This is a genomic window from Synechococcus sp. 'PEA 65AY6A-5F PE A' (assembly GCF_047462575.1).
GTDB lineage: Bacteria > Cyanobacteriota > Cyanobacteriia > Thermostichales > Thermostichaceae > Thermostichus.
This window is the reverse complement of record NZ_JAOALE010000003.1, coordinates 56,894-152,754: the sequence shown is the minus strand read 5'-3', so window position 1 is coordinate 152,754 and position 95,861 is coordinate 56,894. Positions and strand designations below refer to the sequence as shown.

Genomic DNA, 95,861 nt, shown 5'->3' with positions numbered 1-95,861 from the left:
AGTTGGTTTGCTAAGTGCTGCTATTGTACCCCTTGAGCCCTTAACAGGCTGTACCACCCATCAACCTTGCGGGTAACGGTAGCAGTCTTGATCGTAAAACCGTCGGGCAAAGGACGGTGCTGGATCAGCTTAACCGGCCCAATTTTGGGCAGATGGATAAACTTCCCTCGAATGCAGTCCTGCTTCATTTGGGGGAAGGTAAAGGAGCGGTACCGCCCAACACCCTTAAATCTCGGCCTTCCTGCCCGCTTGCCGTTGGAGTCACCTTTGATCCATCTATCAAAGGCCCTTTGTACCCGCCGTATGCAGTCTTGGAGCACCTAGGAATAAATCTCTCGGTATTCAGGAAACAAAGCCTTGGTATTGGGCAAGTCCCGCTGCTGCGAGTACAAGTCGGGCTGCTCCTTCAACTCAGGCAGATGACAGACCGTTAAGGAGCAAGCATGGATACCGCAGCGATTTTGCTCCCACCAGCGGAAGCGCTCCGCCAAGCGATAGTTGTACTGTTTACGCAACAACTCCAGCCACTCACCCATTAGGGCGACTTGGCTAGAAGTAGGGCGCAAGCGGTACTGGTAGGCAATTCGCACATGAGATTACGATATCTGTTCATGAGTGTCTTCGCCATTCATCCCGACTCTGACCGGCCCCCCAGTCCCCCCGTGTACGGGGGGATATAGGGGGGTACAGGGCAGGCCTTCCTGGCGAATTAGGTAAACCTTGAACGCTATGACCTCCGCTTCTGCCCCGCCAGACCTGAAAGCCCACGGCCTTTCCCCAGAGGAATACCGCCAGATCCAGCAGCAACTGGGCCGGGATCCCAACCCCACCGAGCTGGCCATGTTTGGGGTGATGTGGTCGGAGCACTGCTGCTACAAGAACTCCCGCCCTCTGCTAAAGCACTTTCCCACCACGGGCGAGCGGGTGGTGGTGGGGCCGGGGGAAAATGCCGGCGTGGTGGATCTGGGGGATGGGGACTGGCTGGCCTTTAAGATCGAGTCCCACAACCATCCTTCCGCCGTGGAACCCTTCCAGGGGGCGGCCACCGGGGTGGGGGGCATCCTGCGGGATATCTTTACCCTGGGCGCCCGCCCCATTGCGCTGTTGAACTCTTTGCGCTTTGGGCCGCTCACGGATCCCCGCAACCGCCGCCTCATGGCCAGGGTGGTGGAGGGGATCGCCCACTACGGCAACTGCGTGGGGGTGCCCACGGTGGGGGGGGAAGTGGCGGTGGATCCCTGCTACAGCGGCAACCCCCTGGTCAACGTCATGGCCCTGGGCCTGCTGGAGACGCCGGCGGTGGTGAAGTCGGCAGCGCGGGGAGTGGGCAACCCGATCTTGTACGTCGGCGCCACCACCGGCCGGGACGGGATCCGCGGGGCCAGCTTTGCCAGCGCCGAGCTCAAGGAGGACGCGCAGCAGGATCGGCCGGCGGTGCAGGTGGGGGATCCCTTTCTGGGCAAATGTCTCATCGAGGCCTGCCTGGAGGCCTTTGCCACGGGAGCGGTGGTGGCGGCCCAGGACATGGGGGCAGCCGGGATCACCTGCTCCACCGCAGAGATGGCCGCCAAAGGAGGGGTGGGGATCCGCTTTGACCTCGACCGCGTGCCGGCGCGGGAAAGCGGCATGGCGGCTTGGGAATACTTGCTCTCGGAGTCCCAGGAGCGGATGCTGCTGGTGGTGCAAAAAGGCCGCGAGGCGGAGGTAATGGAGATCTTCCATCGCTGGGGCCTGCAGGCCAGCGTGGCCGGAGAAGTCATTGCCGAGCCGCTGGTGGAGATCTGGCACCAGGGATCCTGCGTGGTGAGGGTGCCGGCGCGGGCCTTGGCGGAGGATACTCCTGTTTACGTCCGCCCCCTGTTGCCAGAGCCGCCGGAGTATGTGCAAGCGGCATGGCAATGGGATCCCGCCACTCTACCCCCCTGCGATCGCGAAGGGATTCACCTAGGTCAGGCAACGCTGGCCTGGCAAGAGGTGCTGCTGCAGCTTTTGGCCCGCCCCACCCTGGCCAGCAAAGCCTGGATCTACCGCCAGTATGACCACCAGGTGCAAAACAACACCGTCCTTTGGCCGGGACAGGGAGATGCGGCGGTTATCCGCATCCGCTCCCAAAAATTTGGCGTGGGCGAGGTGCCCCCTCTGCAGGCTGCCCGCAAAGCCATTGCCGCCACCCTAGATGGCAATGGCCGCTGGGTGTATTTGGATCCCTACGAGGGGGCCAAGGCCGCCGTGGCCGAAGCCGCCCGCAACCTCTCCTGCGTGGGGGCGGATCCCCTAGCCATAACCGACAACCTCAACTTCGGCAGCCCGGAAAACCCAGTGGTGTACTGGCAGTTGGCCCTGGCCTGTCGGGGGATTGCCGAGGCCTGCCGCGCCCTGGGCACGCCGGTTACGGGGGGGAACGTCTCCCTCTACAACGAGAAGGGATCCCAGGCCATCTACCCCACCCCCGTCATCGGCATGGTGGGCCTCATTCCGGACTTGAAATTCATCTGTGGCCAGGGGTGGCAGCAAGAAGGGGATCTCGTCTACCTCTTGGGATCCCAGGCCGTCACCAGCCTGGGCGGCAGCGAGTATTTGGCGGCAATCTACAACAAGGTCACGGGTCGTCCTGCCCCCGTGGATCTGGAGCTGGAAAAGCGCGTGCAAGGGGCCTGCCGCCACGGCATCCGCCAGGGGTGGGTGCGCTCCGCCCACGACTGCAGCGAGGGAGGGCTGGCGGTGGCCTTGGCAGAAGCCTGCCTGAGTGGGGGCCGCGGCGCCAGCGTCTCCCTAGCTCCTGGATCCCTGCGCTGGGATCAGGCCCTCTTTGGCGAGGGATCCAGCCGCATCCTCGTTTCTGTGGACCCGGCCCAGCACTCTCCTTGGGAAGCCTACTTAGAGTCGCAGCTCCCCGGCCAGTGGCAGCTTCTAGGACAGGTGGGCGGGCCTGCGGATCCGTTGGTGTTGACAACGGCAGAAGGGGATCCCCTGTTGTCAGTCTCTTTGGCCGCCCTGCAGGGTGCCTACTACAGCGCCTTTGCCGACTAGCCGCCTAGCTCCCCTCTCCCTCAGGGAGAGGGGCTGGGAGAGGGGCCGGGGGTGAGGGGGACTACCTCAAGCTGATTTTGCCTCAGACAAATTGGCCTGGATCACCTCCCGGTAGTGGGACTTGGGCTTGACACCCACCACCTGAGCCACCAGCTCCTTGTTTTTGAAAAACTGCACCGTCGGCGTGCAGGTGACCCCCCCTGCCTCGGCGATCTCCGGGTCTTTCTCGATGTCGATCTCCACCACATGCAGCTTGTCGGCAAACTCTTCGATGACCTTGTTCAAGATCAGCTTGAGGGCATGACAAGGGGCACAGGTGGGGGCGGTGTACTTGACCATCAGCAGGCGATCGCTTTCGTGGTAGAGCCGCCGCAGGGCATAGCTCCCCTCGTGGCAGGTCTGGCTGAAGTCGAGGTCATCTTGCACCTCCTGCTCAAAACTGGCCTCCTCAACAGCCGAGTCTCCCCCCGGCTCTACCTCGACAGCAGAGGCAGAAGCGGGCTCAAGATGGCTTTGAGGGACGACGTGATACTCCTGTGCCAGGCCGTGTTCGGAGAGCCAGCGCTCCGCCAGCATGGCCGCCATACAGCCGGTGCCGGCAGCGGTGATGGCCTGGCGAAACTCGTGATCCTGCACATCCCCGGCGGCAAACACGCCCTCTACACTGGTGGCTACAGATCCTGGGCGGGTGACAATGTAGCCCACTTCATCCAGTTCCAGTTGCCCTTTGAACAAGTCGGTGTTGGGCTTGTGGCCGATGGCGTAGAACAGGCCGCCCACTGCCATCTCCCGGATCTCGCCCGTCTGGTTGTTGCGCACCTTCACCCCCGTCAGGCGCAGGCCGTCGCCCAGAACCTCCACCGCCTCCGTGTGCCAGTGGACGGTAATCTTGGGGTGGTTGAGCACCCGGTCTTGCATGGCCTTGCTGGCCCGCATCTTGCCACTGCGCACCAGCATGTGGATATGGGATCCAAACTTGGTCAGGTAGGTGGCCTCCTCACAGGCGGTATCGCCGCCGCCAATGACCACCAGCTCCACCCCCCTAAACATGGGCATGGCCCCATCGCAGACGGCGCAGGCCGACATGCCCCGGTTCCAGTAGATCTCCTCTCCGGGCAAGTGCAGGCGCTTGGCCGTGGCCCCGGTGGCAATAATCAGGCTGTGGGTGCGCACTTCCCGTTCGTCAGAGCGAACCACAAAAGGCCGCTGGCTCAGATCCACAAAGGTGACGTCCTCGGGGTAAAGCTCTGCCCCCCACCGCTGCGCCTGGGCACGCATGTTTTTCATCAGTTGGGGGCCACTGATGCCCTCGGGAAAACCCGGAAAGTTCTCCACCTCGGTGGTGGTCATCAACTGCCCGCCCGGGATCCCGCCCACCTGAAACCCCTCAAACACAACCGGCTTCAGGTTGGCACGCCCGGCATAAATGGCCGCCGTAAACCCAGCAGGGCCAGAACCAATAATCACCACGTTCTCAACCCGACTTTGCTCTGTCATCCGATGTCGCTCCTTGCTGTTGCTGAAAACTAAACCAAACTCATAACGACTACGTTTTAGCCTAACACGAGCTGGTACCCTCGGCGAGGCTGGAGCTTGTTAGTCCCATTTTCGCTTTCCTCTAGCTAGGGGGACAGGGTTTTGTCTCTGTCTGGAGGACAACAGGGCAGAAACGCCTGGCTGAGAGGCGCGATGGCCAACCTCTGGAGCAGAAGGCCAAAGCCAGGGCAATTTCGTATCAGAAACTACAAAATGCTGAGATCGGCCTTTCTAGGATGGGTGAGCGCTTTTGGCCCATTCAAGTCGAAGCGTGGGGATCCCGTCTAGCTTTGATTACCCCAGTCTCAACCGCAACCCAATTAGGAGAGAGTAATGGCATCCACGCCCCAAGAAGTGCTTCAGATGATCCAGGACAACGATGTCCAGATGGTGGATCTCAAGTTTGTGGACATCTTCGGCACCTGGCAGCATGTCTCCTTCCACTCTTCAATGCTGACAGAGCAAGTTTTTAGCGAAGGGCTGCCCTTTGATGGCTCCAGCATCCGGGGCTGGAAATCCATCAACGAGTCGGACATGTACATGGTGCCAGACCCCAAAACGGCCTGGATCGACCCCTTTTTCCAAGTGCCCACCCTCAGCCTCATCTGCAACATCATCGAGCCGCGCACTGGCCAGCCCTACAGCCGTTGTCCTCGGAGCCTGGCCATGCGGGCGGTTGCCTATCTGCAGTCTACCGGCATTGCCGACACGGCTTACTTTGGCCCAGAGGCAGAGTTTTTCATTTTTGAAGATGTGCGGTTTGACCAAACCCAAAATGCCGGCTACTACTTCGTAGATTCGATTGAGGGCCGCTGGAACTCAGGCCGGGAGGAAAAAGGCGGCAACCTCGGTTACAAGCCGCGCTACAAAGAAGGCTATTTCCCCGTCCCGCCTACCGATGCTCATCAAGACCTCCGCACCGAGATGCTGCTGACGATGGCCAAGTTGGGGGTGCCTATCGAGAAGCACCACCACGAGGTGGCTACCGGCGGGCAAGGGGAGCTGGGCTACCGCTTTGCCGATCTGATCACGGCTGCCGACTACATGATGATTTACAAGTACGTGATCCGGAACGTGGCCCGCAAGCACGGCAAGACAGTGACGTTCATGCCCAAGCCCCTCTTCAATGACAACGGCAGCGGCATGCACACGCACCAGTCCCTCTGGAAAGACGGTCAGCCCCTGTTCTACCAAGAGGGCAACTATGCCGATCTCAGCGAAACGGCTCTCTACTACATCGGCGGCCTGCTCAAGCACGCCCCGGCCATCCTGGCCTTCACCAATCCCACCACCAACTCCTACAAGCGCTTGGTGCCCGGGTTTGAGGCGCCGGTAAACCTGGCCTACTCGCAGGGCAACCGCTCGGCTTCCATTCGCATTCCGGTCACGGGCAAAAATCCCAAGGCCAAGCGGCTGGAGTTTCGCTGCCCCGATGCCACCTGCAACCCCTACATCGCCTTCTCGGCCATGTTGATGGCCGGCTTGGACGGGATCAAGAACAAGATCCACCCCGGCGAGCCCCTGGACAAAGACATCTACGATCTAGAGCCAGACGAGCTGGCCAAGATCCCCTCCACGCCCGGATCCCTGCTGGATGCTTTGGAAAGCCTGCAGAAGGATCACGCTTTCTTGTTGGAGGGAGGCGTCTTTACTGAGGATCTCATCGAGGCCTATATTGAGTACAAGATCGACAACGAGATCAACCCCATTAATCTGCGGCCTCACCCCTACGAGTTTGCCCTCTATTTCGACGCCTAATCGAGGTTTTCATCTAAAGCATTAGTTCTCGACCAAGGCTTTTGAACGGGATCCCTTCTTGCTGGAGGGATCCCTTTTTTGTGCCTGCTATGGTACTCTGGGTGGGGGTGCTGAGTTTACAAACTCAGGGGGGGGTTTGGATGGGATGGCTTATAGCTCTTATTATTTGGGTCCTTATTCTCTTAGGCCTTCTGGCGCTTGTTGTCTATCTAGAGAAGCTAGCTGACTATCTAGAGAAGAAGCGTCGGGAAGCTTTGGAGCAGGTGGCCAGGAGCCTGGGCATGTCGTTTTCAGCAGAGCTACCCGAAGGGATCCGCTCCCGCTTGCTTCAGGCAGGCTTTAAACTATTTGAACAAGGCTACGATCGACGTTTCTACAACTCAATGTCCAAGCGGCTAATCGATGGAACTGAGATCGGTGCCTTTGACTATCAGTATGGGTACCCCAGCGGCAGGGGCAAGAGGCGGGCCAGGGCAGGAGCGCCCACACCCGACGATCATAGGTACCCCAGCGGCAGGGGCAAGAGTCGCAGGATTGTCTGGGGCAAGAGTCGCGGCACTCATTGCCAGTCTGTTTTCTGGGCCTATTGCGAAGACCTACGGCTACCTCATTTTCGGCTGCACCCAGAAGTTCCCTTGTTCCACGACGTTGCTAAAGCTTTTGGCATGCAGGATATCAATTTCGAGAACCATCCCGACTTTTCTCGCCGCTACCTTTTGCGCGGAGAAGATGAGGCTAAGATTCGCCTGCGCTTCCACCCCAGTTTCCTCAACTTCTTGGAGCAGCATCCTCCTTGTTGCGCTGAGGGATCCGGGCCGCAGCTTATTGTTTGGCGGGACGACCAACAGGTGAGTCCAGAAAAAATGGCAGACTGGCTGCGCTTCGGGGAAGAATGGGTGCAACGACTGCGGCTGCGTCGCGTTTAACTCTCTGGATCGTCCCTCAAGGCCACTCCCTGGGTATGATGAGAGGAAGAGTTTAAAAAACGTAACGTGTCTTCCTCATTGTCCCAGGCGGTTGTTCTCATTACAGGGGCCACAGGGGGCATTGGCAGCGCCCTTGTGCCTCTCCTGGCCCAGGCCGGAGCCCATCTAGTGCTGGCGGCGCGGCGAGAAGGGCCCCTAGCCACCTTGGCCGAGAAAGCAGTAGCCCTCGGGGCTGCTTCTGGAGTAGGGATCCCCACAGATGTAACAGACTACGCCCAGGTCGAGGCGCTGGTGACCCAAACGCTGCAGAGGCACGGGCGGATCGATGTGCTAATCAACCTCGCCGGCGCCGGCATCCTCAAACCTGCCCCGCAAATTACCCCTGTTGAGCTGGAGCGGATGCTGGCGGTCAACCTCAAGGGCAGCTTCTACACCAGCCAACTGGCGGCCAACGCCATGCGGGAGCAAAAATCCGGCCACATCCTCAACTTCCCCGGCATTCTGGGCCGCCACCCCATGGCCATGGCCTCTGCCTACTGTGCTGCCAAGTTTGGCGTGGTCGGTTTTACCAAGTGCATGGCTGACGAGCTGAAGCGCTTTGGGGTACGCTTTACTCTGTTTTACTTTGGCGGCATCGACTCCCCCTTCTGGGATCCCATCAGCCTCAAGGTGCAGCGGGACAAAATGCTCAGCCCTGCCACGGCTGCCGAGGCGATTCGCTTTGTCCTGACGATGCCTGCCAATGCCGTGCCCAACGAGGTGGTGTTGCAGCCGGAAAGCCACCAGTTTCTCTAAGGCTTGCCGAGTTCTGGAAGAAATCCCTGCTGCAGGATCCAGAGCTGGCACAAGTCGGTATTGCCAGCGGGAACTTCCCCAGGCAAGAGAGGGTGGGTTGGGGCTGGCCAGATCTCCTTGCGGCCCTTTGGGCAGATTGCCTCCATAATCAGGAAGACGTCCAGCCGGGGGCCTAGCCGATGGAGGCCATACGCTCACTTGTGCAAGAGGAGCCCATCCTCTCCTTTGCTCTGTTGCTGGGGGTGATCCTGGTGGTGCCGCCGCTATTTGAGCGGCTGCGCCTGCCGGGGTTGGTGGGCCTTTTGGTGGCGGGGATCGCCCTGGGTCCTCAGGGACTGAACCTGTTGACTTCAGAGCTGCCGACGGTGCAGTTGCTCTCGGAGATCGGCGTGGTCTATTTGCTGTTTGTGGCCGGGCTGGAGATCGACCTGGAGCAATTTCGGCAGACCCGCAACCGCTCTGCCACCTTTGGCTTGTTGACCTTTGCCATTCCCCTAACCGTGGGCACCGCCATTGGGCGGCTGTTTGGCTTTGGCTGGAACGCGGCCATCCTGCTGGGATCCCTGTTTGCCTCCCACACCCCCCTGGGCTACCCCATCGTCAGCCGCTACGGTCTGGTGAAAAACGAGGCGGTGCTGGTCACCATCGGCGGCACCATCTTCACCGACATTGCCGCGCTGCTGGTCTTGGCGGTCTGTGTCGGCATCCACGGCGGCGAGTTTTCCCTCTGGAGCTTGGTGCGGCTGCTGGGATCCCTGCTGCTGTATGCGGCTGCTGTGCTGTTTGGGGTGGACTGGCTGGGGCAGCGGTTTTTTCGGGTCACCGGCAGCGAAGAGGGCAACCAATTTTTGTTTGTGCTGCTGGCTCTGTTTGTGGCGGCTCTGGGGGCGCAGTGGATTGGGGTAGAGAAGATCATCGGCGCCTTTCTGGCGGGGCTGGCCGTGAACGATGTGCTGCGGGAGGGCTCTGTCAAAGAAAAGATCGTCTTTGTCGGCAGCATCTTGTTCATCCCCGTCTTCTTTGTGGATATAGGGCTGTTGCTTGATCTACGCGCTTTTTTGCAGACCCTTAGCTCCCTTTGGCTGCTGTTGAGTATCCTGCTGGGGCTGGGCCTCAGCAAGTACGCTGCTGCCCAACTCTGTCAGTGGCTCTACCGCTACACCCCGACCCAAAAGCTGATGATGTGGTCGCTCTCCTTGCCCCAGGTGGCGGCTACCTTGGCGGCAACCCTGGTGGGGTACCGCGTGGGGTTGCTCAATGCAGACGTGCTCAACAGCGTGGTGGTGTTGATGTTGGTAACGGCCACCCTGGGCCCAATTTTGACCAGTCGGGCGGCCACGCAAATGGCTATGGAGGAGGAACAGAGTCGGTTCCCATCTCCACCAGGAGTCGCTCCCGCCTCCGCAGCGCCGCCTCCCCAGCCCTACGTGGTCGTGGTGCCGCTGGCCAATCCCGAAACCGAGGAAAACCTGCTGGAGATGGCCTGCCTCCTGGCCAAGCAGGAGGGCGGGCGGGTGGTTCCCCTCTCGGTGGCGACCGGCCACCTGCACATGGACTCTCCCTTGCTGCAAACTTCCCTGGAGCACGGAGACCACCTCCTCAAGCGGGCGACGGAGTTTTGTCGGCCCTTTGGGGTGGAGGTCACCCCTCTCTGCCGCATCGACAGCCACGTGGCCCAGGGGATCAGCCACGCCAGCCGTGAGCAGAACGCCAGCCTCATCGTCATGGGCTGGAGCGATCCCACCCGCTTACAGGCCCGCCTCTTTGGCAGCGTCATCAACAGCGTCCTCTGGGCTGCCCATTGCCCAGTTGCCGTAGCACGCCTGCTCCATCCCCCCCACAAGCTGCGGCGGATCCTGGTGGTGCTGGAAAACTTTCGCTCGCAGACGGCTCGGGCGGTGCGCCTAGCCCAGATCTTGGCCGCCGCCAGCCAGGGAGAAGTTACCTTGCTTCACATCTGCTTCGCCAGCACCCCCGAAAGCGATCGCCAGTGGCTGGAGGCGCAGCTTTTATCCCTAGCCCAACAGCCAGACTTGGGCTACCCCGTCCAGGTCAAGGTCTTGGCCAGTGACGAGGTCGTCAAAACCCTCTTGCAGGAGGCCCAAGGATTTGACCTGGTGGTGCTGCCCTCTTTTCGTCGGCGCAACCCCAGCGGGAGCCTATCCTTCAGCGACACGACCACTCGCCTCCTAGAACGCCTCACCTGCTCTCTGATCATGCTCGGAGAGCCACTGTAAACTGCTCTTCCAAGGGTAGGCCCTGAGGTGGGACTCGATGTATTTGCCTAGTTTCGGCAACAGGGATGTGGTAGCGATAGCTGCTAGCGGGCTTAGAAATGCTGATGGGTGTGGGGGTGCTGCTTGATGTTGTCGGCATCCCTCACTTCCATTGCCGCATTGAGAATCCGCCGCGGCTCAGCGCTGAAATGGAGCTTGAACACCCCCCTCTCTGGCGTGCAGACCTGGTGCAGAGGGATGTGACGAAATTGGGGCTTGCTGCGGTACGTACGGGCCGCCGCTTGTAGCCGCTCCACAAAATCTTCTCCCAGCACCACCCCTGGCGGGAAAACATCGGCGGGCAAAGTCGGGATCCCGTTGTCGACAACTTCTGCGTAAGTAGTGGCGTAGAGAAGGCAGTAGGAAGTGCTGCGGCGCTCTTGGGCCAGGCAATCCAGGGCGGCGGCGGGAACCGGCTCGGCCACCAACACCTCCCTGAGGCGACCGTCCTCATCCCGTTGGAAGCAAGAGGCCACTCCCAGAACTACATAGTCCAGCCCCTGGACGGTGCCTGAGCTGAGGTGAGTTTGTGCCGTATCCGCCATCGCTGCCCTCTCCGCGTTGCTGGTTGAACTTTCTTGACCTCAGGTAAGTGCCGGGATCCCATGACAAGACCCGTGGTCCTCACCTTAGCAACAACTTCAGGGTTGGACACCTTGCTCTGGGCAAGCCCAGCCCGCAGTTACCTGGGCCTAAAACTCCTGCCGCGCTTCTAGGGCACGGGCCAGGGTAACCTCGTCGGCATACTCCAACTCGGATCCCATGGGCAGGCCAAAGGCCAGACGGGTCATGCGCAGGCCGGGGGCAACCGGCTTCAGGTAATCTTTAACCACGTGCATAGTGACCTCCCCCTCCACGCTAGGGCTGAGGGCGAAGATCAGCTCTTGGGGCTTCTCCCGCGCCACCCGGGCCACCAGCTCGCGGATGCGCAACTGCTCGGCCCCGATCCCGTTCATGGGCGAGATCAGACCCCCCAAAACGTGGTAAAGGCCCTTGAACTCGCGGGTGCGCTCCATGGCGATGAGATCCTTGACATCGGCCACTACGCACCAGGTCGACGGATCCCTCTGCGGCGAGCGACAGATCTCGCAGGGATCCTCCGCCGACCAGTTAAAACAGATGGAGCAATGCTTAACGGTTTGCTTAGCCTCCAGCAGGGCTTTGGCCAGGGCCTCGACCTCGCCAGCAGGCCGGTTGAGCAAGTGCAAGGCCAGGCGCTGAGCTGTTTTGGAGCCAATGCCGGGCAGGCGCTGCAGCTCCTCGATCAGGCGAGCCAAAGGGCGAGTGTACATAGGAAGCCAGGCTGGCCGGGATCAGCCCAACCCCAACCCCGGCAGGCTGATGTTTCCGGTCAGCTCCTCCATGCGCTTGCGCATCGTCTCGGCGGACTGAGTGTAGGCGTTCACCATCGCCGTCAGGAGCAAGTCCTCCACCACATCCACCGGCTCCTGGAGCACTTGGGGATCCAGAGAGACCTTGAGGGGCTCCTGGTTGCCGTTCACTGTCACCTTCACTAGCCCATTGCCGGCCTCGCCGACGATCTCCATTTCTTCTAGCTCTTTTTGCAGCCTTTGAGCGCCGTCGCGCACCTCTTGGGCCTTCTTGAGGGCTTCTTGGATTTTGCCGAAGGGACCAAAGCCTCGGGTCATGGGATCCTCTTCTAGACACTGCTGTTCTACTCTACCCCTTTCCTCTTGTCGGTAAAAGTACCCGCCAAGCTGGAAACCCAGGTCAGATCGGCCTTTTTAGCCTGGGGTTAACCCTGACGAATTATCCTCAACAGAGAGGGCAAAAGCGTCCCCTGCCTGGAGGTGTCATGGCTCAACTGTTGCAGGATCCGCAGTCGCTAGCCGCCCAGCCCAGCCCCGTGCGCCAAAAGGCTTCTCCCTTGTCCTGGCGGCGCTGGATCCCGGAGCGCTGGTATGTTCACCTAGGCCTGTGGCTGGCCTGTTTGGCGCTGGGGTTTCCGGTGCTGTATGCGCTGATCGTGAGCACCCAAAACAATGCCGAGGTATTTCGCTATCAATTGACCTTTGGCTCCTCGTTGGCCTTTAACTGGCAGCAGGTGATGGTGGCGCGTCACCTAGGCCATTACATGGTCAACAGCGCCATCGTGGCCACGGCCATCACGGTGGGCAAAACGGTTTTGTCACTATTGGCGGGGCTGGCCTTTGTCTACTTTCGCTTTCCGGGCAAGGGGCTGGCCTTCGGCTTTGTGCTCATTACCCTGATGATGCCCACAGAAATTCTGATCATCGCTCTGCTGCGGCTGGTCACCAACCTGGGCTGGGGATCCACCTACTACGCCCTGATCGTGCCCTTTCTGGCCAGCGCCACCTCGACGTTTTTGTTTCGCCAACATTTTTCCAACATCCCCCGCGAGCTGGCGGAGGCGGCTCAACTGGACGGGGCCAACCCGCTGCAGTTTCTCACCCAGGTGCTGATCCCCCTGAGCTGGAACGCCATCGGAGCCCAGGCGGTGATTCACTTCGTCTACGCTTGGAATATGTACCTGTGGCCCCGCTTGATCGTGCAAGGCCGGGAGCGGCAGGTGGTGCAGGTGGGGCTGCAATCCCTGCTCAACCTGGATAGTTCCGCCTCCTATGGCCCCATGATGCTGGGGGCGATCATCGCCAGTATTCCGCCGCTGGTGGTGTTCATTGCCCTGCAAAAGCCTTTCATGAGCGGCCTGGCCCTCAGCCGCGACAAGTAAGTTAGCGAGATCCTCATCCCCGCGAGTGCTCCCTTCATGCCCAGAGATCTGCGCCGTTTCATCGCCCTGCTGGAGTCCCGTGGCCAGCTTCGCCGCATTTCAGCAGAAGTAGATCCCGACCTGGAAATTGCCGAGATCGCCGATCGCCTCTTGGCCTGCGGGGGGCCGGCGCTGCTGTTTGAGCGGGTGAAGGGATCCTCGATGCCCCTGCTGATCAACGTTTTGGGCACGGTGGAGCGCATCTGCTGGGCGCTGGGGATGGAGCAGCCGCGGGAGCTGGAGGAGCTGGGGAAAAAACTGGCCTTGCTCTACCAGCCGCGCCCGCCCAAAAATTTTGCCCAGGCCCTGGAGCTGGGGCAGGCGCTGTTCCGAGTCTTCCAAGCTCGACCCAGCCGGGATCTCTTCCCCCCCTGTCAGCAGGTGGTGCTGCTGGGTGAGGCGGTGGATCTCACCCAACTGCCCCTGCTGCGGGTCTATCCCGGCGATGCCGGGCGGGTGCTGACCTTGGGGCTGATGGTTACCAAAGACCCGGAAAATGGCATTCCCAATGTGGGGGTGTACCGCCTGCAGCTCCAGAGCCGCAACACGATGACGGTGCAGTGGCTGTCGGTGCGGGGGGCCACCCGGCATTTGCGCAAGGCGGCGGCCCTGGGCCGGAAGCTGGAAGTGGCAGTGGCCATCGGGGTGGATCCCGCCGTGATCCTGGCGGCGGCTACGCCCCTGCCGGTGGATCTGTCGGAGTGGCTGTTTGCCGGCCTCTACGCCGGCGAAGGGTTACACCTGGCCCGCTGCAAGACGGTGGATCTGGAGGTGCCGGCCCACGCCGAGATTGTTCTGGAGGGCACCATCACGCCAGGGGAGGTGGCCCCCGACGGCCCTGCCGGGGATCACATCGGCTACTACGGCCCTCGCAACGAGCAAGCTCCGCTCATCCGCTTCCACTGCCTCACCCACCGCCGCGATCCCATCTACCTCACCACCTTCAGCGGCAAGCCTCCCAAAGAAAACGACATGATGGCGCTGGCCCTGAACCGCATTTACACCCCCATTCTGCGGCAGCAGGTGCCGGAGATCGTGGATTTCTTTTTGCCCATGGAGGGCTTGGGCTACAAGGTGGCGATTCTGTCCATCGACAAGGCCTATCCCGGCCAGGCGCGGCGGGCGGCCCTGGCTTTTTGGAGCGCCTTGCCCCAGTTTAGCTACACCAAGTTCGTCATCGTGGTGGACAAGGACATCAATGTGCGGGATCCGCGGCAGGTGCTCTGGTGCCTGTGTTCGCGGGTGGATCCGCAGCGGGATGTGTTTATTCTGCCGGACAACCCCTTTGACGCCCTGGACTTTGCCACCGAAAAACGGGGTCTGGGGGGCAAGATGGGGATCGATGCCACCACCAAGATCCCCCCGGAAACCGACACCCCCTGGCGGCAACCGCTTGCCCCGGATCCGCAAGTGGCCCGTCTGGTGGATCGCCGCTGGGCGGAATACGGCCTGGCGGATCTGGACTTGCAGCCGGCGGATCCGCGCCTATTTGGCTACGAGTTCTAGGGGTGGCTAAGAGGCTGGCAGGTGCAACAAGCGCTGTCTTGGCTGGTGCTGCTCCTGAGCTATGTCGGGCTCGGGCTGGGATCCCTGCCCAGGCTGCGCATGAACCGGGCCACGATTGCCCTGGCGGGATCCGCTTTGCTGATTGCCCTAGGAACAGTGGCGCTGCTGGAGGCTTGGGCAGCCATCGACGCGACCACGATTGTCTTTCTCCTCAGCATGATGGTGGTGAACGCCAGCTTGTCCCAGGGCGGCGCCTTCCAGCTAGCTTTGCTGGGCCTGATTCGGGTTAGCCGCAGTCCCTTTGGCCTTTTGCTCATGCTGGTGTTCGGCAGCGGGCTGCTCTCGGCCTTTCTCCTCAACGATACCCTGGCACTGGTGTTTACCCCCCTCACGTTGCAGGTGACAGCCGTGCTGGGGCTGAACCCTATTCCTTACCTCTTGGGCTTGGCGGCGGCCACCAACCTAGGGTCTGTAGCCACCCTGAGCGGCAACCCGCAGAACATCCTCATCGGCTCCTTCTCCGGGATCGGCTACCTGGAGTTTGCCGCCCAGATGACCCCGATTGCCGTGGTGGGGCTGCTGTTGGAGGTGGGGCTGCTGTGGCTCTACTACCCCGAGGTGCGCTCGCTGCAGCCCTTCGCCCAGGTGCCTTGGACGCCGCTGCGCCTCTATCCCCCCCTGTTGCGCAAGAGCGTGGCCATTACAGCGGGCCTGTTTGGGGCCTTTGTGGCCGGCCTGCCCCTAGCGGAGTCGGCCCTGGTGGCGGCGGCCTTGCTGCTGATTACCCGCCGGCTGAAGCCGGAGCGGTTTTTGGGGCAGGTGGACTGGAACTTGCTGGTGATGTTCTCCGGGCTGTTTATCCTGACACGGGCAACCCGAGAGCTGCTGGCCGGCTGGGGAACGAGTCTGGGGCCCTGGGCGGAGCAGGTGGCGGGATCCCCGTTGGCGCTGCTGGCCGCTGTCGCCCTCTTGTCCAACCTCATCTCCAACGTGCCGGCGGTGCTGCTGCTGCAGTCGCTGCTCCCGCTGCAGGGAAAGACGGCCTGGCTGTTGCTGTCTGCCGGCTCTACGCTGGCCGGTAACTTGACTCTGTTTGGGGCAGTGGCCAATTTAATTACCGTCGAAGCGGCAGCTAGAAAGGGGTATGTGTTAACGTTCGGGGAACATCTCCGCTTTGGCCTGCCCCTGACGCTGCTTACCCTTGGGTTTAGCGGTCTGTGGCTGGGTCAGCCCTGAGCCTTGCCGGGAGCCCTCACTGGGCACTAAGGGCGGCCAAAAGCTCATCTGCCAACAACACTGCCGTGTAGACCAAAGCCTGTCGCTGCTCAGGCGAGAGATTGCCAATGGCAGTTTGGGGATTGCTGAGCATGCCCTGCAACACCCTGCTGGCCACGTATTCCCGTTTGGAAACGCCGGGGCTAGAGATGGTGGGGTTATCCAGGGAAAACTTCTGGTGGTGCTCGAAGGGAAAGGCATATTCAGAAGCTACCGGCATGGCTCCACTCCAAACCTGGACTCTACGCTGCGCTTGGCCTATTTTCGCATTGTCCCTTGCGGGGAAGCTCCAAAAACAGATGCGCCGTACGCGTATTTGCTTCACCTGAACCGCGTGCGGCATCCCGGCTCCAAAGAGCTTGCCCGTCGCCTGGAGCAGGCGGCCAGGGAGCCCTCCAGTTGTTACCCTGGGGCTCCGGCAGGGGCAGCAGCGTTAGCGACAGGATTGGGCATTCCCAAAAAGATGCAGGAAAATCAGGAGAAGTTGAGCCGGGATCCCAGACCCACCGGCTCTCCATCTCGTTTGCTGAGGAAACCCGATGCACGACCTGGACAGTTTGCCAGAACCGGTAGCCGATGCCCTAATCAAAAGCCTGCTTACAGATGTGGAGCGGCTGATCAACCAGCACGGTTTGTCGGAGGTTTTGGTGGGGTTGGCCATGTATTGCAATGTGCAGTTCAAGGCCAAGTTCAATAAACCCAACCGCACCGAAAAGGATGAGGAGCTGGGATTTTACTTCCGCGACGCCGCCAAAGCTCTGGAGGTAGCGGCCAGCCTCACCTATCGCACCATCGATCGCTCTCGGCCCACCTCGCCTGGCACCTAGACTTTAGGGATCCCTTTTCAACCCTCACCCCCGGCCCCTCTCCCAGCCCTCACCCCCGACCCCTCTCCCAAAGGGAGAGGGGAGTTGGCGAGCGCTCCGGGGTGGCAAGGGATCCCCCTGAGTTTTTATGCTGGTGGGCGAAAGTTGCAGTGAGGCCGCGCGTGAGAGTTGTCTGGGAACGCAGCATTTACGGGGGCAATGGCCGGGTGCCCTGCATCGTCTGCGGTGGATGGGCCGCCCCTATCCCAAAAAAGGGGCAGCAGGTGTTGCTGGCGGTGGTCTATAACGACCGCGGCCAAATCTACGGCGAGATCTGCCGCAGTTGCCTCAGCCTGGGGCCCAAGGGCATCAAAGAGTATCTACGAGAGCGGATTGCCCGCCTGCGCAGGCAACTGCAAGACCTAGAGGAGCTGGAACGAGGAGAGGTGCAGTTGCCCACCCTGGAGCAGGAGCTGAGCGCCTACTTGGATTAACCGCTATACCTTCTCCTCGACCGAAACCTGCAGCCAGCAGCCCAGCTCGGCGGCCAGCCATTGCAACTCCGGATCGTGCAAGTTCTTCAGCTCGTACTTGCAAACGCCCGCCCAGATGTTCAACTGTGGGCCCACCTCTACCCGATCCCCATCGCAATCGCGTCGGGTATGGCGCGGCATCAGCTCCAGCCGGTGAGGAGATCCCGCGCCAGGCGGGTGGGTCTGCCGCTGCACCTGCTCAGCCGCCGCTCCGGTCGATGCCGCTGCTGCCAGGGTGGGCGCTCTGAGACCATATCCCCTCGCTTCTGGGGCTTCTAAACAGGGATCCCTTGAGAAAGTTGTTCTGGATCCCAGAATCATCCCTGGAAAGCCTGTCCGCAAGCCCCCACGCATGGGCCAGCAGCTTTCCCGAAACGGGGAGGATATGCTGGGCGACAGAGAGGGATCCCCACTTGCCGAGGCGATGGTTTTCTAGCTGAGTCTTCCATGTCTACTCCGTCTGTTTTCCCCACCTACTACCAACAGTTGGGGCTTTCTCCCCAAGCCAGCCTGGAGGAGATCAAAGCCGTCTACCGCCGGCGGGTGCGCGAGATTCATCCGGATCGTCTGCCTGCCGATCTCCCCGAGGGGTTGCGGCAATTGGCCCAGCGAGAGTTTCTTCAGCTCCAACAGGCCTACCGCGTCCTCAGCGACAGCCGGCAGCGCCGGGCCTACGATCTCAGCCTCCAGCCTTCTCCTTTGCCGGTGCCGCAGCCGACCGTGGCCCCTGCCGGTTGGCTGGCCCTCTTGAGCGCTGTCTTGAGCGGAGCTGCTCTCTGTTTGGCAAGCTTGGCCCTTTGGAATGCTCGCATCCCGGCCCAAGGTTTGGATGTGGCCGGCAAAACGGCTGTTGTTGGCGCCCCTCAGTTGTCCGGCAACGCGGATCCCTCCCTGGCCACCGTCCCCCAGACATCCGAGACGGGCAACGCCTCGGAAAGGAGGATCTCGGCCCCAGCCGCCCCTTCTGAAGACTTCTTGAAGCCTTCCCCAGAGCAGGTCGACCGCTTCGCCCGCGCTCTGCTGGCGGTGCAGCCCCTTCTGGCGGCCACCCAAACTCGCCTGCAGCAGGCCAAGGGCAGCGAGGAACGTCGGCAAATTGAACAACAGTTTGAAACCGCAGCCGCCAAGATCATCGCCGCCCATCAACTGACCCCAGAGGACTATCACCGCATCTCTGCCAGCGCCCAGTCGGATCCGGGTGTGGCAGCCGCAGTCACCGCAGCCGTGCGCCGCTGGATGTCGCCCTAGCCCGACAAGACCCTGGCCTGTAGGCGGGAAGAAAAAACTTCGTAAATAACAGTCAAAGGCTGGCCTCGGTGCAGCAAAAGATAATGCCTAGCCCAAAAAGGGCCGCGACAGTTGAGCAGCCGGGCAACTGGCTCGGCTTCGCCATAGTAGAGGCGACGCACTTCGCGAAAGGTCTCCAGTTTTTCTTGGATCAGATTTTGGCCAATGGGCAAATCGGGATGGGGCAAGTATTGGGCCAGATGGTCGGAGTTCCACCAAGAGGTGGCATAGAGCAAGGGCTGCTGAGAGGTTGCTCCACACAGCCAAACCCGCCGCCGCAGCAAGGGGGATCCCAGCCGCGCCAGATCCTTGGTCAGCCGTTGCATGGACTGGGGGGCGGCGCTCTGCTCTGCCAGCAGCTCGACCCGGCCCGTGTCGAGCAGATGGGCCTGAATCGGCTCTTGGGTCAAGGCAGCCAGAGTGCGGGTGGTCAAGCCATCCCCCAAAAGCAGCAAGCGCAACACAGGATCCACCTGCACCAACTCAGGCTGTAGCGGATCTGCCTCCCCCTGCCAATACAGTTGCAGGGGCCACCAATCGCCTTGGCCAGAGGAGACGTTAGAACAGAGGGCAGCGCTCCAAGGGGATCCCGCAGCGTCGCCATGGGAGGTGAGTGAAGAAGGGAAAAGTTCCAAGGCGGAGGTTGAGTTGTTAAGTTCTGTATCGCTCCTTAGTCTAGCCCACCCCATGTCTCTGCTCTAGGGATGTTCCTAGCTGGTGCCCGGCTGGATCAGCAGCCGTACCAGCCAGGGGACGACCACGATGACGCTGATCAGGCGGGCCAGGTGCATGACCACCACCGTGCTGGCTTGCGCCCCCATGTCCAGGGCTATCAGGCTCATGTCCGAAATGCCTCCCGGAGCGGTGCCCAAGATGGCGGTCAGGCGCTCGATCCCCAGCCAACGGGAGATCAAGTACCCCGACAAAACTCCCGTGCCCACCGCAATCACCGTACAGAGCAGGGCCGGTCGCCACAGATCTTTCAAGGCCAACAGCGTATCGGCGGTGAGCTTGCTGCCCAAAAGAATGCCCAGCACCACCTGCATGACAAAGCGGATCCCGGCTGGGGGAGTGGGGATCGGGATCGCTCCCCAAACATTGACCAAACCCACTGCTACCATCGAACCCACCAAAGCTCCTGCCGGCAGCCTCAGCTTGACTGCAATCAGGGCGCCCGCCAATCCGATTAACAGCGTCCAGAGATAGTTCATCATTGCGGTTTGGCCTCAAGGCAAGAGGATCGCTGTGAGCCAGGGTTGGAGCTGCTCTCCCCACGGCATTCGGCGCAGATGCCGTAGAAGTCAAGCACATGGTACTCGATGACAAATTGGTAGCGGCTGGCAAGCTGCTCCTCCAGGTCTCCCACTGGGCAATCCGGCAGAGGCACCACCCGCCGACATTCGGTGCAAATGAGGTGATGGCGGTTGTGGCCGTTGCTGGGCAAAACCTGATAGTAGGTCTGCTGATCTCCCAAGTTGACCGCTTGCAGCTTGCCCTCGTTGCGCAGAGCCTCCAAAGCCCGGTAGACCGTGGCCAAGCCAACGCTATGGTTGGCATTGCGCAACTCCAGGAAGATCTCTTGGGCCGAGAGGGGCCGCAAGCTCTGCTTCAAGACTTCCAGGATCAGTTTTTGGCTGCGGGTCTGGCGGGAGGAGGACATGATCCCTTTTCGTTCTGAGGGGTCACCAGCAAGGTTAGCGCTCGGCGTCGGCCTCGGCTTTCATGCGCTCTAGGGTTTGGTGCATTTGGTCGAACATTTGGCTGAGGGTGAGCCCAAACCCCCCAAGCTGGGTTTGCAGTTGTTTGATGGTCATCTGAGCCATAAAGTCGTCGGAGAGCTCCAGCCGCTTCATGAAAATGCGCTGCCGCTCCAGCAATTCTTCCATTCGCTCGATGAAGATTTTTTTGCCTTCCCGGTCGAATTGGCCGTAGCGCTCGCCAAGTCGCATCAGGTTTTGGAAGTCCTGAAACAGCTGCTTGGCTTCTTCTTGAACGATCTCCGAGTCGAAGAAGCTCATGGCCTTTCGTCTGCCCTAAATAAACTGCATTGGGTATACCCATCCTATCCGATCGGGTTGGGGGGTCGCAGTCCCTGCCGTTTTCCGGCCAGTACGGGATCCCGTCCTTCGCTTGGGTGGAGAATGGAGTTTTGACCTGTCTGCCCCGCTTATGTTCCCCTTTCCTGGTGTGAAGGCTTATACGCAGCCGTCTTTGGCCCAGCAGTGGTGCCAACGGGTGCAGGGATCCCGACCGCTGTTTTTGGCCTGCCTGGGGTTTACGGAAACGGCCCTTATTCCCGGCATCTCGGCTGCCGGCGCCACGCCCTCCTTGCGGCGCTACACGGCCCTTGCCGATGGAGAGGTGTTGCTGGGGGACTATTCTCACCGCCTGCCCACCTCTCCCGATGGCTATCCTTCACCGGTGGTGATCAGCCGCGCCGTCCTGAGGGAGTTGGGGATCCCCTGTCGCGTGTTCGACTGTGGTTTGCCGGAGCCTCTGCCGGGGGCAGAAACGGTCAGCGCCAGGGGAATAGCCCGCTGCTTGAGCACAGGGCAGGCTCTGTCTTTGGAGCAGGTGGGATCCCTGTGGCAGAAGGGGTATGAGCGGGGATCCCGGCTGGAGTCGAGCTACTGCGTCATCGGAGAATGTGTGGCGGGAGGCACCACCACGGCGCTGGCAGTGTTGTTGGGGCTGGGCTGGCAAGCAGAGGGCATGGTCAACAGCAGCCACCCGGTCTGTAACCACGCCCAAAAGCTGGCCTTGGCCCGGCAGGGATTGGCCAGACTTCCCGCCAGGGCTACCGCCCCAGAGGTGGTGGCCGCTGTGGGGGATCCGATGCAGCCTTTTGTAGCCGGGCTGGCGATGGCGGCAGCCCAGCGGGGGCCGGTGCTGCTGGCGGGCGGCACCCAAATGCTGGCGGTGCTGGCCCTGATGCGGCGCTGGGGGGAAGAGCAAGGGATCCCCTGGCCCCCGGAGAATGTAGCCATAGGTACCACCCGCTGGGTGGCCGAGGATCCCTCGGGCAATACGGTGGGTTTGGCGGAGCTGCTGGGCGAGGTTCCCCTTTTGGCCACCCAACTCAGCTTTGCCCAAAGCCGCTATGCCCCCCTCCGGGCCTACGAGCGGGGCTATGTCAAGGAAGGGGTGGGGGCGGGTGGGCTGGCCATTGTCAGCAGCCTCTATGCCGGCTGGGGCCAGGCAGAGCTACTGGCCGCCGTTGAGCGCAGCTACGAGCAGCTCGTGCTTCAGGCCGGCTCCAGGGGGGCCATCGTCAGGCCCTCCCGCAGCAACTGTTGATGGTAGAGCTCTGCTTGCTCTTGCGGGCCGACCCAAACCACCGCCTGCCCTTCGGCATCCACCTGCACGGTCAGTTGCCGTGCCAGGGGCAGGGTCATGCCGGGGATGTACTTGAGCAAGCATTCGGTAACATGCTGAAAGGTGTTGAAATCGTCATCCAAGACGATCACCTTGAAGTGGGGGTAGGGCTGGCGAACCCGGGTTCTCGACGGAGACGACTGCTGAGCAGGTCGAGTGGGAGCTTCCGTGGTCATAGCAGCAGAACTCAGGACAACATCTGGATACCTAGGTCACATTCAACTTTCTCAACAGCCAAAAATCGGTCGCTGTTGATTCTGAGTCCATTCTAGTTCCTAGTCTCCAGTGGACGCATGGGGTCTGCCGGCAGCCCGTATTTGCCTTTGGATCCCTTGCCGGTGCAAGAGATGGGAAAGAGGTGCGGATCCCCGATCCGCTCTCACAACATCAGCTCTTGCCGCAGGGAGCGACGGGGCTTTTTGCCACCGAAGTGGCGCTCAAAATAGAGGGCGGTGGCTTGCGACAGGATCCCGGCTTCGACAAGCGCCTGGCAGAGGGATCCCCCAGGGGGTAGGTGCTCTTGGATCTGCTGGATTTGCGCGGCGCTGACCAGCCCCGAAGCCTTAAGGTAGTCGGCCACGTGCCGTCCGCCTGCCAGGTAGACAGAGTAGCCGTCTTCGCTGAAAAACTTGACTGTCTCCGGCTTGAGGCCGCTGTGGTGGGTCAGCACGTCTGTGAAAGTGCCGCCCTCTGTTTCCCAGGCGTGGAGGACGGTTTCGATGCCGGCGTTGTCGAGGAGACCGGCTGCGCGCAACTGGGTCAAGATCCGCCGCACCCAAGGGTTGGCCCGCTGCAGCGCTTCCAGATCTTCTTCTCCCAAATACTCCTGAGGCGGCAGCTCGGCATCTGCGGTCGATTCGGCCACGCTCGCAGTTTGGGTAGCCGGGGCAGGCGACGGCGTCCGGTTGGCCTGCACTTGGGCCTGGAGCTGGCGCACCTGCTCTCGGGCCTGTTGGAGCTGGGCTTCGGTGGACTGCAGATGGCTTTGGGTGGCTTGCAGTTGGGCTTGGACTTCCTGCAGGCGTTCTTGAGTTACCTGGAGTTGGGTCTGGGCTTCCTGAAGTTCCCCCCGCAGCCGGTGGATGGTCTGGCTGGCTTCTTGGCGGGCGTGGGCCAGGTCGGCAATGAGGCGGGCCTTCGTCGATTGGGCCACTTGAAGCTGGTGCTGCTGCTCCTGCAGCGATTGGCTGAGAGCGGCCAATTCGGCTTCCTTGTGCTCAAGAGCCTGGCGCAGTTGAGCCTCAGCTTGCTGATGCTGCTGCAGCCGGGATCCCAACTCTTGCAGCTTGAGCTTGGCCTGAGATTGCCATTCCGTCAGCTCGTGGCAGTGGCGCCGCAGGGTCTCCAGCTCGGCCTGGGCAGCTTGCAACTGCTCGGCCAGTGCCTGGACTTGCGCGGATCCCCGATCTTGCTGCGCTCGGAGCTGCTCCTCCAACTCCTGAATGCGCTGCTGGGCAGCCCTGTGTTGCTCGGATCCCTGCTGGATTTGAGCCGCCAGTTGGGCTTCCAACTCGGCAATGCGCTGTTGCTGCTGCTGCTGGCGGGATTGAGACTCAACGAGCTGCTGTCGCTCCCGCTCCAGTTGCGCTTCTAGGGCGGCAACCTGCTCTTGGTAGCGCTCCAGTTGGGCTTGGTATTGCGCGGTAGCTTTGTGAACTTGCTGCGCCACCTGCAGCGGCGAAGCGTAGAGGGGGGGCTGATCCGGAATGGTGGACCACTGCTCCAGCATCACTTCCCAACTGTTGGCAGCTCCTCGCCGTCGCCGGAGCTGCTGCTGCTTGTCGAGGGCCCACTCCAACCAGTGGGGCTGCACCCAGCCCTGCTGCACCAGGATCTGCCCCAACTTGCGCTCGGGGTGGTGCTTTTGCTGAAGCAAAGCTTGATACACGTGCTCCAGTTCCAGATACCCATGCAGCACCAGGATCTCGCCGATGCGCACCAACTCGACCGGGATAAAGGGATAGAGATCTTGCGGGGCAACCCAGCCGTGCTGCATGCACAGCTCCCCCAACATCAAGGGGTTATCCGCCTTTTCCCACATGGCCTGAGCCAACTGGGCGGGGGTGAGCAACCCCGCTTTGTTGAGGGCTTCCCCCAAACGGATCTCAAACTTTTCCTGGTCGGCTGCAGCTAGGGGAGGGTTCATCGGGCTCCTTCGCTGTGACTAGTAAATCTAGTACATCCCTCGTAGCAGAAAACCCTTGAGGAAGGGAGATTTAAACCTACAAGTTAGCTCGATAAACCGCGGATCCACGGATTTTATTGCAGCGCCCGCTTTGGTTAATTCCTGCTCAGGAGGGCTGTTGTTCTTGGCGTCGGGCAAACTGTTGCAACTGCCTCAGGAGCAGCAACTGCCCCAGTCCAAGGGGCAGGAGGGAGACGGCCTCAACCCGGAGCTGTACCCAGCCGTTGCCCCACATCCAGTCGCAGTAGCCATCGGCTCCGCCCCACATTAGTAGGCGTAGCCGTTTCGGCAGCAGGGTTTCCACCTGGTGCGTGATCGAGACGGGGCCCCACTGGACGGCAAAGGTGCTGCCCAGCTCCAGCCTAGCGGGCAGGGATCCCTGCAACTGCTGCGGCCAGAGCCACTGCTGCAACAGCCCCACCTCGGTCAAGCAGCGCTGCAAGGTCGAGGAACTGGCCTCGACCTCGATGCGGATGGTGGAAGATTGGAATGTCCCGAGCATACTTATCCGGCTGAGGCGACCCCAGAACCGAAGCGGCAGCCGGGGCGACAACTTCTAACTCCATTCTGGCCAATTGTTCGAGAGTTGCCTTTGAAAACAGCTCGTCCTCACGTGGTTGCCATCCTGGCCCAGAGTCTGGACGGCAGGATCGCCACCCACCGCGGGCAAAGGCCCCACTTCGCCAGCGCCGAAGACCACCAGCACCTGGAAACCCAAGCTGCCCGGCAACAGGCTTTGATCATGGGGGCGGCCACGCTGCGGGCCTACGGCACCAGCCTGCGCATCCGGGATCCCGAGCTCATCCAACGCCGACTCCAGCAGGGCCTCTCCCCTCAGCCCCTGACGATCATCTGCTCCGGCAGCGGGGAGATTCCTGAGGATTTGCCGTTTTTTCGCCAGCCCCTCACCCGCTGGCTGTGGACAACTCCCCAGGGATCCCGGCTTTGGCAGAACCGAACCGGCTTTGAAGAGATCTGGGTGGCTGCCGATTGGGATCTGCCGGCACGGCTGGCGCGCCTGCGCAGTTTGGGCATCGAACGGGTGGGGTTGCTGGGCGGGGGCCGGCTTTTGGGGGCGTTTTTGCAGGCAGGGGCCTTGGATGAGCTGTGGGTGACCCTGGCGCCGGTGCTGCTGAGTGGGTATGCCGATGCGCCCGCCAGCATCGAGGGCTGGCAGCTGCAGGGATCCCCGCCCCAACTGGAGCTGCTGGAGTGCCACCGTGGCTCTAAGGAGCTGTTTTTGCGCTACCGGGTCGAGTGGCCCTGAGGGGGCTCGCGAGAAAAATTTTTGGACAAATTTAGATTTCTCAGAAATCCACAGGTTTTCCCCAGACTTTCCACAGAGAGGAGGCCTGTTTTCCACAGGCCTGTGACCTCAGGAAACGGCAGCGAGGGTTTTTGTGGAAAAGTCCAAACTGGAAAGTTCAGACGGATACACCTTGAGAAACGCAACGGGATCGCGCCGTTTTTGCCGATGGCATCAAAGCCGGCGGCGGGCTTGAACAAACTTGGAGCCGCTGCCCAGGATTGACACCCCCCATGGGGCAGAGGGCAGAATAGCCGCACCTGAGGTGAGGGGGAGATTTTCCTGGCAGCTCTCCTCAGAGGCAAAGAACCCTTTGCCCAAAAACTCTATCCCTTCTCCTGCCTGAGACAAGGCCAAGGGGCAGTTTGGTATCCTCTGGCCGCTGCCGGACGGGCTAGGGGCAAACTTCTACACACTGTCTTGCTTTTGGCGGGGCCGATGCGGCCCCCGGCGTACCCAAGTTAGAGAGCTGGGTTGGCTTGTTTTTTCCCTTCTGGGCAGGCCCGGTTTTGGCCGGCTCCTTAGGTTTTCTTGGTTTCCCTGTTAACCCCGAGTAGGTGGTTGGGCTATGGATTCTCCCACCGTCAGCATTTTGAGCGAAATTCCCGAGGAGCTACACGACACCCTCAAAAACTACCTCTCTCGTCACCCCGATTGGGATCAAGATCGGGTCGTAACGGCAGCGCTCTCGTTATTCCTGCTCCAGAGCGGAGACACGGATCGGCGCGCTGCCCGTATTTACTTAGACAGCCTGTTTCGCCGCAACTGAGCCCTCGCAAGGCAAGCGCCGAGGATGGCCCGATTCAGGAGCGGGGGGGTAGGAACGCTCTGTCAAGAACGTCCTATTCACCTGAACTGTTAACCTGAGTAGGGAGATGTCCCGCTGTTGCTGAATACCGGCGGGAAGGGCAAAAAAGGGATCCACCAAGGGAAAAACCGTGCCACAGGGCTTTGGGCGAGGAAAGGGCGACCGGCAGACGGCTGGGCCAAAAGGCCTAGGAAGAGGCTCCGGTCTATCCCCCTTCCCTTCCCCAGAGGCGACCCTGGCGCTGGCCGAGCGCCACCGACAAGCAGGGGATCTGGAGACAGCACTGCACCTCTGCCGGCAGCTTACCCGGGCCCATCCCCACCTGTTCGCCGCCCAGGCGTTGCTGGGATCCCTCTATCTGCAGATGGGGGATCCCCGCCAAGCTTTGACCCCTTTGCAACTGGCGCTGCACCTACGGAGAGATTGGGTGCCGGCCTGGCAGGAGCTGGGCGATGCCTGGATGCTGCTGGGCAACCCGGAGGAGGCGGCGCGCGCCTACAAGCAGGGGCTGGCCTTTGCCCCTAACGACGGGCAACTGCTCTTCCGGTTGGGCAGTTGTTGGCTGGCTTTGGGGAAACGGGAGCAGGCGATTGCAGTGCTGCGACAGGCGGCAGCGGCCCAACCTCCTCAGGCTTATGCGCTGGCAGCTCTGGGCAATGCCCTCCTATTCGACAACCAGCTTGCAGAAGCCGAAGCCTGGTTTCGCCGCGCTCTTGTCCTGGCGCCGCAGGAGGGGCGGATCCTCGTCAACCTCGGCCACTGCCTACACCTGCAAGATCGCCTGGAGGAGGCCGCCGACTGTCTGCTACGGGCCATCCCGCTGCTGCCAGGGGAGGCGCAGCCCCACAACAACCTGGGCACCGTCCTGCAAGAGCAAAACCGACTCGAGGCCGCTATCGAGGCCTATCGGCGCGGCCTGCAGTTGGCCCCCGACTGGCCGGAGATCCACTACAACCTGGGCACGGCCCTGCTCACCCTGGGCCGCTACGAGGAGGGGTGGCAGGAGTACGAGTGGCGGCTGCAGCGCCAGGGAGCGGCCTACCCCTGCTTCCCTTTGCCCCTGTGGACGGGATCCCCCTTGGGCCGGCAGACGCTGCTTGTCTACGCCGAACAAGGGCTGGGAGACACAATTCAGTTCGCGCGCTACCTGCCCCTTTTGGCCGCCGCCCATCCGCAGGCCTCCCTCTATTTCCGCTGCCCTCACTCCCTAGTCGAGTTGCTGCGAGCCTCCTTTCCTCAAGTCCAGGTCATTTCCGATACGGATCCCCTGCCCCCCTTCGACTGGCACCTGCCCTTGCTTAGCCTGCCCCATCGCCTGGGCACCACGCTGGAGACAATTCCCGACCGCATCCCCTATCTGGTTTGTCCCGATGGGAGCTCCGCCTGGCCGGAAGATTGGCCAGAGCTTCCCCAGAGGGGGATAAAGGTGGGGCTGGTGTGGGCCAGTGGCCGCCGCGACGACCTCGCCCTCAGCCGGGTGCAGAGGTTAAAAAGCTGTTCTCTTAACCTCTTCCTCGAGTACCTGAATCTGCCCCAGGTGCAGTGGGTTAGCCTGCAGGTGGGTGAAGATCTAAGCCAGGTAGAACCCCTTCTCAAGCAGCACCAGGTGGTGGAGCTGGGATCCCGTTTCCGGAATTTTGTTGATACTGCTAGGGCAGTTGCCCAGTTGGATCTGGTAATTAGCGTCGATACTGCCGTTGCCCACCTGGCTGGGGCGCTGGGCAAGCCGGTGTGGGTGCTGCTGCCCTTTGCCGCTGATTGGCGCTGGCTACTGCAGCGGCAAGACAGCCCCTGGTACCCCAGGGTGATGCGCCTATTCCGCCAAGAAGCCCGCGGCAACTGGGTTGGTGTGCTGCAACAGGTGCGGGCAGCCCTGGAAGAGCTACTAAGGGGGATCCCGTCCTACTCCTCGCCTTTTGGAACGATGCGCTGAAACAGATAGCCGGTACCGCGGGCTGTCAGGATAAGCTCAGGGTTGCTCGGGTCATCCTCCAACTTGGCCCGCAGCCGCGAGATGTGGACATCCACCACCCGCGTATCCACGTGGCGCTCCGGCGTGTAGCCCCACACCTCTTGCAAAATCTCGGCGCGGGAAAACGGCTCCCCCGACCGGCTGACCAGCAGCTCCAGCAAACTAAACTCCATCCCCGTCAGGCGGATGCGCTCGTCCCGCTTGTAAACCTGCCGCTTGTTGGTATCGATGCGAAGATCCCCCACCTGAATTACCCCTGAGCTGGGGATCCCTTCATGGGACGACCGCGCCACCCGCCTCAGCACCGAACGAATGCGGGCCTCCAGTTCTTTGGGCGAAAACGGCTTAACCACGTAGTCGTCTGCCCCCAGTTCCAAGCCAGTAATGCGGTCGGCCACGTCCCCCAACGCCGTGAGCATGATGATCGGGATGTCGGATTCTTTGCGCAACTCCTGGCAGACCCCGTAGCCATCCAGCTTCGGCATCATCACATCCAGCACCACCAGGTCAGGATCCTGCTTGCGAAAAACCTCCAGCGCCTCCTCTCCGTCGGCAGCAGTAACCACGTCGTACCCGATCATCGAGAGGCGGGTCTCCAAAATGCGGCGGATGCTGGCCTCATCATCGACCACGAGAATCCGTTCTTTGCGCTGGGCTTCCACGGTGCTGCAACTCCTAAACTTGTAAATGAAAAGGATTGGAAAAAATTGAGGTGAGCGCGAACTCGAGGTGGTCAGATGCAGCCTCCTCAGGGGCTCCTCCTGGAGGGGTGGACTCACCCCGGGAGCTGCAACGCTGCCAAACCCTTGTTTGTCGGCAACGGAAACCGCAACCCAAGGATGGAGCTTCAGAAAACAAACACCGAAGGCTCGCCCGGCAGTCGATTCAATCTTGTTAAAAGCGCCAACTTCAACTTCACTTGCTCCTGCTCGGTAGCACAGGTGTGGCACTCCTCCCCAAACGCTACCCCGGTCGACCGCCGCCAAACCTGAGAGGCCTTCGTAAGAAGTTACTAAGAGGTTACTTTCTACCACCCAATTTATCATCCAGAAGCGGCTGCTAACCCGCCTTAACCCTTTATTGTGCAGCTATTTTGCTCGACTTGATACATACCTTCACAACTTCTTCAGGTTGCTGCCAAGCGTTTCGGAATCCTCCTCAGAAAAAGCTGCTGCCGCCACTGGGGATCCCTGGCCACTGGGGGTAGGAGGGAGGGTTTCGGCAACAGGGACAGAGTAGCAACTGGCCAGCAGGCCAGCGGAACGGATTGCGCGGTCGGCATGCAGCTCCAAAACCCGCCGCAACAGACGTTCTGCCGCCAGCCAACTCGCCAGAGGCAGCGCACGCTCGGCCAGCGAGGGCAAGGTCGGGTTGGGCAGGGATCCTAAGGCCTGCAGGACAGAACTGGAGACCCAGGCAACTGGGCTGAGCCGCTGCGCCAGCCGACAAGGATCGCAGACCAGGCCACCCGCGTGGGGAGAGAAGAAAGCCTCACCTGCTAACTCCTCCCCACAGGAGTAGCAGGCTTGTACTGAGGGGGCAACCCCCCCCACCACTAAAAGGTGGTAGAGCCCATGGACAAGGAGCGGCAAAACGGCCTCTGTCGCAGGGGCCTGCTCGATGCGCTCCAGATGCTCCACCAGCAGCACAAACAGCTCTTCCTGGGGCTGGTTGGGCAGGGCCAAAAGCAGGGCCACCTCTGCCAAGTACTGCGCCGCCGTCAGATGGGCCAGGCTGCGGCCAAGACGGGGAAAACTCTGCAGGGTTTCTGCCTGGGCGATGCGCTGGAGACACTGCGAGGGATCCGTTTGGGCCGACCAACGCCCCCGCGCCACCAGCAGATCGTTGACAACAAAGGGCTCCATCCGCCCTCCCCACTTGGAAAGCTGCTTACGGGATCCCTTGGCCACCGCCCGAATCAAGCCCTGCTCGCGGGTCAAAATAGTAATGATCCGATCCGCCTCCCCCAGCGGCATCGCTTTGAGGTTAATACCCGTCACCCGGTAGGTGACCCCGCTCATGGGCCGCCGGCTCCTCTAGCCTCCAGCTCTCGCATCAGCTCCAGCCCCCAGGAGGTGCCGATGCGGCTCGCCCCCGCGGCGATCATCGCCTCCGCCTGCGCCACGGTGCGGATGCCGCCGGAAGCTTTGACTCCCACCCTGCCGCGGCTAAGCTGCCACAGCAGTTGCACATCGGCCGGTGTCGCCCCTCCCATCCAGCCGGTGGAGGTCATCAAGAAGGCAACTCCCGCGTCCATGCAGATCTCGGCGGCCAGCTTTTTTTCCTCGTCAGTGAGCTGGGCAGTTTCCAAAATGGCCTTGACGCAAACCCCCGTTTCTTCCACCAGTTGGGCAATCTCGGCATGGAGGCGATCCAGCTCCCCCGCCTTGAGCCAGGCCAAGTTGATGCGGACATCCAGCTCCCGGCACCCCTGCTCCACCGCCAGTTGAGCTTCGTAGAGCTTGACCTCCGCCGTGTTGGTGCCCAGGGGAAACCCCACCACTGTGCTCACCCGTACTGGCGACCCGTGCAGCCGCTCAACCACCCGCGGCACGTAGCAGGGAGGCACACAAAAGGTGGGGAAGCCATAGCGCAGAGCAATTTCACACCCCTGGTCGATCTCCTCTGGGGTCACCATCGGCAGCAGCAGGGTATGGTCGATGTACTCCGCCAAGTTGATCGGGCCGTCTGCCAGGCCCTTGGGCTCCAGAGAGAGCATCAGTTGCCAGATCCCACAGCACTACCTCTACTTTAGCCCCAAGGATCCCGGAGAGCAGCCGCAGCAGCCAATCCCCCCTACCCCTGAGATTTCAGCCAATTCGACGCCTCCACGGCAAAGCACAGCATCATTTGATAGTCTGGTTTGGGGGCCACCTGTATCCCCCCTCAACCCTGGCAAGGCATGGCGGAAAACCGGACTGGCGCGTTTGTCGGCGGGCTGCTGTTGGGAACGGCGGTGGGCACGGTCATCGGTCTGCTTTTGGCTCCCCGCAGCGGACGGGAGACGCGGCGACTGCTGAAAAAATCGGCAGAGGCCCTGCCGGAAGTGGCAGAAGACGTGACCACCAGCCTGCAATACCAATCGGAAAAGCTGCTCGACTCCGCCCAAAAAAGTCTGGATGAGGCCCTGCTGCGGCTGCAGCAGGCAGTGGCGGTGGGCAGGGAAGCCATGTTGCAGAAACGGCAAGAGCTGATGCAAGCCCAAAACCTGCGTCCCCTCGCCCGGGAGGAAGCCGACTCAGAAGCCCAAGGTCGGGAGGAGGCGGCGCGATGACCGAGCCGGTATTTTGGTTGGGCCTCTCGGTAGGTCTGGTGGCAGTGGCCATTTTGGCGGTGATCCTGACCCTGTTGCCCGCCGTCATTCAATTGGGTCGAGCCGCCCAGAGCGTGGAACGCTTTTTCGACACGCTGCTGCGGGAGTTACCGCCCACGCTGGAGGCTCTGCGTCTGACCAGCTTGGAAGTGAGCGAGATCGCCGACAGCCTCGACGAAGGGGTCAAGGGGGCCGGACAGGTGGTGAAGCAGGTGAACCGCTCCCTGGAAGGGGCCCGCAAGCAAGCCCGCGGCGCTCAGGTCAATGTCCGCAGCTTTTGGGCAGGGGTACGGGCGGCCTGGCAGGCGCTGTCCAGCGAGACTCCCCCCACCGCCATGGGTAACTCTCAGCTGCGCTCGGGCCAGGCTGGCCGTTCTTTCTCTGCTGCTGTGCCAAGCATTTCCTTGGGAGATATGGGTCTTTCCGCCGGCAAGGCAACACCAGAGGGATCCCAGCCTTCCCAACCCGATGCCGCCAATTCTTAGGAGCTACTTGAGTATTCTCTGGAAGACGGGCACAGGAGGTTGGGGCTCTTGCCCAGGCGGAAGCCGGCCCCAACGGGCATCGGGATCCCAGCGCAGTTGTGCGACATCCTGCAAAGGAAACCCCATCTGCTGCAGGATCTTGAAGCTGAGGTTGGGAATGATGGGCGAAAGGGCCACGGCCACCCAGCGCACGCTTTCCAAAACGGCGTAGAGGATCTGGGCCACCTGCTCGCTTTGCCCTTGTTTGTGCAACGTCCAGGGGGCCTGCTCGTCGAGGTATTTGTTGCTGGCCTGGGCCAAGCTGAGAGCTTTGCGGGCGGCAGAGCTGGGATCCAGCCGCTCGTAGGCGTCGGCCACTGTCGGGGCCAGGCGCTCGGCCAGGGTTTTGAGGGGGTGATCCGCAGGGATCTCGACGGCGGGGATGCGGTAGTCGGGCTGGTATTTTTTGAGCATATTGAGGGTGCGGTTGAGCAGGTTCCCCAGGTCGTTGGCTAGGTCAGCGTTGAGAACCTCGATGAAGCGGCCCTCACTAAAGTCTCCATCCTTGCCCAGCTCAATTTCAGTCAAGAAATAGTAGCGCACGGCATCGGCACCGTAGCGCTGCACCAGCTCAAAGGGATCCAGCGTGTTGCCCAGGCTTTTGCCCATCTTGAGGCCATCTTTGGTGAGAAAGCCGTGGCCAAAGATCTGTCTGGGCAGCGGCAGCCCTGCCGACATGAGCATGGCCGGCCAGTAGATGGCGTGGAAGCGGACAATGTCTTTGCCCACTAGGTGCACATCGGCGGGCCAGTAGCGGCGCAAGGCGTTTTCCAGCGTCGGCTCGTCCTCGGGATCCACGGCGGCGCTGAGGTAGTTGATGAGGGCATCAAACCAGACGTAAAGGGTTTGGCTGGGATCCGCCGGGAAGGGGATCCCCCAGGAGACGCTGGGGCGAGAGATGGAGAAGTCCCGCAGGCCCTGCTTGACAAAGTTGATCACCTCATTGCGGCGGCTTTCTGGTTGAATGAACTCCGGGTGCTCCGCATAGAGGGCTTCCAGTTTTTCCTGGTAGCGAGAGAGGCGAAAAAAGTAGTTTTCTTCGTCTTTCCACTCCACTTTTTTGTTGGGGTGAAGCGGGCAAAATCCGCCTTCTAAGAGCTCTGACTCGTCCTTGAACTCCTCGCAGGCAACACAGTACCAGCCCTGCTGCCGGCCAACGAAAATATCCCCCCGATCCCACACTCGCTGGAAAAACTCCCGCACAATGGCTTTGTGGCGAGGGTCGGTGGTGCGGATAAAGCGGTCGTAGCGGATGTCCAGCAACTGCCAAAGCTGGGCAAACTGGGCCGCGATCTCGTCGCAGTGCTGCTGCGGGGGAAGGCCGCGCTCTTCGGCGGTGCGCTGGATCTTCTGGCCGTGCTCGTCGGTTCCCGTTACCATCAGCACATCCTTGCCCCGCAGGCGATGGTAACGGGCGATGGCATCCGCCGCCAGGGTGGTGTAGGCGCTGCCGATGTGGGGGGCAGCGTTGACGTAGTAGATCGGCGTGGTGATGACGAAGGTGGAATTCGGCATGAGCACTCGCAGCGCTTTCCCCCATGATAAAAGTTGCCGGAAAGTCCGACAGGCCCAGTTACGGGGCGGAGGTGGGATGAAACTTCTGTTCAACCTCAAGGGATGGGGCGGCGGCCTTGTGGGGGCCGGGATCCTGGGCGCCGGGGCGGCTCTGGCCCAGCCCTTGTCGGAAACCCGCATCCCCTGTGAGATCTTCATCGCCGGGGGCGGGCTGGGGGGGGTGGCAGCGGCCTACGAGGCTCTGCAACTGGGCCGACAGGTGTGCATGACCGAGATCACCGACTGGATTGGCGGCCAGGTGAGCGCCCAGGGGGTCTCGGCTTTGGATGAGCGGCCCTTGCAGCGGGAAAACGAGATCTTTCCCCAGGGCTATAGAGAGTTTCGCCGCCGGGTGCGGGAAAAGTACGGCGGTGATCCCAATCCCGGCAAGTGCTGGGTGAGTGTGCTCTGCTTCTCGCCCCAGGTGGGCCACCAGGTCCTGCGGGAGATGGTGGATCCCTATCTGCAGTCGAGGCAGTTGCGGCTGTTTACCGAGACGGTGGTCAAGGACTTGCAGATCGAGGATTACCAAATCCGCAGCGTGCAGGCCATCCGCAACATCCCCAAACACGCCGGCGTCCAGCCGGAGAATCGGGGGGATCTCTCCAGCTACTTTCTGGATTTTTACCGCCTAGAGCCCACCGAGGATTGGGACAAAGAGATCCTGCGCTTTGAGCCGCCGCCAGAACGCCAAGGCAAAACCCTGCCCTGGGTGGTTATCGATGCTACCGAAACCGGCGAGCTGCTGCCGCTGGCGCGGGTGCCCTACCGCCTCGGCACGGATGGGGAAAGCCGCTGGGAGCCCAGCTCCAAGCCCTACAGGGATCCCTACTGCACCCAGGGGTTTACCTACACCTTTGTTATGGAGCGCTCTGCTGTGCCGCAGGTGCCCATCAAGCCCAAGTTCTACAACGACCCGCTGCACGGCCCCTACTACAGCTTTGAACATCCACGCTTTAACTTTGGGATGGTCTTTACCTACCGCCGCATCCGCGGCCAGGTGTTTGGCTTTGGGGAAGAGGCCATCCGGGTGGGGGATCAATCCATGCAAAACTGGACCTGGGGCAACGACTGGCGCATCACCGGGCCGGAGATGAACCTGATTCTCACCCACGAGCAACTGCAAGCCTCAGGCCAACTGGATCCCGGCGGCTGGATGGGGGGCTTGCGGGTGGAGGCGCTGCGGCGGGCCGAGCAGCATGCCAAGGGCTTTTTCTACTGGCTGGTGGCGGGGCGGACGGATTTTCTGTTGCAGCAGGCGGATCCCGACTTTCAAAAAGACTTTTACCTGCGCTATGCCTACCTGCGGGGGCCCGATAGCCCCATGGGAACTGCCAGCGGCCTTTCCAAGTACCCCTACATTCGCGAGTCGCGGCGCATCATCGGTCGGCCCAGCCCTGCCTACCCGCAGGGATTTACCATCTACGAGTCGGATATCACCACGCGAGAATCGGAGCTCAATCGCGGGCGGCCCTTTATTTTCTACGACTCGGTGGGGGTGGGCCAGTACCCCATCGACTTTCACGATTGTCTATTGCCGGATTTTTCCCTGCCCCCCAGCCACAACCAGGATGCCCAGGCCCCCAGCTACCCCTACCAGATCCCACTGCGGGCTTTGATCCCCCAGCGCATCGACAACCTCTTGGCCGGCAACAAGAACATTGCCACCAGCCGCATTGCCAGCGCCTCCTATCGGGTGCACCCGGTGGAATGGGCCATCGGCACAGCCGCCGGCCACACGGCCCACTTTGCCCTGGAGCGGGATCTGATCCCGGCGGAGATCCTGCGCGAGCCGCTGCTGGACTTGCGGCTGTTGCCGGCTCTCCAGGCCCAGATCCAGAGCCTGGGCAATCCCATCCAATTTCCCGGCACCACCATCACCGCCACTGAGTGGGCCCAATCTCGCTAGCCTAGAAAGGCAAGGTTGGGAGCTGGCCGATGGATGCTATGGGGGTTGAACTGGGGGGACTGGAGGCGATCCGCCCTTCGTTGTGGGCGGCCACAGCCCTGTGGAGTCTGGGGCTGATGTGGGGCTTGTCGCCGCTGCACCGCCGCCTGCAGGAGGGTTGGGAAAAACAGTTGGCCTGGGATCCCAGCGGAGCTCTGGCCTCTTTGCTCAGCGTCCTTCCTTTCTTGCTGGCAGCAGCGGTGGTGGTGGCCCTCACCGAACTCTCTTTGGGCAACAGCTGGGCCGTCTCCTGGGGTCTGATTGCCTGCGTTGGCGGAGGCCTCTATGAACTGGGCCGGCGGGACAATGCCCGCTAAGCGCTCTGGGCCGGCCCTCACCCCCAGCCCCTTTGACAACGCCAAGTTAGAGCGACTTGAAGCGATGACCCCCCTCGAAGAAGCGGCGGAAGCGGCGGCCAAGCTGCTGGTATTCCGGGACATCTGCACCCACCCCTTGGCCCTGACCTGGCAGGAGCTCACCCAGGAGTTGATGAGCGGGGATCCCTTGCCCTGCTGGAGAGCCTACGGACGCTGGTTTGAGCTTTTGGCCCAGGAGGGCTTGAGCTGGCGGGAGTGGCTAATCCGAGAGATCCGCTGGGCCGATAACCCTTTCTCGCGGGCGGCGCTTCGACCCCAAGGGATCCCAGCCCCCCTTGTGCAAGCGGCCCGCCACGATCTCCGCTGCCTGCAGATCCTGGCCGATAGCCAGGAGACCATTGCCGAGCAGATGCGGGCGCTGGGCCTGGGGATCCCTTGGCCGGATGGGGAAGGGGAGAGCCCTGGCTGGGATCCGCGCTCTTTTGCCGACTGGGGCCTGAGCCTGGAGGCGCTGATCGCCCACTACCGCCGAGCGGGGGTGGGGCTCTGTGGCCGCTATTGGGCCTTTCGCTGGGGGCCGGCAGGGCTAGAGGGGATCCCCACTCCCGACTTGCCCGACTGGGAAGAGATCTACGGCTATGAACGGCAGAAACGGCAGTTGGCTGCCAACACCGAAGCCCTGCTGCGGGGGGATCCGGCGTTGCATGTGCTGCTCTATGGGGCGCGGGGCACCGGCAAGTCTTCGCTGGTGAAGGCGTTGCTGCGCCGCTACGGTTCCCAGGGGCTGCGCCTTTTGGAGCTGAGACGGGGAGATTTGGGTCAATTGCCTCAGATCTTGGCAGATCTGGGAGGGTGGGGGCTGCCCTTTGTCCTGTTTGTGGACGATCTCTCCTTTGAGGCCGACGAAACTGAGTTTAAGCAGCTCAAGGTGCTCCTGGAAGGAGATCTTGTTCCACCACCGCCCAACGTCCGTCTCTACGCCACCAGCAACCGCCGCCACCTTATCCGCGAGTTTTTTGGCGATCGTCCCAGTCCCCAAGATCAAGAGGTCCACGCCTGGGATACGGTGCAGGAAAAGCTGTCGCTGCGGGATCGCTTCGGCCTTACCCTTACCTTCACCCCTTTTAGCCAAGCTGACTACCTGGCCACGGTAGAACACCTGGCGCAACGGCTGGGCCTCCCGCACCCTTTAGATACCTTGCGCCGCCAAGCCCTCCTCTGGGCGCAACAGCAGAACGGCTTTTCCGGTCGCACCGCCCGCCAGTTCCTGCATGCCTTGCAGGCCGGCCTGGTGGAAGTTGGATAGCCGCAGGCCGGCTGAGGTCTGGAGTTTTCGTCATAGGGACGAACCTGTCGGTTGCTGCAATTGCAAACTCCCCTTCAGGGAAGAGCCGGGGGCGAGGAAGACTACAGCAGCCACTCGGAGGCGCGCTCTCCCACCCCTTGCAAATTCAAAGGAATGGCCACCGCCTTGCCTATGCGGGGTTTCTGACGGGTAGCCTCAATTTCTCGCTGCACCGCTTCCCACACGCCCCACGCCTGCAAATGGGCCATGACAGACTCCAGGCGAGCCAGATACTCGGCCTCGCTCAAGGGGAAAGAGGGCTGCTCCAGGTAGCGCCACATCACCAACAGAACCACCCTGCCCCCCATGCGGCGCAGTTGCACGTCGTAGGAATAGCCCCACTTCTCCCGCAGCAAAGCTTGAAAGTCGGATCCCGTCATGGTCTGGCTCGGATTGGGTTGGGACTGAGCTGGGCCGCAGCAGAAAAACCGCCGCCTCTTCCCTTGCACTTCCTTTAGCTTTGCATTTCTTAATGATATTAGCCAAGGAGCTCGGTTAGGATGATGTCGTTTGTCAACGAACATTAAAACTTCTCAGGTTTGTACTGGCCATTATGACGGAAGCGGTTAGCAACTTCGAGGCACCCCCCATGAGCCGGCGGGTTTTTCTGAATGCCCTCCTCAGCAGCTCGGTGGGGGTGGTGGTGGTGGGCACCCTCTACCCGGTGGTGAAGTATTTTATTCCGCCCTCTTCCGGTGGGGCAGGAGAAGGTGTGATAGCTCAAGATGCTCTCGGCAAGCCCATCAGCGTCAGTGAGCTGTTGGCCACTCACGCCGCCACGGATCGCGTGCTGGCCCAAGGCTTGAAGGGGGATCCCACCTACATTGTGATCGACAACGGGGCGGTGGCCAACTACGGCCTCAACGCGGTTTGCACCCACCTCGGCTGTGTGGTGCCCTGGAACGCGGGGGAAAACCTGTTCAAGTGCCCCTGCCACGGATCCCAGTACGCGGCCAACGGCAAGGTCATCCGGGGGCCGGCTCCCCGCTCCCTGGAGCTGGTGAGCGCCACGGTGGACGGCGACAACGTTCGCTTCAGCCCCTGGCAAGGCCCCGATTTCCGCGAGGCCTGAGGCGTTACGATAGGCTCCAGAGAGACCCCTGTAAGGGGCCACAGCCGGGTCAGAAGTGGGGGAAAAGGCCAGAGAGGTTGCTGCGCTAGTCCTGGCTAGAGCATGAGTTGTGAGCTTTGAGGAGATTGCCCCAAAGGGCTTGCGAGAATTTTGATTGAGATTCTGAGCTAACTTATGAAGCGAATTTACTTGGCCTTGTGTGCGCTGCTGCTGTTGCTGGGGACGGGATCCCGTCCGGCAGCAGCCTATCCGTACTACGCCCAGATGGCCTACGACAACCCGCGCGAGGCCACCGGGAAAATCGTCTGTGCCAACTGCCACCTGAACGCCATGCCTGCCCGTGCCGAAGTGCCGCAGGCAGTTACCCCGGGCCAGGTGTTCACCATCAAGGTCGGGATCCCCTATGACTTGAGCAAGCAACAGGTGTTGGCGGATGGCAGCAAGGGCGGCTTGAACGTTGGCGCTGTGGTGGTGTTGCCAGAAGGCTTCCGCCTGGCCACCGAGGAGGAGATGACGGAGGAGCAGCGCCAGGAAACCGCTGAGACCTACATCACTCCCTACAGCGACGAGAAGCCCAACATTCTCCTGGTGGGTCCCCTGCCCGGCGAGCAGCACCAGGAAATCGTCTTCCCGGTGGTCGCCCCTGACCCGAAGGAGGATCCCTCCGTGGCCTTCATGAAATATCGGGTTTACATTGGCGCCAACCGCGGTCGTGGCCAGATCAACCCCGATGGCAGCCTCAGCAACAACAACGTCTTCCGCGCTCCTGCCACGGGTCGTCTGACAAGCATCGCCACCATCGAATCTGACCTCAGCGATCTGCCGCCTGAGCTGGCCGCCCTGGTGCCGCCCGAATACGAGTTGCCGGGCACGCGGGTGCTCAGCTTCGAGACTGAAGGCGGACTGAAGCACTTGGTGGTGCCGCCGGGGCCGGAGTTGGTGGTTAACATTGGCGACAGCGTCCAAGAAGGGGATCCGGTTACCAACAACCCCAACGTGGGCGGCTTTGGCCAAGTGGAGCGGGATCTGGTGCTGCAGAACCCGGAACGGGTGAAGTGGTTGGTGGCCTTCCTGGCAGCGGTGGCCATCACCCAGCTTCTGCTAGTGCTCAAGAAAAAGCAAGTGGAGCTCATCCAGGCGGCAGAACTTTTGGGCTAGCTTGCGCACTTATTCTTCGCGAGAGTCTTCCCAGCACCTCGGAGCCAGCCGGGGTGTTTTTTTAGGGAATCCTCAGCTCTCCCGCTATCACCAGCACCGCCTGCCCGGCAATCTCCACCCGAGTGCCGAGATCGCGACACCACAGCTCGCCTCCCCGCGCCGAGAGCTGGCGGGCTTTGAGCTCAGTCCGGCCCAGGCGCTGCGACCAATAGGGTGTCAACAGGCACTGGGCAGACCCGGTCACCGGATCCTCCGGGATCCCCAACTGGGGGGCAAAAACACGACAGACAAAATCTGGCTGGTCTTCTAGATCCCCTCCCGAGGCAGTGACGATCAACCCAGAAACAGGCAGTGCCTGAACCCGCTCCCAATCCGGCTGCAGCTGCTGCACCTGCTGGGCCGAAGTCAGCACCGCTACCCCCATGCTGCCGCGGTACAACTCCAGAGGAGGGATCCCCAATGCCGCAGCCACCTGCTCTTGGCCTTCCGGCCAGGGTTGCGGGAACTGGGCGGGAAAATCCATCGCCAGCCGCTCCCCCTGCCGCCGCACCTGCAGCCGGCCACTGCGGGTGGAAAAGGCCACCCCCTGAGCTTCCGGGTGAATCTCGGTCAAGAGCACATAGGCGCTGCCCAACGTGGCATGGCCACAGAGTTCTACCTCCGTGGTGGGAGTAAACCAGCGCAGCCCATAGTGGGGAACCTCGCCTTCGGATCCCTGGGGCAGCAAAAAAGCCGTTTCCGACAGATTGTTCTCCGCCGCAATTGCTCGCATCAAAGCTGCCGGCAGCTCCTGAGGCAGCAAACACACCGCTGCCGGATTGCCCTTAAAAGGCACTGCCGTAAACGCATCCACTTGAAACAACGGGATCCGCACCTGCTTGCCCAACCTACCTCAGGCCATGATCCCACAACAGGCCCAGAAGTAGGGGGATCCGCACCCAACCGTACCCGACAAAAAGGGAGATCCCGCCAAAAGGGGCTATTGTCAGGCTGGAAAGCCGGCTGATAGACTAGCACTCGTAAGCTGAGAGTGCTAAAACCTCGACTACGCAAGCTTAGGTTTGCGCTCGATACAACCCTTCAGCCTCGCGTTTTAGGCATCACGGAGGATATTTGTCATGGCTGCAGTAACTCTCAACGTCTCTACGCTGAAGCCGCTAGGCGACCGCGTGCTGGTCAAGATTGCCCAGCAGGACGAGAAGACGGCGGGTGGCATCTTTTTGCCCGATACCGCCAAAGAAAAACCCCAAGTGGGGGAGGTGGTCGCAGTTGGGCCTGGCAAGCGCAATGACGAGGGCAAGCTGATCCCGATGGAACTGAAAGCCGGCGACAGAGTGCTCTACTCCAAGTACGCCGGCACGGAAGTGAAGCTGGGCAGCGATGAGTACGTGCTGCTGGCCGAGCGGGATATTCTCGCTATCGTTCAGTAATTTTCAGTCCTTCAGCGATCGATCCTCTACATCGCCCTTAGTTCATTCACGTCTGAGAGGTTGAGTATGGCCAAGTCGATCATTTTTAGCGAAGAAGCCCGTCGCGCCCTTGAACACGGCATGGACATTTTGGCGGAAGCTGTAGCCGTTACTCTCGGACCCAAAGGGCGCAACGTCGTCCTGGAGAAGAAGTTTGGCGCACCCCAAATTGTTAACGATGGGGTAACCATCGCCAAAGAGATCGAGCTGGAAGACCACATTGAAAACACTGGCGTCTCCTTGATCCGTCAGGCGGCTTCCAAGACCAATGACACGGCTGGGGACGGCACCACCACCGCCACCGTCCTGGCCCACGCCATGGTTAAAGAAGGGCTGAAAAACGTGGCCGCCGGCGCCAACCCGATTGCCCTCAAGCGCGGCATCGACAAAGCCGTGAAGTTCCTGGTGGACAAGATCGCCGAACATGCCCGCCCGGTGGAAGACTCCAAAGCGATTGCCCAGGTGGCGGCCATTTCCGCCGGCAACGATGAGGAAGTGGGCCGCATGATCGCCGAGGCCATGGACAAAGTGGGCCGCGAAGGGGTGATCTCCCTGGAAGAAGGCAAGTCCATGACCACTGAGCTGGAAGTGACGGAGGGGATGCGCTTTGACAAAGGCTACATCTCCCCCTACTTCGTCACCGACACGGAGCGGATGGAGGCGGTTCTGGAAAACCCCTACATCCTGATTACCGATAAGAAAATCACCCTGGTACAAGACCTGGTGCCGGTGCTGGAGCAAGTGGCCCGCGCCGGTCGTCCGCTGCTGATCATCGCCGAAGACATCGAGAAAGAAGCCCTGGCCACTCTGGTGGTGAACAAGCTGCGGGGCGTGCTGAGCGTGGTGGCGGTAAAAGCCCCTGGCTTTGGGGATCGCCGTAAGGCCATGCTGGAAGACATCGCCATCCTCACTGGCGGTGAGGTCATCAGCGAAGAGCGCGGCCTGAAGCTGGAGAACGCCCGTCTCGACTCCTTCGGCTCGGCCCGTCGCGTCACGGTAACCAAAGACCACACCACCATCGTGGCGGAAGGCAACGAAGCGGCTGTCAAAGCCCGCTGTGAGCAAATCCGTCGCCAAATTGAAGAAACCGACTCCACCTACGACAAAGAAAAACTGCAAGAGCGCCTGGCCAAGCTCTCCGGCGGTGTGGCGGTGATCAAAGTGGGCGCGGCCACCGAAACTGAGATGAAGGATCGCAAGCTGCGCCTGGAGGACGCCATCAACGCCACCAAGGCGGCGGTGGAAGAGGGGATCGTCCCCGGCGGCGGCACTACCCTGGCGCACCTGATGCCGGCGGTAACGGAGTGGGCGCAGGCCAACTTGTCCGGCGATGAGCTGGTAGGGGCCATGCTGGTTGCCCGCGCGCTGGGCGCTCCGCTGCGCCGCATTGCCGAGAATGCCGGCCAGAACGGCTCGATCGTGCTGGAGCGGGTGAAAGAGAAACCCTTCACGGTGGGTTACGACGCCCAGAACGACGCCTATGTGGATATGTTTGAGGCGGGCATCGTTGACCCGGCCAAAGTCACCCGCTCTGCCCTGCAAAACGCTGCCTCGATTGCCGGCATGGTGCTCACCACCGAGGCCATCGTGGTAGACAAGCCGGAGCCCAAGAGCAACAAGCCCGCTGGCGGTGGCGGCGGCGTGGATGACTACGACTACTAATCTTCGGGCAGGAAGAGGCAGAGGCTTCGCCAGCTAGCGGAAAGTCTGCTGCCTTGTCAGAGCAACCATCTTCCGGGATCCCGGCTGGGATCCCTTTATTCTTGGGCATTTCCCTCTCCCAGGCGTCCGGGGGGTGAGGGCGAGCCATCCTACTAACGGAAGGAGAAGGCGGCGTGGCACGGTTAATCTGCATTGGCCTAGACCTGGCCTGGTCGGCCCGCAACCCCTCTGGCGTGGCAACGCTGGAGGTTGAGAGCGGGGATCCCCAAGCCCCGAACCTGACGGGCCACCTGCGGGACAACCGCCTCTTGCAAACCGACCAGGAGATTGTGGACTACATCCAAGCCCAAGCGGGAGGGGATCCCTGCCTGGTGGCGGTGGATGCCCCCCTGCGCGTCCCCAACCCCAGCGGCCAGCGGCGGGCGGAAGCCGAGCTGAACCGGGTGTTTCGCGCCTATGCCGCTGGCGCCCACCCGGCCAACCGCCGCCTCTTGGCCAAAAACGGCCAGGTGCGAGGGGAGGCCCTGGTGCAAGCTCTCTCCCGTTATGGCTTTCGCGAGCAGGCCAGCATCGAGCAGGGATCCCTGGCCCGGCAGATCACCGAAGTCTTCCCCCACAGCGCCATGGTGAGCTTGTTTGGCCTCAGCCGCAGCCTCCCCTACAAAGCGCGTCCCCGCCGCACCTGGCTGCAACGAGAACAGGCGTGGCGGCTGTACCAGCAACATCTGCGCGCCTTGGCCAGCGCCGATCCGTCTCTGCAAGGCCACGAGCCCCTGCTCCAAGTGGAGGTGGGATCCCTTAGGGGCCGCCAACTCAAAAACTACGAAGACCAAGTCGATGCCTTAATGTGCGCCTACATCGCCCTCTACGGCTTCCGCTGGGGATCCGAGCGCTGCCACAGCTTCGGCAACCTGCAAGAAGGCCACATTTTCACTCCCCTGCCCCCCTCATTGCAAGGGAAGAGCCCTGTTTCCTCGCCGGAAACTCCACAAGGGCTTTAACTCGGGCGAGGGTATGGCTTCTGCCAGACCGGCCAGACTTCCGTTGAGGCAGAGACAAGCGAAGCTAAACCGGAGGGAAAACCCGGCTCTTGCTAGTCTCAAATCACACGTTGGCGGCATGATAGGAAGAAGGGATCCTGTCAGAGGGGAGGGAAATGAACGCACAACTGGGGCGCAATCGGCAGGCAAGACGCGCTTACGGGCTGGATGAGATTGCGCTGGTGCCGGGCAGGCGAACCCTGGATCCCAGCTTGGTGGACACCCACTTCACCCTGGGAGGGATCCAACGGCCCATCCCCATCATCGCCAGCGCCATGGACGGCGTGGTGGACGTCAAGATGGCCATCTTGCTCTCCAAGCTGGGGGCAATGGGCGTGCTCAACCTGGACGGGATCCAAACCCGCTACGCCGATCCCGACGAGGTGCTGGATCAGATTGCCGCGGTCGGCAAAGACGAGTTCGTTCCCCTGATGCAGCGCCTCTACAGCGAGCCGGTCAAGCCGGAGCTGATCCAAGAGCGCATCCGCCAAATCAAAGCGGCCGGCGCCATCGCGGCCGCTAGCTGTGTGCCCGCCCACGCAGCTGAATATGGCCCCCTGGTGGCGGAAGCAGGCGGGGATCTGTTCTTCGTTCAGGCCACGGTAGTTTCCGTCCACCACAAGGTTCCCGAAGGCATGGAACTGCTGGATCTGGCCCAATTTTGCCGGTCGATGCCCATTCCTGTTGTGGTGGGCAACTGCGTTACCTACGATGTTGCCTTGGAGCTGATGCAGGCCGGAGCTGCCGGCGTCTTGGTGGGGATCGGCCCTGGCGCTGCCTGTACCTCCCGCGGCGTGTTGGGGGTGGGAGTGCCGCAGGCTACGGCCATCGCCGACTGTGCCGCTGCACGGGAGCAGTTTTTGGCGGAAACCGGCGCCTACGTTCCCATCATTGCCGATGGGGGATTGGTGACCGGTGGCGACATTTGCAAGGCCATCGCCTGTGGAGCGGACGCAGTGATGATCGGATCCCCCTTGGCCCGCGCCTATGAGGCCCCCGGTCGCGGCTTTCATTGGGGCATGGCTACCCCCAGCCCCATCTTGCCCCGCGGCACCCGCATCCGCGTGGGATCCACCGGCACCCTGGAAGAGATCTTGTGCGGCCCCGCCCGCCTGGACGACGGTACCCACAACCTCTGGGGTGCTCTGCGCACTAGCATGGCCACCTTGGGGGCTGCCAATCTCCGAGAAATGCAGCAGGTGGAGATCTGCATCGCCCCCTCCCTCCTGACCGAGGGCAAGGTGTACCAGAAGGCGCAGAGCTTAGGTATGGGGAAATAGTCCCTTGGGAATGCTAAACTCGGTGGACTGGGATCCCCCAGGGCGGTTAGCTCAGCGGTAGAGCGCCTGCCTTACAAGCAGGATGTCACTGGTTCGAGTCCGGTACCGCCCATCCCCGCCTCAGCCCGCGACTTAGGAGCTCTGTCTCGGCTTTGGCGTGCACCCGCTAGCCAGGGTCGGATCCCTGAGGTAAAGTAATGGGTATGGGGCCTGGAGCGTCTGCCGCCGTTGAGCCTCACGTTGAGTCTCATTCAAAAAGTGTGTAAAGTGGTAGACGATGTGAAACAGGGCTGTACCATGTTCTTCGAGGGTCCGCAGTTGTCAGACTCGTGCTTGAGTTAGACAGTTGACTACCTCTAGAAGACATCGCCACAGCCGAGACAGGTGTGAGGACACAGAACAAGGAGAGAAACATGCCCGCGAAACACGCGAACTACTGGAAAACGTTGCTGGCCGGCACCCTGGGTGCAGCAGCAGTCTTGACCCCTGGAGTGGCCTATGCCCAAGCTACTGGGCCCGTCACCTCCATCTCTGAACTTTCTGATGTGCAGCCTACTGACTGGGCTTTCCAAGCACTGCAATCTCTGGTCGAGCGTTACGGCTGTATTGCCGGCTACCCCGACCGCACCTTCCGCGGCAACCGGGCCATGACCCGCTATGAGTTTGCCGCCGGTATGAACGCCTGCTTGGATCGCATCAATGAGTTGATTGCAGCCGGTTTGGCCGACAAAGTCTCCAAGGAAGACTTGGCCACTCTGCAGCGCTTGCAAGAGGAATTTGCTGCTGAGCTGGCAGCCCTGCGCGGGCGGGTGGATGCCCTGGAAGCCGATGTTACTGATTTGAAAGGGAAGGTCTTCAACCCGGTTACCAAGTTGAATGCCCAAGTCATCGCCGCTGTTGTAGGCAGCGCTCTCACGGAAGACAGAGTTGTTGATGGGAAGGTAGTAGCAGAGCAAAACCAAGCCAACATGACTCTTCCCTATCGGGTACGCTTGAACTTCGATGCTTCTTTTGTGGGTCGCGATCGCCTGCGCATTCGTCTCCAAGCTCGCGATGCTGTGACTGAGTTCTTTGATGGGGATCCCGGCCTTGAGTTTGGCGGCCGTGGCGGCGGCACTTTCACCCTGGCCAAGCTGATCTACCAATTCCCAGCTTTCAACCGAGCAGCTACCATCTACACGGGTATCGTTGGCTCAGGTGTGTTCGATGTATTCAACTACAGCACACCCTTCGAAGCTCTCTCCGACTTTGCTGATGCTCCCAACTCCACGGCGGACGTGCCAGGTGGAGCTCTGTTTGGCTTCCGCTACCGACTCTCGGATCAACTACGCTTGGCCTACAGCTACAGCACCAGGAACGCTCAAGCCTTGGGCAAGGGCTTCGGCGACAGCGGTATAACCGGTAGCGACAGTGCCCACGCGGTGGAGCTGGGCTTCCTGCCGAATGAAAATCTAGAGATTTACCTGCAGTTTGCCAGTACCTATCTGCAGACGGCAAACGATGGCCCTGAGTTCTTGGCCAACGGTACAGCTCTTTTCCGTGGCCCTCTGAGAGTAACCAATGTGTCCACCTCTGCACGGGTGAACGCCTTTTCTGTGGCTGCCAACTGGGAGATTACCCCCCGCGTCATCGTATCTGGCTGGTTTACTGCTGGCAATGTGGATTACAACTTGCCCAACGTGGTACCGGCGGGCACCATCGATCCGGGCGACGAAGACTTCAACGGCTGGCTGTTTGGCTTCGCCTTCCCAGATCTGTTCATTGAGGGTGCTCAAGGGGGTGTGGTTTTTGGCCAGCCAATTGTGACCACCAAAAATGAAGGAGTTTGGGATACCCGCCCGTTCATTGTGGATGTTTACTACAGCTTCCCGGTGAACGAGTACCTCACCCTTACCCCGGCGGCCTACTTTGTGAGCAACCCCAATGGTGCTCTACCTGGGGACAACGACCCAACCATTGGTGTAGGTGCTCTGCGGGCTGTGTTCAACTTCTGATGAGTTGACCTCTTTTGCAGGTTCATAGCTGGTTAGGGGATCCACTGCAGTGGATCCCTTTTTTGGTTCAAACCTTCCTTTATGGTCATTTCGATTCAGACTAGGACACTGCACCCACGTCTGAAACGTTGAGTGCATACAGCGAAGGGCTTTTTCTCTATAGCCCAGGTGTCTCACCCTAACCTGAAACGACTACAACTCCTCTGCGGGGATGACAATGCCGGCTCTGGAGAGCCTGAGGTCGGGCTCAAGACAAGGCTAGGGATTACAGAAAGCACACTGAGCGGGATCCGCCCAAGGCTCTGCCACAGGCTCGGTGTGGGTGTGGGAACAGCGATCACAGCCATATACCCAAGCCTTGGCCACGGGGGTGGGGGCGCCACATTGGCCGCAGGGCAGTCCAGAGACCGAGCGGATCCGCCAGTAGCCGGGAGTGCCGCAGGCCGGGCACAGGCTTTGGGCTTTGGCGATTAGGTTTTGGGTGGCGGCTGCAATGACTTGGAGCCGGGTTGGGTTGTACAGGGCCCGCATGTCGGTTTCCAGATGAAGGCCCCCTTGCCGAGCCAGCAGCTCCCCCACCACCTGCTTCAGGGTTGCTTCGTCTTGGATCCCTTTGTGGATAACCTGGGGCTTTTCTGGCTGGTCGAGGGCGATCAGGGCGTGCTGGGGAAAACCCGCCCTTTGGGCAAAGTCCAGCGCTTCTGCCCAGCTCTGCACCCAGCGATGGCTGAAGTTGGTTTGGGTGCTTTCTGCGTAGCCCACCAGCTCCAAGGGATCCGCGCCGGGTTCAAAAACCCTGAGCATGACCCATTCCTGGTTCAAAGGAATCCAAGGGATCTGAGGGTGGGGGCCAAAGGATCCCTCGCTGGCCAAAACCAAAGAGGCGGGATGAGCTTGGCGGGCTCTCTCAATTTTCAGGCGTAGGGTGTGGATGGGATCCCCTGGCCGAGGCCGCTCCCGCGAGAAGGTGCCCAGTTGGTCGGTGTCCAGAGGTATCACTTGCACCTGGATCCCCAGGTGGTGGGCCAAGAGAGGGCCGATCACCTGCTCTTTGCGATGCAGGGTTGCCAAGTAGGCAACCCGACCTTTCCAGTGCATAGATCCAGAACTGACCCCGATCCGGCAAACGAAGTCTGCAGCTTTCTTGTTGGGCTCATCGGAGGGCTCAAACCAGGGGGCTGGGTTCTAGCGGCAAGCCCAACTGGGCAACAGCCTCGGCCAAGGCCACCTCACGGCTGTCCACAAACCGCTCTGGGGACAGTGGCAGATGCAGGCTTTCTAGGCGCTGCCGGATCCGACCCTTGGCCCCAACAATCCACACCTGTTTGCCCCGATCCAGAGCCTCGCGAATGGCATTTTCCAGGGATAGCGTTGCGGAAACGCCCAGCATCGGCACATCTGATAGATCCACCACCAGCGCTTGGCAGGAGGCCACCGCCTGATGTTGGCGGGAAATGGCTTGGGAAACCCCGAAGATCATCGGCCCGCTCAAGTAAAACAGCAACACCTGCCCGCATCCCTGGCGCAGCAATTCCCTCTCACGGGGAGTGAGATCCACCGCATCATCGGCATCGGTAATGGCTTTCACCTCTTCGGAGTGGATCTCGCTGAGGCGTTGGATAGTGAGCAAGTTGGCCACAAACACCCCCACCCCCACGGCAGCGATGAGATCCACAAACACCGTCATGAACATCACCCCGTACATGATGGCTGCCCCTTTGAGGGAAAGGCGGTGGGCCCGCTTGAGGAAGCTCCAGTCGAGGATATCCACCCCCACCTTAAAGGCGATCCCTGCCAGCACCGCCATTGGGATCCCTTGCGTGAGGGGAGCGGCAAACAGCACCACCATCAGCAGGATTAACGCTCGGGTAATGCCGGCTAGAGGGGTACGTCCGCCCGACTGGATGTTCACCACTGTGCCCATGGTGGCGCCGGCTCCCGGCAGCCCTCCCATGAAGCCGGACACCAAGTTAGCGATCCCCTGCCCGATCAGCTCTTGGTCGGAGTCGTGGCGGGTGCGGGTGAGGTTGTCGGCAATCACCGCCGTCAAGAGGGTGTCGATACAGCCCAGCATGCCCAGCACCACCCCGTCCAACACCAAGCTGGCCAGGGAAGCAAAGGGCAACTGCGGCCATTGCACCTGGGGCAAGCCGGTGGGGATGGGCCCGATGCGCCGCAAATCCCAGTCAGCCATGAACAAGTTGGCCACCAGCGTTCCCAGCACCAGGGCCACCAACTGGGGCGGCACCACTCTTCGCCAAGGCTTGGGATAGCCAAAGAGGATCGCAAGGGTCAGCAGCCCCAACCCCAGTTCCGGGAACTTGAGATTGAGCAGGTAGGTCGGCAGGTTCTGCACCGCCCCGATCACTCCCCCCTGGCTGGCGTGGCCCAAAAGGGGCGGGATCTGCAGCAAAATCATGATCCAGCCGATCCCCGACATAAAGCCGGAGATGACGCTGTAGGGCATAAGGGTGATGTATTTGCCCAGCTTCAGGGATCCAAACAGCACCTGAAACAGGCCCCCCACCATCACCACCGTGAAGGCCGGCCCCAGTCCCTGGTTCGGATAGCTGGCGGTAACCTTGGCAATGACTGCCGTCATCATCACCGTCATCGGCCCGGTGGGCTCGGAGATGAGGGTGGGAGTGCCGCCGAACAGGGCAGCAAAAAAGCCCACACACACCGCCCCATACAAGCCCGCCACCGGCCCGGCACCAGAAGCCACCCCAAAGGCCAGGGCCATCGGCAGCGAGACAATAGCCGTCGTCAGGCCACCGAAGAGATCCCCACGCCAGTTTTCTAGGCTCAGACGCCGACGCCAAGCCAGCACTCCCCCACCTTGCCCCGTCACTTGGCCCAACATGCCCCACTGCCCTCAATGCTATAGGCAGCCTATCATTGAGCGTTACCATAACGCCCCGATTAGAGGATAGATTTTTATCTATAAATGTCTTCAGGGATCCCCTTGGGACAGGGGGCGGCTCCGGGCAACTCCCTCTGCCCCGGCAAAAGGCAATGGTAGACTAGACGCAGGCGCACTTTATTTTAGTTTCCTGGGTTGCCGACCGTTGGCAGGCAATGGCGATTGCTGCTGCGACAGCTTTGTAACCTCGAACCGTGCCCGCGCCCAAGCCGACCGGGATCCCTCACCTCTACCCCCACCCATGAGCGACAACGAATTGACCGCGCGCATCATCTCCACCGACCTGCAGCGGGAGATGGCGCAGTCCTACCTGGAATACGCCATGAGCGTGATTGTCGGGAGGGCTCTGCCGGATGCCCGCGACGGCCTCAAGCCGGTGCATCGCCGCATCCTCTACGCCATGCACGAGCTGGGCCTGACGGCGGATCGCCCTTTTCGCAAGTGCGCCCGCGTCGTGGGGGATGTGATCGGGAAATACCATCCCCACGGGGATCAGGCGGTTTACGAAGCCCTGGTGCGCATGGCCCAGGACTTCTCCATGCGGGAGCGCCTGGTGGACGGGCACGGCAACTTCGGCTCCATCGACAACGACCCGCCGGCGGCCATGCGCTACACCGAGTGCCGCCTCACCGCTTTTGCCCAGGAAGCCCTGCTGCAGGATATCGACGCCAACACCGTCGACTTCATCGACAACTACGACGGATCCCAGCAAGAGCCGCTGGTGCTGCCGGCGCGGATCCCGCAGTTGCTGTTGAACGGTTCTTCTGGCATTGCCGTGGGCATGGCCACCAACATCCCGCCCCACAACCTGGGAGAGCTGGTGGACGGCCTGATCGCCCTCATCCACAACCCCAACCTGACCAGCCTGGAGCTGATGCAGTGGATCCCGGCCCCCGATTTCCCCACCGGCGGGCTGATCATGGGCCAGGAAGGCATCCGCGAAGCCTATACTACCGGGCGCGGCTCCATCACCTTGCGGGGGGTGGCCACGGTGGAGACCATCGAGCAGCGGGGCCGACCGACGCGGGAGGCCATTATCATCACCGAGCTGCCCTACCAAACCAACAAGGCAGCCATGATTGAAAAAATTGCCGAGCTGGTCAACGAGAAAAAACTGGAGGGCATTGCCGACATCCGCGACGAAAGCGACCGCGAGGGCATGCGGGTGGTGATCGAGCTGAAGCGGGATGCTCAGCCTCAGGTGGTGCTCAACAACCTCTACAAGCAAACCCCCCTGCAGAGCAACTTCGGGGTCAACATGCTGGCCATCCTCAACGGCGAGCCGCGCACCCTGACGCTGCGGGACGCACTGCAGGCTTTCTTGGATTTTCGGGCAGAGGTGATTGAGCGGCGCACCCGCTACGAGCTGCAGAAAGCCGAAGAGCGGGATCACCTGTTGCAGGGCTACCTTTTGGCTTTGGGGCAGTTGGATCGGGTGATCGCCCTCATCCGCGGAGCCGCCGATGCCGCCACAGCCCGAGCTGAGTTGCAGGCAACGTTGGGCCTGAGCGAAGCGCAAGCCGATGGCATTTTACAGATGCAACTGCGCCGCCTCACCGCCCTAGAAGCGGAGAAAATCCAGGCCGAACACGAAGACTTGGTGAGGCAAATTGCCGATTTGCGGGATATTTTGGCCCGCCGGGAGCGGGTGATGCAGATCATCAGCGAAGAGCTGCAGCAGCTCAAGAGCCGCTTTGCCAGCCCGCGCCGCTCCCGCCTCTGCCTGGAAGACTGTGAGCTCAAGGTTGCCGATCTGATCGAGAACCGCGAGACGGTCATCTTCCTCACCGAGCAGGGCTACATCAAGCGCATGGACCTTGAAGAGTTCCAGGTGCAGGGGCGGGCCACCCGCGGCAAGGCCGGCGCCCGCATCAAAGACGACGATGCCATCGAGCAGTTTTTTGCCTGTCGCAGCCACGACACTATCCTCTTTTTCACGGATCGGGGGATGGTCTATACCCTGCCCGCCTACGAGATCCCGCAGGGGAGCCGCACCGCCCGCGGCAGCGCCATCGTCCAGTTGCTGCCCATCACTCGGGAAGAGCGAGTTACCTCGATGGTGCCCGTGAGCGAGTTCAGCGACGACGAATACTTGGTGATGCTCACCCGAGCGGGCTACATCAAAAAAACGGCCCTCAGCGCCTTTGCCAATGTGCGTTCCAACGGCCTGATTGCCATCTCTCTGGAGGAAAACGATGAGCTGCGCTGGGTGCGCCGCGCCCGCTCCAGCGACGATGTGGTTATGGCGACCCGCCAGGGCATGTGCATCCGCTTCCGGGCAGATGACGAGCAACTGCGCCCCCTGGGGCGAGCCACCCGCGGCGTGCGGGCCATCACCCTCAACCCCGGCGACGACATCGTCAGCATGGACATCATCTTTGCCGAGTCGGTGATGGCCGCTGAGCGAGAGGGGGAGAGGCTGGCCAACCCCTGGGTGCTGGTGATTACCAAAGAAGGGCGGGGCAAGCGCTCGGCCATCGACCACTTCCGCCGGCAAAACCGGGGCGGCAAGGGGGTGATCGCCACTAAGTTCCGCCAGGAGTCGGATGAGCTGGCTGCCCTGCGCATCGTCAATGCCGAGGACGAGATCCTGTTGGTAACTGCCAGAGGCATTGTCATGCGCCAGTTGGCCAAGGCCATCCCCACTCAGTCTCGCGAGGCGACAGGGGTGCTGGTGCAGCGCTTGGATCCGGAGGACAGCATTGTAGGAGTGACGGTGGTGCCCGCTTCGTTTATCAGGGATCCGGCGGAAGCTGAAGAGGAGCCGGCAGAGGGGATCCCCGAGGCCGACGGTTGATCTCCGAGGCGGCGCCTCCCGAGGTACGGCATTTGCCGCCTCAAAGGGGTGGGATCCCGTACCGAAGGCGGCGAGGCTCGGGTGTTAGGTTTGACATAGCCCAATTGGCGGAGCTGCGAAGGCCTAAGGAATGGGGCCAACAGCTCCGAGTTGGGCTAGATTTGCTGTGTTTGGGGAGCTTGGTGACTCCATGTCGAGCCCGATCAATTTCATTCCTGGTTTTGAGGCCGCGCAAACGCCCAGCCCCAACAACCGGCTCTGGCAATATCTGCAGTCTCAGGATCCCAGCGTTTTTCAAGACATCGCCCGCAACTCGTCGCCGGAGGTGCTGGAGATCTTGGGCCACAACATTCGCAGCTTGGTGGGCAGTTTGCCGCCAGACCAATTTGGCGTTCAAATCATCACCAACCGCGAGAGCTTGGCAAAAATGCTCTCCGGGGCGATGATGGGTGGCTACTTTCTGCGGGTGATGGAGCAGCGTCTGGCCCTGGAGCAGTCTTTGGGCAACTCATCCGCCGCCGTCCCCTCTCCCCAACCTTCAACACCGGATCAACCTCCAACAGCGGAGGGGGGCAGTGCCCAATAGCTCCGGGCTCAGCCTTGCGGGCCCGCAGCCAAGTTCAATCCATCCTCTCTGTTGCCGCCGAGGACGTTTTAGGGCTGATGCTGGGTATGGGTTCACCAGACCAGGGATCTGAGTTCAGCCGCCCACCTCGGCGGGTTTTGATCTGCCCGGATAGCTTCAAAGGATCCCTGACAGCCAAGGCAGCAGCGGAGAGCATCTCCCGGGGCATCCGCCAGGTCTTGCCGAAGGCCAAGGTGGAGCTACTCCCCCTGGCCGATGGGGGCGAGGGCACGCTGGAGACCTTGTTGCCGGCGCTGGGGGGAGAGAAACGAGGGCTGTGGGTCACTGGCCCGCTGGGGGATCCCGTCTGGGCCGAGTACGGGGTGGCAGGCGAGCGGGCGCTGCTGGAAGTAGCCCAGGTGGCCGGCCTGACCTTGGTGCCCCCTGAGCAGCGGGATCCCACCCGCACCACCACCTATGGCCTGGGGGAGCTGTTGCGGGCCGTCTGCCGGGATCCCATCGCCGAGATTTGGATAGCGCTGGGCGGATCCGCCACCGTCGATGCGGGTGCGGGGATGGCGCAGGCCTTGGGCTATCGCCTCTTGGATGGGGCCGGGGATCCCATCGGCTGGGGGGGAGGGGAGCTGGCCCGCCTGGCGCGCATCGAGCCACCTAAACAGCGCATTTGGCAAGGCAAGCGCATCCGCGGCCTCTGCGATGTGCAGAACGCCCTCACTGGCCCGTTGGGGGCGGCTGCCGTCTTTGCCCCCCAGAAGGGCGCCACTCCCCAGCAAGTGCGGCAATTGGAGCAGGCACTGCAGCAGTGGGCCAGGGTGGTGGAGCGGGATCTGGGCCGGGCCGTGGAGGGGATCCCAGGGGCCGGCGCCGCCGGCGGGCTGGGGGCAGGATTGGTGGCTTTTTTGGGCGCCACCCTGGAGTCCGGGATCCAGCTCTTGGCCCAGCACTTGGCCCTGCCGGAGCGTCTCCGCCGCTGCGATCTGGTGGTAACTGGCGAGGGCCGCCTTGACGAACAGAGCAGCATGGGCAAGGTAGTGGGGGCGGTGCTGGAGCAGGCCATGGTGGCCCAGAAGCCCCTGCTGATTCTCTGTGGCCAGGCCACCCCGGCAGCCCGGGCCGACTTGGCCGCCCGACCCCTTCCCATTAGAGTTGCTGCCCTCTGTGACCGGATCCCGGATGTGGCCGAGGCGCAGCGCCAGGCCGGTTACCACCTGGAGCAGATGGCCGCTTGGGAGTTGAAAAAGTTTCTGGCCGGGGATCCGATCCCCACCTAGCAAATGGCTGGGAAACAGCTTATCCATCGATCTCCAGCTCCCCTCTCCCCTTGGGAGAGGGGCTGGGGGTGAGGGCCGCTAGGGGCGGGGATCGCTTGGGTCAGCGACAAAGTGTCTTAATCATCGTGTTTGGAACAACTATAATGACTTGAATGAGTTTTTTTAAAAATTATGGCCACTATTGAGTTTTCTCCCGGTATTCCAGAAGTGCCAACGCAGGTGCGGTTGCTGAAATCCAAAACCGGCAAGCGGGGATCCGCCATTTTTCGCTTTGAGGAGCTGAAGTCCGACACGCAAAGCATCCTTGGCATGCGGATGATCGACGAGGAAGGGGAGCTGACCACCCGCAACATCAAAGCCAAGTTCTTGAACGGGGAATTCAAGGCCTTGGAAGTGATCTACGACATGGAAACAGAAGCAGAATGGGAGCGCTTCCTGCGCTTCATGGAGCGCTTCTCGGCAGCCAACCAGATGGGCATGGCCTAGTGGGCTCAGCTTTTGGATTTTTTGCTCCCCTTGGTGGACTTGCTCTTGGCTTTGGGCTGTTGAGCGGTTCCCTGGGCCTGCTCAAGGGGGGGCTGTCCCAGGGGAGGTCGCCGCTTGTGCCAGTCGGTGCTCTGCTCATAGGCATAGGCCACCCGCAGCACCTTGCTCTCCTGCAAGACGTTGCCTATGATCTGCAGGCCAATGGGCAGACCGTTGGCAAAGCCACAGGGCAGGCTCAGCCCCGGCAGGCCCGCCAAATTGACCGGGATCGTCATCAGGTCGCACAGGTACATACTCAAGGGATCCTCCCGCTCCCCCGCCTTGAAGGCCGGCGTGGGGGTGGTGGGGCTGACCAGCACATCCACCTTCTCGAAGGCCCTGAGGAAATCCTGCTTGATCAGGGTGCGCACCTTCTGGGCTTTGAGGTAGTAGGCGTCGTAGTAGCCGGCAGAGAGGGCATAGGTGCCGATCATGATGCGCCGCTTCACCTCCGGCCCAAAGCCGCGGGCGCGCGTTTTGCCGTACATAGCCAAGAGCGAGTCGGCGGGTTCCCGCAGGCCGTACTTGACGCCGTCGTAGCGGGCCAGATTGGAAGAAGCTTCCGAAGGGGCGATGATGTAATAGGTGGCCAGGCCATAGCGAAAGCTAGGACAGTCGATCTCCAGGATCTCCGCCCCCAGCTCCTGTAGGTGTTGGATGGCGGCTTCCACAGCAGCACGGGTTTCCTCGCTGCAGCCTTCCCCCAGCAGGTTGCGGATGACGCCGATCTTGAACCCCTTGATATCCGGGATCAAAGCCTGGCTGTAGTCCGGGATCTCCACCTTGAGGCTGGTGGAATCCAGGGGGTCATGGCCGGCAATCCCCTGCAGCAGCAGGGCCACGTCCTCCACCGTGCGCCCAAAGGGCCCCACTTGATCCAAAGAGGAGGCAAAAGCCACCAGCCCATAGCGGGAGACCAGCCCATAGGTGGGCTTGAGGCCGACCACGCCACAGAAGGCCGCCGGCTGGCGGATCGATCCCCCCGTATCCGATCCCAGGGCCACCACCGCCTGGTCTGCCGCCACCGCCGCCGCCGACCCGCCTGAGGATCCCCCCGGCACCCGCGTCAGGTCCCAGGGGTTGGCGGTGCGCTGAAAGGCCGAGTTTTCCGTAGAACTGCCCATGGCAAACTCGTCCAGGTTGGTCTTGCCCACCGTCACCATGCCGGCAGCCGCCAGCCGCGCCGTCACCGTCGACTCGTAGGGCGGGATGAACCCCTCCAGCATCCGGGAAGCGCAGGTGGTGCGGATCCCTTGGGTGCAAAGGTTATCTTTCACCGCCAACGGGATCCCGGCCAAAGGGCCAATCTCTTCCCCGGCCCGAATGCGGGCGTCCACCGCCCTGGCCTGTTGCAGAGCCAGTTCCTCGGTCACAGTAATAAAGCTCTTGAGCTGCGGCTCCAGTTGGGTGAGACGCTCCAGGTATTCGCGGGCGATCTCTTCGGCAGAGCGCTCTTTGGTTACCAACTGCCTGTGGAGGGCACGGATGACAGACATAGGCAAACTCGTGGGGAAGGGCAAATGCCAGTGAGGCCAGACAAAGTTCCTCTAGATTAATCTAGGTGGGATCCCTTCCTACCCAAAATCCCGCCAATTTCCTCTCTCCCTGAGAGAGAGGGGCTGGGGGTGAGGGCGTCGGCAATGCAGAGCGCTTGGGCCCAAGTTACCGCCGTTCCAAAAAGTCGCGGCGCAGATCCCGAATCTCCTGCCGCATCTCCCGCATCTCTTGGGCCATCTCGTCAGTGCGCCGTTCCAAAGCCTCGGTGCGCCGTTCCAAAGCCTCGGTGCGCCGTTCAATGGCTCGGGTGCGCTCGTCAAAGCGATCCAGCGCCTCGCGGAAAAACTGCGCCAGCATCGCCTGCCCTTCCCGCAGCTCTTGGATCAAAACCTGCTGGTTTTGCTGGGCAGCTTGCAACTCCTGGACGGCCCGAATCAGCCACTGCTCTTGCTCAGGTGTCATGGTTACCAAGGCGCTACAGAACAAGGAAATCCTACCACCCTAAATCTCCTCCTGGGAGAAGGATCCGGGGATGGTTACACTAGCAACGCAGAGCGCTTGGGCCCAAGCTACCGCCGTTCCAAAAAGTCGCGGCGCAGATCCCGAATCTCTTGCCGCATCTCCCGCATCTCTCGGGCCATCTCGTCAGTGCGCCGTTCCAGTGCTTCTGTGCGGCGTTCGATGGCCCGAGTACGCTCGTCAAACCGATCCATTGACTCGCGAAAGAACTGCGCCAGCATCGCCTGTCCCTCCCGCAGCTCTTGAATCAAAACCTGCTGGTTTTGCTGGACAAGACGCAGCTCCTGCTGGGCAGCTTGCAATTCTTTTTGGGAGGCTTGCAGCTCTCTTTGGGAGGCTTGCAACTCTTGGATGGCTTGAATCAGCCACTGTTCTTGCTCGGGCGTCATGGTTACTGAAACACTACAGAATAACGAAATCCTACCACCACTAACTCTTCTCTCCTCCTGGGAGAGGGATCGGGGGCAAGGGATCCAAATCCAAAACCTCAATGGAGAGTAGGGAACTCGAATCCCTGACCTCTGCGGTGCGATCGCAGCGCTCTACCAACTGAGCTAACTCCCCGTAGCTTTACCAGAATAACCCGAATCCGCAGCCAAGATCTCCCCCGCCTGCAACTCCAGCTTGGGAAAGACCTTTGAGGATACCGGATCGGATCCCTTCAGCTCCAGCACATCGTACCAGCCTTCATGAAGCAGCAGCAGGCTCACCTTCTCCTCCAAGGGATCCACAACCCAATACTCGCCGATGCCCAAAACGCAGTATTCCGCCCGTTTGGCCCGGTAGTCCGCCGCCCGGCTGGATTCGCTCACCACCTCCACCACCAATAGCGGCGGCGGATCCTCCAAGCGAATCAAAGCCTCTCGGGATCCCATCTCCTGCCACTGCTCCAAAGGCAGCACCACCACATCCGGGATCCGCACCGTTTCCCAGCGGTTGCCCCGCGGCGACTGGATCCCCAGGCCGCCCTGGATTGTTGTCCAAGGCAACTGCCGTCTGGCGATCTCCGCCTCAAAAACCTGGCTGAGAAACTTTTGGATCTGGACATGCCGTCCGGTTGGAAGGGCCATGGGCACCAACTCCCCCGCCACCAACTCATAGCGGGTATCGCCGCCATCGGAATACTTGAGGTACTCTGCCAAACTCAGGCGAGCCGTTGTCGATCCAGAAGCAGAAACGGATCCGATCGTCAAAGCCACAGCCACCTCCAAAGGCTGCTCTGCTGCCATCCTAACCCCCCTCTCCCTCAGGGAGAGGGGCTGGGGGTGAGGGCCGGCGCGGAGCACTTGAGGCTGCTACCGCCGTTCCAAAAAATCGCGGCGCAGATCCCTCATCTCCGCTGCCATCTCATCAGTGCGGCGCTCTAGGGCTTCCGTGCGGCGCTCTAGGGCTTCCGTGCGCCGTTCCAAGGCTTCTGTGCGCCGTTCCAGGGCTTCGGTGCGGCGTTCAATAGCGCGGGTGCGCTCGTCAAAGCGATCTAGCGCCTCGCGGAAAAACTGCGCCAGCATCGCCTGCCCCTCGCGCACTTCCTGAATCAGAACCTGTTGATTTTGCTGGCCCGCTTGCAGCTCTCGAATCAAAACCTCCTGGTTTTGCTGGACAAGGCGCAGCTCCTGCTGGGCAGCTTGCAGCTCTTTTTGGGCAGCCTGCAGCTCCTGGACAGCTCGGATTAACCACTCTTCTTGTTCTGGGGTCATCGTCAAAAAGTTCTACAGAGGATAAAAAAATCCTACTCCCCTCTCCCTCAGGGAGAGGGGCTGGGGGTGGTCGCGTTAGCGGCGCGGAGCGCTTGGGCTGGGAGAGGGGCTGGGGGTGAGGGCCGCCGGCGGCGCACAGCGCTTGAGGCTGCCGGAAAGAACCACCCAAAACAAAAACCCCTCTCCCTATGGGAGAGGGGCCAGGGGTGAGGGATCGGAGGTGAGGGCTCAGTACAGCGCTTCTTCTTGGTGGGTGATGATGGTGCAGTCGGAGGTGGGGTAGGCCACGCAAGTCAGCACATAGCCCTGCTCGATCTGATCGTCATCCAAGAAGGATTGATCGCTTTGATCCACCGTGCCGCTCACCAGCTTGCCGGCACAGGTCGAACAGGCCCCGGCACGGCAGGAATAGGGCAGCTCGATCCCTTGCTCCTCCGCCACATCCAAAATGTACTCGTCGTCCGGCACATCGATGGTGACGTCCAAGCCCCGCTCTTCGTTGATCAACCGAACTTTGTAGACAGCCATCCTGGTTGGATCTCCAGAAAAAACATCCACTCCTCATCCTGCCACCCTTCTGCCCCGGATCAAGCATCCTTTTGTGAGGAAATAGGCAAATCTTCCGGTTTTTTCCAGGTGGATCCGCAAAAGCCATGCTGGGCAAGGATTCTGACTGCTCTTCCGGTGGCTCCACCTGCTTTGCTCCCAGAAGCCGCCACCCGACTCCTTCCCGGGACCCTGCCCGGTGTCTGTGACCCACGTCACCTTTGATCTTGTCCAGAAAAAATCGGCAGTACTTGCCAAAGCGGGCTAATGGGCTTGTATGATAAGCAGAGTAAACAGACGAGCCGCTTATCCAAGCGCGTGTGCGTCTTTTCTCGATTGGCTCTTTCCTACGGCCTGGCTTGCCCTAGGCGAGTTGATCGGGTAAGTTAAGGGAAGTGTTCAGCCGAACCCTACTTTTTTGGTTAAGAGGAGAACAATGAACGGAACAATGCACAAGTGGCTCCTGAAGTCACTCGGGTCTCTGTCTCTGGCTTCCACAGTGGTGCTGCTGCCCCTGCTGCTCACCGGTTGCGGCGAAGAAAGCAGCACCAGCACTGTTACACCCGTACCGCCGCCGCCCCCACCACCCCCACCGGCTCCCCCGGCTCCGCCGTCACCAACTCCAACCCCGGTGGGACGGGTTATCGCCATTAGCCCGGCGGATGGCGCCACCAACGTTCCTATCACCACCAGCATTGTTATTCGCTTCAGCGAGCCGGTGCGCGAGGCTCCCTTCGCTCAGGCCTTGAGCATCACCTCAGTGGCGCCGCAAGCGGGAGTTGTGCCGGCTGGCGACTTGTTCTTCAATGACGACCGCACTCAGGTCACCATCACCTTCCGCACGCCGCTCACCAACGATGCCGTGTACCGGGTTGTCATCTCGCGGGCAGTGCCGGACTTGTTTGCTTCCGGGCGCAGTCTGCCGGAAGACTTTGTGGCCACCTTCACCACCGGTTTTGTGGCAGCTCCGGAGGGTCCCATCAGCCTGCTGCCGACGCAACTGGCAGCAATTACGCCTGGCGGGCAGGTATTCTCCAACCCAGTTGCGGTGCCAGTGGGCTTTGGCATCCGCCGCGCTATCCCAGCCGAGAACATCCCAGTGGGGGCTTACACTGACTACCGCGCTGTGCTTTCCTTCCCCATTCCCGACGCCATTCCCCGCAACGCCGTTGTGCAGGGGGCGCAGTTGACGCTGGTGCAGTTGCCCTCCTTCGACTCGGCCATCATTCCTGGTTTTGGCGACCAGGGGCTGGGCTTCTTCTTCCTGGATCCGACACCGCACAACCTGCCGTCCAACAACGTGGTGTTCCAGGAAGTGACCTTGGGTGCGCCCAACAACGTGGTTTCCAGCGACTTCTTTGCGCCAGCTTCCAGCCCCACCTTTGTTGCCCTGAGCATCAATGGCAACGTGCTGGGTGGGGATGTGTCAGCGGGGCCGCGCACGGCGGATGTGGGGCCTGGGGTGCAGCGGGCGGTGTCAGGCTCCCGCTTCTACCAGGTGCGGCTGCAGTGTGCCCGTGAGGTGTGGAACAACCAGGCTACTCCGGCCTTTGTTGCGGTGCTGGCCACGGCGAGCGCAAGCGTCAGTGTGGCTGCTCCCACCGCTTCGGCAAGTGGTACTCTTGGGCCGGCCATTCTGACAGGAACGCTTCAAGTCTCGGCTACTGCTGGTGTGGGTACCGGTACCGGAACTGTGGCAGTTCAAGCTACTGCCCCGGCCACTGCAACGCTTGACGTTGCCGGAGCCACCACGCAAATTGGGTTTGGCTCATTTACTGCAACGGTAAGCGTTTCTAACGCTCTGCCGACTGGGGGCACTGTTTCTGCAAGTGTTTCTCTTAGTTTTGGCTCCTTCACCCAGAGCGCTCAGCTTCCGTCCGCTCAAGTAACTCAAATCTTTAATGCCGGTTTCCTCTCGGGTATTGCCGCTGGTACGTTTCCAGTACCCAAGCTTACTACCGGTTCTTTGGCAGCAGGTAACACCTTTACCGTTCCCTTCGGTCCTCTGGTCGCTCCAGGTGGCTTTGTGGCGCCGACGGCCTCTGTATCGGCAAGTGCTTCGGTGACGGCTTCGGTTTCGTTCAACGTGGCCACCCCTATCGTCTTTGAAGTGAGCCAGGGGGCTACGGGCACCTGCCGCGCCGAGTTCGACCGGGAGCCGGCCACGGGTACGGGTGCTGGCCCTATCACCACCGCTCGCGGGCCGCGGCTGGACATCACCTTCACCATCCCGCGGTAGTCCATACACTCTATCTGGCTTTAGGGCTGGGCCTGTTGACTTTTAGGCGGCAGGCGTTCAGACGGAAAAGGTGGGTGGGTCTTAAGTGCCTACCCACTTTTCTAGGCTGTTAAGCCTACCAAAGGCAGGTGAAGCACTATTCGTTTGATAGAATTGTCTAAGTTGAGACTCAGGGATATGGGAACCGAAATTCAAAAGCTCCTTAAGCAAGCATTTGGCCATCATCAGTCGGGCGAGTGGGATCAGGCCGAGGAATGCTACCTAGAAATCTTAAAGCTAGAACCCAACCATCTTGATGCTACTCAGTATTTGGGTATACTGGCCTACCAACAACAACAGTATGTCAAATCTGTAGAATACTTAGAACGGTGTATAGGTCTTGGTCAAAGGTCGGCATCGTTGTATGTCAACTTAGGTGCAGTCTACGAGAAGCTAGATCAGCTAGAAAAGGCCCTAGAATGCTACCGACAAGCTACCCAAATAGATCCAGAAAGTCTCAACGCAAACTTTAACTTAGGTCTGGCTCTAATTCAACTCGAGCAGTGGGAAGAAGCCCAGAAAGCCTTTCTAAAAGTTTTAGAGTTGAACCCTCAAGAGTATGAGGCAGCTTATTTTCTTGGGCAAGTCTTGCTGAAGTTAGGTCAGGTCAACAGTGCCATCAGCATCCTAAAAAAAGCAGTAAAGGACAAGCCGGATTACATTGAGGCTCATCTTCAGTTGATTGATGCCCTCTCTTTAGCTGGAAACAAAGAAGAGGCAATTCAACACGCGAGACAAGCAGAACCGCAATTTCCGGCTAGTGCTGATTTACAGCTTAAGCTAGGTTTATTGCTGGCAGAGTCGATGCAGTATGAAGATGCGATTGTTGCCCTAGAGAAAGCCTTGATGATCAAGTCTTCTGCTGTTATTCATCTAAATCTTGGGAAAATCTATGGCGAAATTGGTCAAGAAGATAAGGAAATAGCGCACTACAAAAAAGCTATAGCAATCAATCCAACCTATGCGAAAGCCTACAATAACTTGGGGGCGGCACTAAGCCGAAAGATACGACACCAAACTGCAACAGAGATAGCTGCACAGGAACTAAGCTTGGGAGGTAAAAAAGATCTTGAAAGTCAATGCCAAATTATTCAAGCTGCAAGAGACTGCTTTCAGATTGCTATTTCTCTAGATTCGGAATACGCTGAAGCTCATCACAACCTAGGTATTCTCTACAGGGCAGAAAAGCGGCTAGATCTAGCCAGATATCATATATGCCTTGCTATTGAGATCAACCCAGAAGAATCAGATTACTGGCACAGCTTAGGATGCTGCTACTTAGACTTGGCCATAGCCGACAAGGCAGTTAGATGTTTTGAGCGAGCGATCGGCTTAGATCCAACATCTGCTCGAGCATATAACAACTTGGGTCTTGCTCATCGACTACTGCAAAATAGAGAGGAAGCAGAGTTTGCTTTTCACAGAGCTGCAGAGCTTTCGCCGGACTTTGCAGAAGTCTATTGCAATATCGGAGTCAGACTCTTCGAGCAGGAAAAGTACGATGATGCTCTGGAGCACTTCCAGGAAGCGATAAGACTTAAGCCTGAGCTAGCCGATGCCTATTTTTACAAGGGCTTAACCCTTAGCAAGCAATCCCGGACTCAAGACGCGATAGATAGTTATTTGCTAGCTATCGAGAGGAAGCCAAACTTTGCTGTTGCATATCAGAATTTGGGTGGTGCTTATCTAGAGCAATGCAGACTGGACGAAGCTCTAGAGAACTACAGGAAGGCCCTGGAAGTTGCTCCTGGCTTCGCAGCTGCAATGTCGTGTATCCTAATGGCTTCACATTATTCTGAGAAGTTTGACCCTGTGGAAACATTTATAGAGCATCAAAAGTGGGGTATTTCCTACCAAAGCCAGTATCAAAGCCACTGGAGACCTTATGCAAACTCGCGAACTACCCAGCGTCCCCTCAAGATTGGCTATCTATCGGGTGATTTTCGATTGCACTCGGTACATTTTTTCATGAGCTCAATCTACGATTGCCACAACCAGGAAAAATTCCAAATCTACTGCTACTCAAATGTTGATCAACCTGACACAGTAACTGAGCAGCTCTCCAAATGGGCAACGGGATGGCGAGATATTCACAAGCTAAGTGACGAGAAAGCTGCAAAGTTAATCAGAGAAGATCAGATTGATATTCTAGTGGATCTAAGTGGCCATACCGGCGGCACAAGAGTACACTTAATGGCTTTGCGTCCGGCCCCTGTACAAGTTACGTACCTTGGCTACCCCGACACCACAGGTATGACCGTCGTGGACTACAGGATAACAGATAGTTTTGCCGATCCTTATGATGTAACCGATAGTCTGCACACAGAGAAATTGATAAGGATGCCTCATAGCTTTCTTTGTTACAAGCCCTCTTGTGAGGCACCGGAGATTGTGGATCCTCCTGTGGTTAGAAACGGCTTTATCACGTTTGGATGCTGCAACAACCCTTCCAAGATCACTCCCAGAGTCATTAAGTTATGGGCAGATGTATTGAAGGCAGTGCCCCATTCAGTTCTGCGCCTGAAAAATCAGCGATATAGAGATGAAAGCACCCGTAAACTCTTTTTGGAAAGAATTGGAAGACACGGCATTCCAGACGAGAGAGTCAAGCTAGAATATGATAGACAGGGCTTTGCCGAGCATTACGCAGCCTATGGAGAAGTGGATATTGCTCTGGATCCCTTCCCTTACAACGGAACAACGACAACCTGCGAAACATTATGGATGGGAGTTCCGGTAATCACTCTGGAAGGTCTAGCACATGTTTCCAGAGTTGGAGTATCTATCTTGAGAACAGTGGACTTGCCGGAATTAATCGCACAGACGGAGCAAGACTACATTCGCATTGCCTCAAGGCTGTCTGAAGACATAGATCTTTTGGTCTGGATAAGGAGAACCATGCGGGAGCGACTCTCGCAATCACCACTTCTTAACGGCAAAACTTTTACAGCTTTCTTAGAGAAGGCTTACATCCTAATGTGGGAACAGTATTGCCAAGATAGAAAAGCTAGAATTAGGTTTACAGACTTGCCGTTCAAGTTTCGCAAGCACCCAAACTTAGCTCAACTCAGAAAGTAAGTTAGCTAGTAGGAGCAGACGACGAGAATGCTTAATCTACACATCGGTGGTAAAGAACCACATCCTGACTGGAAAATACTTAATATTTCGCCCTCTCCTGAGGTTGACTATGTTGCAAACGCAATAGATCTCAGTATGTTTGAGAACGAGAGCGTAGATCAAATATATGCCTCTCATGTTCTTGAGCATCTTAGTTGTCAAGAAGCAGGTGTGGCCTTAACAGAGTGGTATCGAGTCCTCAAGAAAGGAGGAAAGTTATTTGTTTCTGTACCTAATCTAAAGACGCTGTCCAAGCTTATACTAAGAGATGATCTCTCGTACGACGAATTGATACGTGTTATTAGCATGATTTACGGCGGTCAAATTGACCAGTATGACTTCCATAAATACGGCTATACCATTGAAAACCTGACTCACCTGCTTAAGACCGTTGGTTTTGGCTTTATCATTCAAGTAGACCAATTTGGCATGTTTAGAGATGCAAGCACAATTGTCTACTGCAACGAACTTATCAGCCTAAATGTAATTGCCTACAAAGAGTGAGGGGAACCATGTCTGAGCTGTCCATAGCCTCTGTTTTGGGAACCTCAATGCCTCGGATTAAAGTAATTGCCGTAGGGGCATCTGATGTTGGAGCTCCTGAGATATATGCCGAAATCATTCGGAAGGACTATGGAGAGTTAATTGGATTCGAGCCTGATCCTGAGGCTTACAACCGCTTAATTGAGAGAATTCGACAAGGTGATGGCAGTTCTAACGTCTTATACCTTCCTATGGCGGTTGGCGATGGTTCTGAATCCACCCTTTACCTGACCAACAGCGGAATGACATCCTCTCTGTTTAGACCCAATTATCATCTGTTGGAAAAGTTTCACGATCTGGCTGAGCTTTACCAAGTTGTCTCAGAGAAGAAAGTAAAGACTGTTCGATTGGATGATTTGGAAGAAGTCTCAGACGCTGACTGGCTTGTTATGGATACTCAAGGCAGTGAGCTAAATATTATTCGCGGAGCTAGACGTCTCCTAGAGGAGAGCATTGTAGTAGTTCAAACTGAGGTTCTATTTATCCCTCACTACATCGGCCAGCCGTTGTTCTCTGATATAGATATCGCTCTGAGAGAATGCGGCTTTCTAATTCATAGCTTAACCGGGATTTCCTGTCCACTTATGAAGTCATTTCCGAAGAGCCTTACGTCTTTGCGCACTCAGGCATCTTGGACAGACTTTATTTATGCAAAAGACTTTATGCGATTGGGAGAGCTGACATCAAGAAAGCGGCTAGCGCTTGCCACGATCCTCCATGAGGTCTATCGTTCTTATGACTTATGCTCTCACGTTCTCAGAACTCATGATGAGATAGAAGGTACTTCATTTTACGACACCTACATTTCAAAGCTCTAGGATCTTAGACTTCTTGCCTTTGATTTGAGGAAAGACCACATTCGCTTAGCGGCCTGTTCCCAGGTCATGCTTTTCGTATAATCTAATCCTCGTGAGAGTATGGTATTTCTATACCTTGTATCTCTTAGCTGATCAATAGTCTGCGATATGACATGCGGCTGCATGGATATCTCAATCCAAGGGTCAGTTTCTGTAGGCTGCCTTAATTGATGATCTTCAGATTCTCTCAAGATAATGACCGGGCAACCGCATCTCATTGCCTCGAAAGTGTAATTGCCCATTCCAAGTTCAGGTTCAATCTCAAACAATCCAACAGCTCCTGTGTAAAGCAGTGGTAAATCATCAGAACAAAGCCTAAGGTTATGGATTCGAGATCGAATTGGCTTGGATAAATCCATAACAGATTCTAGTGGCACATCAACTTTACTTCCATCAACTGATAGGTAAACAAGCTCAGGGACTTGTCCAGATACTAATTCGCTTACACTATCCAAGAGAGCAAATAGAGCTATCTTTCTTCGTTCCCCCGTTCCCGCTCTAAAAATGATATAGGGACGAGTTAGGTCTTTTTCTTCCCGAAACTTTCTTACCTTTAGAGGGGGCGATGGCATCAAGTCACTGTGCAAACCTGGGTAGATAACCTCAATATCTTCACTAGAAATACCTGGATATTTCCTCATTAAATCTGATGACACCTTCTTGGAAGGACATATAAATGCCGATGCAGCCAAAATGGTATTATGTTTCTCCTGTGCTGCTAAGCTTGGTAAGAACTCTTGGACTTCGTCCATACTATAAACCATAGCTACGCTTGAGGTTTTGAGGGGATACGTATACAAAGTTGAGATAAAAATGGATGCATTGACTTGATCACAGGCACTTTGCAGACCTATATGATCAGACTCAGCATTCTCATAGCTGTAATCAGGGATTAGGGCTACAACAGTGTCGCCTGGAAAACCTATACGTTGGCTTTCTCTCACTAAGACTATAAAGTCTCGAGTATATCCAAGCCTTACCCACTCACCTATGACGTTGCACCAGAAACTTGTAATAGAGGGTGGAGTCTCTAAATTAGGCTGTAGGGCAACACCATCAACAACGATCATTGCTTTTCCTCAACCAGATCCCAAAGTAAAGAAGACAGGCTTGGATCAAAGTAAAGAAGACAGGCTTGGATCAAGCTCTTTGGAGGGGAATGAGCCTTTTTCTAAGATACCCTCTCTCTTAAGGTTCACGTAGCGAGCTTCCGGCACCGCCACTAAGTTTACAGTCGAGAGGTTGCGAGCTTGTTTGCGAGCCATTGATAACTCATTCAAAGCGGGGTTATATGCAAAGAAAGTATATCCTAGCTCTGATAAGTAAGAAGAAACTTCTCGTGATGCAGATCCTAAATCACCTTTTGCCTCTACTTGAATGATGGGGCTACAACTCTTTATGAGTTCTCGGCCACCTCGTATAACGTCAAAGGAGTCGGTAAAAACATCCACCTTGATCATATCAACTGAGGGGCATTCCATAGAGCGCCACCACTCGTCTAGTGTAACTTTTTGAACGGTTTTTACAGGATGAGTTATTCCAACTAGACTTTTTACTACTCGATTACACGCGCTATCATCAGTTTCTAGGAAGTATGCCTTTCCTGACTCACTATCCAGCGCACAAGGGATTACTGTAACTTGTGGTAGCTGATTCATGTTTGCATTGTGTTTCAGTATTTCCACACAAGCCTGAGTCGGCTCAAATGCAACTACCTTTCCTTCAGAACCTACTGCCTGAGCCGCAACAAGAGTGTATGAACCTACGTTTGCCCCCACATCTATAAATGTCATTCCCGGTTTTAGGTAAGACTTGACAAAGTCAATCTCCGCCTCAAACCATCTTCCTTGGGCCAAATGACAATGGGTAACGACCGAATCCAGACTGCCTTCCAGACTCATGATGTGGTTTTCATATGGCACATCAATAACTTCTATTGAGTTCTTTTGACTTGATAGCTTTGGATTATCCGTTTTTCCTCGAAAGAAACTCACAGATACTTGAAAGCAAGCCTCAGTCCACTTTCTAATGGCTTTTGTGGTTGCTCGGGCTTGATTTTGCCTCAGGTAATGTATACCTTCGACCTGCAAACTTTTGGATAATCCAAGACCTACGACTGCTTGGGCTTGTAAATCCTTTGGGTAAATGGCTGCGGCAATGCGCCAGAAGGGCATCGCCTGAGGTTGGTAGTATAATGCTATCCTTTCAGCTATCCAACGAGCTAGGTAGTACAGGTACTGATCTACAGACGGAAGAGCCAGACCAAAATCGTCTTCTAGCTGAAAGTAAGGAGAATCAATCCGCCATGCTAGTTCGTAACCTTCTGTGTTGGGAGGGGGAATATCTCTCCACTTCTCTGGGTCTAGCTCTAGCTGGTTCAGAAGCTTTACTGCTTCTTCCATAACAGTGAAAGAGACCCCTAGAACCCAAAGCGAATGGAGTCTATTTAATAAGCAAGGCAGATGATTTGGTTCAACGTCAGCGCCTTGGTTCCAGTAGTAAAGCGCTACTGACCAAGCATTTCTTCTTTCCTTGGACGTGGGAGCTGTCGCCGCTATGCGAATTTGATTAATCCCAAGGGTGTTCCAGGTTGAGCCTGTTTCGAAAGATGTAGCTACCATTCTCTATACCTAGATTTAACTCAGAGTCTGGACAGGATTAGACCACCTAAAATAGGTACCGGTAAGAGCTCTTGACTTCGCCATCTAATCACCTTAATCATTGCTGAGCAGGCTCAAATTTTTCTTGATCCAAAACCTATGTCTGGATCCAAAACCTATGTCTGGATCCAAAACCTATGTCTGGGAAAATCTTCATTACATAAGAACTGTGCCGGAACTATTCCGAATGAGTATCATCTTTGAACATATAAACTCACCACTCTCACCAACATGAGGGAACCGCAGCCACAGTCTTTCCGAGGACCACTAAATGCTATCATAGTTTTCATCCTGTAGGATCCCGTTAGAGAGTCAGCTTGGGTAAGTCTAGGTTAAGTATTGTGTAGGAAGCAGTGCGCAAAGTTGGAGGCTCCCTTGTCTGCCCGTTGTCTGTGGAGTTGTCTGGCCAGGTTTTGGCAGGTTGGGTATCTCTTCAGCCGCATCTCAGAGCTCAAGCTGTATAATTCGCCTTTGCCTTCTCAGCTAACATCTGTCGAACTTGCCCTGAGGCAGTGCATTTTGCGAGGTTACACTCATGTCGCGATACATCAGTACCTATGCTCTCATCTTTACCTTGGGCAGTGTAATCGCCTGTACCCAGGCAGCTCCTGTGCAAACTCCTGACCAGGTGGTGAGCACTTTCATCGCTGCTGCCGAGAAGGGGGACTGGGGCACGGCAGACAGCTACCTGACGGAGCGCTTCAGCAATGCCCTCCGGCCGGGATCCCTGCCTTCGATTTGGGGCACGGTGGGGGAGAACGTGCAGTTGCGCAACCAAGAGGTGACCGGGAAGACGGCCTATGTCTGGGTGGAGGGCACCGACTCGCTGGAGGATGCGGCCCAGCGCCTGGGGCTGGATCCCTTGACGTTGCGCAAGTATTTGACCCAGCCGGATCTGGCGGATCCCACCTATCAGCAGTTGGCCCCGCAGTTGGTGGGGATGCGCCTGGAGGGAGAGACGGTAACCTCCCGCGTCAAGATCACCCTCTACCAGCAAGATCGCCGCTGGCGAATTGAGGTGTGGCAGCCGGATAAGCCACCTGCTGCTTCGGGATCCCAGTCGGAAAACCCAGAAGAGACAGAAGCAGCGGATCCCGGTGAAAATTCTGCATCTCCAACCGAGAACCCCTAGGACTGTTACCTGCAGGGAGATTGGGGAGGGTGTGGATGTGAGAGCGTGGTTTTTCCTGGTGCTGGCTTTGCTGCCTCTGGGGGGCTGTTGGCAGGCCAAAACGGCTGAAGAAACGCTGCGGGAGTTTGTCCAGGCGGCCAATGCCCGCGATTTTGCCACCGCAGAAGCCCTGCTCACTCCGCGGCTGCTAAAAGGGATCCCTCCGGGGGCCTTGGATCAATCGTGGCCCTCAGCGGAGGAGTTTACCCTCACCCCCATTCAAGCGGTGGGCAATACGGCCATTTTCCGGGTGGAGGCAATCCTGAAGCCAGAAGCGGTGGTGCCGACTTTGCGTTTCCAGTTCACTGCCGAGGAGCTGCAACGATTTTTGACAGAGCCGGATCGGGAGGATCCCCGGTTTCGCCCTTTTCGCTCTCAGTTGGGCTTCTACGAGCCTTTGCCGGAGGGTCGGCTGCGCGCAGTTATGGAGGTTACCCTCTATCGCCAGGCTCAAGGGTGGCGGGTGGAGTTGGCTCGGCTGCAGCCTTTAAATACAGAGGTTCTCTACGAGCCAATCAAGTTAGCGGAAGAAGCACAGCCTTTCCAACTAACTGGGACGGTGCGACTTCTCAACCGCAAGGAGGGCTGGATTGGGGTCAACTTGGAAAAAGTCAGCCCCAGCTTGGAGCGCTACGCGGGCACGTGGGTCTCGGTGGTTCCCGCTGAGGAGGTGCAAGTGACTCGCCTTGGCCGCTCTGCCAGCTGGCTGGATCTGCTCCCGGGAGATGTGGTGGAAATGGAAGGCACCGTTCGGTTCGCCGTCAACGTCGATGCGGAAGGGGGGATCCCGGCAGCCATTCGGGCCGAGCAAATCAGGGTACTCAAAGCAGACTCAAAAGCAGACTCAGAGGGATCCGGATCCCAGCCTTAGGTGGGACAGCTCCTGAGGGAGCAAGTCCTGTTAACGCAGGGGCGAGTGCAACAGCACCACCAGCCGCTCTTCCAGGAACTTGAGATTGGCCACCACTTGGTTAAAGGCCTCTTCGGGGGTCCAATCCATGAGATCTAGCGCCTTGGCCGCCAGGGCCTGTACAGGAACAGGCTCTTCTCCAAAAACATCGATCAACCAGCGCACCGAGAAGGGATCGATGACAATGTTGCCTTCAGATCCTGGCCAGCCATTGATGTTGACCGGGCCGTTGTCGCGGATGGCGTTTTCAAAGGCCAGCTTGGCATTGAGACGGATCAACAGGGGATGGGCCTGCACGGAGCCGTTTCGCCATTCTTCCAGGGTAAAAGGGGCTGGTGGGGTGGGGCGAGGATGGCCGCACCAAAAATCGATCAGCCGGGTCAGGTTGGGGAAAATCAGCTCGATAAAGTGCAGCAGCTCCTCTTGGCTGAGCTTTTTGATGTGGCGCAGGGCATAAGGGACAGGCTTGGTGAGGACTCGCTCCAGCTTCCACTGCTGCCAATTGACCATGCTGATGAACTCCAGCTCCGCCTGGCGCAGCATCTCAAACACCTGGGGCACCGTAAAGCCTTTGTCGCTGCGCAGCAGGAAGTTGGCCAGGATCCCGTTGGTGGTTTTGATGGCGTCCCCCTTCCAGTGGCTTTTGACGAAGCTGCCTTCGTGGAGGGCATCCATCAGCTCCCTGAGGATGGGGACAGCCTTGGCAGCGGGCTCGTCCATCACCCCCAGCAGCTCCATGGCATTTTGCATGTTGAAAATAAACTGGCGCTGGTAAAGGCTGTGGACATTGGTGCGGATGATGCCGTCTGGTTTGAGCACCTGGCGCATGCCTTTCAGCCCCGCCACCGGATCGTCCAGCAGGTAGAGCACGTCATTGCAGGCGATGAAATCGAACTGCTCCCCCAAGGCTTGCAGGTCGGTGATGTCCATCACCTCGAAACGCGCCTCTTTGATCTGGTGGAACTCGAAGCGCTGCCGGGCCATCTCCAGCGATTTCGGCGAGATATCCACCCCAACAAAAGAAGCGCCTGGGTTGGCCGTGGCCAGGACCAGGGTTTCCCAGCCGGAGCCGCAGCCGGCGTTGAGCATCACTTTGCCCTCGGGTTTGACCACCTTGCGCTCTCGTACATAGCAGGCGGTGGTGTAGCTGTTGGCAAACAGGGCAAAGGTATCCGTAACCGTCTGCTCAATGGGGACGTTGGGATAGGGAAATTCGTCAAACTGCGCCTGCACCAACTTCGAGGCAGATTGCTCCGGCATAGGGATCCCTTTTTCTCTGGAGCTTATGGTAGCCAATCCTTAACTGAACAGGGCCTGTGTTGATCCCAGCCGCTCTTCGGTCTGGGGATCAAAAAGGTGGAAGCGATCCATGTCGAAGACCACTTCGGCCCATTGGTTGACGCGCAGCTCGGTGCGGGGATCCACGCGGGCCACAAACTCCTGCTCGGCCAGGATCCCTTCGGGGTCAGCGGCGCTGAGGTGGAGGATGACCTCGCTGCCCATCTGCTCGGCGACTGAGACTTTGGCCCGCACGCGGGCGGGCTGGATCCCTGGGGGTTGGTACTGGGGATCGTGGATGTTTTCCGGGCGGATGCCGAAGATGACCGACTTGCCGACGTATTGCCAATAGGGCTCTGCCTGGTGAGGGGGGATGGGCAGGCGGAAGGCGCCGGTATCGACCCAGAGGGTGCCCTCTTGTTCCCGCAGCTTGGCCTGGAAGAAGTTCATGGCAGGGCTGCCGATGAAGCCGGCCACAAACAGGTTGGCCGGGCGGGTGTAGAGGGTGTGGGGGGTATCCACCTGCTGCAGGCGGCCATCCTTCATGACGGCGATGCGGTTGCCCATGGTCATGGCTTCCACCTGGTCGTGGGTGACGTAGATGAAGGTGGTGCCCAGTTGCATGTGCAACTTGCTGATCTCGGCCCGCGCCTGCACCCGCAGCTTGGCGTCGAGGTTGGAGAGGGGCTCATCCATCAAAAACACCGCCGGGTTGCGCACAATGGCCCGCCCGACGGCCACCCGCTGCCGTTGCCCACCGGAAAGTTCCTTGGGCTTGCGGTGGAGCAGGTGTTCGATCCCCAGCCGCTTGGCCACCCCCCGGACGCGGCTTTCGATCTCTGCTTTGGGCAGGCCGCGCAGCTTGAGGCCAAAGGCCATGTTCTCGGCCACGGTCATGTGGGGGTAGAGGGCATAGGATTGGAAGACCATGGCGATATCCCGATCCTTGGGGGGGACATCGTTCACCCGTCGATCGCCAATGTAGATGGAGCCGGCGCTCACTTCTTCCAAGCCGGCCAGCATGCGCAGGGAGGTGGTTTTGCCGCAGCCGGAGGGGCCGACAAAGACGAGAAATTCCCCGTCTTCGACAGTGATGTTCAGGTCATGGACGGCGGTGGTGTCTCTGTAGCGCTTGGTAACGTGTTCGTAGGTAACGCTGGCCATGCTCTCAACCTTGGCTCCGTTGCGCACTCAAACCCTATCCAAAGCGGCGGGCAAAAGTCCAATGGGGTTCGGTTTAAGTTCGCTAGGGAAGGCTGGGGATCACTGCAGCGAACCCGATTTATTCCTGCTTGAAATGAGCGCAAGCTGAAAAACCAAAACGCAAAAAAGGACTAAAAAAGGGTAGGCGATGAGCCTACCCCTATGGGATCTTTTTTCCTCATGGAAAATTGCCTAACCTCAGAGCAGCTTCAGCTACGCCCATCAGGAGACAACGCTCACTTTAACCACTTGGGCTTTTTCAGAGTCGGCCTTGGGCAAGGTGAGGGTGAGGATCCCATCTTTGTATTCGGCTTTCACCTGATCGTGCTTGATCCGGCTGGGCAGCGGGATCACCCGTTGGAAGCGCCCGTAGCGGAACTCGCTGCGGGTTACGCCTCTGTCCTCGGAGCGTTTCTCAAAGCGCCGCTCGCCGCTGATGGAGACTGCCTCCGCTGTCGCTTGGATATCCAGATCTTGGGGGTTCAGGCCGGGCAGCTCCAGCCTCAGGGTAATGGTCTCCGGATCGTCGTGCATTTCCACTGCCGGCACGAAGGCAAACGTCTCGGTCTCCGTAGGACGAGCCATCAGCCGGTCAAACATCCGGTTCATTTCCCGTTGAATTTCGTCAATTTCCCGAAAGGGATCCCAGCGAACAAGGGCCATATCCACCCACCTCCTGTTGATTTTCTTTAAGCTTTGCCTCGGAGACTTTAGCATAGCCTCCGTACATCAGCCTAAGCCGTCTGGCCCAATCAAGGTGTAGAGTTTTCTAGACATCTGTTGGGGTATTTCCCCTACGAAAAGCAAGCAAAAGCCCTTAGGGCTCTGAACGCCGATAGGGGCGGTGGGAGCTTGTTTGCAACCACAGGCTCAGGCCAGTAGCTACCATAACCAACAGACCCAGTCCGTTTAAGAACGGGTAAACCCCCTGCAGATCAAGGGGGCCCCACTGCCCTTTGTGGATTTGGATGAGCCAGGAGTAGTCGAAGTTTCCGGTGAGGCGGGCCATTTGATAGAGGGATCCCGTTACCACCGTCACCAGCAAGGGCAAGGCCACGATAGGGGCCAGGGCACGGTGGATGCGGCGGAGGATTCTTTGACTAAGGGCCATTTGGGCTTGCTCCCAGGTAAAGCGCCACCATCCTGCCATGGTAGCAGGCTCAATGCCTTTGCCCCTCTGCTCAAGACTGGATCCCCACCGCCTCTTCCAGCTTGGGCATTTGCTCGCGGGGGATGACCCGCCCTTCGTCCTCAAAGCCGGGGATCTCGTGGAAGTTGAGGTAGCGGTACACTTCGCCGGCAAAGGGCTGGATCTTGGTGGCAACGATCTGCCGGTATTCCTCCACCGTTGGGATCCGGCCCAAGAGGGCGCAGGCGGCAGCCAGCTCGGCGGATCCCAGATAGACCCGCGCGTCTTTGCCCATGCGGTTGTTGAAGTTGCGGGTGGAGGTGGACATGACGGTGGCTCCATCGGCCACGCGAGCCTGGTTGCCCATGCACAGGCTGCAGCCAGGCATCTCCGTCCTCGCCCCGGCAGCGGCAAAGGTGCCGTACACCCCTTCGGCGCGCAGTTGCGCCTCGTCCATGCGGGTGGGAGGACAGATCCAAAATTGGCGCACCTTGGCCCGCCCCTGGCCTTCCAAAATCTTGGCGGCGGCGCGGTAGTGGCCAATGTTGGTCATGCAGGAGCCGATGAACACCTCGTCGATGTGGATGGGTGTGTCGGGGTTGCCGGCCGCGTGCTGGGCGTGGACTTCGCTCAGGGTCATCACCTTGTCGGGATCGTTGGGGGCACAGACGATCGGCTCGCTGATGGCGCTGAGGTCGATCTCGAGCACGGCAGCGTATTCGGCGTCGGGATCCGCTTCCAGCAGGGTGGGATTGGCCAGCCAGGCCTCCATCTTGGCGATGCGCCGCAGCAGGGTGCGAGCGTCCTGATAGCCGCGGGCAATCATGTTTTTCAGCAGCACCACGTTGGAGCGCAGGTACTCGGCAACGCTCTCAACGCTTAGCTTAATGGTGCAGGCGGCGCAGTTGCGTTCCGCCGAGGCGTCGGTAAACTCGAAGGCTTGCTCCACCTTCAAGTTGGGCAGGCCCTCGATTTCCATAATTCGCCCAGCGAAGACGTTTTTCTTGCCCTGCTTCTCGACGGTAAGCAGCCCCCGCTGGATGGCCACGTAGGGAATGGCGTGGACAATGTCCCGCAGGGTGATCCCGGGCTGCAGTTCCCCCTTAAAGCGCACCAGCACCGACTCCGGCATATTCAGGGGCATCACCCCCATGGCGGCGGCAAAGGCCACCAGCCCAGAGCCAGCCGGGAAGGAAATGCCCAAAGGGAAGCGGGTGTGGGAGTCGCCCCCAGTGCCGACGGTATCGGGCAGGAGCATGCGGTTGAGCCAGGAGTGGATGATGCCGTCGCCCGGCCGCAGGACGACACCTCCCCGCGAGGCAAAAAAGTCGGGCAGCTCTTTGTGAACCTGGATATCCACCGGCTTGGGATAGGCGGCGGTGTGGCAGAAGCTCTGCAGCACCAGGTCGGCGCTGAAGCCCAGACAGGCCAATTCCTTGAGCTCGTCGCGGGTCATGGGGCCGGTGGTGTCCTGGGATCCCACCGTGGTGATCAGCGGCTCGCAACTGGTGCCGGGGCGCACTCCGGGCAGCCCGCAGGCTTTGCCGACGATTTTCTGGGCCAGGGTATAGCCCTTGCCCGTGTCGGCGGGCGGGGTGGGGCGAATGAACAGGGGGGAGGGATCCAGCCCCAGGGCCTGGCGGGTTTTGTCGGTAAGCGCCCGGCCAATCAAGAGAGGGATGCGGCCCCCGGCCCGCACCTCGTCGGGCAGCGTCACAGGCTGCAGGGAAAAGGTGGTGAGGACTTGGCCATCCTCAGAGCGGATAACGCCCTCGTAGGGGTAGATCGTCACTACCATGCCCGTCTCCAGGCAGGAGACATCGCACTGGATGGGCAGGGCGCCGGCATCTTCGGCGGTGGTGAAGAAAATGGGCGCGATCGTGCCCCCCAGAATCACCCCGCCGGCCCGCTTGTTGGGCACATAGGGAATGTCGTGGCCGATGTGCCAGAGCAGGGAATTAAGGGCGGACTTGCGGGAAGATCCCGTGCCCACCACATCCCCCACAAAGGCCACCGGATGGCCGCGGCGCTTCAGCTCGGCAATGGCTGCTATCGCTCCCGGCGCCCGCGATTCCAGCATGCTCTGGGCATGAAGGGGAATATCGGGGCGGGTGGTGGCGTGGGCGGCGGGGGAAAGGTCATCGGTGTTGATCTCGCCGGCAACCTTGAACACCGTCACGGTGATGGCTGCGGCCAGGGGAGCTTTGGCGGTAAACCATTCGCCCTTGGCCCAGGACTCGATCACCTGTTGGGCATAGGCATTGCCGGACTGGCTCAGCTCCAGCACGTCGTGAAAGGCATCGAAAACCAGCAGGGTGTGGCTGAGGGCGCGGGCTGCTGCCGCTGCAATCTCACTCCGGGGATCCCGCAACAGATCCAGCAAAACTTGGACGTTGTAGCCCCCCAGCATGGTGCCCAAGAGCTCCACCGCCCGCAGGGGAGTGATCAACGGGGATTCAACCTCCTCCTTGGCCACAGCGGCCAAAAAGCCCGCTTTCACATAGGCGGCTTCATCGACCCCCGGCGGGACGCGCTCTGTTAAGAGGTGCAACAAAAAGGCTTCTTCGCCGGCAGGCGGGGCCTTCAGGAGCTCGCACACCTGGCTGGTCTGGGCAGCGTTTAAGGGCAGCGGCGGGATCCCTTGGGCCGCGCGGGCAGCAGCATGTTGGCGGTACTCGGCCAGCATGGGGAGGATTCCTTAGGTCACTCGATGTGGGTATTCATTCTACCGCCAGCTCGGCAGCAGCCAGCTCTGCCCCCTCAGGATAGCTCCGCCAACAGCTCTTTTTGGTATAGGCCAATACAAGCCTGGATCAACTCGTCCAGCTCCCCTTCCAAAATTGGCTCGAGCAGGAAGTTCTGGTTGAGGCGGTGATCGGTAACCCGGTTGTCTTTGTAGTTGTAGGTGCGAATTTTTTCCGAGCGCGATCCCGTTCCCACCTGCATGCGACGGGCGGAGCTGATGGAGGCCTGTTGCTCCTGCAGCTTCATCTCGTAGAGCTTGGCCCGCAAAATCTGCATCGCCCGCTGCCGGTTCTGCAGCTGGGAGCGCTCCTCGGTACAAAACACGCGGATGCCGGTGGGCTTGTGGAGGAGGTCCACCGCCGTTTCCACCTTGTTCACGTTTTGGCCGCCCGCCCCGCCGGAGCGCGCCGTCTTGATCTCGATGTCCTTCGGGTCGATCACCACCTCCACCTCGTCCACTTCCGGCATCACCGCCACCGTGGCCGTCGAGGTGTGGACGCGCCCCTGGGCCTCTGTCACGGGCACCCGCTGCACCCGATGCACGCCGGCCTCGAACTTCAGCTTGCTGTAGACCTGATCCCCGCGAATTTCCAGGATGGCCTCTTTGTAGCCTCCCATCTCTCCTTCCGAGAGGCTGGCCAGGCGCACCGACCAGCCCATCTTCTCGGCGTAGCGGGTGTACATGCGGGCCAAATCCGCCGCCCACAGGGCCGCCTCCTCGCCGCCGGTGCCGGCGCGGATTTCCAACATAATGTTTTTCTCGTCGTTGGGATCCCGGGGCAGCAGCAGCAGGGTCAGCTTTTCCTCCAGTTGTTCTTGGCGGACGCGCAGTTGCTCCAGTTCTGCCCTGGCCATCGCCTCCAGCTCTGGGTCGTCGGAAGCCACCTCCCGCAGCAGCTCTTCCGTCTGCTTCAGCTCGCGAGTGAGCTTTTGCCACTCGTGAAAGGTCTGGACGGTGGCTTCTAGGGAGGAGCGGGCCTTGGCAATCCGCTGCAGCTCAGCTGGATCGGTCGCCACATCGGGATCGGCCAGACGTACCGTCAGCTCCTGAAAGGTGGCTTCAACGTTTTTAAGCTGCTCGATGAGTTGAGCAGAGGCCATAGATCTAGTGTCAGCGAAGACTCACAGCAATGCCCAGCAAGGCAGAAAAGAAACTCAGATTGAAGCTCGGCTACTTAGCTTTCTTGCCGCCCATGCCGTACTTGCGCATGAACTTGTCCACGCGGCCTTCGCTGTCAATGATCTTCTGGCTGCCGGTGAAAAAGGGATGGTTGCCCGACCAAACATCGACCTTCAGCTCCGGCTTGGTGGATCCCACTGTCATCACCACTTCGCCGTTGCAGATGACTTTGGCTTCGGGATACCACTGGGGGTGTATTCCTTTTTTGGGCATGGCAATCTCCTCCTCCGGGCCTGTTCCTATACCCTTGTCTATCAACATCTAACTTGAAAAAGCAATGGCAGGGATCCCTAGCGCTTCGAGTACTGGGGAGCCTTGCGGGCCTTGCGTAGGCCATATTTCTTCCGTTCCACGGCGCGCGGATCCCGTTTTAGGTAGCCCTCTGTCTTGAGGGGGCCGCGGTTAGCCGGATCCACCTCGCAGAGGGCGCGCGCCACGCCCAACTTGATGGCATCGGCCTGACCGTGGACGCCGCCGCCATGAGCCCGCACCAAGATGTCGTAGGAGTTCTCTAGGCCGAGGAGCTCCAACGGCGCTTTCACACTGGCCAGTAGCGCCTCCTGGTATTGCAGGTATTGGTCGCCGGGCCTGTCGTTGATGATCAGCTTGCCGGTGCCGGGCACCAGGCGCACGCGGGCGACAGCCGTTTTGCGGCGTCCGGTTCCCCAGTAGACGGCTCGTTGGCTGCTGGCTGCTTGGGTCATACTTTGGCTCCTGGGATCGTGTGGATGGGGTAAACCTGAGGTTGCTGGGCCTCGTGGGGGTGGTGGGGCCCGGCGTACACTTTTAGCTTGGTGAATTGCCGCCGGCCCAGGCGGGTGTGGGGCAACATCCCCTTCACTGCTTTCTCAATCACCCGCTCCGGCAGGCGAGCTTGCAGTTGGGCAAAAGTCTCGACTTTCATGCCGCCGGGACGGCCAGAGTGGCGGCGGTAGAGCTTTTGGGTGCGCTTTTTGCCGGTGACCACCACTTTCTCGGCGTTGATCACGATCACGTAGTCCCCCGTATCCAGGTGAGGGGTGAAGTTGGGTTTGTGCTTGCCCCGCAGGAGCTTGGCCACAACCACGGCCAAGCGGCCGAGGCGCTGGTTGGCAGCGTCCACCAGATACCAGCGAGGGGTTAGAGTTTCGGGGGGAGGAACGGGAGTTGTGTTCATGGCAGCCAAGGATGACATCAACCGCAGAATGGAATGGACAAGAAAACGCCTAGGCCAGGGAAGAAACACACAAAGCCGCCGACCAATCGGGGGTTTTGGGCAACCCCTGCAGGGGCAAGGCCCAAAAGGGCGGCGAGTGAGCGAAGCGGCGGCCAAAGGGATCCCCAGCATAGCCCACATCCACCAGGCACAGCCCTTGCGGAGGGGCGCTGTAGCGGGTGCGCATCCGGCTCCAGTCGTTGTGTTGCCAGAGGTGGACAAATTGTTGTGGGCTGATCTCGCCACGGCCCACCACCTCCAGGGATCCCACCAGCAGCCGCATCATGCGGTAGAGAAAGCCGCTGGCCTGCACCTCGATGCTGATGAGATCCCCCAGCCGCTGGCAGAGCACCTCCTGCACCTGCACCCGCGAGTGGGGCCGGTCGGATCCCCGGCGGCGAAAGGCTTCTAGGCTGTGCTCGCCCAGAAGAGAGTTGAGGGCCTCCGCCATCGGCTCCACCTGCAAAGGCCAGCGCACCTGCCAGCTAAAGAGGCGCCAGAACACATCCGGCAGCTCCCGGTTCAGGATCAAGTAGCGATAGCGGCGCCAGCGAGCCGAAAAGCGGGCATGCCAGAAATCGGGCACCTGAGCGGAAGCCAATACCACCACATCTTCCGGCAGACAGTCGTTGAGCACCCGCGCCCACTCCGTCGGCGGGATGCCAGAGGTGGTGTCGAAGTGGGCCACCTGGCCCGAGGCATGAACCCCCGTATCGGTGCGACCTGCCCCGTAGAGGGCCACCGGGTGCCCGGCCCGCAACGCAATCGCCTCCTCCAGTACCCCTTGCACGGTGCGGTGGCCCGCTTGCCGCTGCCAGCCGCGAAAGCCGCTGCCGAGGTACTGAATTTTCAGGGCAATGCGACGGCTCTGCATGGGGCCTACACCAACTCGATGACCGCCATTTCTGCCCCGTCGCCCCGTCGACGCACCGTGCGCAGGATGCGGGTGTAGCCCCCAGGCCGATCGCGGTAGCGCTCCGGCGCTTGCTCAAACAGGGAGCGCACCAGCTCCTTGTCATAGATGTAGGCCAGGGCCTGCCGCCGCGCTGCCAGAGAGCCGTCCTTGGCCAGGGTGATCATTTTCTCAGTGGTGGCGCGAATGGCTTTGGCGCGGGCTTTGGTGGTCGTGATCCGCCCTTCCCGCAGCAGGGCCGTGGTCAGCGCCCGCATCAGGGCCTTGCGCTGGTCGGCGGGCTTGTTGAGGTGAGGGGTACGACGGCGGTGACGCATAGTAGCCTCTGCCTTTTATCTTGTGTCCTGTGGAGATGTTGACCGGTTTTGCCGCAGCGAGCCGGCAAGGCTCTACGTCTTGCTCCTTTCGCGGGGCAAGGTTAGGCCTAGGCGGTTCTTCAAAGCTTGCACCACCTCTTCCGCGGATTTTTGGCCGAAGTTTTTGATCTCCAGCAAATCCTCTTCGGTATAAACCAATAGATCCGCCACCGTATTGATTTGAGCGCGCTTCAGGCAGTTGTAAGCCCGTACCGAGAGCTGCAGCTCTTCGATGGGGATCTGGTTCTTCTGGTTATCCTCAGCTTGCCGGGGCTCTGGCGGGGTGTCGAAGCTGACCTCCTGCAGCGGCGAGAACAGGCCCACCAAAATGCGAGCCGCCTGGCTGAGGGCCTCCTGGGGGGTGAGGCTGCCGTTAGTCCAAATCTCCAAAATTAGGCGATCTTTTTCCAGAGATTGTCCCACCCGCGCCGCCTCAACGGTGTAGTTGACTTTGCGCACCGGCATGAAGACGGAGTCGATCTGGAGAAAGTCGATGGCCATCGATTTGCTGTCGGAGTAATCGACGGCACGGTAGCCACGTCCGCGGCCAATCATGAACTCCATTTCCAGGATCGCCCCTTCCGCCAAGGTGGCAATGTGATGGCGGGGGTTGATCACTTCCACCTCGCTGGGCAATTGCAGCTTCTCGGCGGTCACCTCTCCCGGCCCTTGTGCCACCAAACGGCCCACCTGCGTGTCGGGAGCGTTGGAGCGCAGCACCAGCTCCTTCATGTTGAGTAGGATCTCCATCACGTCTTCCCGCACCCCCGGCACCGTGGAAAACTCGTGGGTCACCCCGGCAATGCGTACAGCGGTTACTGCCGTCCCTTCTAGGTTGGAGAGCAACACCCGCCGCAGGGCGTTGCCCACCGTGATCCCTTGACCCCGCTCCAGTGGCCCCAGGGCAAATTTGCCGTAGTGAACGCCATTGGCTTCCTGATGGGATTCGACGCACTCGGTCTGGTAGGGAGCAGCACTAGAAGCGGCTTTGCTGCCCAGATTGTGGAGGGTTCGGCTGGTCTGCATCATAGAGTAGCCCCGTCCGTCTGGCTCAACATCTGTTTGGAGAACTTAGAAAACTGGAGGCCATGCCTCACATCCTGCAGGAGGGCAAGCCTGTCGCCAGCGCTTGGCCCGCCCTGGGGATCCCTTTAGACGCGCCGCCGCTTGGGGGGACGGCAGCCGTTGTGGGGAATGGGAGTGATATCTCGAATCAGGGTGATTTCTAGACCAGTGGCCTGCAGAGCGCGAATGGCGGTTTCCCGACCGGCGCCAGGGCCACTCACCATTACCTCAATCTGGCGCATGCCGTTCTCCATGGCCTGACGCGCTGCGCTCTCTGCCGCCATTTGGGCTGCAAAGGGGGTGCCTTTCTTGGCGCCCTTGAACCCCGTAGAACCTGCGGAGGCCCAAGACACCACGTCGCCATTGGGATCCGTGATGGTGACGATGGTGTTGTTGAAGGTGGACTGAATGTAGGCCACACCGTTGGGGACATTCTTCTTGACCTTGCGTCCGCGCCGTTGCTGCCGAGCCATGACCTGTGCGTCCTTTGAACAACTGTTTACATCCCGTTTTGCAGTTTGGAGAGGGTGGGAAACTCTGCCCGCCGCCCCAGCCGCGCCACTACTTCTTGGCGGGAGCTTTCTTCTTGCCGGCCACCGTCTTCCTGACCCCCTTGCGGGTGCGGGCGTTGGTGCGGGTGCGCTGGCCACGCACAGGCAGGTTCAGACGATGGCGGCGGCCCCGATAGGTGCCGATGTCGATCAGCCGCTTAATGTTCATCGCCTCCTGCCGGCGCAGATCTCCCTCCACCTGGTACTCGCCTTCTACCACTGCCCTCAAGGCGGCCACCTCGGCGTCGGTAAGGTCGCGGGTGCGGGTATCGGGGTTGATGCCGGTCTTCGCCAAAATTTGGCGGGAGCGGGTCAGCCCAATGCCGTAGATGTAGGTGAGGGCGATCTCGACTCGCTTGTCGCGTGGGATGTCAACTCCCGCAATCCGTGCCATGGTCGGTGGTACCTTTCAAACAAACTTAGATAAACTTGCTCCATAGGCCAGGCCGAGGTTGGCGGCGTGGAGCTTTGGCCGGAAGACGTCGCTGTTGAGGTGAGGAACCCAGAGTCTCCTCTCGCCAAGAGAGGGGTTGCTTGATCTTCCGCGGCGGCAGCAGGGCCGTTTGGATCTGTTCCCCACCGTCGGGCGCACTCCTCCATCCGCCCCTCTACCCCTGCCGCTGCTTGTGCTTGGGGTTGGCAGGGCAAATCACCATCACCCGGCCATGGCGGCGGATGACTCGGCACTTTTCGCAGATTCGACGGACGGAGGGCCGCACCTTCATGGTTTATCCTGACGAAACCAGCGAATATCCATTCTAAGGTCGCCGCGGCAGACTGTCAAAAATTGTTTGGGTTTTCTGACGTGAATCCAATAGGGAAGGGCGAGCAGGTTGGCTATGCTGGTTGGGCGCAGAAGCAGAGCAGGCGCGGTTGAGGAGCGAAGAAGGCGATGCGCTGGCAATGGCTGGTTGTGCTGATGAGCGGCGTGCTGGGCTTGGGATCCCCCGTGTTGGGGCAAGGGATCCCTTCGCCGGAAACAGGCTCTCCCGCTTCTGGGGGGAACCTCTCGGCGGACGGGAATGAACTGAGGACAGAGGGGGATTGGCTGTTGCCCTTGCCCAGCTCTGCCGATTGCCTCGATGCGGTGCCGGAGCGGGGCTGGCTGGCGGTGGGACTGTTGGAAGCGCAGGCAGTGGCGCTGCTGGATGGGGCGAGCGGGGATCCCTTGTGGCAGGTGGCGGTGGGGTTTGCCCCCGGCGTGGTGCGGGTGGATGCGGCACGGCAGGTGGTCTATGCCGCCGGCCCCCATGCTCCTGGGGTGGTGGCCCTCGATCTGCTCACCGGAGAGCTGCTGCAGGCCTACGGGCTGCCGGCGGGGGTTCTGGACATGGCTGTGGATGCGGCCAGGGGGCGGGTTTTCGCCTCCCTGCCCGCCGCCCAAAGCTTGGCGGTGATTCCCGCTCCGAACCGCCAACGGCATGGATCGGAGCCGCCGCAGGCCCGCAACTTGCCGCTGCCGGGGCCACCTTTGGCTTTGGCCTATGCCCCAGAGCGGGGATCCCTGTTTGTCGGCCTGGCTGGGGAGGATCCCCTCAGCCTGCTGGTGGTCAACCCCGACAATGGAGAGCTGCTGGCCCGCTGGCGCGGCGGCAACACGCCGGAAGCCATGGTCCTAGATGCGCAACGGCAGCGCCTGGTGGTGCTCAACTCGGGCAGCCAAGATCTGACGGTGCTGGATCTGGATCGCAGCGGCGAGGCTCTGCAGCGGATTGGCTTGGATTGGCGACCGACGCGGCTGGCCCTTTCTCCCGATGGCCGCTGGGCCTACGTGACCTCCCGCAACAGCGACCGCCTGCAAATCGTGGATCTGGAGGCGGGGCGATTGGCCGCCTCGCTGCGGCTGGAGGGGCAGCCAACGGGTTTGGTGAGGCTGGGCGATCGGGATCTGTGGGTGGTGGCGGCAGGGATCCCGGCTTTGCGGCGTCTGGTGGATATTGAGGCTCAAGTTGGCGAGCGCGAGACCGAGGCCCAGATCCCCTCTTCAGGCAACCGCGGGGTGGTGACGGGGCGGGTGCTGGACATTGCCGGCCAACCCGTCCAGACGGGGGTTTTGCGCCTGGCCGCCACCTCTACCCAACCCCAGCAGACGGTTCGCATCGCCGCCGACGGCACCTATGTCCTGCCGGAACTGCCGGCGGGGCTGTACCTGGTGGATGTGGAGGTGCCGGGGTTTCCGCCCACCAGCACCCAGGTGGAGGTGCGGGCCGGTTTTGTATCCAGCCAAGATATTCGCCTGCCGCCGGGGCAGCCGGCCCGCCAGCCGGAGGGCATTGGCCTGTTGCCGGATGAGCCGGTTTACTCGGATGAGCTGGCCCGCCACCTCAGCCTGGCCCTGAAGGAGTTACAGCCGCAGCGACCCGTGATCCTCCTCAAGGGGCCACTGGGGCCGGATCCCCGCTTTGAGCCGCTTTTGCCCCTCGTCCAGGATCTGACACTCTTGGATCGGGATGAGCGCTACACCGCCGACTTGGCCAAGCTGAAGGCCGTTGGCGATGCCCTGGGCTTGCGCTACATCCTCTTGACTCACCTGCAGATCTCGCGGGATTACAACCGCCAGGGCAGCCCGCTGCTGAATACGGCCTTGCGCTTTCTGGCGCCGACGGTGCCGGTGGAAATTCCCAATTTCACCCCCAACCAGTTGCGCAGCCGCGGGGTGGTGGTGGTGGTGGACTTGCAGCGGGATCGACCGGGGGATCGGGCTCGCTACTACGAGGCCTATGGCCGGGACGACGTGGGCGGGGATCCGCTGTTTGAAGATGCGGCGGCGGGCCTGTTTCGGCTGCAGGTGCGCAACATGGTGCCCGTCTTTATCCAACAATGGCAGGCCAACAATCCCTTTGCGGGGTGAGGATCCCTGCAGCAGGATTTTGTCTCTCCAGAACCCACTGCGATTAGGGGATGTCGCCATGCCTTTCTTCTTCCTCACTTCGCTGCGGCGCAGGGTCCGCTTGGGCAGTCTGGCTCTCTGGTGCTGGCTGGCACTGACTCCAGGAGCGCTGGCCCAGGCGCCGGCCACCCCCCTTCCCCGTTTCACGCCGCTGTTTCCTTCTCATAACAGAGATCAAGCGGGATCCCAGGCGCGGCTGGTGGGCCAGGTGAGCAACAGCCTGGGTCAGCCGGTGGCCGGGGCGCAGGTGCAGTTGGAGGGCTTGGAGAACCTCGATCAGCCGATCCAAACGGACGAGCAGGGGGCGTTTGAGCTCAACCAGGCTCCTGCCGGACGTTGGATGTTGACCGTATGGCACCCCGACTACGAAATAGTGCAACAGGAGATCCTGCTGCAGGCGGGCCTGACCACCCCTGTAGATGTGGTTTTGCAGGTGCCCATCCGGCCCCAACCCCGGCGTCGCCTCGGCGTTTTGGGAGTGGGAGGACTGGAGCACACCCAGCTTTTAGGCCAGCGCCTGGCCATGGAGGCAGTGCGCCTGGGCCTGATCCCCAATAGCGAGAAGGTGGTGCCCCTGGACAACCGCCGCCTGCAGCCGATTCTGCGCCAGGTGGGCTGGCCGATCTACGAGCTGTTTGAGTGGGATCGCCGCAAGCCGGAAGCGGTAGGCCAGTTTTTCGATTACCTAGGCCTGGAGGCCATCGTCATCGCCCGCGTCGATGTCCTCACCCGCCCGGCCTCGCCCACGGAGGTGAGCCTGCGCTCCCGCAGCCGCCTAGAGCTGTGGCGGTTTGACGAGCAGGGCAACCTCGTGGCGGAGGTATTGGCGGAGGCCAGCCGCGACCAGGTGGAGCGGGGCAACCTCAACGCCGCTGAGCTGGCGCAGCTCTACCAAATCCAGGTCACCCAAATCGCCGCCGAAATCGGATCCCGCTGGCAAGCCAATCACCCCCTGGCCTCCTACCTAGAACTGGCCCCAGGCGAGGCCCCACCCCCGCCCTCGCGCCTGGATACAGCGGTGGAGCTGGTCATCCCCACCCCTACACCCACTCCCTAGAGCTCGCCCCCTCCCGTAGCCCCAGAAGTGGGGGTTCCAAGCAGCCGCTGTCAGCCCTATGCCCCGCAAAGTCGGAGCAAATGGCTGTTCTCGAGATCCTCCAGCTCTTCTAGGGAAGTCCAAAGAAGGGGAGCAGGGGCTAAAGTAACACTGGGGATCCTCGCCGTTTGTTGTTGGCTGCTGCCCATGAGTTCCGAACCCAACCCTCTTGCCGAAGATCGAGATCTAGGCCCGGAAGGAGATGAGCTGTCGCCAGCGTCTTCCGAGGGCGTTGGTGGAGTGGGATCCGGCGATCCTCCCGCTGCAGCAGAGCTCGCCACTTCCTCGTCCGCTTCTGCCTTGGTCGGGATTTGGCCGGAGGGATCCCGCCGCTGGCTGCTGGGGGGAGCGCTCGCCATCTTTCTGGTGGGCCTGGGGCTGCGCCTGTGGCGACTGGCCGAGTTGCCGGCGCCGGTGTTCGACGAGGTGTACTTTCCCAAGTTCGCCCAGAACTATCTCGACGGCGAGCCCCTCTACGACGTGCATCCGCCGCTGGGGAAGTACTTCATCGCCCTCAGTATCCAGCTTTTTGGCCGCAACGAGTGGGGCTTTCGCCTGGCCACCGCCTTGTGCGGATCCCTGATCCCGCTCTTGCTGACCGGCTTGGCCTACCGCCTCACCTATCACGTGGGCTTTGCCCTGTTGAGTGGGGCCCTGCTGCTCACGGACGGGGTGTTTCTGGTGGAGTCCCGCTTTGGCCTGATTAACGTGTACCTGGTGGCTTTTGGCCTGGCGGCCACCATTCTGCTGCTAAGCGGGCTGGAACGCCGCGGTTGGCAACGGGCCGTTCACCTGACCGGCTCGGGGATCCTCCTGGGGGCGGCGGCTTCCGTGAAGTGGAACGGCCTCTGGTTTGCCTTCATGTTTGCCCTGTTGGGGATCCTTGTTTGGGCGGTGGTCTGGCTGCGCCCGCAGTGGATCCCGCGTCTGGGCATTTTGATCCAAATCCGCCACCTGCGCTGGTGGCACTATGCCTTTTGCTTTGTCCTTGCGCCGCTGGCTTTCTACGCCATCCAGTGGATCCCCCACCTGCAGCTCAACCCGCAGCAGGGGCTAGCCCTGGGTTGGAGCTGGACTGGGATCCAGAATTACTTTCGCTCTCTAGTGCTCATCAATCAGGCGGTTTACAGCGGGCACCTGCATGCCGATCTCGTGGTGGACGAAAACACCCCCGTTCACCCCTACTGCTCCACCAGTTTGCGATCCCTGGTGGCCTGGTTCCCGGCGCTGCGCCCTTGGCTGACCACCCCCTTGGCCTCGGCAGGAGCCTGGTCTTGGCCGATTATGGGCCGCCCGGTGGGCTACTACTTCGCCGCGCAGGGCGACCTGTGGCGAGTGGTCCACGGCCTGGGCAATCCCTGGCTGTGGTGGCTGGGGACGGGATCCATCCTGGTGCTGGTCTGGCGGGGGATCCGCCGCTTCCATGGCGTGGAAGCCTTTATCTTAATTGGCTATGCGGCCAACTACCTGCCCTGGTTTATCGTCAGCCGCTGCGTTTTCATCTACCACTACATGAGCGCTCTGGCATTTAGCACCCTGGCCCTGGCCTGGCTGGTGCTGCTGGGCTGGCAGAGCTATCGCCGCTTCTGGCGCGGGGCGAGCATCACGGCAGTAGCCTTGGTTTTGGCGTCTTTTCTCTTCTTTTTCCCTGTTTGGTTTGGCCTTCCCCTCAGCCCCGGCGGATTTTATGCCCGCATGTGGTTCCGACCCACCCCTGTGCCCCTATTCTGCTTCAGTCCCCAAGCCTGCGAGCGGGCCCCCCTGCGCCTGCCGCCCATTCCCGGCTTGAACTGGATTTGAGGAGGGCATGGTAAGCTTTGTGCAGTTTGTTTCAGGAGTAGCTGCGCTTCGTTGCCCAAAGGCGGGGTGCGGTTTGTCAAGCGCTTGTGGTGGAGGTAGTGGAAACCTATGGCTCGATCCTGCCCGCGTCCTGCCAACTCTCCCCGCCGTTACCCCGGGCAGCCGGTGCCTGTGGGCGTCATTGGAGTCGGCAACATGGGCCAGCACCACGCCCGCGTCTTCAGCTTGATGAAGGATGTGCAGGTCGTAGGGGTAGCCGATATCAATGTGGAGCGGGGTTTGGATGTGGCCAGCCGCCACCGCGTTCACTTCTACGAGGATTACCGCGACCTGCTGCCCCACGTAGCGGCAGTAGCCATCGCCGTGCCGACGGTTTTGCACCACGAGGTGGGCATCGCCTGCCTGGAGGCGGGGGTCCATGTGCTGATCGAAAAGCCCATTGCCGCCAGCATCGCTGAGGCAGAATCCCTGGTGAACCGCGCTGCCGATTGCAATTGCATTTTGCAGGTGGGGCACATCGAGCGTTTCAGCCCCGTTTTTCAAAAGCTGGGCCAAGTTTTGCAAAGCGAAGAGCCGCTGGCCTTCGAGGCCCACCGCCTCAGCCCTTACTCTGACCGGGCCAGCGACGTGTCGGTGGTGTTCGACCTGATGATCCACGACATCGACCTGTTGCTGGAGCTGATCCCCTCCCCAGTAACCCAAATTACCGCCAGCGGCAACCGCGCCTCCAAGCTGGGCTACCTGGACTACGTCACTGCCACCCTCACCTTTGCCAACGGTGCCATCGCCACCCTCACGGCCAGCAAGGTTACCCATCGCAAGGTGCGCAAAATTGCCGTCCACTGCAAAAATGCCCTGGTGGAAGCCGATTTTTTGCACAACGAGATCTCCATCTATCGCCAGGGATCCAGCAGCAGCGACTACGGCCAGGTGTCCTACCAGCGGGACTGCCTCATCGAGAAGGTTCACATCGAACCCATTGACAAGCTCCACGCCGAGCTGGAGCACTTTATCAACTGTGTGCGGGGGGGCAGCCAGCCGTCGGTGGGCGGGGAGCAGGCCCTGAAGGCCTTGAAGTTGGCTTCCGAGGTGGAGCGGATCGCCTTAGATGGATGCGCCTGGAGGGAGGCCAAACCCTGCCGCAGCTTTTTGTCTTAGCTTTGCCGCCGGCCTCCAGGCGGGGGCAGGTGGTATCTTCTGCCAGCCGGTCATGGGTGGGGAGGGCGAGGAGGGCAGAGGCTTTGTGGAGAGGCAAGGTCGGGCAATCGTGGTAGAAGAGGGGTTGGCCTTAGCAATCGGCGGCCTGGCGGCAGGGATCCTGGCCGGTTTTTTGGGCATTGGCGGCGGGACGATCTTGGTGCCCTTGCAGGTGAGCTTGGGGATCCCGCCGCTGCAGGCGGTGGCCACCAGCAACTTTTCCATTCTCCTCACCTCCTTGGCCGGCAGCATCCAAAACTGGCGCATGGGGATGCTGGATCCCAAACGGGTAATTTTGCTGGGGATCCCGGCTCTGTTTACGGCGCAGGTTGGGGCGATCCTCGCCAGTCGCCTGCCCGGCTATCTGCTACTAGCGGCCTTTGGGGTGCTGTTGCTGGCGAACATTTACCTGGTGGAGCTGCGCAAAACCGTGGTCGCCCACGCCCAAGCGTTGGAGAGGCCAGGGGTTGCTGCCGGGGGGACGGACGACGCTGGAGAACTCCGCGACCGCCCTGCTGCCGAGGGGCAGATGCCGCGGTGGCTGGCCCGCACCCTCACCGGTGGCGCTGCCGGCTTGTTGGCGGGGCTTTTCGGCATCGGCGGTGGCGTCATCCTGGTGCCCCTGCAGATCCTGCTGTTGCGAGAAACCCTCAAGGTGGCCATCCAAACCAGCTTGGGGGCAATTGTTCTCACGGCAACTGCTGCTACCCTCAGCCATGCGGGCCTGGGCAACTGGATGGCGAACGCGCTCGGCTTTGGAGATGGCACCATCCGCCAGAATGTGCTCTGGATCCCGGGCCTGATCCTGGGTGCAGGTGGGTTGGTCGGCGTCCAGATCAGCACCCGCACCCTGCCCAAGCTGCCGGATGAGATCGTCGGCCTGCTTTTTCGAACCTTTCTCGCCGGGCTTTCCCTCTACGTTTTTTGGCAAGCCTGGCAGGACTACCAAGCCCTGGACAACCAGTAGCAATTCCCAACTTCGACGCCTCACCCTCCCCTATTCTTTTAGCGTATCTGGGTCTAGGAGGGGAGGGAAAGGCTTCGGGATCCCCGCAGATAGCAAGTCGGGCCTGGCCGGCCTGTCCTATTCTGAGTTGCAAGGACGACGCTCGCTCGGCTTGCTGAGGTCGTGGACGGGGTAGCTGCCGAAAAGCTTCAGGGTTTCTGCGATCGCTTCCAGGGCAGCGATTACCTCTGCATCCAGATAGGGTTGGCCGACCGGATTCTCCAGATCGACAAAAAAGACATAGGTCCCCGCCGATTTCTTGGTGGGGCGCGACTCAATGCGCGACATATTGAGGCCCCGCTCTGCAAAGACTTGCAGCGGCTTTAGCAGCGCCCCTGGCACATTGTGGGGCAGGCTGAAGGCCAAGGAAGTATGGGATCCCCCTGGCGAGGAACGGCGACGGCCCACCACCCAAAAGCGGGTGCAGTTATCCGGGTGGTCGTTGATGGGACAGGCCAAAACCGGCAGTTGGTAGAGCTCAGCGGCCCGCTCTGAAGCAATGACGGCAGCGTTGGGCTGCGCTCGCAGCCGCTCCAATTCTTCGGTGGTGGAGCGGGTTGGAATCAAGGTCGCCCGGGGCAGATGGGATCCCAGCCAAGCCTGACATTGGGCCAAGGCTTGCGGATGGGAATAGACCTGCTCGATCTGCTCCAGCCGGGAGGCGCAGCCGATGAGGGCATGGCGGATGGGCAGGATCAGCGCCTGGCGAATGCTCAGCCCCTCCAGTTGCCAGAGGGCATCCAAGGTCATCGAGACCCCGCCCTCAACGGAGTTCTCCACCGGCACCACCGCCCATTCTTGCTCGCCCGCAGCCACGGCTGCCAAGCAGGCGCTAATGGTGGGGTAGGGCACCAGAGGATGGGACCCCTGGCTATGGAGATGGGGCTGCTCGGGACAGGCGAGCAGAGCGGCCAACTCCGTGTAGGTTCCAACAGGGCCGAGGAAGGCTACCGGCGCAGAGGAGACGATTAAAGCCATTCTTTAGTTTTGTTTGCGAGTGTCGCTAGGAGCCAGCTCTAACTCTACTGCCTCGACGTTGCGCTGCAGCGGGCAATCAGGCTCTGGGCAACGGGGATTTGCCGCCACTATCTCCATAGCCTTCCCCACCTCCCGCCGAATCAGGCTCTGCAACTCTTGATCTGCTTGGATGGCTTCCAGGGTGTATATGGAGCCTTCAAAACTGGTGGTGTAGCGGGGCTGGAGGTTGTTGAGGGCCAAGGCGGCGGCATCGTGACAGAATCTCTCACAGGAGCAGTAGCGCTGCTGGCTTTCCAGGAGCAGCAGCTCGTTCACCATCTCCAGAACAGCCCGCTCCATCTGATTTTCCAACCTCTTCAGAGGTTTGCGTGCCTCCATGGCTGCCTCCCGATGTCACTGATCCCGCCGCCAGTCCTCATTTTCCCAAAAACAGGACGGTTCTCGGCTTACTTCTGAGGCTGCTATATCCTTCACTACTTGACAAGTCAGGAAAAGCTACCCTACGTAAACTACCCGACTCCGACCGCCCCCCAACCCCCTGTATACGGGGGGCAGGGGGGCGGGGGGATATAGGGGGCTCCTGCGGTTTCTAGCTCAACAGGAAGAGAAGTGACCGCAAACCCCCAGGCGCCGACGCGGCCAGCTACAATTTCACCCCAACTCCTCTGCTGGCGGGAGTCAGTTCTCACTTGCTAGCCCCTCTACCAGAATTGAGGGGGGAGGTAGGGATCCGAACCCACGCTTAAAACCTCGCCTGCATTTGCTGCTACCATAAACCGCCCAACAAAAACGTGCCATAGCGTCAACGTCAGCTAGCTTCCCCGAGCACGTTGACCAGCACTCTCGGCAGGCGGGCAGAAAGTCCGCACAGCAGTTCATAGGAAATGGTGCCCAACTGATCCGCCCAATCCTGGATTGAGAAACCCGCACTCGCCAGATGGGGGCCCAGCAGCTCCACCACATCACCCACCTGAATATCCGGCCTCTCGGTGACATCCCACATGCACTGATCCATCGTGATCGTGCCCACCTGCTGGATCAGGCTGCCGCGCACCCACCCCCGCAGCCAGCCGGAAAGCCGCCGTGGGATCCCGTCGGCATAGCCGATGGCCAGTGTGGCAATGCGACTGGGGCGAGAAGTGACGTAGCGATGGCCATAGCTGACGCCGGTGTGGGCGGGTACGGTTTGGATGTGGGTCAACCGCGCTTTGAGGCGCAGGATCGGCCGCAACCCCGGCACCTGCAGGTGCGGGGCAGGAGACAAGCCGTAGAGGGCCAGCCCCAACCGCACGCGGGGATAGTGGAGATGGGTTAGGGCGCCGGCGGAGTTATCCAGATGCAGGGGGGGCAGGGGATCCCCGGCCTGGCGGATCTGCTCCACCACCTGGGCGAAGCGGGCCTCTTGCTGGGCCATCACCGGAGAATCGGGCTCATCTGCCGTTGCGAAGTGGGAAAACAGGCTACAGCCTTCCAGCTCGGGGATCCGGCAGATCTGCCCCCACACGGCGGCGGCCTCTTGCCAGGGAATCCCCAGGCGGGTCATGCCCGTATCGACGTTGACGTGGACAGGAACAGGCCGCCCGGCCCAACGGGCCACCTGGCGCATCACGGGGATCTGCTCGGCCCGGGTGAGGCTGACCTCCAGCCGCGCAGCCATGGCCTGCTGCAGCTCGGCCCAGGTATTCAAAGCCCCCAACACCAAAATCGGGGCCTGGAGGCCGGCCTGCCGCAGCTCGATCCCTTCTGCCAGGGTGGCCACACACAACCCCTTGGCACCGGCAGCGAGGGCTATGGGAGCCACCAAGCGAGCTCCATGGCCGTAGGCATTGGCCTTGACCACTGCCCAGATCTCAGTGTCTGGCGACAGGCGCGCCTGCAACAGACGCAGATTTTCTCGCAATTGGGCTGCGTCAATTTCCACCCATGCCCGGCTGGTCAGCAGCTCCAGCTCTGGGTTGAAATCCGGCCAGAACCCCGTCTCGCCGACGGGATCCGCTCCCTGGGATCCCTGGCTCTGGGTCCACGAGGCGGACGCCGTGGCCAGGGGGCTATGCCCTGCCGTCGCCAGCGCAGAAGCGTCGTCCGGCGTGTGATCCACAGCTTCACCCCTCACACCAAGCCTATGATCACTGTCAGGTTTAGCGCAAAGTCCACCCGGGCGCCATCCACAGCAGCGGCACTTCCGGGATCCCGGCCACCTCGTGGCTCCCCAACAGTCGAGCGGGCCAGAGATTTTGCCCTTGCGGAGGCAGTCCTTGGCTCAATAGTCGCTGCAGGGCGCGTTGGAAGGGATCTCTCGCCGTTGCTGGCGACAAAGAGGGATCCCCGGTCATGCGCCGCAGATCTTCCACGGCTTCGGCATATCCTCCCAGGGCATCTACCAGGCCCAACTCCACAGCCTGCGCCCCGGTGAAGATGCGCCCATCGGCCAACTGGCGCACCCGCGCCTCATCCAAGCTTTGCCGTCGGGCGATCATCTCCGCATCCAGCACCTTTTCTGCCCCTTTGTCCGGCAAGCGCTGGCGTCCGCGGGCCACATCGCGAACGAACTGGTCGAGGGTATCCTCCACCAACTCTTGCAGCAGACGTTGCTCTTGGGGGGTGGCAGCCCGGAAAGGGGAAAGAATGTCTTTGTACTCGCCGGTTTTGAAGGTCTGCGGCTCTATGCCGTAGTTGTCGAGCAGTTTGCCAAAGTTGAGGCCGCTGATGATCACCCCTATGCTGCCGGTCAGGGTGCCCGGGTTGGCGTAGATCTTGTCGGCAGCACTGGCTACATAGTAGCCGCCGCTGGCGGCAACGTCTTCCATGACGGCAATCACCGGCTTGCCGGCTTCCCGCAGAGCCGTGACGGCGCGGTAGAGCTCCTGGCTGGATCCCACAGCCCCGCCCGGGCTGTTGATGCGCAGCAATACAGCCTTGACGGCGCGATCCTCGACAGCTTCCCGCAACTGATCTAAGGGAGAGGTGGGCAAACCTACCAAAGTCGAGCCCCGTGGCCCTCCTATCGTTCCCTCGATGGTAACCACCTCAATGCGATTCGCCCCTCGAGGGGCCTCTAGCCCGACGCCACCCCGAACCGACTCTGCGGCAGGTCGTGTGCCGCCAATAACAGCCGCAATCAGGCAGACCACCAGCAAGGAAGCGGCCAAAAGGCGGTTAAGCTGAGATCCCTGTGTCACAAGCCCCCCAATGTCGCTGACTCCGTTCTATCACCCGGCAAGCTCCTGCAACAGAGGGCAGGAGCCAGGTGGATCCAATCTCCACTTTTGCAAGTGGACGCTCCAACCCAACTCTTGACAAGGATCTCCCGTCTATTTAGGATAGATTCCCGTACTTTTCACCGCCAAAGCAGCTTCTACAGGCTAAAATTGTAGTCTGGAGCGGGCATAAATCAATTGCCCAGGCTCTTGCCGGAAGGCTGCATCTTGGGGCTTTAGCTCAGTTGGTAGAGCACTTCAATGGCATTGAAGGGGTCAGCGGTTCGAGTCCGCTAAGCTCCATTGGCCTGATAGCATCCGAGGCCCAGCAAATGGTCACTCCTTCCCTCCGACCGGAGGAGACGGCTTCGGCCATGGGATCCCCGCCTTGCGGGAGGTATCTGAGCCGCCGTGAGGCAACCCGGCCATGGTCGCCCCCCTTTCCCCGTATACGGGGGGAAGGGGGTACGGAGCGGGGCTCCTGCGGCTTCTAGCTGACGCTGCCTCAATCCCTTGCAGATCTGCGCCGATCCCTGGGCGAAGGGCCCCTGCCATTGGACAAAGATGCTCTAAAACGCCGCCGAATTATAGGGTGCAACTAAATAAAAAATGGTGCAAACTATTGGTGGTGGCAGGCTGGAGGGATCCCGGGCAGCGATAGTGTGTACTGCGGGTGAAGCAAGGGGGGCAATCGTAGCAAGCTCTCAAGGCAACCCCAGGCCGCAGCTGACCTCTGGGGGGAAGGGAGACGTCTTCTGGCGAAAAAACGGCCAAACAGAGCTTCCGCTGCCAGCTCAACTCCCTGATGAGGAGCCCCCAAGACAAGAAGGGCGGCCAACAGGCCTCGGAATCGGAAAGAAACCTTACAAGATCCCTCCCCTGGCTTGAACCCACCGGAAAACTTCTCTATACTGCAGGGAACTTTATCCTGTACCTCCCCTTCTTCATCTTCGCTTTAACCTATGCGTGCTCCCTCCTCAGGCGACTCGGATCCCACCTTTCCCGAAGCTCAAGCCGGCCAGTCGGCCAAGGACTCCGTCCCGCTTACGCGAACGGAATCGGATCCCAATCCAGAGCGGCATTCGGCCCTGAGGCAGCGGCAGCAGTTGGAGGCTCGGCTACTCGAAGCCGAAGCGGAGCTGCAGGAGCGGCGTGCCCTTCAGGAAAAGCTACAAGCTGAAGTAGAGGCGCTGCACAGTCAACTGGCCGAGAGGGAACTGCAGTCTCGCAAGCAGCAACAGCAGATAGAGCTCTTGCAATTGAAAGCCCAAACGCCTGCAGACGCTGCTTGGGAAGCCGAATGCCGAGCCCTGCGCCAGAAGGTGGCCGAGCAAGAAAAGGCGCTGCAGGAGCGGGAACATGCCCTGCGCCAGTTGCAACAGA

Annotated in this window: 92 protein-coding genes and 3 tRNA genes (1 of these 95 cut by a window edge); 45 read left to right on the top strand and 50 right to left on the bottom strand. The window is 60.2% G+C overall.

Going from position 1 to position 95,861, the window contains the following annotated elements; all coding sequences use genetic code 11:
- Positions 1 to 320: 320 nt before the first annotated feature.
- On the bottom strand, positions 321 to 590 hold the full coding sequence (locus GG26_RS02295) for a helix-turn-helix domain-containing protein (protein WP_414388696.1): 270 nt from the start codon (positions 588 to 590) through the stop codon (positions 321 to 323).
- A gap of 139 nt (positions 591 to 729) precedes the next feature.
- Here GG26_RS02295 and purL point away from each other — a divergent pair, with 139 nt between their 5' ends.
- Positions 730 to 3,030, top strand: a complete 2,301-nt coding sequence (gene purL, locus GG26_RS02290; protein WP_414388694.1) for a phosphoribosylformylglycinamidine synthase subunit PurL — start codon at positions 730 to 732, stop codon at positions 3,028 to 3,030.
- A gap of 66 nt (positions 3,031 to 3,096) precedes the next feature.
- On the opposite strand, the gene trxB is transcribed toward purL, so the two are convergent.
- The gene (gene trxB / locus GG26_RS02285) at positions 3,097 to 4,527 is read right to left on the bottom strand and encodes a thioredoxin-disulfide reductase (RefSeq protein ID WP_414388692.1); all 1,431 of its coding nucleotides are present in this window, start codon (positions 4,525 to 4,527) and stop codon (positions 3,097 to 3,099) included.
- Positions 4,528 to 4,899: 372 nt separating this feature from the next.
- Between trxB and glnA the strand changes: the two genes are divergently transcribed.
- From glnA to GG26_RS02265, 4 genes are all read left to right on the top strand, one after another.
- On the top strand, positions 4,900 to 6,324 hold the full coding sequence (gene glnA / locus GG26_RS02280; RefSeq protein ID WP_414388690.1) for a type I glutamate--ammonia ligase: 1,425 nt from the start codon (positions 4,900 to 4,902) through the stop codon (positions 6,322 to 6,324).
- 281 nt (positions 6,325 to 6,605) lie between these two features.
- Complete coding sequence (locus GG26_RS02275; protein ID WP_414388688.1) at positions 6,606 to 7,250, top strand: hypothetical protein; 645 nt, start codon at positions 6,606 to 6,608, stop codon at positions 7,248 to 7,250.
- A 66-nt stretch (positions 7,251 to 7,316) separates the two neighbouring features.
- The gene (locus tag GG26_RS02270; protein ID WP_414388686.1) at positions 7,317 to 8,045 is read left to right on the top strand and encodes an SDR family oxidoreductase; all 729 of its coding nucleotides are present in this window, start codon (positions 7,317 to 7,319) and stop codon (positions 8,043 to 8,045) included.
- Between the two features lie 179 nt (positions 8,046 to 8,224).
- Positions 8,225 to 10,282, top strand: a complete 2,058-nt coding sequence (locus GG26_RS02265; protein ID WP_011430215.1) for a cation:proton antiporter — start codon at positions 8,225 to 8,227, stop codon at positions 10,280 to 10,282.
- 92 nt (positions 10,283 to 10,374) lie between these two features.
- On the opposite strand, the gene GG26_RS02260 is transcribed toward GG26_RS02265, so the two are convergent.
- The 3 genes from GG26_RS02260 to GG26_RS02250 form a co-directional block, all read right to left on the bottom strand.
- A complete protein-coding gene (locus GG26_RS02260; protein ID WP_011430216.1) occupies positions 10,375 to 10,866 on the bottom strand; it encodes a hypothetical protein in 492 nt (163 codons plus the stop codon).
- Positions 10,867 to 11,013: 147 nt separating this feature from the next.
- On the bottom strand, positions 11,014 to 11,613 hold the full coding sequence (recR, locus tag GG26_RS02255; protein WP_011430217.1) for a recombination mediator RecR: 600 nt from the start codon (positions 11,611 to 11,613) through the stop codon (positions 11,014 to 11,016).
- 21 nt (positions 11,614 to 11,634) lie between these two features.
- Entirely contained in the window at positions 11,635 to 11,970 is a 336-nt protein-coding gene (locus GG26_RS02250; protein ID WP_011430218.1) for a YbaB/EbfC family nucleoid-associated protein, read from the bottom strand.
- Positions 11,971 to 12,137: 167 nt separating this feature from the next.
- Here GG26_RS02250 and GG26_RS02245 point away from each other — a divergent pair, with 167 nt between their 5' ends.
- From GG26_RS02245 to GG26_RS02235, 3 genes are read left to right on the top strand one after another with little or no spacing between them, the layout of a single operon-like run.
- A complete protein-coding gene (locus GG26_RS02245; protein ID WP_099812146.1) occupies positions 12,138 to 13,034 on the top strand; it encodes a carbohydrate ABC transporter permease in 897 nt (298 codons plus the stop codon).
- Between the two features lie 36 nt (positions 13,035 to 13,070).
- Positions 13,071 to 14,579: a UbiD family decarboxylase gene (locus GG26_RS02240; RefSeq protein WP_099812145.1), complete on the top strand. Its 1,509-nt coding sequence runs from the start codon at positions 13,071 to 13,073 to the stop codon at positions 14,577 to 14,579.
- A gap of 21 nt (positions 14,580 to 14,600) precedes the next feature.
- Positions 14,601 to 15,815, top strand: coding sequence for an SLC13 family permease (locus GG26_RS02235; RefSeq protein ID WP_414388682.1), 1,215 nt, complete (start codon positions 14,601 to 14,603; stop codon positions 15,813 to 15,815).
- A 16-nt stretch (positions 15,816 to 15,831) separates the two neighbouring features.
- On the opposite strand, the gene GG26_RS02230 is transcribed toward GG26_RS02235, so the two are convergent.
- Positions 15,832 to 16,074, bottom strand: coding sequence for a hypothetical protein (locus tag GG26_RS02230; protein ID WP_041438297.1), 243 nt, complete (start codon positions 16,072 to 16,074; stop codon positions 15,832 to 15,834).
- 319 nt (positions 16,075 to 16,393) lie between these two features.
- Between GG26_RS02230 and GG26_RS02225 the strand changes: the two genes are divergently transcribed.
- Entirely contained in the window at positions 16,394 to 16,681 is a 288-nt protein-coding gene (locus tag GG26_RS02225; protein ID WP_011430225.1) for a hypothetical protein, read from the top strand.
- A 161-nt stretch (positions 16,682 to 16,842) separates the two neighbouring features.
- Positions 16,843 to 17,154: a hypothetical protein gene (locus GG26_RS02220; RefSeq protein WP_011430227.1), complete on the top strand. Its 312-nt coding sequence runs from the start codon at positions 16,843 to 16,845 to the stop codon at positions 17,152 to 17,154.
- Positions 17,155 to 17,157: 3 nt separating this feature from the next.
- On the opposite strand, the gene GG26_RS02215 is transcribed toward GG26_RS02220, so the two are convergent.
- Complete coding sequence (locus GG26_RS02215) at positions 17,158 to 17,334, bottom strand: hypothetical protein (protein ID WP_414388679.1); 177 nt, start codon at positions 17,332 to 17,334, stop codon at positions 17,158 to 17,160.
- 306 nt (positions 17,335 to 17,640) lie between these two features.
- On the opposite strand from GG26_RS02215, the gene GG26_RS02210 reads away from it, so the two are divergent.
- A complete protein-coding gene (locus GG26_RS02210; RefSeq protein WP_099812143.1) occupies positions 17,641 to 18,441 on the top strand; it encodes a DnaJ domain-containing protein in 801 nt (266 codons plus the stop codon).
- On the opposite strand, the gene GG26_RS02205 is transcribed toward GG26_RS02210, so the two are convergent.
- The 4 genes from GG26_RS02205 to GG26_RS02190 form a co-directional block, all read right to left on the bottom strand.
- The gene (locus tag GG26_RS02205; RefSeq protein WP_228375486.1) at positions 18,438 to 19,115 is read right to left on the bottom strand and encodes a chorismate pyruvate-lyase family protein; all 678 of its coding nucleotides are present in this window, start codon (positions 19,113 to 19,115) and stop codon (positions 18,438 to 18,440) included. The two genes, GG26_RS02210 and GG26_RS02205, sit on opposite strands and share 4 nt — an antisense overlap.
- Positions 19,116 to 19,190: 75 nt before the next feature.
- Positions 19,191 to 19,694, bottom strand: coding sequence for an AbrB family transcriptional regulator (locus GG26_RS02200; RefSeq protein WP_228375487.1), 504 nt, complete (start codon positions 19,692 to 19,694; stop codon positions 19,191 to 19,193).
- Entirely contained in the window at positions 19,691 to 20,140 is a 450-nt protein-coding gene (locus tag GG26_RS02195) for a Fur family transcriptional regulator (RefSeq protein WP_011430231.1), read from the bottom strand. Before GG26_RS02195 ends, GG26_RS02200 begins: the two co-directional genes overlap by 4 nt.
- Before the next feature lie 34 nt (positions 20,141 to 20,174).
- Positions 20,175 to 20,498: a DUF1825 family protein gene (locus GG26_RS02190; protein WP_011430232.1), complete on the bottom strand. Its 324-nt coding sequence runs from the start codon at positions 20,496 to 20,498 to the stop codon at positions 20,175 to 20,177.
- A gap of 151 nt (positions 20,499 to 20,649) precedes the next feature.
- Here GG26_RS02190 and cobT point away from each other — a divergent pair, with 151 nt between their 5' ends.
- Positions 20,650 to 21,777, top strand: a complete 1,128-nt coding sequence (gene cobT / locus GG26_RS02185) for a nicotinate mononucleotide-dependent phosphoribosyltransferase CobT (protein WP_099812141.1) — start codon at positions 20,650 to 20,652, stop codon at positions 21,775 to 21,777.
- Here cobT and clpS read toward each other — a convergent pair.
- From clpS to GG26_RS02170, 3 genes are all read right to left on the bottom strand, one after another.
- Complete coding sequence (gene clpS / locus GG26_RS02180; RefSeq protein ID WP_011430234.1) at positions 21,726 to 22,031, bottom strand: ATP-dependent Clp protease adapter ClpS; 306 nt, start codon at positions 22,029 to 22,031, stop codon at positions 21,726 to 21,728. The genes cobT and clpS overlap by 52 nt on opposite strands.
- Positions 22,032 to 22,234: 203 nt before the next feature.
- Positions 22,235 to 24,001, bottom strand: coding sequence for a hypothetical protein (locus GG26_RS02175; protein WP_240527668.1), 1,767 nt, complete (start codon positions 23,999 to 24,001; stop codon positions 22,235 to 22,237).
- 145 nt (positions 24,002 to 24,146) lie between these two features.
- The gene (locus tag GG26_RS02170; protein WP_099812140.1) at positions 24,147 to 24,542 is read right to left on the bottom strand and encodes a hypothetical protein; all 396 of its coding nucleotides are present in this window, start codon (positions 24,540 to 24,542) and stop codon (positions 24,147 to 24,149) included.
- A 111-nt stretch (positions 24,543 to 24,653) separates the two neighbouring features.
- Here GG26_RS02170 and GG26_RS02165 point away from each other — a divergent pair, with 111 nt between their 5' ends.
- The 3 genes from GG26_RS02165 (at position 24,654) to GG26_RS02155 (ending at position 28,087) form a co-directional block, all read left to right on the top strand.
- Positions 24,654 to 25,307 (top strand): RibD family protein, encoded by a 654-nt coding sequence (locus GG26_RS02165; RefSeq protein ID WP_240527369.1) that lies wholly within the window; start codon positions 24,654 to 24,656, stop codon positions 25,305 to 25,307.
- A gap of 607 nt (positions 25,308 to 25,914) precedes the next feature.
- The gene (locus GG26_RS02160) at positions 25,915 to 26,115 is read left to right on the top strand and encodes a DUF2811 domain-containing protein (RefSeq protein ID WP_011430239.1); all 201 of its coding nucleotides are present in this window, start codon (positions 25,915 to 25,917) and stop codon (positions 26,113 to 26,115) included.
- Positions 26,116 to 26,284: 169 nt separating this feature from the next.
- The gene (locus GG26_RS02155) at positions 26,285 to 28,087 is read left to right on the top strand and encodes a tetratricopeptide repeat protein (protein ID WP_011430240.1); all 1,803 of its coding nucleotides are present in this window, start codon (positions 26,285 to 26,287) and stop codon (positions 28,085 to 28,087) included.
- Here the strand turns inward: GG26_RS02155 and rpaB are convergent.
- The 3 genes from rpaB to deoC form a co-directional block, all read right to left on the bottom strand.
- Entirely contained in the window at positions 28,057 to 28,788 is a 732-nt protein-coding gene (rpaB, locus tag GG26_RS02150; protein WP_011430241.1) for a response regulator transcription factor RpaB, read from the bottom strand. The two genes, GG26_RS02155 and rpaB, sit on opposite strands and share 31 nt — an antisense overlap.
- A gap of 453 nt (positions 28,789 to 29,241) precedes the next feature.
- A complete protein-coding gene (gene recO, locus GG26_RS02145; RefSeq protein ID WP_011430242.1) occupies positions 29,242 to 30,147 on the bottom strand; it encodes a DNA repair protein RecO in 906 nt (301 codons plus the stop codon).
- Complete coding sequence (gene deoC / locus GG26_RS02140; RefSeq protein ID WP_011430243.1) at positions 30,144 to 30,845, bottom strand: deoxyribose-phosphate aldolase; 702 nt, start codon at positions 30,843 to 30,845, stop codon at positions 30,144 to 30,146. The genes recO and deoC overlap by 4 nt, the downstream gene beginning before the upstream one ends.
- Before the next feature lie 183 nt (positions 30,846 to 31,028).
- Between deoC and GG26_RS02135 the strand changes: the two genes are divergently transcribed.
- Both GG26_RS02135 and GG26_RS02130 read left to right on the top strand, forming a co-directional pair.
- A complete protein-coding gene (locus GG26_RS02135) occupies positions 31,029 to 31,400 on the top strand; it encodes a YtxH domain-containing protein (protein ID WP_011430244.1) in 372 nt (123 codons plus the stop codon).
- Positions 31,397 to 31,924 carry a hypothetical protein gene (locus GG26_RS02130; protein ID WP_011430245.1) on the top strand — a complete coding sequence of 176 codons (528 nt, stop codon included), beginning with the start codon at positions 31,397 to 31,399 and terminating at the stop codon, positions 31,922 to 31,924. The genes GG26_RS02135 and GG26_RS02130 overlap by 4 nt, the downstream gene beginning before the upstream one ends.
- Positions 31,925 to 31,927: 3 nt before the next feature.
- Here GG26_RS02130 and metG read toward each other — a convergent pair whose 3' ends face one another.
- Positions 31,928 to 33,478, bottom strand: coding sequence for a methionine--tRNA ligase (gene metG / locus GG26_RS02125; protein ID WP_414388675.1), 1,551 nt, complete (start codon positions 33,476 to 33,478; stop codon positions 31,928 to 31,930).
- Between the two features lie 76 nt (positions 33,479 to 33,554).
- Between metG and GG26_RS02120 the strand changes: the two genes are divergently transcribed.
- From GG26_RS02120 to GG26_RS02110, 3 genes are read left to right on the top strand one after another with little or no spacing between them, the layout of a single operon-like run.
- Positions 33,555 to 35,426, top strand: a complete 1,872-nt coding sequence (locus GG26_RS02120) for an FAD-dependent oxidoreductase (protein WP_414388673.1) — start codon at positions 33,555 to 33,557, stop codon at positions 35,424 to 35,426.
- 38 nt (positions 35,427 to 35,464) lie between these two features.
- On the top strand, positions 35,465 to 35,782 hold the full coding sequence (locus GG26_RS02115; RefSeq protein WP_041439036.1) for a hypothetical protein: 318 nt from the start codon (positions 35,465 to 35,467) through the stop codon (positions 35,780 to 35,782).
- Positions 35,751 to 37,088, top strand: a complete 1,338-nt coding sequence (locus GG26_RS02110) for a DUF815 domain-containing protein (RefSeq protein WP_414388671.1) — start codon at positions 35,751 to 35,753, stop codon at positions 37,086 to 37,088. Before GG26_RS02115 ends, GG26_RS02110 begins: the two co-directional genes overlap by 32 nt.
- A 101-nt stretch (positions 37,089 to 37,189) precedes the next feature.
- Here the strand turns inward: GG26_RS02110 and GG26_RS02105 are convergent, their stop codons facing one another.
- Positions 37,190 to 37,507: a DUF3067 family protein gene (locus tag GG26_RS02105; protein ID WP_041439037.1), complete on the bottom strand. Its 318-nt coding sequence runs from the start codon at positions 37,505 to 37,507 to the stop codon at positions 37,190 to 37,192.
- 173 nt (positions 37,508 to 37,680) lie between these two features.
- Here GG26_RS02105 and GG26_RS02100 point away from each other — a divergent pair, with 173 nt between their 5' ends.
- Complete coding sequence (locus GG26_RS02100; protein WP_011430251.1) at positions 37,681 to 38,199, top strand: cytochrome b6-f complex iron-sulfur subunit; 519 nt, start codon at positions 37,681 to 37,683, stop codon at positions 38,197 to 38,199.
- Between the two features lie 174 nt (positions 38,200 to 38,373).
- Positions 38,374 to 39,357 (top strand): apocytochrome f, encoded by a 984-nt coding sequence (locus GG26_RS02095; RefSeq protein WP_011430252.1) that lies wholly within the window; start codon positions 38,374 to 38,376, stop codon positions 39,355 to 39,357.
- Between the two features lie 61 nt (positions 39,358 to 39,418).
- On the opposite strand, the gene GG26_RS02090 is transcribed toward GG26_RS02095, so the two are convergent.
- On the bottom strand, positions 39,419 to 40,243 hold the full coding sequence (locus GG26_RS02090; protein WP_240527368.1) for a PhzF family phenazine biosynthesis protein: 825 nt from the start codon (positions 40,241 to 40,243) through the stop codon (positions 39,419 to 39,421).
- Positions 40,244 to 40,475: 232 nt separating this feature from the next.
- Here GG26_RS02090 and groES point away from each other — a divergent pair, with 232 nt between their 5' ends.
- The 6 genes from groES (at position 40,476) to GG26_RS02060 (ending at position 46,802) form a co-directional block, all read left to right on the top strand.
- Positions 40,476 to 40,787 carry a co-chaperone GroES gene (groES, locus tag GG26_RS02085; RefSeq protein WP_011430254.1) on the top strand — a complete coding sequence of 104 codons (312 nt, stop codon included), beginning with the start codon at positions 40,476 to 40,478 and terminating at the stop codon, positions 40,785 to 40,787.
- 66 nt (positions 40,788 to 40,853) lie between these two features.
- The gene (gene groL, locus GG26_RS02080; protein WP_414388668.1) at positions 40,854 to 42,488 is read left to right on the top strand and encodes a chaperonin GroEL; all 1,635 of its coding nucleotides are present in this window, start codon (positions 40,854 to 40,856) and stop codon (positions 42,486 to 42,488) included.
- A gap of 173 nt (positions 42,489 to 42,661) precedes the next feature.
- On the top strand, positions 42,662 to 43,489 hold the full coding sequence (locus tag GG26_RS02075; RefSeq protein WP_011430256.1) for a DUF429 domain-containing protein: 828 nt from the start codon (positions 42,662 to 42,664) through the stop codon (positions 43,487 to 43,489).
- A gap of 155 nt (positions 43,490 to 43,644) precedes the next feature.
- Positions 43,645 to 44,808 carry a GuaB3 family IMP dehydrogenase-related protein gene (locus tag GG26_RS02070; RefSeq protein WP_414388665.1) on the top strand — a complete coding sequence of 388 codons (1,164 nt, stop codon included), beginning with the start codon at positions 43,645 to 43,647 and terminating at the stop codon, positions 44,806 to 44,808.
- A 40-nt stretch (positions 44,809 to 44,848) separates the two neighbouring features.
- A tRNA-Val gene (locus tag GG26_RS02065) sits at positions 44,849 to 44,920 on the top strand.
- A gap of 301 nt (positions 44,921 to 45,221) precedes the next feature.
- Positions 45,222 to 46,802 carry an iron uptake porin gene (locus tag GG26_RS02060; RefSeq protein ID WP_414388663.1) on the top strand — a complete coding sequence of 527 codons (1,581 nt, stop codon included), beginning with the start codon at positions 45,222 to 45,224 and terminating at the stop codon, positions 46,800 to 46,802.
- Between the two features lie 258 nt (positions 46,803 to 47,060).
- Here GG26_RS02060 and GG26_RS02055 read toward each other — a convergent pair whose 3' ends face one another.
- Together GG26_RS02055 and GG26_RS02050 are read right to left on the bottom strand one after the other, a co-directional pair.
- The gene (locus GG26_RS02055) at positions 47,061 to 47,900 is read right to left on the bottom strand and encodes a DUF6671 family protein (protein WP_414388661.1); all 840 of its coding nucleotides are present in this window, start codon (positions 47,898 to 47,900) and stop codon (positions 47,061 to 47,063) included.
- A 67-nt stretch (positions 47,901 to 47,967) separates the two neighbouring features.
- Entirely contained in the window at positions 47,968 to 49,665 is a 1,698-nt protein-coding gene (locus GG26_RS02050) for a SulP family inorganic anion transporter (RefSeq protein WP_414388659.1), read from the bottom strand.
- 301 nt (positions 49,666 to 49,966) lie between these two features.
- Between GG26_RS02050 and gyrA the strand changes: the two genes are divergently transcribed.
- The 4 genes from gyrA to psb28 all read left to right on the top strand — a co-directional run bounded on the left by gyrA (position 49,967) and on the right by psb28 (position 54,865).
- Positions 49,967 to 52,522 (top strand): DNA gyrase subunit A, encoded by a 2,556-nt coding sequence (gene gyrA, locus GG26_RS02045; RefSeq protein WP_099812131.1) that lies wholly within the window; start codon positions 49,967 to 49,969, stop codon positions 52,520 to 52,522.
- Between the two features lie 190 nt (positions 52,523 to 52,712).
- Entirely contained in the window at positions 52,713 to 53,108 is a 396-nt protein-coding gene (locus tag GG26_RS02040) for a DUF760 domain-containing protein (protein WP_011430263.1), read from the top strand.
- Between the two features lie 86 nt (positions 53,109 to 53,194).
- Entirely contained in the window at positions 53,195 to 54,379 is a 1,185-nt protein-coding gene (locus tag GG26_RS02035) for a glycerate kinase (RefSeq protein ID WP_228375490.1), read from the top strand.
- A gap of 171 nt (positions 54,380 to 54,550) precedes the next feature.
- The gene (gene psb28 / locus GG26_RS02030; protein ID WP_011430265.1) at positions 54,551 to 54,865 is read left to right on the top strand and encodes a photosystem II reaction center protein Psb28; all 315 of its coding nucleotides are present in this window, start codon (positions 54,551 to 54,553) and stop codon (positions 54,863 to 54,865) included.
- A 5-nt stretch (positions 54,866 to 54,870) separates the two neighbouring features.
- Here psb28 and gatA read toward each other — a convergent pair whose 3' ends face one another.
- From gatA to GG26_RS01995, 7 genes are all read right to left on the bottom strand, one after another.
- Positions 54,871 to 56,400, bottom strand: a complete 1,530-nt coding sequence (gene gatA, locus GG26_RS02025) for an Asp-tRNA(Asn)/Glu-tRNA(Gln) amidotransferase subunit GatA (RefSeq protein WP_414388656.1) — start codon at positions 56,398 to 56,400, stop codon at positions 54,871 to 54,873.
- 166 nt (positions 56,401 to 56,566) lie between these two features.
- Complete coding sequence (locus tag GG26_RS02020) at positions 56,567 to 56,863, bottom strand: hypothetical protein (protein ID WP_099834899.1); 297 nt, start codon at positions 56,861 to 56,863, stop codon at positions 56,567 to 56,569.
- A 107-nt stretch (positions 56,864 to 56,970) separates the two neighbouring features.
- A complete protein-coding gene (locus tag GG26_RS02015) occupies positions 56,971 to 57,309 on the bottom strand; it encodes a hypothetical protein (protein ID WP_099812128.1) in 339 nt (112 codons plus the stop codon).
- A 102-nt stretch (positions 57,310 to 57,411) separates the two neighbouring features.
- Positions 57,412 to 57,484 (bottom strand) — tRNA-Ala (locus GG26_RS02010).
- Positions 57,475 to 58,149 (bottom strand): Uma2 family endonuclease, encoded by a 675-nt coding sequence (locus tag GG26_RS02005; protein WP_414388653.1) that lies wholly within the window; start codon positions 58,147 to 58,149, stop codon positions 57,475 to 57,477. Before GG26_RS02005 ends, GG26_RS02010 begins: the two co-directional genes overlap by 10 nt.
- Before the next feature lie 66 nt (positions 58,150 to 58,215).
- Positions 58,216 to 58,617, bottom strand: coding sequence for a hypothetical protein (locus GG26_RS02000; protein WP_414388651.1), 402 nt, complete (start codon positions 58,615 to 58,617; stop codon positions 58,216 to 58,218).
- Positions 58,618 to 58,845: 228 nt separating this feature from the next.
- Positions 58,846 to 59,145, bottom strand: coding sequence for a ferredoxin (locus GG26_RS01995; RefSeq protein ID WP_099813185.1), 300 nt, complete (start codon positions 59,143 to 59,145; stop codon positions 58,846 to 58,848).
- A 454-nt stretch (positions 59,146 to 59,599) separates the two neighbouring features.
- Here GG26_RS01995 and GG26_RS01990 point away from each other — a divergent pair, with 454 nt between their 5' ends.
- From GG26_RS01990 to GG26_RS01975, 4 genes are all read left to right on the top strand, one after another.
- Complete coding sequence (locus tag GG26_RS01990) at positions 59,600 to 61,402, top strand: Ig-like domain-containing protein (RefSeq protein WP_414388649.1); 1,803 nt, start codon at positions 59,600 to 59,602, stop codon at positions 61,400 to 61,402.
- 177 nt (positions 61,403 to 61,579) lie between these two features.
- Positions 61,580 to 64,519 carry a tetratricopeptide repeat protein gene (locus GG26_RS01985; RefSeq protein WP_414388647.1) on the top strand — a complete coding sequence of 980 codons (2,940 nt, stop codon included), beginning with the start codon at positions 61,580 to 61,582 and terminating at the stop codon, positions 64,517 to 64,519.
- A gap of 27 nt (positions 64,520 to 64,546) precedes the next feature.
- Complete coding sequence (locus tag GG26_RS01980; RefSeq protein WP_099812124.1) at positions 64,547 to 65,062, top strand: class I SAM-dependent methyltransferase; 516 nt, start codon at positions 64,547 to 64,549, stop codon at positions 65,060 to 65,062.
- Positions 65,063 to 65,070: 8 nt separating this feature from the next.
- Entirely contained in the window at positions 65,071 to 65,919 is an 849-nt protein-coding gene (locus GG26_RS01975) for an FkbM family methyltransferase (RefSeq protein ID WP_414388645.1), read from the top strand.
- Here the strand turns inward: GG26_RS01975 and GG26_RS01970 are convergent.
- Both GG26_RS01970 and GG26_RS01965 read right to left on the bottom strand, forming a co-directional pair.
- Complete coding sequence (locus GG26_RS01970) at positions 65,916 to 67,028, bottom strand: hypothetical protein (protein ID WP_414388643.1); 1,113 nt, start codon at positions 67,026 to 67,028, stop codon at positions 65,916 to 65,918. The two genes, GG26_RS01975 and GG26_RS01970, sit on opposite strands and share 4 nt — an antisense overlap.
- Positions 67,029 to 67,073: 45 nt before the next feature.
- Positions 67,074 to 68,579: an FkbM family methyltransferase gene (locus GG26_RS01965; RefSeq protein ID WP_414388641.1), complete on the bottom strand. Its 1,506-nt coding sequence runs from the start codon at positions 68,577 to 68,579 to the stop codon at positions 67,074 to 67,076.
- A 574-nt stretch (positions 68,580 to 69,153) separates the two neighbouring features.
- Here GG26_RS01965 and GG26_RS01960 point away from each other — a divergent pair.
- Positions 69,154 to 69,750: a hypothetical protein gene (locus GG26_RS01960; protein WP_414388639.1), complete on the top strand. Its 597-nt coding sequence runs from the start codon at positions 69,154 to 69,156 to the stop codon at positions 69,748 to 69,750.
- Positions 69,751 to 69,781: 31 nt separating this feature from the next.
- Entirely contained in the window at positions 69,782 to 70,660 is an 879-nt protein-coding gene (locus GG26_RS01955) for a hypothetical protein (RefSeq protein WP_414388637.1), read from the top strand.
- Positions 70,661 to 70,690: 30 nt separating this feature from the next.
- Here GG26_RS01955 and GG26_RS01950 read toward each other — a convergent pair whose 3' ends face one another.
- The 15 genes from GG26_RS01950 to rpmJ form a co-directional block, all read right to left on the bottom strand.
- Complete coding sequence (locus GG26_RS01950) at positions 70,691 to 71,959, bottom strand: class I SAM-dependent methyltransferase (protein WP_099883963.1); 1,269 nt, start codon at positions 71,957 to 71,959, stop codon at positions 70,691 to 70,693.
- 39 nt (positions 71,960 to 71,998) lie between these two features.
- Positions 71,999 to 73,141: an ABC transporter ATP-binding protein gene (locus GG26_RS01945; RefSeq protein WP_414388635.1), complete on the bottom strand. Its 1,143-nt coding sequence runs from the start codon at positions 73,139 to 73,141 to the stop codon at positions 71,999 to 72,001.
- Positions 73,142 to 73,402: 261 nt separating this feature from the next.
- A complete protein-coding gene (locus GG26_RS01940; protein ID WP_414388633.1) occupies positions 73,403 to 73,843 on the bottom strand; it encodes an Hsp20/alpha crystallin family protein in 441 nt (146 codons plus the stop codon).
- 154 nt (positions 73,844 to 73,997) lie between these two features.
- Positions 73,998 to 74,330, bottom strand: a complete 333-nt coding sequence (locus tag GG26_RS01935) for a PepSY domain-containing protein (RefSeq protein WP_414388631.1) — start codon at positions 74,328 to 74,330, stop codon at positions 73,998 to 74,000.
- A gap of 31 nt (positions 74,331 to 74,361) precedes the next feature.
- Positions 74,362 to 76,995 (bottom strand): bifunctional aconitate hydratase 2/2-methylisocitrate dehydratase, encoded by a 2,634-nt coding sequence (gene acnB, locus GG26_RS01930; RefSeq protein ID WP_414388629.1) that lies wholly within the window; start codon positions 76,993 to 76,995, stop codon positions 74,362 to 74,364.
- Between the two features lie 74 nt (positions 76,996 to 77,069).
- Positions 77,070 to 78,155, bottom strand: a complete 1,086-nt coding sequence (gene prfA, locus GG26_RS01925; RefSeq protein WP_011430291.1) for a peptide chain release factor 1 — start codon at positions 78,153 to 78,155, stop codon at positions 77,070 to 77,072.
- A gap of 70 nt (positions 78,156 to 78,225) precedes the next feature.
- On the bottom strand, positions 78,226 to 78,447 hold the full coding sequence (rpmE, locus tag GG26_RS01920; RefSeq protein ID WP_099812117.1) for a 50S ribosomal protein L31: 222 nt from the start codon (positions 78,445 to 78,447) through the stop codon (positions 78,226 to 78,228).
- Between the two features lie 77 nt (positions 78,448 to 78,524).
- Complete coding sequence (gene rpsI, locus GG26_RS01915) at positions 78,525 to 78,938, bottom strand: 30S ribosomal protein S9 (protein ID WP_011430293.1); 414 nt, start codon at positions 78,936 to 78,938, stop codon at positions 78,525 to 78,527.
- Positions 78,935 to 79,390: a 50S ribosomal protein L13 gene (rplM, locus tag GG26_RS01910; protein WP_011430294.1), complete on the bottom strand. Its 456-nt coding sequence runs from the start codon at positions 79,388 to 79,390 to the stop codon at positions 78,935 to 78,937. Before rplM ends, rpsI begins: the two co-directional genes overlap by 4 nt.
- A 49-nt stretch (positions 79,391 to 79,439) precedes the next feature.
- Positions 79,440 to 80,303 carry a tRNA pseudouridine(38-40) synthase TruA gene (gene truA / locus GG26_RS01905; protein ID WP_011430295.1) on the bottom strand — a complete coding sequence of 288 codons (864 nt, stop codon included), beginning with the start codon at positions 80,301 to 80,303 and terminating at the stop codon, positions 79,440 to 79,442.
- 5 nt (positions 80,304 to 80,308) lie between these two features.
- A complete protein-coding gene (gene rplQ, locus GG26_RS01900) occupies positions 80,309 to 80,659 on the bottom strand; it encodes a 50S ribosomal protein L17 (protein ID WP_011430296.1) in 351 nt (116 codons plus the stop codon).
- 72 nt (positions 80,660 to 80,731) lie between these two features.
- Entirely contained in the window at positions 80,732 to 81,727 is a 996-nt protein-coding gene (locus tag GG26_RS01895) for a DNA-directed RNA polymerase subunit alpha (RefSeq protein WP_011430297.1), read from the bottom strand.
- 122 nt (positions 81,728 to 81,849) lie between these two features.
- The gene (rpsK, locus tag GG26_RS01890; RefSeq protein ID WP_011430298.1) at positions 81,850 to 82,236 is read right to left on the bottom strand and encodes a 30S ribosomal protein S11; all 387 of its coding nucleotides are present in this window, start codon (positions 82,234 to 82,236) and stop codon (positions 81,850 to 81,852) included.
- Between the two features lie 88 nt (positions 82,237 to 82,324).
- Positions 82,325 to 82,708, bottom strand: a complete 384-nt coding sequence (gene rpsM, locus GG26_RS01885; RefSeq protein ID WP_011430299.1) for a 30S ribosomal protein S13 — start codon at positions 82,706 to 82,708, stop codon at positions 82,325 to 82,327.
- Between the two features lie 214 nt (positions 82,709 to 82,922).
- Positions 82,923 to 83,039: a 50S ribosomal protein L36 gene (rpmJ, locus tag GG26_RS01880; protein ID WP_011430300.1), complete on the bottom strand. Its 117-nt coding sequence runs from the start codon at positions 83,037 to 83,039 to the stop codon at positions 82,923 to 82,925.
- Positions 83,040 to 83,206: 167 nt separating this feature from the next.
- On the opposite strand from rpmJ, the gene GG26_RS01875 reads away from it, so the two are divergent.
- From GG26_RS01875 to GG26_RS01855, 5 genes are all read left to right on the top strand, one after another.
- Complete coding sequence (locus tag GG26_RS01875; protein ID WP_414388623.1) at positions 83,207 to 85,165, top strand: carboxypeptidase regulatory-like domain-containing protein; 1,959 nt, start codon at positions 83,207 to 83,209, stop codon at positions 85,163 to 85,165.
- Positions 85,166 to 85,223: 58 nt separating this feature from the next.
- Positions 85,224 to 86,261: a carboxypeptidase-like regulatory domain-containing protein gene (locus GG26_RS01870; protein WP_011430302.1), complete on the top strand. Its 1,038-nt coding sequence runs from the start codon at positions 85,224 to 85,226 to the stop codon at positions 86,259 to 86,261.
- 186 nt (positions 86,262 to 86,447) lie between these two features.
- Entirely contained in the window at positions 86,448 to 88,100 is a 1,653-nt protein-coding gene (locus GG26_RS01865; protein WP_099812116.1) for a phospholipid carrier-dependent glycosyltransferase, read from the top strand.
- A 108-nt stretch (positions 88,101 to 88,208) separates the two neighbouring features.
- Entirely contained in the window at positions 88,209 to 89,258 is a 1,050-nt protein-coding gene (locus tag GG26_RS01860) for a Gfo/Idh/MocA family protein (protein WP_011430304.1), read from the top strand.
- 52 nt (positions 89,259 to 89,310) lie between these two features.
- Positions 89,311 to 90,264: a sulfite exporter TauE/SafE family protein gene (locus tag GG26_RS01855; protein ID WP_011430305.1), complete on the top strand. Its 954-nt coding sequence runs from the start codon at positions 89,311 to 89,313 to the stop codon at positions 90,262 to 90,264.
- 117 nt (positions 90,265 to 90,381) lie between these two features.
- Here GG26_RS01855 and pheA read toward each other — a convergent pair whose 3' ends face one another.
- From pheA to sppA, 4 genes are all read right to left on the bottom strand, one after another.
- Entirely contained in the window at positions 90,382 to 91,281 is a 900-nt protein-coding gene (gene pheA / locus GG26_RS01850) for a prephenate dehydratase (RefSeq protein WP_011430306.1), read from the bottom strand.
- Positions 91,282 to 91,284: 3 nt separating this feature from the next.
- Positions 91,285 to 91,659 (bottom strand): late competence development ComFB family protein, encoded by a 375-nt coding sequence (locus tag GG26_RS01845; protein ID WP_041438331.1) that lies wholly within the window; start codon positions 91,657 to 91,659, stop codon positions 91,285 to 91,287.
- A gap of 430 nt (positions 91,660 to 92,089) precedes the next feature.
- Positions 92,090 to 93,394 (bottom strand): alanine racemase, encoded by a 1,305-nt coding sequence (alr, locus tag GG26_RS01840; protein WP_240527663.1) that lies wholly within the window; start codon positions 93,392 to 93,394, stop codon positions 92,090 to 92,092.
- Between the two features lie 25 nt (positions 93,395 to 93,419).
- Positions 93,420 to 94,460, bottom strand: coding sequence for a signal peptide peptidase SppA (sppA, locus tag GG26_RS01835; RefSeq protein WP_011430309.1), 1,041 nt, complete (start codon positions 94,458 to 94,460; stop codon positions 93,420 to 93,422).
- Positions 94,461 to 94,708: 248 nt separating this feature from the next.
- Between sppA and GG26_RS01830 the strand changes: the two genes are divergently transcribed.
- Positions 94,709 to 94,781: transfer RNA gene (locus GG26_RS01830), tRNA-Ala, on the top strand.
- A gap of 659 nt (positions 94,782 to 95,440) precedes the next feature.
- On the top strand, positions 95,441 to 95,861 hold the 5' end (the start) of the coding sequence (locus GG26_RS01825) for a hypothetical protein (protein WP_011430310.1). 1,097 nt of this gene lie beyond the right edge of the window; the window shows 421 of its 1,518 coding nt (coding positions 1-421); it begins with the start codon at positions 95,441 to 95,443; its stop codon lies beyond the right edge, outside the window.

What these genes read in the sequence shown, in the direction of transcription:
- acnB (WP_414388629.1), bottom strand. Translation starts at nt 76,995, where the DNA reads ATGCTGGCCGAGTACCGCCAACATGCTGCTGCCCGCGCGGCCCAAGGG.
- GG26_RS02115 (WP_041439036.1), top strand. Translation starts at nt 35,465, where the DNA reads ATGGGGGTTGAACTGGGGGGACTGGAGGCGATCCGCCCTTCGTTGTGG.
- rpmJ (WP_011430300.1), bottom strand. Translation starts at nt 83,039, where the DNA reads ATGAAGGTGCGGCCCTCCGTCCGTCGAATCTGCGAAAAGTGCCGAGTC.
- cobT (WP_099812141.1), top strand. Translation starts at nt 20,650, where the DNA reads ATGTTCCCCTTTCCTGGTGTGAAGGCTTATACGCAGCCGTCTTTGGCC.
- pheA (WP_011430306.1), bottom strand. Translation starts at nt 91,281, where the DNA reads ATGGCTTTAATCGTCTCCTCTGCGCCGGTAGCCTTCCTCGGCCCTGTT.
- metG (WP_414388675.1), bottom strand. Translation starts at nt 33,478, where the DNA reads ATGCCGAATTCCACCTTCGTCATCACCACGCCGATCTACTACGTCAAC.
- GG26_RS02170 (WP_099812140.1), bottom strand. Translation starts at nt 24,542, where the DNA reads ATGCTCGGGACATTCCAATCTTCCACCATCCGCATCGAGGTCGAGGCC.
- GG26_RS01980 (WP_099812124.1), top strand. Translation starts at nt 64,547, where the DNA reads ATGCTTAATCTACACATCGGTGGTAAAGAACCACATCCTGACTGGAAA.
- rpsK (WP_011430298.1), bottom strand. Translation starts at nt 82,236, where the DNA reads ATGGCTCGGCAGCAACGGCGCGGACGCAAGGTCAAGAAGAATGTCCCC.
- glnA (WP_414388690.1), top strand. Translation starts at nt 4,900, where the DNA reads ATGGCATCCACGCCCCAAGAAGTGCTTCAGATGATCCAGGACAACGAT.
- GG26_RS02225 (WP_011430225.1), top strand. Translation starts at nt 16,394, where the DNA reads ATGCACGACCTGGACAGTTTGCCAGAACCGGTAGCCGATGCCCTAATC.
- rplM (WP_011430294.1), bottom strand. Translation starts at nt 79,390, where the DNA reads ATGAACACAACTCCCGTTCCTCCCCCCGAAACTCTAACCCCTCGCTGG.
- GG26_RS02275 (WP_414388688.1), top strand. Translation starts at nt 6,606, where the DNA reads ATGTCGTTTTCAGCAGAGCTACCCGAAGGGATCCGCTCCCGCTTGCTT.
- recR (WP_011430217.1), bottom strand. Translation starts at nt 11,613, where the DNA reads ATGTACACTCGCCCTTTGGCTCGCCTGATCGAGGAGCTGCAGCGCCTG.
- clpS (WP_011430234.1), bottom strand. Translation starts at nt 22,031, where the DNA reads ATGACCACGGAAGCTCCCACTCGACCTGCTCAGCAGTCGTCTCCGTCG.
- GG26_RS02020 (WP_099834899.1), bottom strand. Translation starts at nt 56,863, where the DNA reads ATGACACCTGAGCAAGAGCAGTGGCTGATTCGGGCCGTCCAGGAGTTG.
- GG26_RS01875 (WP_414388623.1), top strand. Translation starts at nt 83,207, where the DNA reads ATGCGCTGGCAATGGCTGGTTGTGCTGATGAGCGGCGTGCTGGGCTTG.
- GG26_RS02230 (WP_041438297.1), bottom strand. Translation starts at nt 16,074, where the DNA reads ATGCCGGTAGCTTCTGAATATGCCTTTCCCTTCGAGCACCACCAGAAG.
- GG26_RS02250 (WP_011430218.1), bottom strand. Translation starts at nt 11,970, where the DNA reads ATGACCCGAGGCTTTGGTCCCTTCGGCAAAATCCAAGAAGCCCTCAAG.
- GG26_RS02175 (WP_240527668.1), bottom strand. Translation starts at nt 24,001, where the DNA reads ATGAACCCTCCCCTAGCTGCAGCCGACCAGGAAAAGTTTGAGATCCGT.
- gyrA (WP_099812131.1), top strand. Translation starts at nt 49,967, where the DNA reads ATGAGCGACAACGAATTGACCGCGCGCATCATCTCCACCGACCTGCAG.
- gatA (WP_414388656.1), bottom strand. Translation starts at nt 56,400, where the DNA reads ATGTCTGTCATCCGTGCCCTCCACAGGCAGTTGGTAACCAAAGAGCGC.
- GG26_RS02100 (WP_011430251.1), top strand. Translation starts at nt 37,681, where the DNA reads ATGACGGAAGCGGTTAGCAACTTCGAGGCACCCCCCATGAGCCGGCGG.
- GG26_RS01990 (WP_414388649.1), top strand. Translation starts at nt 59,600, where the DNA reads ATGAACGGAACAATGCACAAGTGGCTCCTGAAGTCACTCGGGTCTCTG.
- GG26_RS01860 (WP_011430304.1), top strand. Translation starts at nt 88,209, where the DNA reads ATGGCTCGATCCTGCCCGCGTCCTGCCAACTCTCCCCGCCGTTACCCC.
- rplQ (WP_011430296.1), bottom strand. Translation starts at nt 80,659, where the DNA reads ATGCGTCACCGCCGTCGTACCCCTCACCTCAACAAGCCCGCCGACCAG.
- GG26_RS01995 (WP_099813185.1), bottom strand. Translation starts at nt 59,145, where the DNA reads ATGGCTGTCTACAAAGTTCGGTTGATCAACGAAGAGCGGGGCTTGGAC.
- GG26_RS01945 (WP_414388635.1), bottom strand. Translation starts at nt 73,141, where the DNA reads ATGGCCAGCGTTACCTACGAACACGTTACCAAGCGCTACAGAGACACC.
- GG26_RS01970 (WP_414388643.1), bottom strand. Translation starts at nt 67,028, where the DNA reads ATGATCGTTGTTGATGGTGTTGCCCTACAGCCTAATTTAGAGACTCCA.
- GG26_RS01865 (WP_099812116.1), top strand. Translation starts at nt 86,448, where the DNA reads ATGAGTTCCGAACCCAACCCTCTTGCCGAAGATCGAGATCTAGGCCCG.
- GG26_RS02130 (WP_011430245.1), top strand. Translation starts at nt 31,397, where the DNA reads ATGACCGAGCCGGTATTTTGGTTGGGCCTCTCGGTAGGTCTGGTGGCA.
- GG26_RS02265 (WP_011430215.1), top strand. Translation starts at nt 8,225, where the DNA reads ATGGAGGCCATACGCTCACTTGTGCAAGAGGAGCCCATCCTCTCCTTT.
- deoC (WP_011430243.1), bottom strand. Translation starts at nt 30,845, where the DNA reads ATGCTCTCTCTGGAGCCCAAGGGCCTGGCAGACGGCCCGATCAACTTG.
- GG26_RS02200 (WP_228375487.1), bottom strand. Translation starts at nt 19,694, where the DNA reads ATGATGAACTATCTCTGGACGCTGTTAATCGGATTGGCGGGCGCCCTG.
- GG26_RS01960 (WP_414388639.1), top strand. Translation starts at nt 69,154, where the DNA reads ATGTCGCGATACATCAGTACCTATGCTCTCATCTTTACCTTGGGCAGT.
- GG26_RS02070 (WP_414388665.1), top strand. Translation starts at nt 43,645, where the DNA reads ATGAACGCACAACTGGGGCGCAATCGGCAGGCAAGACGCGCTTACGGG.
- GG26_RS01895 (WP_011430297.1), bottom strand. Translation starts at nt 81,727, where the DNA reads ATGATGCAGACCAGCCGAACCCTCCACAATCTGGGCAGCAAAGCCGCT.
- GG26_RS02160 (WP_011430239.1), top strand. Translation starts at nt 25,915, where the DNA reads ATGGATTCTCCCACCGTCAGCATTTTGAGCGAAATTCCCGAGGAGCTA.
- GG26_RS01985 (WP_414388647.1), top strand. Translation starts at nt 61,580, where the DNA reads ATGGGAACCGAAATTCAAAAGCTCCTTAAGCAAGCATTTGGCCATCAT.
- GG26_RS01870 (WP_011430302.1), top strand. Translation starts at nt 85,224, where the DNA reads ATGCCTTTCTTCTTCCTCACTTCGCTGCGGCGCAGGGTCCGCTTGGGC.
- GG26_RS02135 (WP_011430244.1), top strand. Translation starts at nt 31,029, where the DNA reads ATGGCGGAAAACCGGACTGGCGCGTTTGTCGGCGGGCTGCTGTTGGGA.
- GG26_RS02005 (WP_414388653.1), bottom strand. Translation starts at nt 58,149, where the DNA reads ATGGCAGCAGAGCAGCCTTTGGAGGTGGCTGTGGCTTTGACGATCGGA.
- groL (WP_414388668.1), top strand. Translation starts at nt 40,854, where the DNA reads ATGGCCAAGTCGATCATTTTTAGCGAAGAAGCCCGTCGCGCCCTTGAA.
- GG26_RS02095 (WP_011430252.1), top strand. Translation starts at nt 38,374, where the DNA reads ATGAAGCGAATTTACTTGGCCTTGTGTGCGCTGCTGCTGTTGCTGGGG.
- groES (WP_011430254.1), top strand. Translation starts at nt 40,476, where the DNA reads ATGGCTGCAGTAACTCTCAACGTCTCTACGCTGAAGCCGCTAGGCGAC.
- GG26_RS02055 (WP_414388661.1), bottom strand. Translation starts at nt 47,900, where the DNA reads ATGCACTGGAAAGGTCGGGTTGCCTACTTGGCAACCCTGCATCGCAAA.
- truA (WP_011430295.1), bottom strand. Translation starts at nt 80,303, where the DNA reads ATGCAGAGCCGTCGCATTGCCCTGAAAATTCAGTACCTCGGCAGCGGC.
- GG26_RS02060 (WP_414388663.1), top strand. Translation starts at nt 45,222, where the DNA reads ATGCCCGCGAAACACGCGAACTACTGGAAAACGTTGCTGGCCGGCACC.
- GG26_RS01845 (WP_041438331.1), bottom strand. Translation starts at nt 91,659, where the DNA reads ATGGAGGCACGCAAACCTCTGAAGAGGTTGGAAAATCAGATGGAGCGG.
- psb28 (WP_011430265.1), top strand. Translation starts at nt 54,551, where the DNA reads ATGGCCACTATTGAGTTTTCTCCCGGTATTCCAGAAGTGCCAACGCAG.
- recO (WP_011430242.1), bottom strand. Translation starts at nt 30,147, where the DNA reads ATGAGCGGGGTCACCTACCGGGTGACGGGTATTAACCTCAAAGCGATG.
- GG26_RS02040 (WP_011430263.1), top strand. Translation starts at nt 52,713, where the DNA reads ATGTCGAGCCCGATCAATTTCATTCCTGGTTTTGAGGCCGCGCAAACG.
- GG26_RS01950 (WP_099883963.1), bottom strand. Translation starts at nt 71,959, where the DNA reads ATGCCGGAGCAATCTGCCTCGAAGTTGGTGCAGGCGCAGTTTGACGAA.
- rpmE (WP_099812117.1), bottom strand. Translation starts at nt 78,447, where the DNA reads ATGCCCAAAAAAGGAATACACCCCCAGTGGTATCCCGAAGCCAAAGTC.
- GG26_RS02105 (WP_041439037.1), bottom strand. Translation starts at nt 37,507, where the DNA reads ATGACGGGATCCGACTTTCAAGCTTTGCTGCGGGAGAAGTGGGGCTAT.
- GG26_RS02000 (WP_414388651.1), bottom strand. Translation starts at nt 58,617, where the DNA reads ATGACCCCAGAACAAGAAGAGTGGTTAATCCGAGCTGTCCAGGAGCTG.
- GG26_RS02215 (WP_414388679.1), bottom strand. Translation starts at nt 17,334, where the DNA reads ATGCCGCGCCATACCCGACGCGATTGCGATGGGGATCGGGTAGAGGTG.
- rpsM (WP_011430299.1), bottom strand. Translation starts at nt 82,708, where the DNA reads ATGGCACGGATTGCGGGAGTTGACATCCCACGCGACAAGCGAGTCGAG.
- GG26_RS02260 (WP_011430216.1), bottom strand. Translation starts at nt 10,866, where the DNA reads ATGGCGGATACGGCACAAACTCACCTCAGCTCAGGCACCGTCCAGGGG.
- GG26_RS01965 (WP_414388641.1), bottom strand. Translation starts at nt 68,579, where the DNA reads ATGGTAGCTACATCTTTCGAAACAGGCTCAACCTGGAACACCCTTGGG.
- GG26_RS02190 (WP_011430232.1), bottom strand. Translation starts at nt 20,498, where the DNA reads ATGAGCTTCTTCGACTCGGAGATCGTTCAAGAAGAAGCCAAGCAGCTG.
- trxB (WP_414388692.1), bottom strand. Translation starts at nt 4,527, where the DNA reads ATGACAGAGCAAAGTCGGGTTGAGAACGTGGTGATTATTGGTTCTGGC.
- GG26_RS02210 (WP_099812143.1), top strand. Translation starts at nt 17,641, where the DNA reads ATGTCTACTCCGTCTGTTTTCCCCACCTACTACCAACAGTTGGGGCTT.
- GG26_RS02240 (WP_099812145.1), top strand. Translation starts at nt 13,071, where the DNA reads ATGCCCAGAGATCTGCGCCGTTTCATCGCCCTGCTGGAGTCCCGTGGC.
- GG26_RS02050 (WP_414388659.1), bottom strand. Translation starts at nt 49,665, where the DNA reads ATGTTGGGCCAAGTGACGGGGCAAGGTGGGGGAGTGCTGGCTTGGCGT.
- rpsI (WP_011430293.1), bottom strand. Translation starts at nt 78,938, where the DNA reads ATGACCCAAGCAGCCAGCAGCCAACGAGCCGTCTACTGGGGAACCGGA.
- prfA (WP_011430291.1), bottom strand. Translation starts at nt 78,155, where the DNA reads ATGGCCTCTGCTCAACTCATCGAGCAGCTTAAAAACGTTGAAGCCACC.
- GG26_RS02245 (WP_099812146.1), top strand. Translation starts at nt 12,138, where the DNA reads ATGGCTCAACTGTTGCAGGATCCGCAGTCGCTAGCCGCCCAGCCCAGC.
- GG26_RS02195 (WP_011430231.1), bottom strand. Translation starts at nt 20,140, where the DNA reads ATGTCCTCCTCCCGCCAGACCCGCAGCCAAAAACTGATCCTGGAAGTC.
- GG26_RS01940 (WP_414388633.1), bottom strand. Translation starts at nt 73,843, where the DNA reads ATGGCCCTTGTTCGCTGGGATCCCTTTCGGGAAATTGACGAAATTCAA.
- GG26_RS02110 (WP_414388671.1), top strand. Translation starts at nt 35,751, where the DNA reads ATGAACTGGGCCGGCGGGACAATGCCCGCTAAGCGCTCTGGGCCGGCC.
- GG26_RS02120 (WP_414388673.1), top strand. Translation starts at nt 33,555, where the DNA reads ATGAAACTTCTGTTCAACCTCAAGGGATGGGGCGGCGGCCTTGTGGGG.
- purL (WP_414388694.1), top strand. Translation starts at nt 730, where the DNA reads ATGACCTCCGCTTCTGCCCCGCCAGACCTGAAAGCCCACGGCCTTTCC.
- GG26_RS01975 (WP_414388645.1), top strand. Translation starts at nt 65,071, where the DNA reads ATGTCTGAGCTGTCCATAGCCTCTGTTTTGGGAACCTCAATGCCTCGG.
- GG26_RS02035 (WP_228375490.1), top strand. Translation starts at nt 53,195, where the DNA reads ATGGGTTCACCAGACCAGGGATCTGAGTTCAGCCGCCCACCTCGGCGG.
- GG26_RS02015 (WP_099812128.1), bottom strand. Translation starts at nt 57,309, where the DNA reads ATGACGCCCGAGCAAGAACAGTGGCTGATTCAAGCCATCCAAGAGTTG.
- GG26_RS01855 (WP_011430305.1), top strand. Translation starts at nt 89,311, where the DNA reads ATGGGTGGGGAGGGCGAGGAGGGCAGAGGCTTTGTGGAGAGGCAAGGT.
- GG26_RS01935 (WP_414388631.1), bottom strand. Translation starts at nt 74,330, where the DNA reads ATGGCAGGATGGTGGCGCTTTACCTGGGAGCAAGCCCAAATGGCCCTT.